Consider the following 115,343-nt stretch of genomic DNA (forward strand, 5'->3'; position numbering starts at 1 on the left):
AAAGCAGCGTACGAGAACAAAGTGGGCGAGAAACTTGGGTTACAAAAGCTGCTTAAACCGGTTAAAAATATTCGTCAATTAAAAAAAACAGATATGAAGTTAAATGGGGAAATGCCTAAAATTGAAGTTGATCCCCAAACGTACGAAGTAAAAGTAGATGGACAAATGATTACATGTGAAGCAGCAGAAGTTGTGCCTATGGCGCAGCGATACTTTTTATTTTGAGGTGAAAAAAATGGTAATCGAAAAAATTATCGGAAATATAGCAACATTAGAAAAACGGGCTCCGCATATAGAAAAGGTATATATCGAAAGTGACCGCTTAGTAAAACGCGTTCAGCGCGTTGTAACAGATCACGGTAAGGAACTAGGAATTCGCCTGAAAGAAAATCGCGAGCTCACTGATGGCGACGTGCTGTTTATGGATGAAAGCAATATGATTGTTGTTCAGGTGGTAGCAGACGATATTTTAACCATTCAGCCGATTGATATTCAGCAAATGGGAGAAATTGCTCATCAGCTTGGCAACCGACATTTGCCAGCACAGTTTGAAGGTGGAGACATGCTCGTACAGTACGATTATTTAGTCGAAGAATTGCTTCAGCAACTCGATATTCCCTATAAGCGCGAAAAAAGAAAAGTAAAACAAGCTTTTAAGCATATCGGACATAGTCATGACTAATTCATTGCTTTCGCTGATTCAGCTATGTGATTCAAATTTCCCATCGGGTGCATTTTCGCATTCGTTTGGTTTTGAAACGTATATTCAGCGAAATCAAATTTACAACACAGAGACCTTTCAAGAAGCGCTTCGTACATACCTTGATGTTCAGCTGACGTATACGGACGGCTTAGCATGCAGGCTGGCTTATGAGTATGCTGCTCATGACCAGTTTAACGAAATTATGAGAATTGATCATGAACTATACGCTCTTGCTTTGTCAAAAGAAACAAGAGAAGGGACAAGACGGGTGGGCCAGCGCATGTTAAAGCTTTGCTTAGAGTTATTTCAAGGCTCTTATTTAGAAAAATATATGAGTGAAGTAAAAGCAAAGAAGGCGTACGGACATCCTGCTGTTGTATTTGCATTAGCCAGCCTGCAGTTAAACATTACGAAAGAAGAAGCAATTTTAAGTCACTTATACGCTAGCATCTCTTCTTTAATTCAGAATGCAGTCCGCGGCATACCAATCGGCCAAACGGATGGGCAAAAAACGCTCGTTCTTTTTCAGCCGCTGCTGCAGCACGCGCTTCAGCATATTTTGCAAGCAGATCAAGAGGAATTTGGTGCCGTGACACCGGGGTTAGAAATTGCTCAAATGCAGCATGAACAATTGCATGTCCGATTGTTCATGTCATAAAAAAGGGGGGAAGGCCTTCTAACGATGAAGGCGTAAAAAATGAATGCAATTAAAATTGGAATTGGTGGACCTGTTGGTGCAGGGAAAACAATGTTAGTAGAACGATTAACGCGTGCACTAGAAGGACAGCTCAGTATGGCAGTCGTTACAAACGATATTTATACAAAAGAAGATGCACAGTTTCTAGTAAAAAACAGTATTTTACCGGAAAATCGTATCGTAGGAGTAGAAACAGGAGGATGTCCTCATACGGCTATTCGAGAAGATGCGTCTATGAACTTTGCTGCGATCGATGAGTTAGTGGAACGTCACCCCGATGTTGAACTTATTTTTGTAGAAAGCGGAGGAGATAATTTAGCCGCAACGTTTAGCCCAGAGCTCGTTGATTTTTCGATTTATATCATTGACGTAGCACAAGGGGAAAAAATCCCGCGTAAAGGCGGTCAAGGAATGATTAAATCTGATTTATTCATTATCAACAAAACAGATTTAGCCCCGTATGTAGGAGCCAGTTTAGAAGTAATGAAAAAAGATACAATTCAAGCGAGAGGGCACAAGCCTTTTGTTTTCACCAATTTAAAAGAAGATAAAGGGCTCGACCAAGTGATAGAATGGATTAAAAAAGAGGCCTTTTTAATCGGCCTTGAATCATGAGCTACACGGGTTATTTAGAGCTTCGAGCAGAAAGAAACAGTAAGCGAACCGTTATTAAAGATACGTACCATTACGGTGCTTTCAAAGTTGCCAGACCTATTTACATGACTCCTGAATCACCTTTTGTTTATATGCTTCACGTAGGCGGAGGATACGTGAGCGGAGACAAATATAAAACGATGATAACGGTAGAGAAAAATGCTCAGCTGACGGCTACTACTCAATCTGCGACAAAGGTGTACAAAACACCGAACGAAGCTGTTTTACAAGAAACTTATATAACCCTTGAAGAACAATCCATCATGGAATATATACCAGACCCGCTTATTTTGTATGAAAATGCTGCATTTGTCCAAGAAATAACGGTTCATATAGCAGAAAACGCTGCTTTATTTATGTGCGACAGCATCACCCCGGGGTGGTCGCCGGATGGGCAGCTGTTTCAATATACCTCTATGCGTTCCAAGCTTAAACTGTATGTAAACAAGCAGCTGAAGGTATACGATCACTTATACTTGAATCCAGAAAACCATTTGCGCGGCATGATGAAAATGGAAGGGTATACTCATTTTGGATCGATTATCATTGTTCATCCAAACGCCGACGACGCATTTATAGCGAAAGTACATCAGCTGTGCGAAGAGGCAGTCTGTAAAGCAGGAGCTTCCGCACTTCCGATTTCCGGATGTGCTATTCGAATACTAGCTGCTAGTACACAAAAAGTTGAAGAGATAATCGCCAAAGTATACGGGTTGTTCCGGCAGGAGTTATTAAAAGCTGAAGTATCACTTTTGCGTAAGTATTAAAGTGCCTGTACAAAAGTATAGTAGTTGAAGAAAAATCCGAACGAGCTGGACTCTTGATAGAGAATCAAATTCGTTCGGATTTTTTTATTAGTAGGGTGAACGTAGGTTTCCTGTATGTAGTTCCTTCTAGCCGTTGATTAGAGGACAAAGCGGCGTTTTGCACAGAAATCAACAGCTGTGGAACAAGCAGTCCAGATCATTTATCCTACTTATTCGTCTTTAGATTGAATTGTTTTCATTATGTTTCATTCTCTGTTAAAACCACAGACTAAATAATCCGTCGCTTACACCTAAATTATACATATAATAAAGGCCAAATATAATGCTGACAGCGCCTGTTACCTGCATTAAGCAGCGATTTAACGTCACTTGCTTTTTAGTTGTAACGAATGGAATCCCAATAACCGTTGTAAATAACAGCATGCCAAGACAAGTGCCGATTCCAAAAATGATAATATATAGAGCACCTTGCCATACGTGAGTAACGGTGCTCATCGTTACTACAACCATCGCTGCGCTTCCGGCCAGTCCATGAACAAAGCCAATGCCTAATGACTTTAAGTAAGACGTTTTTTCGTGATGCGTATGCACTTGTTTTTTGTAAGACAGAAACGATGTAAAACCGAGGTAAACGAGCATAATGCCCACTAAAAATTCAAGCGACATGCTCATGCGTTCAGAAATACTGCTTTTTAACACTATTAAAATCATGCCAAAAATAAACAGCGTAAGCGTATGACCAATCCCCCAGTATACTCCTGCAAGCGAAGAGCGCCACAGCTTTTTACTTTTTGAAGCAATGGTTGATACAGCGATAATATGATCTGGTTCTAGAGCATGCTTGATTCCTAAAAAAACCCTAGTATTAAAATTGAAAAAAAACTTGTTTCCATGTCAGCTTTCTCATCCTTTCGTACGTATAAAACTAGTATATCGCACGCTTTTGTTTTAATAAACAGAAAATTCTAAACAAAGATATCTGATCGAATAGCTAAACCATTTATCAATTTACAATAAGTTACAAATATTAAAGGAGATGTAGTATAAAAATTTTACATTTACAAAAACTATAAGTAAATTATTGTGAGGTTGATAACTATGGACAAAATTTCTACTGATATCATGCTGTGGAGTTCTTTTATACGTCAAAATGTTAGGATAGAACGTGACTAGACTAGAAGCTCTTTTATGGAGCATTGCGTTGCCGGGCTTTGGACAATTACTAAACAAAAAACATATAAAAGGAATTTTGTTTATTGTACTTGAATTTCTCATTAATATGGGCGCAAATTTTAATGAAGGCATTCGCTTAAGCTTTTTAGGGGAAACAAGACAATCCCTAGAGGTAATGAACATGCAGTGGTTAATGTTTTATCCATGTTTATATTTTTTTGCAATTTGGGATGCTGTTAAAGAAGCAGAAAATGGCGCATCGAGATTTACATTTATTCCTTTTGTCTCCTGTGCTTATTTTGTTACAGTAGGCATTATGTATTCCTCAGTGACAACCATCAACGGTGTTTTTATAGGCCCAATTTGGCTCCCTATGCTGTCTGTTGTACCGGGACTGGTTATTGGACTCATTGCCAAAAAGCTATTAGAAGTGTATATACATAAGAAAAAATAAACGTCATTTCAATCTATTCATCCGTAGATTTTAATGGACGTTTATTTTATTTTTGTTTATAAATAAGTAATAAAGTCTCTTATTTAGGGAACGTACTAACAGTGGCTATTTTTACATAATCTTAAGAGAGTACGTTTTACTCGTAGAAAAGAGCACATTGAAAATGGAGAGAATGTGTACAAGCTTATATAATAGCAACTTAATAAAAAGAAGTTGGAGAGAAGGTGAATCGATGATTACAAATGGTATTTATCGTTTTTTTCTTGTTTGGTACGTATGCGGAGTCGTTTTGCTTTCCTTTGATTTGCTGCCTTCATGGTTAGAATGGGCAAATGCTGTTTTTTTACACTTGAGCAGTCTTCTTGCTCTTATTTATCTAGCTAAGGCCTATGGAGTAAGGCGGGCACTGGTCGTTGCGGTATTTGTGACAGGCGCATCTATTTATGTCGAAAGTCTAGGTGTTAAATATGGATTTTTATTTGGATCCTACGATTATGAAAAAGATTTTGGCGCCAAAATCTTGGGCGTTCCTCTGACCATTGGATCGGCTTGGTTTATGGTCGTAATCACAAGCAGAATATTAGCTCTCGGAATTATGAAGCGTATGGAGCTGCCGTTTATTGTCCATGGAATTGCCTATGCGGTCATTAGTTCGCTATTTGCTGTTATTATGGATTTGGCTATTGATCCCGTTGCCTATGTTGTTAAGCAATATTGGGTGTGGGAAGGGGACAGCTTTTATTATAATATTCCTTTATCCAATTTCTCCGGCTGGTTTTTACTGTCTTTCTTCATTCAGCTGGTCGTATATTTCTTTTTAGCTAAGGTTCCTAAAGAAGAAGAGCAGGTATGGGAAAGAAGAATGGTGTTTTTGTATAGTGCAGTCGTCATGATGTTTGTAATTATAGCGTTAGTAAATGGCCTGTGGCTTGTGGTATGTCTGACGATGCTTCCTTTTCTTATTCTTTATATTGTGTATAAAAAGGAGACTCGCTTATGATTTATCCGAAGAAAAACTCAATATTTGAGCGCTTTTTTCAACTGTTTGTCACATATCAGCTCAAAAAACAGTTTTATCGTATTCATTTACATATAGAAGAGCTCCCAAAAGATAAAAAAATGTTATTAATTGCTAATCATTCCAGCTGGTGGGACGGTTTAGTGACATTTTATTTAAATAACGCGGTATTAAAAACAGATCTATACGCTATGATGTCTGAACAAGGAATGAAGGATTTTTCTTTTTTTCAACGAATCGGGGCTTTTTCAGTAAATGCAGCGTCTCCGAAGCATATAGTGGAATCGTTAAGGTTTGCCAGCAAGCTGTTAGAAGAGAAAAAAACAGTGCTTATTTTTCCTCAAGGTAAAGAAGAGCATCTTGAGAAAAGGCCGTTAGCTTTTTCTGAAGGGCCTGCTTTTCTTCTAAAAAAGCAACCCGACGTTGAAGTTATTCCCATTACATATTATTATACGTTTTGCCATGATCAGCGACCGGAGCTTTTTATCTGGGTAGGGCAAGCTGTTTTTTACGACTCAGCCAATGTAAGAGAAGATATAACCAAAACGCTAGCCGGTACAGTCACTGCTCAGCTCGACCATCAAAAACAAAAAATCATTCAAAAAAACGACGAGGAATTTACGACTTTATTAAAAGGCCGAAAGACGCTTAGCGAGTGGTTAACGTGGTGGAAAGCGAAGGTGAAAGAATGATTTACTATATGCTTTTATTTATTTTTATGCTGCTTCTAACCATTGTAAATATTCAAGCAATGCCTAAATTAAAAAGATACGAGCCGGATTCTAAAACCCCTCAGCCTCTCATTTCTATTTTGATTCCAATGCGAAACGAAGAACGAAATGTAAAGCGAATCATTTCTTCTATTAAAGGATTAACGTATAGCAATCTAGAATGTGTCATACTAGACGATCAGTCCACAGATGAAACACGAACAGAGCTGTTGAAAGAAATTCACGGCGATCCGAGGTTTACCATCATAGAAGGAAAAGCGCTGAGAGAGGGTTGGGTCGGAAAAGTTCATGCCTGTCACCAGCTGTCGCAAGCTGCAAATGGAGACTATTTATTATTTGTAGATGCCGATGTACAGCTCAAAGAACGCACGCTAGAACATACTTTAGCCACAGCACAAGCGACAAAAGCCGCTCTTTTAACAGGTTTCCCACGTTTTCCCGTAAAAACGTGGTTAGAAGCATTGGTTGTTCCTCTGCAGCATGTTGTTGTTTTTAGTTATTTACCGGTTGTCGTAGCGAACCGTAACAAGATGAGCAAAGCTTCAGCAGCTCACGGTGCTTTTATGTTTATAAAAAAAGAAGCTTATGAGATCGCAGGAGGACATGAAGCTGTTAAATCTTCACTAGTAGAAGATGTGCATCTAGCCCAGCTTTTTAAGCAAAAGAAACAGCGCGTTATTTTGGCCAATATTACGTCTCACGTTAGCTGTTATATGTATGAAACAACTGAAGAAGTATGGAATGGGTTTGCTAAAAATATCTTTGTGGGTCTAGGCCGATCCGCTAAAGCAGTTTGGGTACTGAGCGTTTTTTTTACCTGTTACTATGTGCTGCCGCTTCCTTTTTTTATAGCCGGAATATTCACAGGCAACATGCTTTGGATTCTTCCTTTTTGCATTATGCTTTTTCAGCGGTTTTTAATTGACCGGTCAGCTCAGCAAAAAGGGCTTTTGTTTCTTACTATGCCGGCGTCGGCAATTGTGCTGATGCTGCTGATGAACCATTCTATGAAGCGTGAACGAAAAAAGCAGGGATATGAATGGAAAGGAAGGCATTATCAATGAAAAAAGTACTAATTGTCGGGGCAGGATTAGGCGGATTAGCTGCAGGAGTTCTTCTTCAAACAAAAGGGTTCGATGTCACAATCGTGGAAAAAAACGAGCACGTAGGCGGAAAAATGATGCCTGTGCAGCTAGGAGAATATTCTTTTGATTTCGGGCCTAATACCATTACAATGCCAGAAGTTTTTCAGTGGTTATTTGAGCAAGCGGGCGAACGTGCAGAAGACTATATGCCTCTTGTCAAACTAACGCATCATACAAATAATTTTTTTACCGATGGCTCACAATTTTCCATGTCTATCGATGAACGAAAAATGATTCAGCAGCTTGAACGTCTCGATCCCTTTGCTGCGGAGCAATACCCGGCCTATTTAAAAGAAGTAAAAAGAATATACGACATTGCAAAAAGTCAATTTTTCTACCGGACATTTTCATCGTGGAAAGATTATACAAACCCTTCTCTATTAAAAGCATTGCTGCAAGTAAGGCCGTTTGAAACAGTAGATACGTTTCATCAGCGTTTTTTTCGAAACGAAAACATTCGAAATGCATTTAATCGATATGCAACCTATATCGGATCTTCACCTTATACATCGCCCGCTACGTTTTCACTGATTGGACACTTAGAAATGAATGATGGGGTGTACTATGTAAAAGGAGGAAATACTAGAATTGCAAAAGGGCTGGGGCATGTGTTCCAAAAAGCCGGAGGAAAGCTGTATACAAACTGCAGCGTTACTGAAATAGTAGTAAAAAATAAGCGAGCTGTCGGAGTGGAAGTAAATGGAGAAGAAAAGATAGACGCGGATATCGTTATTGTAAACGGGGACTTGCTAAAAGCCTATCCGGCACTCGTAAAAGAGCAGGATAGACCTCATTTTAAAAACAAAAAAGCAGCTGAATTTGAGCCTTCCATATCAGCCTATGTAATTATGGCAGCAGTTAAGAAGCGCTTTTCTCAGCTGATTCATCATCAAGTGTACTTTTCTCAGAATTACAAGCAGGAATTCTATGAGCTATTTCAGCAAAAAACGCTTCCAACTGACCCTACAATTTACGTTTGTAATTCTTCATATACCGATAACAAGGTAGCTCCGGGTGACAATTTATTTATTTTAGTAAATGCCCCTGCTGTAAAAGAAGAGAATCAAGAAGAAATGAAAGCTTACAGAGAAGTTGTCTATCGCAAGCTTTCTCAGTTTGGTTTAGATATTGAGCCCTCGCTTGTACATGAACGAATTGTTACTCCATATCAAATTGAACAAACGTTTGGGGCATTTAAAGGCGCTTTGTATGGAGTAAGTTCAAACCGGAAAATGGATAGTTTTCTTCGCCCAAGCAACGTCTCAAAAGATGTTAAAAACTTATATTTTGTAGGAGGAACGACTCATCCAGGCGGAGGGTCTCCTATGGTCACAATTAGCGGCATCAATGTAGCTACGCTTATTTCCTCTTCCTAATTGATAAATCAGGATTGTCAAAAAGTTTAGTTTTTTGGTACTATAAGAAAGGACAGAGGCTGTTAACCACCTGTTCTTGCGGATGGAAAAACATGTTACATAACGAAGTTGAAAAGGTGATTACATAACTATATGATTGTATTTACGTGTCTTATTATTATCATAAGCATTATTCGTCCGTACTTGGAGAGCGTGACTGTTAAGCGAATTGCTTCAGAAGGCAAAAAAATTCGCTACTACAAAGAACAGTTCTTTTTTTATGTGCTAATTTTACTATTTTATATTGCGGTGATGGTATACCATGCGGTTCCAGTTTCTATGTTAGGGTTGCAGGGAGTATATCTAGATACGATTCACCGGACGGCTCCGTATCCAGCGTGGATTGAATATTTGCTGCTTTTAATCTTTGCAGGCTTTATTATTCTTTCCATTATGCTTCAATGGATGAAAGATCATGGAGAAACGGTTTTTGTGGAACAGGAGATGCCCACGTCAATTGAGGCAACCGTTCCTAAAACAGAAAGAGAGCAAAAGTGGTGGCTTGCATACAGCGGTATTTCCAGCTTCGTAGAAAGCACCGTCTATTTTCCTAGCTTTTATTTATATAGTCACTATGTATTAGCCATTCAAAATACATGGGTGTTGGCTATTTTAATTGGTATTGGTTATTTCCTATCACAGCTAGCTTTTCAGCGTGACCGTTTGAGTGTCCAGACGCTGTTAGTTGGTATCGGGCTAGGCGCTTTATTTATCATGACAAAGTCAGTTGTAATCATGGTCTTGTACTATGGTTTTAGTTTCTTAATCTATGATATTTATCAACAAGATCGCAATTTAGTAAAAAGCACAGAGGATCATTAAGAAACAACACGGCATAACGCTGTGTTGTTTCTTTTTTTTATAATTTATAAAAAAACCTTGAAAAGCGCTTTCAATAGTTTTATAATTTAGATAAATCGATTTACTAAACCGGTTTAGTAAGTGGTTAGCTAGTATAATAAGAAAGGTAGGTCGATTTATGAATCATATCATTATTCCTTTAAATGCATTTGAAACGACAAGCTCTCAGCACACCATGATTGGGAGAATATATGAACAGCAAGTACATGGAGTGGAAATTCGAAGAGAGTTAATGAAAAAAGTAGATCAAGAGATTGAGCTTATTGCCGAAGAATTAAAAAGATATCCGCTTTTTACAGTATATTCGGCTCCAATCGAACTGTGGAAAGAAAAGGGAGAGTTAAACAAACAAGAATTAAAATCTATTCTTGAAGAAGCCGTATCACTTGGCGCTCAGTGGGTAAAAGTTTCTCTTGGTTTTTATCAGCCACAATCACCTATAGGAGAATTGCAGGAGCTATTGCAGGCATTTCCAGCTTTACATCTATTTGTGGAAAACGATCAAACTAGTTATGGAGGCAACATAGCATCTCTGCACGCATTTTTTGATAACGCTTACGAAATTCCTGTTTCCATGACGTTTGATATTGGTAACTGGCTTTATGTACAGGAACGACCTGAGGAAGCAATCAAAAAGCTAAGGTCATTTGTAGGCTATATTCATATTAAACACGTAATAAAAAATAGCGGAAAGCTAGTAACAACCTCTATATCAAACGGTTCAAATGAAATGTGGAAAGATATTTTGAAAGGGTTTTCTCATTCGATTTTTAAAGCTTTAGAGTTTCCAATCGATGAACCGGAACAAATCCCCCGCTTCATTTCATTGGTGCAAGCAGCAGAACAGGAGGAAGTGCAATGAATTCATTAGACGTTATTACCTTCGGAGAAGCAATGGCGATGTTCATGGCAGAACAACCAGGACCGCTGTATGAGATTAAGCATTATACAAAAGAGCTAGCCGGAGCAGAAACAAATGTAGCAATTGGTCTCGCTCGTCTCGGTCTGCGCGCAGGGTGGGTGAGCAAAGTCGGCAACGATCCTTTCGGTACGTTTATTATGAAACGGCTACAAGAGGAGTCGGTCAACACCGATTGTGTACTAGTAGATAGCGAATATTCAACAGGCTTTCAAATTAAATCAAAAGTGGAAGTGGGAGATCCGGAAGTTTGTTACTTCCGAAAAAATTCAGCAGCCAGTCACTTGCACCCAAGCGATTTTAATCGAAACTATTTTTTATCGGCAAAACATATGCATATGACAGGAATACCGCTTGCTGTGTCAGCAAGCATGCGTGAATTTTCTCTACACGCGCTTACCTCGATGAAAGCAGCTGGCAGAACGGTTTCCTTTGACCCGAACCTGCGACCGACTCTTTGGACATCGAAGGAAGAAATGATTTTTACAATCAACGAAGCTGCTAAACAAGCAAACTACGTTCTGCCAGGCATTGAAGAAGGGAAAATTTTAACCGGATACAAAAATCCAGAAGATATCGCTTCTTACTATTTAGATGCAGGCGTAGAGCTTGTCGTTATTAAACTAGGTGAACAAGGAGCCTTCTTTAAGACAGCAAGAGAGCAAGGAATGGTTGAAGGAATAAAAGTGAATCAAATAGTGGATACAGTCGGTGCAGGAGACGGCTTTGCAGTAGGGCTGTTAAGCGGACTTCTTCAAAATGATTCTCTTACTCAATCTGTCATGAGAGCAAATGCTATTGGATCATTAGCTGTACAAAGCCCTGGAGATAATGACGGATATCCAACTGAACAGCAGTTGCAAAAATATATGGAATCCCAAAAACAAGGAGTGAAGTGATAATGAAACAGCAGCTAGCAAAAAAAAGATGGCTTCGGTTAATTCCTATCGTATTTATTACGTATAGCCTTGCATATTTAGACCGTGCAAACTATGGGTTTGGAGCAGCGGCAGGGCTGGCAGAAGATCTTCATATTACGCCAGGTATTTCGTCTTTATTAGGATCGCTCTTTTTCTTAGGTTATTTCTTTTTCCAAATTCCAGGCGCTCACTATGCTGAAAATAAAAGTGCCAAAAAGCTGATTTTTTGGTCTCTGATTTTATGGGGAGCACTCGCTACAGCTACGGGTATGGTAAGCCACGTCGGGTTTTTGTTTGTTATTCGATTTGCTTTAGGGGTAGTTGAAAGTGCCGTTATGCCTGCTATGCTAGTGTTTTTAAGCCACTGGTTTACAAAAGCAGAACGTTCTAGAGCCAACACGTTTTTAATTTTAGGAAACCCGGCAACCGTTCTTTGGATGTCGATTGTTTCTGGATATTTGCTAGAATCGTTTGGCTGGAGATGGATGTTTATTTTAGAAGGTTTTCCAGCTGTTATTTGGGCGTTTTTATGGTGGAAACTGGTAAACGACGAACCAAAAGACGCAGGCTGGCTGTCGAAAAAAGAAAAAGCAGATTTACACGATGCGCTGCAAAAAGAACAAGAAGGAATCAAACCTGTTAAAGGCTATAAAGAAGCTTTCAAAAATCGCACCGTTATTTTATTGAGCATTCAATATGCTTTATGGAGTATTGGCGTCTACGGATTTGTTATGTGGCTGCCGTCTATTATTAAAGCAGCGCCTAACATGAGTATAGTAAAGACCGGCTGGTTAGCATCCGTTCCTTACGTATTAGCAGTCGTACTAATGTTAACGGTTTCATATTTATCAGATAAGTTTTTAAAACGAAGCGTGTTTGTATGGCCGTTCTTATTAGTAGGAGCGCTTGCTTTTTACGGATCTTATTTAGTTGGCACAAGCAACTTCTGGCTTTCTTTTACCTTACTTGTTATCGCCGGGGGAACGATGTATGCTCCGTACGGACCGTTCTTTGCGATTATTCCTGAAATTTTACCGCGTAATGTTGCTGGAGGAGCGATGGCTTTAATCAATAGCATGGGCGCACTTGGTTCATTTGCCGGTTCTTATATTGTAGGATTTTTAAATGGATCAACAGGAGGATTTGGCGCTTCATATATCTTTATGGCTGGATCATTATTCCTTGCGGCAGTTTTAACCATTGTCGCAACGAAAAAGCCAAGAGAAGTTCAAAGTGTAAAGCCAGTTGAAACAACGGCTTAATGTAACGATAGAAAAGGAGAATTAAGATGCATATTGAGAAAATTACAAGTAGCGGTATTGTAGCGGTCATTCGAGGAGCAAGCGCTGAGCGAATTATTCCGCTTGCCTACGCGTTAAAAGAAGGCGGAGTAACAAACCTAGAAATCACAATGGAAAACCCTGCTGCTGTAGAGGTTATTAAAGAATTGAAAAATGAATTTGCCGACTCGATGTTTATTGGAGCAGGAACTGTTCTAGACGAAGAAACAGCGCGAATTGCCATTATGGCAGGAGCATCATTTATTTTTTCTCCTACGGTGAACGAGCGAACAATTAAAACGGCTAAAAGATACGGAGTCATTAGCGTTCCGGGTGCTTTTACACCTACTGAAATACTAACAGCGTATGAATGCGGCGCGGATATAATTAAAGTCTTCCCGGCAAGCGTGGTAGGTCCCGCTTATTTTAAAAATATAGCAGGACCGCTTCCTCACATTCCATTAATGCCAACGGGCGGCGTTACGGCTGAAAATGCGGGCGCTTATATTAAAGCTGGAGCAGCTGCTATTGGGGCAGGAAGCACATTAGTGGATGGAAAGCAGCTTCCAACTCCTGAATACTTACTTCAAGTAACAAGGGAAGCGAAACGTTTTACTCATGAAATTCAAGAAGCTAGGCTTGCGTACGCTTAATAAATAAAGCCTTCTGCTATCAAGAAGGCTTTTCCTTTTTCGTTTTTTTCGTTTACACTAGGAGTAGCATAATTTTAGGGATTGAATGAAAAGGACGGATTATGATGCAAAAAGTTACTATGCTTGATGTCGCAAAAGCAGCAAATGTCTCCAAAAGCACCGTATCACAATACATTAACAAGCGGTATGAATATATGGGCGAAGAAACACGAAAGAAAATTAAAGAAGCGATTGATACACTGGGCTATCAGCCCAACTATCTAGCACGGAGCTTAAAACAAAAGCGAACGTCGATGATCGGGATTATTGTCGCAAATATTATGCACAGATTTTCTACTGAAGTCATTCGTGCCATTGAAGACTATTGCCATTCGCAAGATATACATGCCATCATTTGCAACGCAGATGATGACCCTGATAAAGAAAAGAAATATATTAATATGTTAAAAGCAAAGCAAGTAGATGGCCTTATTTTATTTCCAACGGGTGCCAATACTTCTCTTTATGAGCAGATGATCAAAGAAGAATATCCGGTTGTTATTATGGATCGTAAAATTCATGATGTAAAAGGAAAAATTCCATCCGTAGTGGCGAACAACCAAGAAGCCACAAAACAGGCTATTTTGCATCTGCTCGAGCTTGGACACAAGCATATAGCGATTATTACAGAACCATTAACTATTACACCCCGGATTGAACGTGTAGAAGGGTACAAAGAAGCGTTAACATCAGCCAATATGCCTGTAAATGAATTCATGATTATTAACTGCAAAAAAGCGGACATGCAAAAAGCGCTGGAGAAGCTATTTGCAGCCGATAATCCGCCGACAGCGCTGCTGGCTGGAAACGATTTAGTGTTCATTGAAGTGCAGAAATTTATTAAACAACACGGATTTAATATCCCAAATGATTTATCTTTAATTGTTTATGATAATATTCCTTACGCAGATGTAGCAACGCCTGCCGTTACCACGATTTCGCAGCCTGCTTTTGACATGGGAACAAAAGCAGCAGATTTACTTATTAAACAAATTTTGAAAGAAAAGATAGCTTATGAAGAGTACCAGTATGAGTGTGAATTAATTATTCGAGAAACAACTTTGTCGCATTAAGCTAGAAAGAGCGCCTATGGCGCGCTCTTTTTAGCTCATCAAAATATTAGTTTTTTTTGCGCTGTTACTAAACCGGTTTAGTAGAAAGTGAGGAGAAGAAATATGAAGATACAATTAGCATTAGATCGCGTCACAATTGAAGAAGCTATTATACTTGCCAAGCTGACAGAACCCTATGTTGATTGGATTGAAGTAGGTACATCTCTTATAAAAGAGTATGGAATTGAAAGCATTTATAAAATCAAACAGGCATTTCCGCACAAGATGATTGTAGCAGATATCAAAACGATTGATAACGCAGAGTATGAGTTTACCATGTGCTATCAAGCAGGAGCAGATATAGCAACAGTAATGGGCGTATCACCTTTACCCACGATAGAGACGTGTGCAAATGTAAGCGAAAAATGGAATAAAAAAATGATGATTGATTTATTAAACACGTCAAGCAGCTCGCAAAAGCAAGTAAGTATTTATAGAAACGCTATTTTCTGCCATCATATCAGCAAAGATGAGCAAGAAAAAGAAGGAAAATCGCTGAGTCAAATAAATTTGCGGCAGTATTTTCATTCAGATGCGCAAATAGCAGTAGCAGGAGGAATTAATCCAGCCTCAGCAGCGTCATTACTTCAAATGAAGGCGGACGTTGCGATTATTGGATCAGCGATTACAAAAAGTGCAGATGTGGCAAAGGCATCTGCTGAATTTCAAGACTTATTTATGAGCAGGGGGAACGTATAATGACAAAAACACAAACGATTTTACATGAAATTACGACCGTAATGAATCACATAAAAGAGCCGCAAATAGAAGAAGTAGCGTTTTCACTTTACCAAGCGAAACGAATTTTTGTTATAGGCGAAGGTCGCTCTGGGTTAATGGGCAAATCATTTGCGATGAGACTGATGCATTTAGGTGCGACAGTATACGTTGTAGGAGAGACCATTACTCCTTCGATTGCAGCGGGTGACGTATTGGTGGCTGTATCTGGTTCAGGAAAAACACAGCAAGTGGTGAGCGTAGCTAAAAAAGCCAAAGAAGTAGGATGTTCAGTTATCGGCATTTCAGCTAGTACAGAATCACCATTAACTGCTCATACTGATGAGCTGCTGCACATTCCCGCTGCAACCAAATACCGAAGCGAAAATGAAGCAGCTTCTATTCAGCCGCTTGGTTCATTGTTTGATCAATGTGCTCACGTTGTGTTTGATACAATTTGCTTGGAATACGGGAATTTGAATCACACGGATCATGAACAGGCGTTTAAGCAGCACAGCAATTTAGAGTAAGTTAAGTGGAAAGAGGCTAGAACAAAAGTAGGTTATTTAAAAGAAAATCCGAACGATGAATCGAGATTCTTGATAAAGAATCACATTCGTTCGGATTTTTTCATTGGTATTGGTGAGCGTAGGTTTCATGTGTGTAGTTGCTTCTAGCTGTTGATTGAATCGATGTAGTTATGTCCCACTCTCTTTTGATACAGGTAAGTCTAAGTCTGAACGTTGACTTCACTTCAAAGTAAATAACAGCATTTTTATGCTGAAATTGCTATAATATACAAGCCGGTACATATACTAAGGCGACTGAAAATAAAGGAGTTTTGATTAATGACAAAAATAAAATTAATTTCACATAACGATTTAGACGGGGTAAGTCCAGCACTATTAGGGCGGTTAGCGTTTGGCGACGACAACTTTGATTACAGCACGGTAAGCATTGGCCGCATCAATGACACAGTGACGCATTTTATTGAAGAAGAAAACGATGGAGACACAGCTTTATACATAACAGATATTAGCGTAAATGAGGAAGTAGCGGAAAAATTAAATGAACTGGTAAAAAAAGGCCAGCAAATCACTCTTATTGACCATCATATCTCTGCTCTTCCACTAGCTGAGAAATACGATTGGGTTCATGTTATTGCAGAAGACGAAAACGGTAAAAAGACGGCAGCTACATCTCTTTTCTACGACTACTTAGTGCGCAACAATATGCTCCAAAAAACGGCGTTGCTTGATGAGTACGTAGAACTTGTGCGCTTATTTGATACGTGGGACTGGTTCCATGAAAATAACTTGAAAGCAAAGCGCCTTAATCACCTATATTATCTAATCCCGCATGAAGAATTTAAAGAAACCATTCTAGAAACGCTTCGTGAATCGTACCATACTGAAAATCAAGAATTTACGTTTACGGACAAACACGAAATTTTACTAGAAGCAGAAGAAAAAAAGATTGAAAAATACATTTATGATAAACAAAAACAAATCATAAAAGAAAGGGTTGAAATTGATAACACAGCGTACAACGCAGGGATTGTATTCGCAGATACATATCAGTCTGAGCTAGGAAATGCACTGTGTCTAGAAAACGAAGATATCCACTTTTCCGTTATGGTGGACATGGGACGCCAAAAGCTTGGGTTCCGTGCAGTAAAAGACGAAATCAACTTAGCAGAAATTGTTGGGCACCTTGGAGGAGGAGGTCACCCAAAAGCTTCTGGATGCAAGTTAACGGCTGAAACGTTTGCTCTTTTCGTCACGGATCACTTGTTTAAAGACGAAGAAAAAAGTGAATAAAGCGTATAAGGAGGAGATGATATGTCGTTTAAAGATTTAGTTGTTGTTGTTACCGGAGCTGCGAATGGAATAGGAAAAGATGTATCCCGCGCATACGCGAAACAAGGAGCAAAAGTGGTATTGGCAGATGTGGACGAAATCGAAGGCGAGCGTCATGCAGAGGCTCTTCAAAGACAAGGCGGAGAAGCCATTTTTGTAAAAACAGACGTCCGAAAAGAAAGCGACATTTTACATCTCGTTGAAAAAACGGTCAGTACGTACGGAACGATACATATTTTAATTAATAATGCAGGCGTTTCCCGCTGGAAATCACCGTATGATCTAACCATTGATGAATGGGATGACATTATCAATACGAACCTGCGCAGCGTGTTTCTATGTTCTCGCGAAGCAGCTAAGGTGATGAGAAAAAACGAAAGCGGAGGCTCCATTGTAAACTTAGCTTCTACGAGAGCTACAATGTCTGAACCTCACACCGAAGCCTATGCGGCTACAAAAGGCGGCATCGTTGCTTTAACTCATGCACTTGCCATTTCGCTTGGTGATGACAACATCACAGTAAATGCTATTTCTCCAGGATGGATTGAGACATCTGACTACGATGGCCTTCGTGAAATCGATCATACGCAGCATCCTTCTAATCGAGTTGGAACGCCGGCGGATATCTCAAGAGCGTGTATGTACTTAACAAACGCTGAAAATGATTTTGTGACAGGAGCTAACCTCGTAGTAGACGGGGGAATGACGCGAAAGATGATTTATGAACATTAAGTATCTATAAAAAAGGCTGAGATAAAAATATTTTAGACGAAGTGAAAAAATGAACCCTTGATCAAAATTTTTGATTAGCGGTTCGTTTTTTTATTACAGTGAACGTAGGTTTCACCTGTTTCGTTCCTTCTAGCAGTTGATTGAAGGGCACGACGAAGACTCCTGCGGAAAAAGCGGAACAGATGAGACCCCGCAGGAACGCAAGTGACGAGGAGGCTCAGCGGCCGCCCGCGGAAAGCGAAGTCGTGCACGGAAATCAACTGCGGTATCAAAAGCGGTTCAGCTCATATATCCCATTTGTTCATTTTAGATTAGATTCATTTCGTTATGTCTCAACCTCTTTTGATGATCAACAAAAAAATAATAATTTTCTGTTGACAGATAATAATAATCATTGTAAAGTAAGTTACATAAAGTAATTAAATTTCAATTAATATTTTTTTAGTTTAATATCTCGAATTAGAGATATAAGAATTCATTATATCTTGTTTATCTCCTTTTATCAGAGGGAAGGGTATAAACATGCAATTTAAGCTTAAAAAAACAAAAAATTAGGAGTGTGGAAAATGGGTTTTTTAGATAAATTATTTGATAAATCAAGTGATCAACAACAGGTTGGAAAAGATTTTTATGAAGCAATTAAAAACCGACGTTCTATTTATGCAATCGATAAAAATGTAAAAGTATCAGAAGAAAAGATTGAAGAAGTTATTAACTTTGCGGTGAAACATACCCCTTCATCATTTAATTCTCAAAGCGCACGCGTAGTTGTTTTGTTTGGCGAACAGCATGATAAAGTATGGGATATTACGAGAGAAACGCTTCGTAAAATTGTCCCAGCTGAAAATTTTGCAGATACGGATCAAAAAATGAACTTATTCGGAAGCGGCTATGGAACAGTTCTTTTCTTTGAAGATCAAGAAGTAATTGAAGGGTTGCAAAAGCAGTTCGCATCTTACAGCGAAAATTTCCCCGTTTGGTCTAACCAATCATCAGGTATGCTGCAGCATGTGATTTGGACAGCGCTTGAGCTCGAAGGCTTAGGAGCAACATTACAGCATTACAATCCATTGATTGATGATGAAGTAAAAGCAGCTTGGCATATTCCAAGCTCATGGAAATTAATTGCCCAAATGCCATTTGGTAATCCCGTGGCACCTGCGGGTGAAAAAGAATTTCAACCGCTAAGTGAACGTGTAAAAGTATTTAAATAACAAAAAAAAGAGGCTCGTACAAAAGTATTTTAGCTGAAGAAAAATCCGAACGGTGAATCGTTCGGATTTTTTTATTGGTGTGGTGAACGTAGGTTTTCCATATGTAGGTGCTTCTAGCGGTTGATTTTGTTATGTCTCAGCCCCTTTTTCGCGGAAAATAGTTTGAATATTCTTTTATGTTTAACCTAAGAAAAATGCGGTTAAATAAGGGGAGTAGTCCTCAAATCTTCTGTGGAATTTATGCGTTATACATAAACAATTCAATGATGTTTTGCAAAAAAATAAAGTTTTTAACTTGGTTTTTCAAAGAATATTTGTTAACATATCCACTTGTGAGGTCTTAGTAAGAGGAGGATGATGTAAAGAATCCCATATCGGACGCAAGGGCGTAGATGTGTGGAGTGGAAATTTTAAAGGAGGATATTATGTCTGATCAAGGAAATCAAGGAAAGTTTAAAAAATCAATATCGTTACTTGACCTAACGTTAATCGGGATGGGGGCTATTTTTGGTTCCGCCTGGTTATTTGCGGTTAGTAACGTAGCGTCAAAGGCTGGTCCAGCCGGAAGTTTTTCGTGGCTGATTGGCGGAGTCATTATTTTACTTATCGGTTTAGTGTATGCTGAACTTGGAGCGGCGCTGCCGCGTACCGGTGGAATTATCCGTTATCCGGTTTACTCACACGGTCATTTAGTGGGTTACTTAATTTCATTCATTACCATTATTGCTTACACTAGTTTGATTGCCATCGAGGTAACGGCTGTACGTCAGTATGTTGCTTTTTGGCTTCCTGGTCTAACTAAACATGGTTCTGAATCGCCTACTACAGTCGGCTGGTTATTTCAGTTCGCGTTATTAACGCTATTTTTTATCATTAACTACGTAAGTGTAAAAGCATTTGCTAAGTCAAATGTCATTATATCTGTGTTCAAATATGCGGTTCCTCTTACAATTATCGTCGTGTTAGCTTATCACTTTAAATCAGCTAATTTTACAACTGGCGATTTTACTCCGTTTGGTTTTAATGGTATTCAAGCAGCCATTTCAACAGGTGGCGTTATGTTTGCTTACCTAGGACTTCACCCTATTGTTTCTGTAGCCAGTGAAGTTAAAAACCCGCAGCGTAATATTCCAATCGCGCTCATTATCTGTATTGTACTTTCAGCGATTATTTACACAGCACTGCAAGTATTGTTCATTGGTAACATCCCGGCTGATATGCTATCAGGAGGGTGGGGAACAATTCAAGAGCAATTCTCTTTACCATTTAAGGATATTGCACTTATTTTAGGCCTTGGCTGGTTAGTAACGCTTGTTATTTTTGATGCTATTTTATCACCAGGCGGTAACGGGAACATCTTCATGAATACAACTTCTCGTTTAGTTTATGCTTGGTCTCGTAACGGAACACTATTTAAACGTTTCTCAAAAGTAGATAAGAAAACAGGAATTCCACGTGCGTCACTATGGCTATCATTTGGAATGTCCGTATTCTGGACACTGCCATTTCCTTCTTGGGAAGCGCTAGTAAACGTATGTTCAGTGGCACTTATTCTGTCTTATGCAATTGCACCAGTTTCAGCTGCAGCATTCAGAGTAAATGCAAAAGATCTTAAGAAGCCTTTTAAATTAAAAGGTATGAGCATTATTGCTCCTGTTTCATTTATCTTCTGTTCATACATCGTATATTGGTCAGGATGGACGACCATTTCTTGGCTTTTAGGATCACAGCTTCTAATGGTTGTTATCTACGTAGCATTTAAGAAATACGTACCAACTGACGTTGTAAAATTTGCACAGCAGCTTAAATCTGCTTGGTGGCTAGTTGCTTATTATATTATTATGCTTGTTATCTCTTACCTAGGTTCATTTGGTGGAGGACAAGGTGTGCTAAGCAACCCGCTTGACTTAATTTTAATTGCTCTTGTTTCACTCGGTATTTTCTACTGGGCGAAATACACAGGTTTACCAAAAGCAGTTATCGATACAGATGATTAATAAAAAAACACGGCATGAATTCATGCCGTGTTTTTCGTTTGTATAGGGGGTGTACTCTATTTACTTATCAAACAGCCACGTTTTTAATATAGCAGCATACTCACGAAAGTAGGCTTGAAGTTTAATTGAATTTGGTGTCTTTGCACCTAAAGGATAAACGTCAAAACCTTGACGTTTAGCAATAATAGAGGCGCGAAATAAATGAAAATCACTGCTAACAAGGACGACTTTTTTGTGTTGAATATCAACTTTCTTTTTAGTAAAAGTGAAATTCTCAAAAGTAGAAGTTGACTGATCCTCTTTTATAATACGATTCTTTTTAATTCCTTCTTTTCGTAGAAAACGATAGGCTGCTTCTGCTTCAGAAATTTCTTCATCGGATCCTTTTCCACCCGTTACGATAACTTTTGTTTGTTTATGAGTCTTTAAATAAGATAAAGCCGTTTTTGCTCGTTCTTTTAAACTAGGAGACATTTGATCTCCGTCTACTTTCGAACCTAAAATGAGCACATAATCTGCTTTTTGCGGAACAGGCTGATGAGCGGTTTGATACATACAAAAAGACATGATTACAGCATAAAGAACAAGCAAACTAATAAAGATATAAATGATTTTTTTCTTCAACTACGAGCACCTTCCTAGCTATTTCATAAGATGTTTGGAAAATAATTGTTATTATAGCATACGAGATCCAAATAAGTATAAACACAGTGATATATAATAATAGAAGAAAATCGTTATTGTGAATGGTTATAAAATTCGTTACAATAAAGAATAAATGATTTTAAAAGTGCCTCTAAGGAGGATAATAGGGAAATCGGTGTAAATCCGGTGCAGCCCCCGCTACTGTAAATGTGGATGAACCTGCAAAGACCCACTAGTCAAACTAGGAAGGATGCAGAAGTAAAATGAAGCATAAGCCAGGAGACCTGCTTTTAAAAACCCCTTATTTTTCGGTGGGAGAAATAAGTCAAGACAATGTGTTAATGAGCGCATGACCAAACCTTGACTTTTACAGTTAAGGTTTTTTTATGTGATAGGGAGTGGAAAAAGTGAAAAAAGGAAAACCTCTTATGATTCAAGGAACGCACTCAGACGCTGGAAAAAGTATGATTGCTACAGCGTTTTGCCGTATTTTTAAAGAAGACGGCTATCAAACTGCACCGTTTAAATCGCAAAATATGGCGCTTAATTCATACATTACAATGGATGGAAAAGAAATTGGCAGAGCGCAAGGAATTCAAGCAGAGGCGGCCGGAGTAGAAGCAACAACCAATATGAACCCTATTTTAATTAAACCAACTCGTGATCATGAATCTCAAATTGTCGTTCATGGAAAGCCGCTTCGTAATATGTTTGCTTTTCAGTATCGGCAAGAATTTTTTAATGAAGGTTTGAACGTGATCACGGAAGCTTATAAAGAGCTTGCCAATCATTATGATCGAATTGTGATTGAAGGCGCTGGAAGTCCTGCTGAAGTGAATTTGAACGATCGGGAACTGGTAAATATGCGCGTAGCAAAGATAGCCCAAGCCCCTGTTGTGTTAGTAGGAGACATTGATAAAGGAGGGGTCTTTGCGAGTCTAGTGGGTACTCTTCAATTGCTTCCAGATGAACATAAGCCTAGAGTGATTGGGGTGTTAATCAATAAATTCCGAGGAGACTTAGAGCTTTTAAAACCGGGGTTGAAGTGGTTTGAAGAATACACGGGAGTTCCGGTACTAGGAGTGATTCCTTATATGCACGACGTGGAAATTGACGCTGAAGATTCGCTATCACTCAGAAATTACTCAACGCTTGTGAACCCGTTAAAAGAAATCGATATTGCGGTTATCTCGTATCCTCGCATCTCAAATTTTACAGACATCGATCCTTTAAGCTTAGAAGAAGACTGTCACGTGAGGCTTGTAACCAAGCCGTCACAATTAGGTACGCCTGATTTAATTGTTTTACCAGGAAGCAAAAATACGATTGAAGATGCGCAGTTTTTACAAGAAAGCGGCCTGGCTCTAGCCATTAATCAAGTCTTGAATACAACGAACGTTCACGTCATTGGCATCTGCGGAGGATATCAAATGCTAGGGGAGACAATTACAGACCCTGATGCAGTAGAATCTCGGATTGAATCCATTAAAGGGCTGGGCTTGCTTCCAGTGGAAACCGTTATGACAACCAGCAAAAAAACAGAAAGAGTTTCTGGATATGTTCAGCTAGAAAGTGAAAGAGTTTCGATTGAAGGCTATGAAATTCATATGGGAAAGACGGTTTCTAAGAGCACCACGGAAGCTTTTGCAGTGGTAGAGCATGAAAAAGAAGGAACGGTTAAAGACAACGTTATTGGCACGTATGTTCATGATGTGTTTCATAACGATGCTTTGCGCAGAGCTTTACTTAATCAAATTCGTAAACATAAAAAATTGTCGCCTATTACGGATACATTCAACAGCCGCCTGCAAAAAGAGGAGTCTTTTTCAAAAGCAGCAGCATATGTGAGAGAAGCTGTAGATATGGAAAAGCTGTATCATTTAATAGACAGCTATAAAAGTCCTGAGCAAGCACAAAAAGTATAGCTTGTAGAGGCTTTCGCTTGTTTTTTTACCGAGAACTTTAGTACGCTATTCTACGTTGCCTAGTTCAACAGTCTAGCACTCGTAACAAATAAAAGATGATTGTTTCCAATACTATGTAGGGTGGAAACATGGTTTATGCACAGGAAAATGAATGGTTAATGTAATGTAAAAAAACATCACGCCTCGTTTCCTAGAGGAGCTGAAAGTATTGATTTTTAAACGTATTTTTTTAAACAAAGCATCTATTTTATACATAGTCAGTTTATTTATTGTATGTACTTCGGTGATTATGGGCGTATTTATTGGTACAGTTTCGTTAACCGTAGGAGATACAATCAAAATTATTATTGGCCACCTTACCGGACTATCCTTATATCACGGTCCGGAAAACATGGATTTAATCATTTGGCAAATTCGTTTTCCAAGAGTACTGGTGGCATTTTTAGTAGGAGCTTCGCTTTCAATAGCTGGGGCTGCCTTTCAAGGGCTATTAAGAAACTCTCTTGCCGATCCTTACACGATCGGAGTTTCCTCAGGTGCAACCCTTGGCTCTGTCATGGCAATTTATTTTCATTGGAGTATTTTTGGTTTGTCTATCTTCACGCTGCCTGTAGTTGGCATCGTATCTGGTTTTATTACTCTTCTTTTAGTTTTTGGTATTACGAAACTCGCAAGCGGCAATTTGGCCAATGAAACCATCATCTTAGCGGGGATTATTTTATCATCCTTTATGAGCGCGCTCATTTCATTAGTTGTAGCTCTTTCTCCTGAAGAAGATGTAAGGCAGGTTTTATATTGGCTAATGGGAAGTGTATCAATGAGAGGATGGTCTCATATTCAAATTTTAGGCCCGTTCTTTTTAGTCGGTACGATTATGCTGCTGTTACATGTCAAAGAGCTGAACGGCTTAGCCTTTGGCGATCAATCCGCTCAGTTTATGGGAATAGACGTAAAGAAGAAAAAAAGAATGGTTTTAATAGGTGCATCCGTATTAACAGGGGCTGCGGTATCAGTATCTGGGGCAATTGGATTTGTTGGCTTAGTTATTCCACACGTAGTACGTCTCGTAGCAGGAGCTAATCATAAGCATGTACTGCCGCTTTCTATTTTAATCGGAGGAAGTTATTTGGTTTTAGCCGATTTATTGGCACGAACGATATTAGAACCTCGCGAACTGCCGATTGGAGTCGTAACCGCCTTAATTGGTTCGCCGATTTTTACCCTGCTCCTTGTAAAAGAACGTATGCGGAAAAGAGGAATATCATGATTGAACTATATAATGTGACGGGAGGATACGATAAACAGCAGCCGACCGTTCGCGACATCACGTTCACCGTAGACAAAGGTTCTTTTGTCGCTTTACTAGGACCAAATGGAAGCGGGAAAACAACGCTTATTCGCTTAATTATGAATGTATTAACCATTCAATTAGGAGAAGTGAAGGTAGAAGGAAAGTCAGTGAAGGCTTATTCACCAAAACAACTGGCGCAAAAAGTTGCAGTCATGACGCAAGAAAATCAAATTGGGCTAGAATTTACGGTTCAAGAAATTGTTTCACTTGGACGTTACCCTTATCAGGCAAAAGGATTGTTTAGCACTGTATCAGCACAGGATGAAGAAGTGGTGGAAAGCGTGATGAAATTAACAAATGTTTGGCACTATAGAAATCATACTTTTCAATCACTAAGCGGTGGAGAAAAACAGCGGGTTTTACTGGCTAAAGCACTAGCGCAAGAACCTGACTACTTACTTCTTGATGAACCAACTAATCACTTAGATGTAAAACATACAATGGAACTGCTTCAGCTGTTAAAAACGTTACAGCAGGAAATGAGCTTAACGGTCCTGGCCATTTTGCATGATCTCAACATCGCCTCGCTGTTTGCAGATAATGCCGTGTTACTGAAAGATGGAAGAGTAGAAGAAACGGGGATGGATGCCATTTTTCAGGATGCAGCTACGTTAAAAAGAGTATATGGCGTTGATTTGCATGTATTTCACCATCCCGCTGTGAACAAGCGACAAATTGCTTTTGTGCCGCCGTATCAATATCCAGAGACGGACTTCCATGAGTTGTATCAGTTACAAAAGGAACCGGGCAACCTATGTTTATCCTTTGTTCGTCCTTTGAGAACTCTTTCACTGGGTTCAAATGAAACAGGCCTACACTGGTGTCAAGAAATTGTTCAACAGCAAAGCAGTGCTAACGCGGCGTGGAAATCTGCGTCTTTATCCAGTCATGAAGTTCGCTTAAAAGACGATAAAGGTTACTCGTGGCTGGCTGTGCTGACACATGGACAAAAAGAAAATGAAGTAAATATTGTTCTATTAACAAATGCGCCGCTTTCGGACGCGAACTTACTTCATGCTGCGATGAAGGTAATTGAATACCGGGCTTTCTTAGGAAAAACAGGACGTATTGCTGTAGCATCATCTCATCATAAAGAAGAAAATCAAGAAGAAGTTTCAGAGTTCTTAATGGAACGCCTACAGAAAGAATTACAACTATTTATGGAAACAAAAATGACCGACAATTGCTTTAAATAAGCAGTAGCGGTCATTTTTTATTCTTCGGAGTGATCATCAGACTTTTCTGTTTCACCTCCTGAACTCATCGTTGTCTCAGTTGTATGTTCATCAATCTTTTTTTCTTTCAGCTTAACAGAAAACAAGTCTTTGACTTCTTCATCTACTTGATCAGAGTCAGCGCTGTAAGTGGTGCCGATGTTTAAGTGGCCGGTCAGATCTTTAATGCCTAGCTGGCCGAAATTATTACTAAGATCAATTTTGTCTAACAGTACTTTTTCGACCATGATTTTTTCAACAACAATGGACTGCTTTGGCTGAGTTACTCCATCAATCTTTTTGTCAAGAGTTTTCACCATCTCATATAAGGCTGTATTGGACGATTCTTCCTTTAACGCAGAGAGCTGATTTTGAATAGCTTCGAAATTAGGAGCTGACTGCATAGCCGAGAGCAAATGAGCTGTTTGCTCGTGCAGTTGAGACAGTGATTGAATAAGGTGAGCTGATTCATGTAATTGCTGATGAAGCTCTTCTATTTTAGGGATGGCGTCGGTTAAACGCGTCACTTGATCAATAATTCCCTGCAGGTTCAGCGCTGAATCTGACGAAAGAGCAGGTTTTGTGACTTCAGCTTCAGCAGAGGTCTTAGGCTCCGTTTGGCTAGGCAACTTCTTTGGCTGCTGAGAAGGGTTCTTTGGATTAGACTGTTTTTTAGTTTTCATCTTTTTGGGTAATTCTTTCCGCTTTTGATTAGAACTTTGGTCTATGGGACTTACTTTTTTTTTGGTTGGAAGGGAAGACGGATTTATTTTGCGGACTGTTTCAATTTTAGGCGATTGTTTAAACCACTTAGAAAACATGAAATTCCCTGCCTTTCATGCTACATATAGTTCTGCACAATGAATTACAAATCAAATTTCACATGCAAAAGACCATCTTTAAATGATGCGTGACACGGCGCTTCCTCAACAGCAGGTGGAAGGATAATTGATCGTTGAAACGTTCCTTCACGTCTTTCTTTGTGAAGAACATTTGCATCCTTCATCGTTAAAAGAGATGAACCGGATATGTGTAAAGTATTTTCGTGCATGGTCAATTCGACATCTGTTCGTTTAGCACCGGGTATTTCAATCACAACTAACAGTTGATTTGCCCATTCGTATACATCAATTAAAGGATAATCTCGATACTCATTTACAATTTGAGGAGAGGCATCTGCTTCCGTATCATTCTTTTCTTCAGGATCATCATCAAAAATCTTTTCCCAAAATTTTGTATGGTTTTCTTCTTGTAACGTTTCTGCCCACTTTTTAAACTTTCCATGATTCATATTTGTCACCTTCTTAAAAAAAATAAAACAAGGCCTTTTACCGCTTTCTATTTTATATGTATGCATGAGAACAGAAAAAAACGTCCACTTTAATCTAAATCGTGGACGTCTATTTGAGACATAGGAATATTAACATGCTTAGGCATCCGGATTTCCAACACCCCGGAACGATATACGGCGCGTGTACCTTTTTTGCGAACCGAACAAGGAAGCTGAATTTCTTCTTTGAAGGATTCTTCCCCATCTATTCCTTCAATCGTGCACACGTATGGAGTATGATAGACTTTAATGCTTGATACAATATCGCGGTTAGGGATTTTCAACTGAACAATACATTCGTCTAATGTATTGATGACGTTTGAATCAAATCTTCTTAGCTGTTGTCCATGACCTTCATTTCCCACATCCTGCTGTTCTTTCATCATGTCTTGGGCTTGCTTAAAGAATTCATTTCCTTGCATAAAATCCGGAAAAGAATGGGACATCGTAGAAGAAATCATTTGCTGAATATATTTATTCATGTCTTTAGATGCCATTCCTTTTGGAATATTTTCCATCATTCCTTTAAAAGGAGACTTTCCAAATGGAAACATATTTACACACCTCCTTGTAATGTGACAAGTAAAATGACAAAATTGTTAAAGCTAAATTTGATTTCCAATTGGAGCTGAAGGGTTTGCAATTTGATCTTGATCACTTACATCAGGATCTAACACGCCCGTATTCATTTGAGAGCAAGTAGGAGAGAAGTTACCTAAAGAAAAATTTGCGCCGTTAAACTTTGAGTTCGCCGTGTGACTGTTTTGAATGGTGGAACCAAAATCAATATTTGCGTTTTGCGTGACACCATTCGTTACGATATTAAAAACGTTAATTTGAAGAGGCATAAAGAGACTCCTTACTGTTTTTATTCATTCCGCTCTAACTATCGCTTTAAGAGAGAATGTATTCACCGTTCGTCGTCATGCTGTTGACAAGCATTGCCCTATATCACTGCTGATAACCATTGACATGATCAACGTTCGCAATATCTGTTTGGTCATTTGTATCAGGATCGATATAAATGTTTCGCATTTTCGAGGAAGCAGGTGAGACATCGCCATAAGAAGAGTTCGTACCAGTGGATTTCGAATGAGCCGTGTGACTGTTATGGAGTGCTTCGCCAATGTTGACAGAACCGTTGCTTGAGATACTGTTGATCTTTAAATTATAAATATTAATAACACTTGGCATACGCTCTCACCCTTTTCTATGGTTGATTAATGTATCCTATGATGATAAGTGCCTAAACGTTCACAATTCCTCATAACTAAAATCGCCTTTTCCGATTGAAGGAAAAAGCGATTGAGAGAGGATTACTTAATGATATGATGGGCTTATGAAATAGGTGCAATACGACAATTCTTTTTTTCTAAAATGTAAGAGATGCTTTGTTGGACAGTGGAAAACGTCCGCCAATTAAACTGAGAGTCTACAAGCGACAGAGCCATTTTTGAAGACAGACCAACAATAAGGCAAGTGGTACCAATCAACCGCAAGGCATCATGAAGAGTATTAATATAATAACCGTGTTCTTCATCTAACGAATGAAGGGAAGACAAATCAATAAGCAAATAGCGCGCCTGTTCTTTTACAACTGCCTCTAACACCGTTTCAGTCAGCTTCTTTCCACGTTCTATATTCATCTTACCGGTAATCGGCACAGCTAAAACCTCGTCCCATATCTTTAATAAAGGGGTAGATAAGTCCTCAATTAACCGTTCTTTTTCAAGCTCTGCTTCTGCTTGATCAGTAAAGTCTAATAACATAAGCAAGTAGCCATAACGCTCACCGTCTTTTGTATCAATGGGGTGAATCACGGCTTCCGCTACGTATTGAGTTCCAATCGTTATACGCGTTCGGTAAGTGGTATGAAGAGAGGTGAGTAATTTTTTTGCTTCTTCAGAATTGGAATGAAAGAAATCCATATGCTTTCCAATTAACTCCTCAACATGATATAAATGATAGATTGGGAGTACTGCTTGGAGTGTTTCAATTGCTCTTGCATTCATCCACTGCACACGATGGTCTTTATCCGCAATGATCATGGTTTCTTGAATATTTTCTAAAATCAAATGTCCATTAAGCTTTTGTGGAAGTCGTCCAATTCCATTCATTGTCCATCTCTCCTTATGCGTGTATTAAGTTTATGTACATCTATTTTATATTTTACAGTGAAAAGAATGAAAAGGGCTATAAGAAATTTATTAACGTTTACAGAAATCATGGTAAGTTAAAAACGTAGGAGTAAGCACTTGCTTCAATCAAAAAACTCCCCTGTGTAAAAGGGGAGTTCACTTTATTCATATGATTTGATAAAATCAACGTTATATTTTTCAACGCTTGATAAGTAGGAATCTCTAAATGATGAATCAGGCGTATACCACGACTTTCCATAAAAATAGGCTTGAAGATCTTTCGATTTAAATACATACCCATGCCGCGCATAGATTTCATTCCGAGCTAGCCTTAGTTTACTCGAGCTCAAGCTGCTAATATCACCATAACTTAATTTGTAAGAAGCCGAATCAGGAAGAATAAAAGAACTTGAAGTAGCATAAGAGCGCGGACCAGGCACGATCACTTCCCGTTCTTTTATGACGGTTTTTTCTTTTTCAGCAGGCGGCGTTTGTATATTCAACGTAATGCTTTCTTCACTTTGAATAGTGTAGGGACTGCTTTTGAACGTGGTGCCGTCTTTTTGCACTTCTGCATGAACAGTGACGCTTCCATCCGTAGCAACAGGACCAATTTGTGATGAGCTATTCACCTGCAGTCCCGTACTTTTTCCGTTTACAAATAAAATAGCGTCACCTCTATTCGATGAGATTGTAACGTAAGCCCCTTTAAATACAAGAGATATATTTTCTTCTTTTTGCCGATGAAAATTTATAGTAGTTTGATCTGTAAGTTTTCCATAAGAGCTTTCATAAAAAGCTGTAAGTGAATAATTTCCAATCATAAAAGGACCTATTTTTTGCGTTTGATTTTTAGATATCGATTGTTTTGTGTCGTTAACTGTAATCGTTGCATCTTCTGGCGTGGTGAGGGAGATATAATAAGGTGAAGGCATGACCACATACTGTTTTTTGAAGAATAATGAATGTTTCTGTTCTTTTATTATAAAATAGATACTCGTTTTATTTTTTAAGTCATTTTCAACGTCTCGTAAAATAGAACCATCGGAAGTTGCATCCAACAGTGCTTGAATAGATGTGTCACTGATAACTATATTAGACTGTGAAGAGTCTAATAACTCTCTTAACACAGCTGTATCTTTCGATTCTAATGCCTCAACAAAGCGGTCAGCCGTTTTTTCTTCTGAGCTAGCGAACAGGTTATACCATACAAAAGTTAAAATGAGTATAAGCGCAATAACCCCGCCAATATACCAGCCCTTTTTATGATTAGCTGCTGCTGGCGACACCGTGAAAGAAAAGCCGCAGTTATTGCAAAATGATTGGTCTTTGCTTGCACTGGCCCCGCATTTTGGACATTGATTCATTCACACCATCCCTTTCTTTTTATTCCATTAAATGTATGGAACGTATAGTAAAACAGACCGTTAAATTGGAAAAATAATAAATAGAACGAGAAAGACAAACACACCAAACATGCACAGTAAGAGTGAGATGTGCTATGATAAAAACTATATATTAATCCGATAGGGACACTCTGTCATATAAAAAGGAGATGAAGTAAATGAGTGTTTCATTTGTAAATAAACACCAAAAGGATACGTATGAAAAACTGCTGCCTCTAGTCGAAAAATTTAAGAAACGAGCTTTTAAAATAGATGAAGAAGGTACGTTTCCATTTGAAAATATTCAAGAGTTACAAGAAGCCGGCTATACACGTCTTTCTTTAGAAAGCAAATATGGTGGAGATGAATTACGCCTTTATGATTTTTTATTATTTCAAGAATTAATTGCTCAAGGAGACGCTTCTACGGCTCTTAGTATTGGGTGGCATATGGGAATTACAATGGATTTACGTGAAAAACAGCCTTGGAATCAGCAAATGCTTGATTTTATTTTTAAAGAAATAGAAAAAGGTGCACTTATTAACACTGCTGCTACTGAACCGAAGACAGGAAGTCCTACTCGAGGAGGAAAACCTGAAACGACAGCCGTAAAAACAAAAAAAGGCTGGCAAATTAATGGTCGAAAAACATTTACTACAATGTCTCCAGTCTTAAATTACTTTTTGGTAAAAGCCAGCATCGAAGGAGAAGAAGAAATCGGCTTATTTTTAATTCCTCGTGAAACAAGCGGACTTTCAATAGAAGAAACATGGGATATGATTGCAATGCGCGGGACAGGGAGTCACGACCTTGTGCTAGAAAATGTCGATATTGAACACGATTTTCTTGTTGAACGCCTAGGTGGCTTTAAAAAGAATGAGCCAAGCGGCTGGCTGCTTCATATACCAGCTTGCTACATGGGTACAGCCATCGCAGCAAGAGATTATGCTGTTGCATTTGCTAAAGAATATTCTCCTAATAGTATTGAAGGAACGATTAGCGAGTTGCCAAATGTGCAGCGTTTAGCCGGAGAGATGGAACTTGAACTCATGCAGGCGCGTCACTTTATGTACAGCGTGGCAAGCAAATGGGATGAGACCAACGACCGAGCAGCATTAGCGGGAGAGCTAGCAGCTGTCAAACACGTGGTGACTAATAGTGCTTGTACTGTCGTTGACAAAGCAATGCGCATAGTCGGGGCACGAAGCTTACAGCGCAGAAATCCCCTACAGAGGTATTATAGAGATGTGCGTGCCGGCCTTCATAACCCTCCAATGGATGATATGACGATTATTAACTTAGCGAAGCAGGCCTTTACTAGATAAAAGCGCTTCATACGTCTTAATAACATGTTAAATGATGAAAAACTGCTGATTATAGGCTATTCTATAATCAGCAGTTTTTTCGTTGCAAGAGGAGGAATTGAAGATGAAGTCTGTAAGAGAAATTCAGCTGACACCCTATAATATCGCGTGGGAAAAGGAATTTACAAAAGAAGCTTCCACCTTAACAACTATAATGCCAGCTCAAGTTTTAAAGATTCATCATATCGGAAGCACTGCTGTTCCCGGTTTAAGTGCAAAACCGATTATTGATTTACTTATTGAAGTGAAAGATATAAAAAAAGTAGATACATATAATCAGAAGATGGAACAGCTTGGTTACGAAGCGAAAGGTGAAAACGGCATAAAAGGAAGACGATACTTCCAAAAAGGCGGAAATGAAAGAACGCATCATGTTCATATGTATGAAAAAGGCCACCCAGAAATTAATCGGCATATATGGTTTCGAGATTATCTGCGTACTCACCCTGATGCAGCAAAAGAATACGAAACGTTGAAAATAGAACTAGCGCATCGCTATCGCTTTGAACCAGAAAAATATGTGGAAAATAAAACGAATTTTATTCATAAAATAGATGGGCTAGCTTTAAAATGAAAAAAGGGAAACAGCAATAAGAATAGGAAAGATGATCTTAGATAAAAAGGAGGAACGAGCTTGACTCCAGTTCTAAATCGACAGACAAATACAGGAAAAAAGAAAAAAACAATATGGATCAGCCTGATATCCTTTGCTATTCTTTGTTTGGTACTTTGTACGGCAATTTCTCTTTATGTAGGCATAAGCCTGACAAAATTAGATAAAAATCCTGCTGTGAAAAATCCTGGTGATTACGGCATGCACTATAGCAATCAAGTGTTTTTAAGCAAAGACGGAATAACCCATTTAAAAGGATGGATGATTGAACCAAAAGAACAGCCAAAAGCGACCATTATTATGTCACATGGATACGGAAATAACCGTGAAGCACAAGGAGCTGGCTTTCTGCCGCTGAGTAAAGAATTTGTAAAAGCGGGATATCGAGTAGTCATGTTTGACTTTAGAGATTCAGGAGACTCAGAAGGAAATCAAACGACGATTGGTGTAAAAGAACAGCTAGATTTATTAGGCGTTATTCAGAAAATGAAAGAAACAACAAAAGAGCCAATTGTGCTCTACGGCATTTCAATGGGAGCAGCCACTTCTTTATTAGCGGCTTCTCAAGATAAAGACGTAAAAGCAGTGGTAGCTGATAGTCCTTTTAGTGATTTAACCTCTTATTTAAAAGAAAATCTATCTGTATGGTCTCATTTACCAAACTTTCCGTTTACACCGCTAACCATTGCTATTCTTCCTGTTATTGCAGATGCAAATCCTGCTGAAGCTAGTCCTATTAAAGCAGTCGAGCATATTTACCCTCGACCCATTTTATTTATACACAGCACAGGAGATACAAAAATTCCTTACACTGAAAGCGAAAAAATGGCTAAAACACACCCGGATGCTTTTCACTTCTGGAAAACTAAGAAAGCAGAACACGTTCAAAATTATCACGTATACAAAAAAGAATATGTAAAGCGCGTATTATCTTTTATTGAGCAATCGCTGTAAAAAAAAGAGGCTGGGACAAAAATAGTTTAGACGAAATGTAAAACGAACCATTGATCAAAACTTTTGATTAGTGGTTCGTTTTTTTGTTAGGACAAACGTAGATTTCATGTGTGTAAATCTTTCTAGCAGTTGATTAGAGGGCAAGACGAAGACTCCTGCGGGAAAAGCGGAACAGGTGAGACCCCGCAGAAAGCGAAGCCTTGCACGGAAATCAACTGCGGTGTCTCAAGCAGTTCAGCTCATATATCCCATTTGTTCATCTTTAGATGGGATTCATTTCGTTATGTCTCAACCTCTTTTAGCCGTTGATTTTACCTTGTTCTATAAGCTCAGCATATAAATTGCGAAGAATGTAGGTTTTATAACTTTCTAGCTTTCTTCCATCAATTTTAGAGATATTGACCGCTTTTAACTGCTGAATAAACCAGCCCTTTGAATAGATATGAGCCACTGTTAATCACTCCTTCAAAAAGATCCACTCTAAATAATTAACTATATTCATAAAAGGAACTAAAAAGAAGTGAACGAAGCAAATGAATTGACGTTCATTTTTTACAGCGTTATACTGCTCTACAGCTACTTATAAAGGAGGAAATGAACAATGAGTGAACAATATATAAACGTAAACGGCGTTAATTTGCACTACATAAGCAAGGGACAAGGAGAGCTTATGCTATTTCTTCATGGGTTTCCTGACTTTTCGCATATTTGGCGACACCAGATAGATGAATTTTCTAATGATTTTCACACAGTTGCTTTGGATTTAAGAGGATATAACTTATCTGAAAAGCCAAGCGGACTAGAATCATACGAGATTGATGTATTAGTAGAAGATATTCGCCAAGGGATTGAAAGCCTAGGATATAGCTCCTGCACGCTAGTTGTACACGACTGGGGAGCGGGAATCGGATGGACATTCGCTTATCGCTATCCTGAATATGTACAAAAATTAATTGCTTTTAACGGTCCGCACCCTTATACCTTTATGCGTGAGCTTCGAACAAATAAAAATCAGCAAAAAGCAAGTGAGTATATGAAATGGTTTCAAAAACAAGAAGCACAGGACTATATGGAACGAGACAACTTCTCAGGTTTGCGTAAGCTTGTGATCGACCCAGGTGTAAAAAAAGGATACCTAACAGCTAATGATGTTCAAGCATACATGAACTCTTGGGAAAATGGCTCTGTGCTGTCAATGCTAAGTTATTACCGCAATTTAAATATTTTCACGAAAGAAGACCTTCAAAGAAAATCTTTGTTTCCGTTAGAAGAAGAAGTGTTAAACATCCCAGTACAAATTATTTGGGGAAATCAAGATCCTACTTTTATGCCTGAAAACTTAGATGGTATTGAAGAATATGTGCCAAACATATCTGTTCACCGATTAGCTGAAGCATCTCATGCCCCTCAGCATGAAAAGCCTCAAGAAGTAAACGACGTGATGTGGAATTTTTTAAATAAGTAAAAAGAAAAAGAAAGGTTTCCTCTAGAAACCTTTCTTTTTCTTTTGAATTTAAAATAATTTTGTAAAAAGTGATCCAATAGAATAAGGTGATCGTTAGGTAAGTAGAAAAGGAAGTACTTCTTGAAAAAAGGCGGTTAAAAACTTTTTTAAAAAGTGATCTAGCTGAACAAAACGTTCGTTAGATAAGTAGAAAGGGAAGGAATTCTTCACGAAAATGACATTAAAAAATTTTTCAAAAAGAGTGATCCAACGTCACTCAGCAATCGTTTAGTAGATAGAAAGAGAATACTTCCTAAAAAGGATCATTAAATGTGAGGGAACATGAAGGTTTAATGTATATAATATTCAAAATGTTCAATCTATTTGGTGATTTAAGATGTAGTAAGAATGAAAAAAGTGGCGTACATCAACTAAAAATGAGGAGAGTGGAAAATGATGAAATTAAGTAAAAAATTATTAATCCCTGTACTAGGAGCTTCACTATTGATGCCGACTATTGCAAATGCAGAGGAAGCGAAACCAACGGCAGTAACAAAAGCTTCAGATCTACGAGCGAACTTAGACTACTTATTATCTGAACACTTTACGCTTGCAGTTGCCGCTATGACAACAGCCTATGACGGTTCTAAAGATGCTGACGCTGCGTTTAAAGCATTGGACCAAAATGCCGTTGACATGGAGCCTGCTATTGCGTCTGTCTATGGTGATAAAGGAGCAGCTGAATTTGAACGAATTTTCAGAGAACATAATAATTATACAGATGATTTTGTAAAAGCAACAAAAGAAAATGACAAAGAAGCTATGGCTGAAGTAGATAAAGAAGTAAATCAATTCGTGAATGAATTTGCTAAGTTTCTAAGCACTGCTACAGAAGGCAAACTACCTGAAGATGTAGCAAAAGAAGCGCTTCGCGTACATGAAGACCAAGTAAAAGAAACATTTGAAGATTATGTAGCAGGTGACTATGAAGCGGCCGCTAAAACATACCGTGAAGGATATCAGCAAATGTTTGCCATTAGTAAAGCGTTATCAAATGCAATCGTAACGCAAATGCCCGATAAATTCGACAATACCAAAGTAGATACACCAGCAGCAGATTTACGTTCTTCATTAAACAGCTTAGCAGCAGAACATTTTGCTTTAGCAACAATGGGAATGGAAAAAGGGTTTAACGGTTCAAAAGATTACGACTATGTTAGCTGGTTAGAAAATGCTAACACAGCAGATTTTAAAGCTGCAATAGGTTCAGTATATGGCGATGAAGGAGCTGCACAATTCGAAAAAATTTGGCAAGGAGATCACATCAATGCCCAAGCTGAATTAGTAAGTGCACAAGTAAAAGGTGATGAAGCAGGAGAAAAAGCTGCAAAAGACAAGCTCCATAAATTCGCGCAAGAATTTGGTACATTCTTAGGAACAGCAACAGATGGAAACCTTCCAACTGCAGACGCACAGGCAGCTATAAAAGCACATGAAGATACGGTTATTAAAACATTTGAGCAATATGCATCCGGTGACTACGCTGGAAGTTATGATACGTACCGTGAAGGGTATAAATTAATGTTTGGTGTCGGCCAAGCTTTAGGTGAAGCGATTGTAAAACAAAACCCCGATAAGTTTGCTGAAACAGCTATGCCAACAGATATGCCGAAAACAGGTATGGGCGGGGCATCTGAATCAACGATGAACCCACTAACAGTGATCTATATTGCACTAGGTTCGTTAGCTGTATTAACAGCTGGAGTTATTTTACGCAAGAAACCAGTAAGCAAATAATATTTTTTCTCCTTTTCCTTATGAATTACAAGTCAAGAGTCCTAAAAAAAGAAGAGAGGTTGTTCTCTCTTCTTTTTTATAAACAGCTGTGAAATGAGGTGACGATGTGAAAAAAGCGATTTTTCTCGCCTACTGTATATTAAGTTTAGTCCTGCTTGTTAGCGGCGGACTATATTTTAAAGAACAAATGGTAGAAGCAAAAGAAATGAAGCAACAGGATGCAGCTAAGCAAAAAGAAAAAGAAGCACAATCAAAGGATCTAAAAAGCCGCGTAACGCTTGAAGAAGAATTTGCTGTATTAAAAAAGCATAAAACAGAAGCCAAACAGTTGAATAAAGAATTCAAAGGAATCATTCCTGCAAAAGTTTCTATTCCAGCTATTCATGTAGAGACTTCAATTGAACAAGTAGGGTTATTAGACAGCGGTGAAATGGCAGCGCCATCTACAGAAAATGGAGTTGCCTGGTTTGAACCAGGAGCTAAGCCTGGCGTAAAAGGAAATGCTGTATTAGCAGGACACGTAGACAGTAAAACCGGTCCTGCCGTCTTTTACAATCTAAAAAATTTAAAAACAGACGATGAAATTACCGTAAGAGATGCACAGGGGACCACGCTTACTTTTGTTGTTAAACGTACAAAAAGCTATCCGCGAGATAAAGCACCTTTAAACGAAATTTTTGGGTACAGCAACAAACGTAATTTAAATCTAATTACGTGTACAGGCACGTTTGACCGTGCAGAAGGAACCCATCAAGAGAGGTTAGTTGTCTATACAGAACTAAAAGCTGACCAAGCAAAAGAATTGGAACGTGAAGCAACTGCACCAAAACCTCCTACCCATGTAAAGATGAGCGGTAATTTGCTTACGTGGTACGCGGTACGAGAAGGCAATATTATCGGTTACCGAATTTATAAAAAGAACCCAGGCGGAACATTTGCCCATATTGGCAGCGTTTCGGAATTTGAGCGAAAAAGCTTTGCCGACTCCGACGCATCTCAGTCTCGTTATTATGTAACAGCTGTTAATGAGTCGGGAAAAGAGTCTGCTCCATCTAGTATAGCAAAATAACAAAAAGCTCTCTTTAAACGGAGAGCTTTTTGTTATTTTTTGATTGTCGATTAAAAAGATATCTTCTGGCTTTCTATTTATCTAAATGCTATTAGTTTTAATAGATAAATAAAAATTCCTTAAAAATAATACTTGAATAATATAAATATTCAGATTATTATGTACTAATAGTCTTTTTGGAAATTAAAAGAAAAAAAACCAAAAAGAAGCTAAAAGAAAAAGGAGAGAAAGCATGACACAACCTAATTTGCAAACAGAGCAAAAATCACATCCAACAACCTTTCTAGATAAACTATTAGGAAGAGTAGAAGCATTCGGAAACAAACTACCTGATCCCTTTATTTTGTTTGTATGCTTAGCGTTTATTATCGTAGTAGCATCCGTTGCTATTAATAGTATGGGAGTAACGGTGGTCCATCCCGGTACTAATAAGACTCTTCCAATTAAAAGTTTGTTGTCGCATGAAGGCATTCAGTATATCTTAACATCGATGCTGACCAATTTCACTGAATTTAAGCCCCTAGGACTTGTACTTGCTATGATGCTTGGAGTCGGACTTGCAGAAAAAGTAGGTCTACTTGAAGTAGCCATAAAGAAAACGATTTTAAACGCTCCAAAAGCTCTTATTACATACGCCATCATTTTTACAGGAATTATGGCCAACTTAGCGGCAGATGCTGCTTTTGTCATCGTGCCTCCGCTTGCCGCAATGATATTTTATACAGTAGGAAGGCACCCGCTTGCTGGATTAGCAGCAGGATTTGCTGGGGTGGGATCAGGCTTTACAGCGAATCTTATTATATCTGGAACCGATGGATTGTTATCAGGCATTTCTACTGAAGCTGCTAAAACAATTGACCCAAGCGCTGCTGTCAGTCCTGCAGCGAACTGGTACTTCATGGCGGCTTCTGTATTTGTTTTGACCATTATAGGAGCGATCGTCACCGAAAAGATTGTAGAACCTAGGCTGGGCAATTATAAAGGAAAAAAACGCAATGATTTTGGTGAAATTAGTGAGGCGGAAGCAAAAGGGTTAAAAAACAGTATCGTTGCTACATGTATTTATGTCGCTGTACTAGCTGTTTTCTTATTTTGGCCCAACTCTCCTCTACGAAATGAAGACGGTGGAATTGTTCCATCTCCTTTTTTAGATGGTATCATTCCGATCACGCTGCTGTTTTTTGTGGTAGTTGGCTCTGTTTACGGAATAACAGTAGGGAAAATCAAAAGCTCTAGAGATGTACCTGCTTATATGACTGAGTCGATGAAAGATATGGCTAGCTATATTGTCCTTATTTTTGCAGCTGCTCAATTTATCGCTTACTTTAATTGGACTAATATTGGAACGTGGATTGCAGTAGAAGGAGCGGATGCATTAAAAGCACTAAATCTAACTGGACTTCCAGTTGTGGTTGGTTTTGTATTTTTAACTGTTGTTCTAAGCCTTCTTATTTTCAGCGGCTCTGCTCAATGGGCACTAGAAGCACCTATTTTTATTCCATTGTTCATGCTGTTAGGGTACAACCCTGGATTTATTCAAGCAGCTTACCGAATAGCAGATTCGTCTACCAATGTAATCACTCCTTTAAATCCATACATGATTGTCATTTTAGCCTTTATGAAAGAATACGAGCCAAAAGCAGGGCTTGGAACCATCATTTCACTTATGCTTCCTTATACTTTAGCCTTCCTAGGAATTTGGATTATAATGTTGATTGTTTTTGCTGTATTCGGTATTCCTCTAGGACCAGGTGTATATATGTATTTGTAAAGAAAAATCCTCTTCTACTCCAAGAAGAGGATTTTTTATGTTAGAAATTCTAACACTTATAAATGATATTTTAGCTTATGTGTACATAGGAGAATAAATAACAAAAAGAAAAGAGGATAAAAACAAAAATTTTCTGAATAAATTTGCAAAAAGTAGTTGCTAAATACATATAAATCAAATATGATAGTAAACATAACAAAAGATGTTATATAATCTAACATTAAATTTAGGGGTTATTTATTCGTACTTAAGGGGGAAATCATCATGCAAATGGGCGATTCAGTATTTATGTTTTTTTCAGCATTATTGGTTTGGATTATGACACCAGCTATTTCATTGTTTTACGGAGGCATGGTTCGAAGTAAAAACATGTTAAGTACCGCGATGTATAGCGTAGGTTCCTTAGCTGTTATATCCGTTCTTTGGATAATAGCAGGCTATTCGTTAGCATTTTCGACCGGTGGCAATGCTTTTATTGGAAACTTGGACTGGGTGGGATTAAAAGGAGTTGGGTTCACTCCAAACGGGGACTACAGCGCAACGATCCCGCATAACATGTTTATGATGTTTCAGCTGACATTTGCTGTGTTAACAGTAGCTATTATCTCTGGTGCTTTTGCAGAGCGCATGAAGTTTTCAGCATTTATCTTATTTGCTATCCTATGGTCATTATTTGTATATGCACCCGTTGCACACTGGGTTTGGGGAGTTGGCGGATGGCTTCGTGAACTAGGAGCTATTGACTTTGCTGGCGGAAACGTCGTTCACATTTCATCAGGTGTAGCAGGATTAATTCTAGCTCTTGTTGTTGGAAAACGAAAAAATGCCGATGCTGCAGCACCTCACAATTTACCGCTAACTCTTTTAGGAGGAATGCTAATTTGGTTCGGGTGGTTTGGATTTAACGTTGGAAGTTCCTTAACTATTAACAGCGTTGCAATGACGGCTTTCATTAACACGAATACAGCGGCAGCAACAGGAATTATCGGCTGGCTTGTAGTAGAGTGGATTATTAATAAAAAGCCTACGCTGCTTGGAGCCGTTTCGGGAGCGATTGCTGGACTTGTAGCTATTACACCAGCTTGTGGATTCGTTACACCGTTTGCTTCTATTGTAATTGGTTTTATCGGCGGAGCAGTTTGTTTCTGGGGTATCTTCTCACTTAAAAAGAAAATCGGTTACGACGATGCGTTAGATGCATTTGGTCTCCACGGTATTGGGGGAACATGGGGAGGTATTGCAACAGGTTTATTTGCCACAACTTCTGTAAATGACGCCGGTGCGAATGGTTTATTCTACGGAGATCCAAGTCTACTATGGAAACAGCTGGTGGCTATCGTAGCAACGTATCTATTTGTGGGCATCGCTACCTTCATTATTGTTAAAGTGGTTGGATTAATCGTATCTCTGCGTGCGACACAAGAAGAAGAAACGCTTGGGCTTGATATTACGCTGCATGGCGAAAGAGCGTATCACGAATCGAATATGTAAAAGGGGTGGGCACAGTGAGTGATGTTTTAACAAAAATTGAAATTATTACACGCCCTTCAAAGTTTGAAGAGCTTAAGCAAGAACTAGCGAAAATTGGCGTCAGCGGTATTACGGTTACGGATGCATTAGGATGCGGATTGCAAAAAGGTATTACGGAACTTTACAGAGGCGTCAAAAAACAAGATAATATGCATGCCCGAATTAAAGTAGAAATTGTTGTATGCGAAGTTCCCGTATCCGACGTTGTTGATAAAGCAAGAAAAGTACTAAATACAGGCCAGCCTGGGGATGGGAAAATATTTATCTATGAATTAAAAAATGCGATTAAGATCCGAACAGGGGAAGAGGGATCACAGGCATTACGAAACAATAGTTAAACTCGGGGAGAAGCGAAAAACAAAGGGTCATAAAAAGGTGCATAATATGCACCTTTTTTAGGTTGAATAGTTACAAAGCATGTTTCCTTATGGTGACATGCTTTTTGGTTATATATACAGCCAAAGAGTATATTGTAGAAAATAACTATATTTTTATTTTTTCAGCTTCTCTTTGTATATGAGATTGAATCTATTATGAAAAATTGTGAGAAAAAAGGTGTACATAAACAGTAAGCTTTTTCATCGTTTCCAGAAATAACATTTTTCACAAAGATATTCGAGATTATTATGGAATTAAATAAAAGAAGCTTATTTAGCTTAAAAAAACAAACCGCATTGCGTTTTAACGCTGCGGTTTATTTTTGTTCACAACGGATGATTTGGATAAAGCAGGTAAGCATTGCTATTATCTGGTTTAGTTTCTTAATTAAGTAGGGAACGTTTAAAATAAGATTATTGAATAAGTGAGTAATTAGATAACCTCCTAGATGAAAGGGATGCTTCAATTTAAAGCTTTTTCATAAAAAACAAAAAAAGTTGAAACTTTTTTCATCAAAAAACGTTTATAAAGTAATAGAAAAAAATGGGTACGGTTATTTACACTCAAAAAGGAAGTGAGAGCGTGGCGACGCTGAAAACTAATTATTTGACTGACTTATGCTTAATCTATAGAGAAAGTCAATTTTATGTAATGCAAATACCTAGTTTCTACAAAAAAATGGCTAGCAAATACTTTCAGTTTCAGCCCCAAGAAAAAATAATTGCGTATTTACACAGCTCTTTTATAGCAGGCCTAGATAAAAGGGGAATTTGCTTTACAAATAAGGGGATTTACTGGAAAAGCAGAGGGATGAAAAAAGGACAAATGTTATGGGAAGAGTTTGCTAACATTCAATCCATTACCATTCGAAAAGAAGAAATGATCTGTTTTAATGACGTGGAGAAATTTCAAGTCAATCAAAACGATTACTCAGCTAGAAAGCTAGTATCTCTATTAAAAAAAATCAAGAAATTTATTCGCATTCATTCTCATGAATATATGTGTCAAGACTATATATATCCGTGTGTATCCTCAAAAGAATTAACTTCTATTTGTTCATCTTTTCAAATTCATCAAACACCTGACCCAAAAGATGTGTTGTCGGTAGAAGGACAACTATGTGAAGAAGTTGAAAAAGAGATGCGAAACAGGCTCTATTTACCTGCAAAAGAAAAAATTGTAGCTCATTTAAATACATATCCTCTTCAAAAAACCGAAGGGATTACCGTTTGTTCTAAAGGAATTTATTTCTCAAAATCTTTTAAAACAGTTTACTATCCTTGGCACTTATTTCGCCACGTGAGTATTTCGGTGGAAACTGAGGAATTAAAAATTGCTAAAAAACATTCGTTATCTCTCAACTCAGCTGCCGTATCAAGCGGGGAAGTAATGCTGTTTCTCAAACAAATTAAACAGCATGTGCAGGCGTTGCATGAAAAAGAAGTCGATATTAAACAAGATAATAAGTTTGCATGGAAAATGTTAATTTAAAAAACAGGTTACGCATAATCTGTTTTTTGTTTTATAGTTCTTTAGAATCATTTATTTGGAATATTGAAAGACATCATACAAGTAAACAAGACTAGAATATTGGAAGTTAAGAAATTTTTTCCATGACTATAAGGTTAATTTTACCAAAATATCTTTTCTGTTTGGATAATTATGCTAAAATAGAGCTCGAGTTTATTTTAAGGAGCTGACAACAAGATGGAACGTAATTATTCAATTGATTTTATTAAGTTTTTTGCTACAGTGTTTGTGGTTTGTATTCATGTTAATCCATCACATGACGATTTCTTTTTAGGGAACCAGGAAAATGTGCTAGATGTCATTGTTGACACATTTGCACGATTCGCGGTTCCTTTTTTCTTTATTGTATCAGGGTATTTGTTTATGAATAAAATTCAAAAACATCCAAAGCCTTCTGCATACTTAAAAAAATACACGTGGAATATTTCAAAGCTTTATGCATGTTGGTTCCTCTTTTATTTATTGTTTGGTGTAGTTCTGCGCTTATTTCAGAACCACGGAACGTTAGCAGAGCGCAAAGATGCAGTAGCTGATTATTTAACATCATCCATCACATTCAAAGATATCTTTTATTATGGAAGTGACACAAGTGGATTTCAGCTTTGGTACTTGATTGCATTAATTTGGGCTGTTGTCATCGTTTTCTTATTTCAACGATGGAAAAAGATCGGCTTATTAATGCTTATCAGCACCGTGTTATATGTAACTGGGTTATTTGGACAGTCTTATTCTTTATTTTTCCCACTTTCTTTTCAAACGAGAGATGCCTTGTTCTTTGGTTTATTCTATACAGTATTAGGAGCTATGTTTGCCCTTTATGGTAAGCAAATTCTGTCAGTATTAAACGCAAGGCCAATGATTTATTTAGCCAGCTTTTTTGTGTTTTCAGCGTTAGAGATCGTCGAGCGCTACTGGTTGGTCAATATCCAGCACAGCAAGCCCGGAGACTATTTTATTTCTACGATCTTTTTATCAGCATCATTGTTTTTATTCGTATTAAGCAGTCCAAGTCTTGGCAAAAACTCGTTTTTCTCAAAGGTTGGGAAAAATTCAGTTGGCATTTATGTAGTGCATATATGTATATTAAATGAGACCTATCGATTGCTTCGTTCCATAGATTCTTCTTTCTTTACAAATAGTATCGTCGCATATGTACTTATCGTCCCAGCAGTTTTTTGGTGCTCGTACTATTTATATAGAGGAATTCAATGGACGAAGGGAAAATTACATGCAAAGCCGCACAAACATTCGTTTACAAAGCTACAGCATAAATAAGAAAAGCACCGGAGCAAGGGACTGACCCCAAAGCTTCCGGTGTTTTTTTGATAAAAAATGAGTCATTTAAAACCTAATTGGCTTGAGCTTCGTCTAATGTATTGAAAAAGAGCTGGCTAACTCGCCAGCTCTTTTATGATGCAATAGCATACAAAAGCTGCTTTTGCATTTTAGGAGATAAAGGAATATTTTGATACAATTCGTAAATATGATGTTCGTTCCGGTGATAACAAATCCAATCCTTGTATGTTCCTTTTAAGAAGATGCGAAAAAACACGATTCGCTTATTCGTGCCGCCTGTTTTTAATTCAATTTTCAAATCATCTGTTTCTAATGTATACTGTACTGTAGAAGAGGAGAGAGCAAGTTTAGTTGTTTTTTTACTTGTTTTAATGAATTCGGCAAGTTCAATGATCTTCATTTTTTTACCTCACTCTATTGTAAATTAGGGGTATCTTATACGTATGATGTGTACAAAGAAAATAGAATCGTTTTTTTATAGTTTAGAAGAATGATCTTCCGCCCCTTCGTTAAGGGATTTGCATAAAAGGTTGACGTTTTCTTTGAATACAAATAAAATGCATATTAAGAAGTATTTCCCTCATTGTAACTACAGAAAAAGAAGAATTAAGGGGGCTCAATATGTTGACTGACTTAGTCGTAAGTCAAAAAGTAGTCAAGGTAAATGAATTCACTGTTGTAGGAGTGCCTATTCGAACAGATGAACCTGTGGAAGAAACGGGCACAGGTCTTATTCCTGAGCACTGGCAGACTTTTTATAAACAACAGTTAGCTAATAAAATCGCCAATAAAGTAAATGGTAATACATTTGCTCTTTATACAGAATTTGAATATAATCAAAAAATGGATTTTACATTTGCTCTCGGCTACGAAGTTTTACCCGGCGGCGAACTGAAAGAGGATATGAGAGAGTTCATCATCCCAGAAGGTGAATACATGGTGTTTACAACAGCTGTTGGGCCAGCTAGACAGGTAGTCGTAGAGGCTTGGGCTTATATTCGCGAGTGGGCTAAAAAAAATCATCGTGCCTATAAAATAGATTTTGAATTATATGATGAACGCTGTATTGATCCTGAGTACAGTCAAGTTGATATTTATGTTTCGATTTAATAGCTAGTTTTGCTAAGTAGTTAAGATGCAGATAAGCGTTTTTTTGCTGCGTTCTTACTTTTGACGATAGGAATACAAAAGGGGTTTAGCGAGAGTGATCAGCAACGATTTATTACAAGCTTTAAAAGACGGATATAAACAGAGAATTAAATGGGTACTTATAAGTCAAATGGCACTGTTCATCACCGTAGCAGTCATACTTGTATCAAATTTTGTCACTAAATTTTCGTTTAACCAATTGAGCTTTATTTTTGTTTTGGTTAGTATAAGTTCGCTGTTATCAGGGATAGAGCACGCATTGTTAAAACGTGAGAAGTGGCAGTGGATTTTTGATTTTATTTTAGCTGCTTTTTTTATTGGTTTATCTATCTTTTTACACCGTTAAAGCGCCTGGTTCAGCGCTTTTTTATTTTGAGCACCTCAGCACACAATTTTAAGACCTTTCTAGTATAAACAAAACAAAAATAGGTATTTATGACGAAAACAGTCAGAAAATTTAGTAAAAAAGTCTTGTATCTTGTCTTTATTTCGATTATGATAGGTTTACACCCTTCGTATTCACTTCTTTTGATGTCAGTACCTCTATTTTTACACTACAGAAAAGAGGTGAAGCCATTTCTTCAGTTTTCCTGCTAGCCTGCATACTAACCCTTTTAGCTATTTTATTTAGTAGCAACTACCCTCAAAATTAAAGGAGAGATCCGCGCTTATGTCAAAAGCTCCTGTAAAAAACGATATTGAACTTCAACTATCTGAAACGCACTTTTTTCAACTGCTGGATTTAATTTATTTAGGTAACTGGATGGTCACAGCATGTTCTGGAGTGGAAGATGAGCATGCACAAGAATACACGAATGTAGAAAAACAACTGTTTTCACACGCAGAGCCGTTTGTGGAAAAGGGACCTTTTCAAACGCTAAACAGTGAGGTTATGTTCACAGAAGAACATGAAGATTCTCTTCAGGATATTATTGGAGAATACGATAACGAAGTATTTTGGGAAGCGCTAGCCTATCGTATGGCTAAACGAGATGTGATAGAGCAAATAGGCCCCATTAAAGAAATAAAAAATGAAGTTTTTATGCAAATTTTCCATCGAGAAATGGATTATATACGAGAGTTTGAGAAAAATGGAATTAAACGAATAACCATACCGCCTTTGCAGTAAAGGAGACAAATCGGCTTTCAAACTTGAAGGCCGATTTGCTGTTAAACTGAAGCTTTCCTGTTCCGTCTGAGTGGTGGGAAGGATCGGTACGTAAAGCTTCGCCATAACCATTCACACGGACCGTAGTAGAAATAATAAAGCCACCACTTATTGAAAAAAAGCTGGAGTGTATAGATGACGAGACATATAATCGTACTTTCCGTTAAGGTAAGACTTCCGTATAAACCAAATACTCGAACGATACACAGGCAAATTAAAGTTTGGCTAAGGTAAGTTGTTAATGCCATTGTTCCACTATACTTAAAAAGACCCAGCATTGAAGCGTAAGGAGAAAATTGCAGGAATAACAGTAAGGTGGTAAGATAAAAAAAACATAGAAAAATGCCGCTTAAGCTTGTAAAAAGGTGAATGGCCGCCTGCTGGTAGAGTTCGTATCTTAAAATCTCTATTTTTAGCATGGCCAGAATAATAGTTAAAGTGAAACCTGCTGCGCCTGTTATTAACTGAATTTTCTTAAAAAAAGAACGGTTTTGTTCGATATTATGTACTAATCCTTTTTTAGCAGTATATAAGCCAAATAACAACATAGAAAATACGGGAAAGATAGAAAACGGTAGATTTAATAGCATAGGCACCACTTCAACATTCAAACGATAAAACAGCCAAGATAAATAGTCTGCTTGCCTGTAGGTGGATAAATATTGGGTTAAGACATGTTCATGTAAAGCTTTATACTCCCACTGTGCCTCCTGCAAGGCGTGTGCTGGAATAAAAAACTGCATACAAGCCAAAAGATAAAAAAAGCATAGCAAGCCTATTGCCCACAGCAAAATCGTCTTAGCTTTTCGATTGTAAAAAAAGAATAATAAAAAACCGCCAATAGCATACACATGCAAAATGTCTCCATACCAGAAAAAGACAAGATGAAAAAAACCGATTAATAGCAAAGCAGCCATTCTTCTTGACCATAAAGCAGCGGCAAAGTACTGCTTTTCTTCAGCTCTATGCAAAAAAATGCCGCATCCAAGTCCAAACAAAAAAGAAAAAATGGTAAAAAACTTCCCTTGGACAAACAGCTGCAAGAATAAATCAATATAAGCATCTATTCCTTCATACTTATAAGAAACATTGTACAGCTGAAAAATAAATATCGGAGAAGTAAAAGCCGGTATATTCACTAAAAAAATGCCCAGCAAAGCAATGCCCCGAATAATATCAAGAACAACAAGACGTTCGTTAAGGGGAAGTGGAGAAGGATTCATCGCTGTCGCTCCTTTTAGTTAGATATGTACATCTTAACACGGCAGTGGCGAAAAAATAGGTGGGAGTACAAAAAAATAAGCGGAAAGATTCATAGCTTTATGGATGAAAAAGTTGGATAATAATGGTATGGTCACCCATATCAAATATGAAAGGTGGAGAAAAAGATGAAAACAGCACTTGTGTTAGGTGGAACTCGTTTTTTCGGAAAAAATTTAGTTCAGACATTGCTTTCTAAAGGAGTACAGGTTACGTTAGCAACGCGAGGTAAAACACCGGATGATTTCGGCAATCGAGTTGAGCGAATTTTTCTTGATCGTGTAGAAAAAGATTCTGTAATCGAAACAACAAGAGGAAGAAAATGGGATGTTATCTTCGATCAAATATGCTATTCTTCACACGGCGCAGCTGTTGCTGTTGAAGCTTTTCGTCATAGTACGAGTCACTATGTACTTACCTCGACTCTTTCAGTATACGGTTCTTTAGAAAAAACGTGTTATGAAGAAGATTTTGATCCATACAAGTATCCTATTTCATATACACGCCGTGAAAATATTTCCTATCAAGAAGGAAAACGCCAAGCCGAGGCCGTATTCTTTCAAAAAGCACCGTTTTCGGTAACAGCTGTCCGTTTTCCAATTGTTATGGGAAAAGATGATTATACGGACCGCTTGCGTTTTCACATAGAAAAAATTATGCATGGAGAAGAAATTGGTGTACCGGCTATTGAAGCAGAAATGAACTTCATTTCACAGGAAGAAGCAGGTGAATTTTTAGTTTGGTGTGCAGAACAGAAGCTAAAAGGGCCGATTAACGCTTGTTCAAATGGTACCATTTCACTCAAAAATTTATTTTCATATATTGAACAAGCAGCGGATAAAACAGCAAGAACAACCTCTCGTTTAACGGATGAAAATAGTTCTCCGTACGGAGTAGATCATTCTTGGACGATGAGCAATGAAAAAGCTAGCTTTTGGGGATATTCATTTACGAACCTGCAGGACTGGCTGCCTTCATTAATCAAAACTGTTGTTGAAAGTGAAAAGAAAGTACCTTTAAGTTAGAGAACAACAAAGACTGCACGTTTAGCAGTCTTTTTGCTGTTACAAGCAGAACATTTTTATTTTATGGGCAAAAAAGGTACGCTAAGTATACATCATTATATAGAAGAAAGAAGGATACACTATGGCAAAACATCACTTTCATTTGCAAGCAAATTGGCCAGGAGGCCGAAATGAAGTGGGAACAATTGAAGCAGGGCAATTAAAAACAAACATTTCTATTCCACCAGAAATGGACGGGCCAGGAGCCGGGACAAATCCAGATGAAATGCTGCTAGGAGCAGCAGCCACCTGCTACATTATCACGCTTGCAGCGATGCTAGAAAGAAGTGGAATCCATCAGGAGGCTTTAACAATGGAATCGAAAGCTATCGTGGACGTAACGAATGGTGTGTTTACGTACGAAAAAATCATTCATAAACCTCACGTGATCGTCACACCTGAATTTGCGGCCCAAGAAGAGAAAATCAATCGACTTATAAAAAAAGCAGAAACGTCCTGTATGATTTCAAGAGCCATTCAAGGAAATGTAGAGATCGAATTAGAACCTCAGCTCACAGTAAAAGCGTAATGGATCCATTACGCTTTTGTTATGTTTATTTCTAAAAAATAGCACATTTAAGATTGTAAAATACTCAAATTTGAATATAATAATTTAAGTAGCTATCATTTCTGTTCATCAAAAAGATGACGCGAAAGGAGGAACTGAAATGGTTTCATCAGAAAAACATATTCGTTTTATCGTAGCAGGATTGCTGCTCGGTATTTTTATGTCAGCCATGGATAATACCATCGTAGCGACGGCTATGGGGAAAATCATTTCTGATCTAGGCGGATTAGATAAGTTTGTTTGGGTTACGTCCGCTTATATGGTTGCCGTGATGGCAGGTATGCCGATATTTGGTAAACTATCTGATATGTACGGCCGTAAACGGTTTTTTATTTTTGGATTGACGGTATTTTTACTTGGATCTGCATTGTGTGGTCTAGCACAAAGCATCGTGCAGCTAAGTATTTACCGGGCGATTCAAGGAATTGGAGGAGGAGCGCTTCTTCCGATTGCTTTTACTATTGTATTTGATATTTTCCCTCCCGAAAAGCGCGGGAAAATGACGGGATTATTAGGTGCCGTTTTTGGCTCAGCAAGCGTATTTGGTCCACTTCTCGGTGCTTACATTACGGAATACATCAGCTGGCACTGGGTGTTTTATGTGAACGTCCCAATCGGACTTTTATCGTTATTTTTTATTGTGCGCTTTTATAAAGAGTCAACAAGTCATAAAAAGCAAAAAATTGACTGGACTGGTGCAGCCACTCTTGTCATTTCAGTAGTCAGTTTAATGTTTGCTCTTGAACTTGGAGGAAAAGAGTACGAATGGTCTTCTCCGCAAATTTTATCTCTTTTTGTTATCTTTGCAGTGGCACTGTCATTTTTCTTTTTTGTAGAAAAACGCGCGCAAGAGCCGATTATTTCGTTTTGGATGTTCAAACGCCGGTTATTTGCAACATCTCAAATTCTCGCTTTCTTATACGGAGCAACGTTTATTATTTTAACAGTATTTATTCCTATTTTCGTTCAAGCTGTCTACGGAGGTTCTGCTGCAAATGCGGGTTTAATTTTAACTCCGATGATGTTAGGCTCGGTAGCAGGAAGTGCTATCGGCGGGATTTTCCTTACAAAAACGAGCTTCCGAAACCTAATGATTATGTCCGTTTTTTCATTTGCAGTAGGAATGTTCTTGTTAGGAACAATGGAACCTGATACACCTCGTTGGATGCTCACGGTATTTATGATTTTGACTGGATTTGGCGTAGGATTTAGCTTTTCTCTTTTACCAACTTCGTCAACGCATAAGCTGGATCCACAGTTTAGAGGTTCTGCCAACTCAACGAACTCATTTGCGCGTTCTTTAGGAATGACGCTGGGAGTTACGATTTTTGGAACGATTCAAAGCAATACATTTACAAATGAGATGCAGCGCAATTTTCAAGGTATGGGAAATGGATCACAAGGAGCATTTTCTCAAATAGGAGATCCGAGTGCAGTTTTTCAATCAAGTGCCCGAAACAGCATTCCGCCTCAAATATTGGATAAGATTGTTGATGCTATGTCTACATCGATCACGTATGCATTTATGCTTGCTCTTATTCCAATTGCAGTAGCTATCATTACTGTCTTTTTAATGGGAAATGAACGAGTGGAAGTTCCCCCTAAAAAGCGGGTAGAAGCTAAGGAACCTGCAGCTCAAAAATAGAAAAAGCACGAAGATGTTCGTGCTTTTTTCACTAAATAAGATGCATGTCAAGAGGTGAAAGGTGTTATGAGTGTTAAATTAGTCATATTGGGTTTATTAATGGAAGGAAATAAGCACCCTTATGAAATTCAGCAAACCATTAATGAAAGACAAATGAAGCACTATATTAAACTTGCAAGCGGCTCTTTATATTATGCCTTTGATACGCTTGAAAAAGATCAGTTGGTGAAAGTAGTCGATGTGATTCGAGAGACGAACAGACCTGAAAAGACCGTTTATTCTATTACGGATGCAGGAAAAGAAGAATTCGAGCGTCTTTATTTTGAACAGCTATTAAAAAAAGAGCATATGCATAGACCTGTTTATGCTGCTCTTTCATTTACTTCTTACGTCGATCAAGAAAAAGTGGCTTCTGCTTTAGAAAAAAAGATTGAGGAAACGGCAGCTTATTTAGAAAAAATGCAAAATTTGTACCAAGTTAAAAAGGTGGATCATTCCATTGCAAATCTGTCGATCATTATGCGCACGATTATGCATTTGAAAGTAGAACTAACTTGGTTCACTCATTTACTCGAAGCGGCGAAAAGCAACAAGCTTACAGAAGTAGATGATGGTTATTTTGAAGACGTTGAAAAAATCGTAGATGAGTTTTAAAAAAGAAGCAAAACGCTGCTTCTTTTTTTTAATAGTCACAAAATATATTTCAAGCAATTTAATTTTGCCAAAAGCTAGGTCAATAACAATTAATTAACACCTGATTCGACCTTTAATCAGCTTTGCTTATAAAACGCTTTCAAAAAGTAGTAAGACTATTAAAAAAGTAAAAAAAATTAAAGAAATATAGCGATTTCATTTTGATTGACGAGTAAAAGAGTGGTAAAATATAAGCAGATATCAGATACACACGCAGTGAGATTTATCACTCGTTGTAAAGATGTCAGACGATAAGGTAATCGACATTCAAAATGGAAAGATTGTTGAGTACGACAATTATTATAACTCGTTGGGGGTTTTATCATGGGTAACGAAACGTCGAATAGAGGGGAGCCTTGGCAAGGATTTTTGGGTCCGAACTATGGCTATGTATTAGAACAGTATGAGTTATATGAAGAGCAGTCAGATCTAGTAGATCCAGAGTTAAAAGAATTATTTGATTATTGGGGTGCTCCTCCATTAAACGAAAGTGAGCAGGTTCAGCAAGCTGAATACGCACAGGCTGCACCTTCAGCTAACACATCTAAAATTGCATCGGCTATTAAGCTAGCGGAAAATATCCGTGCTTATGGTCATCTATACGCGTCAATTAAGCCTCTTGAAAGCGAGAAGAAAGATCCTGTCTTGCTTCACTTGGAAGATTACAATTTAACGCAAGAAGATTTGAAATCAATTCCGGTTGATATTTTATGTACGAACGCGCCATCACACGTCAAAAATGGTTTAGACGCAATTAACTATTTAACAGATGTCTACACAAAAACCATTGCGTTTGAATTCCATCACGTACATAACATGGAAGAGAATAAGTGGCTGACTGATATGGTCGAGTCAGGTGCTATTTTCCAACCTCTTTCAAATGAGAAAAGAACTTCTGTATTAAAGCGTTTAACAGAAGTAGAAGGCTTTGAACAATTTTTACACCGTACATTTGTCGGACAAAAACGCTTTTCTATTGAAGGCGTAGATATGTTAATTCCACTCGTAGATGAACTGATTGCCCGCTCAGTGGAAACAAGCCCAAAAACGGTTAATATCGGTATGGCTCACCGTGGACGCTTAAATGTATTGGCACACGTATTAGGGAAGCCGTATGAAATGATTTTTGCAGAATTCCAGCATGCACCTAACAAAGAATTAGTTCCTTCAGAAGGTTCAATCGGTATCAACTACGGTTGGACGGGAGACGTAAAATATCACCTGGGTGCCGACAAACAAATTAAAGCAGAGAACACAGTTCGAGCTCGTTTGACATTAGCTAGTAACCCTAGTCACTTGGAGTTTGTTAATCCGGTTGTGGAAGGGTTTACAAGAGCGGCTCAAGATGAGCGTGATGTGAATGGATACCCAAAACAAGATGTAAAAAAATCGTTCGCGATTTTAATTCACGGAGATGCTGCGTTCCCTGGTGAAGGTATTGTCCAAGAAACGCTGAACTTAAATCAATTGACTGGTTATCAAACAGGTGGAACAATCCACATCATTGCTAACAACATGATTGGATTTACAACAGAAAGCGTCGATTCTCGTTCAACGAAATATGCAAGTGACTTAGCAAAAGGGTTTGAAATTCCAATTGTTCACGTAAACGCGGATGATCCGGAAGCTTGTTTAGCTGCTGCTTATTTTGCTTATGAGTATCGCAGACGTTTTAACAAAGATTTCTTGATTGATTTAATTGGATACCGTCGATTTGGCCACAATGAAATGGATGAACCGTCTGTAACACAGCCGAAGATGTATGAAATTGTGACAAAACGTCCAACCGTTCGTGCTATGTATGCAAAGCAGCTCGAAGAACAAAACGTGATTCAAAGCGGTCAAGCAGATCAAATTAATGAAGAGTTACAAGCGAAGTTAAAAGCAGCTTATGAGAAAGTACCGCCAAAAGCTGAAAAGCAACATAGAATTATGGAAATGCCACAAGCAGTCTTCAAAGGAATTTCAGATATTGATACATCTGTTACAAAAGAAGAGCTGTTTGAAGTGAATCAAGAGCTAGTAAAATACCCTGAAGGATTTAACGTATTCCCAAAACTTGATCGCATCTTATCTAAACGTGCCAAAGCGTTTGAAGAGAATGAAAGTGTAGATTGGTCATTGGGTGAGGCATTTGCATTTGCTACGATTTTAAGAGACGGCACGCCAATTCGTATTACAGGCCAAGATTCTGAACGTGGTACGTTTGCACATAGACATCTTGTTCTTCATGATCATAAGACAGGGGATGTTTACTCACCACTACACGCAATGAAGAACGTAAGCGCTTCCTTTGATATTCGTAACAGTCCATTATCTGAAGGTTCAGTGCTTGGATTTGAATACGGCTATAATGTATTTGCTCCTGAAACGCTTGTTCTTTGGGAAGCACAGTTTGGTGATTTTGCCAATGCAGGTCAAGTTATTATTGACCAGTTTATTGCAGCAGGCCGTGCTAAGTGGGGACAAAAATCTGGAATGGTCTTATTGCTTCCACACGGCCATGAAGGTCAAGGACCAGAACACTCAAGCGCTCGTCTAGAACGTTATTTACAGCTAGCTGGAGAAAACAACTGGACAATCGCAAACGTAACAAGCGCTGCACAATATTTCCACTTACTTCGACGACAAGCTGCCATTTTACAGCGTGAAGAAGTAAGACCGCTAGTAGTTATGACGCCAAAAAGTTTGCTTCGTAATGCTTTTAGTGTGTCAAACCTTGAAGAGTTTACAAAAGGCTCTTTCCGCTTAGTAGTGGAACAGCCTGGATTAGGCAAAAAAGAAGATGCAGTTGAACGAATCGTTCTGTGCAGCGGAAAAATCAGCAGTGAATTAACGGAACGCTTAAACAAAGCTGAAGATGATAAAGATTGGCTACACGTCCTTCGTCTAGAACAAATTTATCCGTTCCCAAGACGCGTAATTGCTGAAATCTTTGCTCGCTATAAAAATTTAAAAGAGATTGTCTGGTTACAAGAAGAGCCGGAAAACATGGGCGCATGGAACTATGTAGAAGATCGACTGCGTGAAGTAGCACCAGAAGGAGCTACTGTTGACTACATCGGCCGTACAAGACGCTCAAGTCCAGCTGAGGGAGATCCAACAGTTCACAGACAAGAACAAGAACGTATTTTACAAGATGCATTAACTAAAAATGAAATTGCTAACGACGTTGTTACAAGATAAGGAAGGGGAATGAACCATGGGAGAGATTAAAGTACCGGAATTAGCAGAATCAATTTCTGAAGGAACAGTTGCACAGTGGCTAAAACAAGTAGGAGATTTCGTTGAAAAAGGCGATTATATCGTTGAACTTGAAACAGATAAAGTTAACGTTGAAATTACAGCTGAAGACTCTGGTGTGCTAACGGAACTTCTTGCTGGCGAAGGCGACACAGTGCAAGTTGGTGAAACAATTGCACGTCTTGAAGCGAAAGAAGGAGCTTCAGCACCAGCAGCACCAAAAGCTGAAGAAAAACCAGCAGAGGAAGCACCAAAACAAGAAGCTGCTCCAGCTCAGCAAAAAACAGTTGAAGAAGTAGCGCCAGCAGCTGAAGCGCCTCAACAAGGAAATCAAAAACAATGGCTGATTGCTTCTCCTGCAGCTCGCAAAGCAGCAAGAGAACGCGGAATCAAGCTAGATCAAGTACCAACTACTGATCCTCTTGGCCGTGTACGTAAACATGATATTGATTCGTATGCAGATCAAAAATCAAATGAGCAAAAACAGCAGGCACAAGCAAGTAAGCCAGCTAACCCGGTATCTCCGTCTCCAGCGGCAAGTGAAAATAGCGACAAACCTGTTGAACGCGAACGTATGTCACGTCGACGTCAAACAATTGCCAAACGTCTTGTTGAAGTTCAGCAAACAGCGGCTATGTTGACAACGTTTAACGAAGTAGACATGACGGCTGTTATGGCTCTTCGCAAAAGACGCAAAGACAAATTCTTTGAACAGCACGACGTAAGACTTGGCTTTATGTCATTCTTCACAAAAGCAGTAGTAGCAGCACTTAAAAAATACCCGTTATTAAATGCTGAAATTCAAGGCAACGAGTTATTAATTAAAAAATTCTACGATATTGGTATTGCTGTGTCAGCTCCAGACGGTCTTGTTGTTCCAGTTGTACGTGATGCTGACCGTAAAACATTCGCTGGTATCGAAGGATCTATCGTTGATTTAGCGAAAAAAGCGCGCGACAACAAATTAGCATTAAAAGATTTACAAGGTGGAACGTTCACAATTACAAACGGCGGCGTATTCGGTTCATTAATGTCTACACCAATTTTAAACGGGCCTCAAGTTGGTATTTTGGGAATGCACAAAGTTCAGCTTCGTCCGGTAGCAATTGATGAAGAGCGTATCGAAAATCGTCCGATGATGTACATTGCACTTTCTTACGATCACCGTATCGTTGATGGCAAAGAAGCTGTAAGCTTCCTCGCTACTGTTAAAGAACTATTAGAAGATCCAGAATCTTTATTACTAGAAGGTTAATAAAAAGAACCTGCTATTCTCTCGGAGAATAGCAGGTTCTTTTATGTTCGCTTAATGCCTGCGACATAAGCAGGACCCAAAAAAGTCATGCTAGCGAGTGTCAGAGCCATTTCTCGCGGTGACTGCTTCATATCTTGTTCTAGCCAGTGCTGAATGACTCCAAGATGCGCTGACGTTATATAAGACATTAAATGTTCAAGTGGAACAAGCGGAGGCATTTTATTATCAATGAGCTTTAATTTTTCCAGCATATTGGTTTTCATGACCTCTTTAATTTTAAGATGAAATCCAGGATTTCCTTTTGGACCAAGCATAACCTGCATAAAACGCGCATTCTCTTGGATATATTCAAAAAGTGCAATAATAAACGGTAAAGGCTGTTCTTTCAAATTAGCAGATACAATCTCATTTGGATTTGCTTTTTTGATAAATTCTTTTATCTCTTGAATGACTTCATTTTCGCTTTTTTCAAGCAAATCGTATTTGTCTTGGTAGTGTAAATAAAAGGTTCCACGATTAATATCCGCTTTTTTTGTTAGATCTCTGACTGTTACGCCTTCAAACCCTTTCTCTTCCATCAATTCTGTCAAAGCATCTCGGATAAATTTCTTCGTTCGAATAATTCTACGATCTGTTTTTGAATTCCCCACAGTTTTTAAACACCTACTTTTTTCTTTAATAATGAACAGTTATGTGTTTTGTGTTAAGTAAGCGACATTCCCACGATTATTGCATATTGAGAATGCAGGTAAATTTATTATAATTTACATAGTGATCACTAATCAACAGCATGTACATTATCTTTTCGTTAACGTGTATATCCTTAAAACAAAAAGGAGAGATCTATATGAAATTAGGGAATCAAAAGCTTATATATTTTTCACCAATTATAGTAGTAGCTGTTATTTTTATCTTTATTCTAACCTTAATTCCTTCGGCAAGCTCAGCACCTAAGAATTTGCCAATCGCATTCGTAAACGCCGACGAAGGAATGACAGTTCCAGCAAAGGGTAATGTAAATATAGGGAATCAAATAAAACAAAATATGAAGGATTCAAGCACTGAACAGTCTTCGGTTAAATGGATTTTTGTATCAACTACTAAAGAAGTTGAAAAAGGGTTAAATAATCAACAATACTACGGTGCGCTTATCATTCCAAAAGATTTCACCAAAAAGCAGGCGACTCTTCAGACGGCTCAGCCTGATGCACCTGCTATTAAATTGTTAGTGAATCAAGGAAAGAATACAGCCGCTTCAACAATCGCCAGTCAGGTGTTAAACGGAGCCGTTGATAAGATGAATGAAAATATGCGCTTGCAGCTAGTGAAAAGGTTTGAACAAAACGGAACGAAACTAAGTGCAAACCAAGCATTAGCACTCGCTGCACCGATTCAAAAGACAGTGATAAATGTAAATGAAACAGGACCTCATAGTGTTAACGGAAACGCCCCAGTGTCATTATTTCAGCCGTTGTGGATGGCAAGCATAGCAGGGGCAGCAGTTGTATTTCTCGCTATTCAAAAAATCACGTTTTCTTCTCGTAAAGAGAAACTCGGTAACCAAGCAGCATTAGTATTCATTGGAGCTGTACTTGCTTTAGCGGCAGGTTTTGGGCTAGCGTGGCTGGCTGAGATGGTTGGAATTGCTGTTCCTTCATTTTTAGATACCGCATTATTTTTAACTATTGCTTACTTCAGTTTTTTCACTTTGATATCAGCCGTACTTTCATGGCTAGGACTAAAGGGACTTCCGATTTTCGTTATTATTCTATTTTTTGGCGCACCTTTGCTTTCAATGGCTCCAGAAATTATGCCTGATTTTTATCGAGAGTGGATTTATCCATGGCTGCCAATGAGATTTATGGTAGATGGCGTAAGAGAACTATTTTTCTTTGGAGAACATCTGACATGGAATCCTTCTGTATCTGCTCTAGCTCTTATCTCTTTAACAAGTTTGTGTGCTCTGTTTGCTTCTGCTTTACCCGCATCTTCTGTGAAAAAAGAGAAGTCTCGCTCTATATAAAAGATACTGTAACTGAATGAAAAGGAGAGATAATGATGAATCCACAAATTCTAATCGTTGGTGCCGGCCCTACTGGCCTCGTTATGGCCTACAATTTAGCCAGACATAACATTCCTTTTCGAATTATTGATAAAAGCGACGGACCGGGGCAAGCCTCCCGGGCAATGGCTATTTTACCGCGAACACTTGAATTTTATCAGCAGTTCGGTTTTGCAGATGAAGTCATAGACAGCGGGATTAAGATGGAAGATGTATACGTCCGAGTGAAGAATAAAATAAAAGCAAAAGTTCATCTAGGATCTTTAGGAGAAGGATTAAGTCCTTTTCCTTTTGTTCTTACATTTCCACAGGACGACCACGAGCGGTTTCTGCTTGAAAAATTAAAAAATTTTGGGATCGAAGTAGAATGGAAGACGGAGTTACTATCTCTAGCTGAACACGGAGAAGGGGTAAAAACTTTATTAAAAGCCCAGCAAGAGGAAACCGCTTATTTTAAGTATATTTGTGGATGTGACGGAGCACACAGTACCGTTCGCAAGCAAATGAAGATAGAGTTTAAAGGAGAAAAATATAAACAGCATTTTTATGTGATGGATGTTCACGGCTCTGGTGAAGTGATGAAGGATCAAAAAATCAGTATTTCCTTTAGCAATGAAGAATTTTTGATTTGTATGCCTGTTAGAAGTAAAGGAACGTATCGAATGATCGGCATTATTCCTTCAGCTTTTAGAGATCAAAACGATGTAAAAGCTGAAAACATTCAGGCTTTTATTCAACGAATATTTGGTGTTCAGATTGAGGGTATAAATTGGTTCTCGACATATCATATCCATCATAGAGTAGCAAGTCGTTTCCGACAGGGACGCATTTTTCTAAGTGGAGATGCAGCCCATATTCATAGTCCTGCAGGCGGACAAGGAATGAACACAGGAATTGGAGATGCAATCAACCTTTCATGGAAATTAGCAGCTGTCCTTCAACACAAAGCGGCACTTTCCATATTAGATACATACGAAGAAGAAAGGCTGCCTTTTGCAGAGCTGCTTGTAAATACAACTGATCGCGCTTTTAAGCGAATGGTGGCACGAGATAAAACGAGTCAATTTTTTAGGAAGCATATCTTTCCGCCTGTACTATCCTTTTTATTTCGTTTCCCTTACCCCCGTCACAAAGCATTTACGATTTTATCTCAAATCCGCATTAAGTATCGAAATAGTGACCTAAGCAGCGGGCAAGGGACAAATGTGCAAAGTGGTGATCGATTACCCTATGTAGAAGGGAATTTTGAATCTTTACAGTCTTTAAACTGGCAAATACATGTCTATGGAACAGCAGCAGAGAAGTTAAAAAAAAGCATGCAAGAAAAAGACTTCTCCTTGCACGAGTTTTCTTGGAACCCTTACTTGAAGAAAGCAGGACTTCAAAAAGATGCTCTGTACGTTATTAGACCTGACGGATACATTGGTTTTATTAGCAGCGAGTAGCGTATAGATCTGCTTCATCAATATTTGCATACGCATAAAATCCTTCCTTTTACAAATGAATATTAAATCTAAAAAAAACGCCATCTTATGTGGTGTTTTTATTTTTGTTTACAATTTCGAAACAACTTGGAGATGTTTTTGGGAAAGCTGTTTGATAAGATAGACGAATAGAAATATCAAATGAAAGTACGTGATACATTGAATAAAAGGATTTTAGTAGTTGATGATGAAAAAAGTATTGCTACAGCGGTATCTTATGCTTTCAAGCGCGAAGGATACAGTGTAGACACCGCGTCCGACGGTGAAGAAGCGCTTGAAAAAGTAAAAAGCTTTCGACCTGACGTAATGATATTAGATGTGATGATGCCGAAATTAACCGGATATGAAGTATGCCGAAAACTCGAGAATCGAAGAGGAATGGGAATTATTTTGTTAACGGTTAAAAATGATATCGTCGATAAAGTTCTAGGCTTAGAGTTAGGCGCAGACGATTACATGACCAAGCCGTTTGATGTAAGAGAGCTTGTAGCTAGAGCTAAAGCACTTGTTCGGCGAATGGAAAAGAATGAAGCGCCTGAGGCTGCTGGAGAAATCACGGTAGGAAAAGTGAAGGTAAACTTAATTCAGCGCACGTTACACGTTGCCGATGATTTAGTCAAGCTTACACCAAAGGAATTTGATCTTATTGCTTTATTACTTGCCAACTTAGAAAGAGTGTACACGAGAGAAGATTTATTAGATCTTGTCTGGGGAATGGATTATGCAGGCGGTACACGTACGGTAGACATTCACATGCAGCGCCTTCGAAAAAAAGTAGGAGATGCAGAACCTTATTTGCTACAAACGGTATATGGCGTTGGATATAAAGCGACTGCAGGGATCAATGAATGAAAATTAGCCTGAAAGCTAAGATGGGATTTGTTCTTGCTTTTTTAATTATTTTAACAGTAACGGTCCTGAGCGTACTTGTGTTAAAAGGAATTGAAACAAATCAGCGCGATCAGCTAGAAAGTGAACTTATTCAAAAAAGCAAAGCAGCCGAACAAACAATTCGTCAAAGTTATTTAACGGGTGACCCCTCTTTGAACATAAATTCTTTTCTTCAGCAAAAAGGACAGCGCCTTGCATCTTCTATTGCATCACAAAGCGGAATGCAAACAGTTCTATATAATCAAAAAGGACAGGAAGCCGGAAGTTCTATTCCCATCGGCCAAAAATCTGTAGATGTCTCCGATACGCTTAGCTATGCGTTGGAAGGAAAAATAGCCTATCAAAACTCAGGTTCTTCTCTTATTTACTTTGCACCTGTATCAATCGACCATCAATTGATTGGAGCCGTTCGTTTTGACCATTCATTAAAAAATAATCAGCAGTTTATAGCTGACATTAGACACCTATTTCGTGCTTGGGGAACGATTGCAGCAGCATCAGCCTTTTTGATTGGCTATGCTTATTTTTACCGTATTGCTTCGCTTATTGCTAGCCTTCAAAAAACTTCACAGCAGATTCGAAAAGGCCGTTATTTAACCGATCTGCCGTTCACACGAGGCGATGAACTCGGGGAGCTCAGTCAAGGCTTGTTTTTTATGAGTACGTCGATTGAAAAAAATATCGATCAAATGAAGGAAGAAAAAAGAAAGCTTGAACTCGCTATTTCAAAGCTGCAGTCTCTTGAACAGCAGCAAAAGCAGTTTATCGGAAACATCAGCCACGAATTTAAAACGCCTTTAACATCAATCAAAGCCTATGTTGACTTACTTGATATGTATCGAGATGATCCTCAGCTTATGGAAGACGGCGTGCAAAATATTCGTAAAGAAACGGATCGTCTTCATGAAATGGTAGATAAAATCTTAAAACTCTCAGCACTTGAGAAATATGATTTTGAGCAGCGACCGGAGTCAGTTAAATTGAAGGGACTTCTCGAAGACATATGCGACCGCATGAAAGGGAAAGCGGCTAAATTTGATTTAATCCTTCATACAAATATAAACGAATCGGTTGTTTGGGCGGATCGCGAAAGCTTAATACACATTTTTATCAATTTAATCGATAATGCTATTAAATATAATGAACCAGGCGGAAAAGTGGAAGTAACGTCTTACACTTTAGAGAATTCTATCATTGTGGATGTAGCTAACACTGGAATAGGAATTCCACCTGAAGCGGAAGAGAAATTATTTCAACCATTTTTCACCGTAAATAAAGATCGGTCGCGTTTATCCGGAGGTACAGGCCTTGGCTTAGCATTAGCCAAAGATTTAACTGAAAAACAAAAAGGCGTTATCAAGCTGCATCATTCTGACCCTACATGGACGATTTTCAAAGTGTCGTTTCCTTTGAAAACAGAGAAATGAGTTAGCTAAAAGGAGTGAACCGTTATTGAAACGGTATAGATTAATGATATGTATAGCAAGCACTTTTCTTATTTTAACATCATGCGGACAAAAAGAAAGCCATAGAGAAACCGTTGAAAAACCCGACAAGAAAATTACTGTATTGGACCAAGTAGATAAAGATAGAAAAATAGAAGTGAAAGATGTTCAGGATATTAACGGAGTAAGGGCGTTTCAATTTTTAAATGAAAACACAATGATTGTTAGTAAAGAAAATAAACAATTTCGTTCACACGATTTCGGTCCCAAAGAGGTATATGCACAGAATCTAGCTACTTATAATCTAAAAAACAAGTCTACTTTTCTGTTGCATCCAAGCAATGAAATCCAACATGCGGCGAAGCTTTCTCCGAATGGTGATTATCTTTTTTATAAAGTAGCAAAAGGCGAAGATACATTTGGTTATATAATGAACCTTCAAACAAAAAAAACGGTTAAAATAAAGAATGTTCTTCTCTATCCATCAAGCGGAGAGTGGCTTAATAATTCAGAAGTAATGTTTATTACAATGGAAGGAAAGCTTTCTAAAGCAAATGTAAAAGGAGAAGCAGAACCTCTGTTGCACAGAGACGATCGAATCTTAGATGCGGTTAAAGGAATAGGTGGCATTTATTATATTGGCGTAAACAACCAGCTTTTTTTTCTTCATAACGAACAGACGGCCCTTGAAAAAATCCGAGATAATGTGATTTCTATTATCCCGTCTCCAAATGGAAAACAATTAGCGCTCGTTCAGCAAAAAGATGCCCAAACGAGAACGCTGTCTATCACAGATTTAAAAGGATCAGAAGCCTTTCAGCTTGCTCTGTCCACTCAAATTTTTGGCGTAAGCTGGTCTCCCGACGGTTCGAAATTAGCCTATAACTTTATTTCTGAAAAAGAGGGAGATAAAGGGATATTCATAGCAGATGGATTAACAGGAGATGTTACACACTTAAACGTAAATTTAGACTATGCCGCTGATCAGCTTGCCTGGAGTCAATCAGGAAATAAACTAGTTGCATCCAGCTTTACGCAAAATCAAGTTCATACATATATTATCTTTTTGAAATAGACTGCTTAGGCAGTCTTTTTTTACGTATACTAAACTTCTTTAAGAGTGTTTACAAGTTTGAAACAACTGAATAAAAGACAGAAACATTTATATTTTATCCTTTCTTTATAGGCTTTCGTAGCCCATCAAAAGCCGTTTGAAAGGAGTAAGACATCATGAAATACTTTTTATTTATTTGTTCTTTAGCTTTTACGCTGATGATAGCAGGGTGCGGAACAAGCAATTCTTCATCAAAGCCTGCCAGAGAATTCACAAAAAATGGACAGGCTCAAAAACTAGAAAGCTCATCAGCTTCTCCATCTTTAACGAAACCTAATGTAGACGAAACAGTGGTAATAGCCAATCCAGAATCGGTTACGGCTTTAGTTAATAAAAAGCATCAGCTTCCTGAATCTTATCAGCCTTCCGATTTAGTCTATGCCGACGTTCCGTTTATCTTCAACGAAAAAATAGAAAAACGAATGCTTAGAAAGCCTGCGGCACAAGCGCTTGAAGAACTTTTCCGAGATGCTGAAAAAGAGGGAATCAGCTTACTTGGTGTATCCGGTTATCGATCTCACGAGCGTCAAAAAGAGCTTTTTGCATTTTACGCAAAGCGAGACGGAGAAGAACAAGCACGCACCTATAGCGCCTATCCTGGAACAAGTGAACACGAAACGGGACTAGCAATCGATGTCACGGGAGGAAGTGGAATGTGTGCTGCCGCAGACTGCTTCGCTAATACATCAGAGGCTCATTGGCTTTCAAAAAATGCCTATCAATACGGATTCATTATTCGATACCCTGAAGGTGAAGAGCAGGTTACCGGCTATAAATACGAACCATGGCACCTTAGATATGTAGGGAAAAAAGCAGCCGCATCCATTTTTAATCAATATGCAACGTTAGAAACCTATGCAAATAAGAAAAAAGCTTAATCAAAAGTTCTATAACTGGAGAACGAAGGAAAGAAAAATGAAAAGTTAGGTTTATCACTCTCATATATGATACAAACTGATACTATAACATGCTTGCTATAGAGGAAGGGTATCGATGTATAAAGATATTGCGATTGAACTGATATGTGGATTTTTAGCGCTATTTATTATGCTGAAGCTTTTAGGTAAGACGCAGTTTGCTCAAATCACTCCGTTTGACTTTATTACAACGCTTGTCCTGGGAAATATTGTGGGGGATGCAGCTCTTGAAAAAGGAGTAGAATTAACTGAAATTCTTTATAGCGTTTTGATTTGGGGGCTTCTGATTTACGCAGTGACAAAGCTATCTCAAACCTTTACAGGATTTAGGGGAGTTCTTGAAGGCAAGCCTTCAATGATTATTTATAAAGGGAAAATCCTTTATAAAGAGCTTAAGAAAAACAACTTGGATTTGAATCAGCTTCAGCATCTAATGAGACAGCAAGGGTATTTTTCACTGTATGAAGCAGAATACGTCATTTTAGAAACGAATGGAGAGGTGAGCGTCGCTCCTAAACATGAATTCGGTCCTCCGACGAAAAATGATTTAAACATCCCGTATTCTCAAACTAATTTACCTATTGCTTTAATCATGGATGGAAAAGTAGTGTCTGGTAATTTGAAAGAAGCAAACGTAGATGAAAAGTGGTTAAAAAAACAGCTGGCAATCAAGAAAATAAAGGAATACAGCGAAGTTTTTTATGCTGAATGGCAGCAAGAGCGAGGACTAGAAATAACAAAATTCTAAAAACCCTTTCCTTTTAAGGAAAGGGTTTTTAGCTTTCTTTTAATAGCTTAGCAAAATCTTCAATCGTTGTAGAATACGTGACGTACAGACGGGGAATAAGATAGTTTTCATTTTTTTGTCCACTTTCAGTAAAAAATTTTGGAATCGTTGAAAGACCAAACGTATAATTCTTTTTTGTTTCTTCTACTACGCGGCTATTGACCTTTCCATAAGGGTAAGCAAGAGCAATAACGGGCTGGCTCGTAATGGCTTCAATTTTTCGTTTTGAATCAGCTAGCTCATAGGATAAATTTTTTGTCTTAGTTAAATCCGGATGAGTAGCGGTATGAGACTGAATAGAAAAAAATCCTGAATCAACAAGTTTTTTTAAATCCGCTGGCGACAAGCGGTTGGGGCGGCCAATAAAATCTGAAATCACAAAAAGTGTAGCCGCTGGATGAAACTGAGGGCTGGCTGCTCTTTGAAAAATAGGCAAGATAGTAAGATTATTTTTGTATCCATCGTCAAATGTAATAAATATAGGCTTTTTTACACGCTTCAGCTCCTGCCAATTTTCAAATGTGAGCGGCGTATATCCTTGCTTTTTAAGATAAAGAAGCTGTTTCTCAAAATTTTCAGGCGTCACATACAGTTCTTTTTCCCCGTGGCCTGTGTAGGAATCAATAGAGTGGTAAATCAGTATAGGTACTTTCACTTGGCTAAAAACGGGGGAAGGGAAAATAACAGTTAGCAATAAGATAACAAAAACCGAAATTTTTCTCATAACAATCCTTTCTAACGCGCAATGATGACGAGACTATCTTAGTATGTCAAAAGAAAAGGAATGTATAAGCCAAGCTTTCTTTTTTACAAGTATAAGCCTTCTTTTTTAAATATTTTATGCAGAACCAAGTGCTCAGCAGAGTTCACAACCGCAAACTGTTTTTTAGAAAGAGAATGAGTAGAAAAATGCATTAACTTAGTAAAGTCTGATGGCAGCGTAGGAGATAAAACATCAGTAGAGAGTATAGGTGCAGACAAAGGTTTTTTCGAGCCGATGTGAAAACCCCAATCTCCAAAAGAAGGAATAATAGTGTGGTAACTCAACGTATAAAGCTGCGAGGCTTTCATCGTCTCATTGATGCTCCAGAAAACGATAGGTGTGTCTCTAGGAGAATTTGACTGACATACGACCAAGCCTCTGCGCGATAGTGAACGTTGGAGAAGTGTATAAAATTCTTTTGTATAAAGTGCACTTATTTTTTTGTTAGTAGGATCAGGAAAGTCAATAATGATGATATCATAACACGCTGAATTCAAAGAGAGGTAGTCAACAGCATCTTGAATATGAACGGTAACACGAGAATCTTCAAATGAGCGTTGATTTAATTTCTTTAATTCTTCAACATTCATCGCAGCATTTACCACGTCAGCATCTATTTCCACAAGGTCTATTTCTTTCACTTCCTTATATTTAAGGACTTCTCGTAAAGCTAAACCATCTCCACCGCCTAGAATAAGAATGCGGCGAGGACTTAAGGAAGCGGCAAAGATAGGGTGTACAAGAGCTTCATGATACGCATGTTCATCTAATGAACTAAATTGCAGCTGTTCATCCAAATACATTCGAATATCAGATGCTTTAATCAGCTGAATATCTTGAATACTGTTTTTCTGATGAAACAAAATGTCATGCTGACCTGATAAGATCTGCTGTAGACTAACGTGATCTGAGTCATCTCCCCGATTGAAAAGACGAGTGCTTTCAGCATGCTGACGATTTTTTTGTGGAGTTTCGGCGTGTTGAATTCCGCGAGAAATCGAATACACAACAGCTTTTTTTGAAGCTAATTGTTTAAGCAGCGCATAACCAATTTCAATTATTTCTTTGTCTCCGCACGTATAAAAGTCTAATGAAGCGTAGTTTTCCTCCGGCCAAGTATGAATAGACAAGTGAGAGGTAGCTAATACGAGAATGCCTGTAATGCCTTGAGGCGTAAACTGGTGAAAATAACAGTGCAAAACTTCCATTTCTGCATCTAGTGCAGCTTCAATAAGAATTTGACTTAAAAGTGAGGGGTCATTTAATATCACTTCATCGCATTCGAACGCATCCATTAGCAAGTGTTCTCCTTTAATATCCACTACTTCAGCCTCCTTTCTGAGCATTATTTTCACTATCTTATGAAATTTTTTAGAAAAAGGAAACGCAAGTACGTTAGTTTATAAATATTTTCGGGAAATAACTAGGTATCTTCCTATAGAAAAGAAACTGGGAAAAACATATTTTCGTTGAAAGGAGATCCGAACAATCAATCGAGATTCTTAATGGGGGATTCAACTCGTTCGGATTTTTTCATTGTGATGGTGAACGTAGATTTACCGTATGTAATAGCTGTTAATTGGAGAGCAGGGCGAAGACTCCTGCGGGAAAAGCGGAACAGGTGAGACCCCTCAGGAGCGTAAGCAACGAGGATGCTCACCGGCCGCCCGCGGAAAGCGAATTCTTGCACGCAAATCAACAGCGGTATCTCAAGCGATTCATGCTATCTCATTTATCTTTAAGTGGGATTGATTTCGTTACTCAATCTTTCTACTCTTTATCAGCATTAAACCAGCCTTTTCGCTTGAACCATAAAATTAAACCAAGCGTTATCAGCCCCATGAAGCCAAGCACAAAGAAATAGCCATAGTGCCACTTTAGCTCAGGCATGTTTTCAAAATTCATTCCGTATACGCCAACGATAAAGGTAAGGGGAATAAAGATAGATGAAATAACGGTCAGCGTCATCATAATTGAATTCATCCGGTTTGAATTAAGAGAAAGATAATTATCGCGCATATCAGACGTCATTTCCCGATTTGATTCAATCATATCGGCTAATTTTAATAAGTGGTCATAGACATCTTTAAAATACCTTTTTTGTTCTGGATGAACATCTAGGCGTTCAGAATTTATAACGCGGTACAATAAATCGCGCATAGGCAAAATGGTTCTTCTGATTTTCAGTAAATCACTTCGAAGTTTGAATACATCTTCCATTAAAACAGAGATGGATTTTTTTGCATCTATGTTTTCTATATCATTCAGCTCATCTTCAATTTGATATACAGTGGGAAAATATTCATCTACCACTTTATCCATCACAGAATACGCAAGATAGCTTATCCCTTTTTCATGAATCGAAGGTGTATGAAGCAGCTTCTCCCATACTTTATCAATTGCAGCTGACGGGTGAAAATGAAAAGTAACTATATAATTATCGCCGATAAAAAGGTCAACTTCTTCAGCTTCTAACGTTTGACGATTTAATGAATGCAGGACAAAAAAACTGTATCCTTCATAATAATCGAGTTTTGGACGCTGCAGAAAATGAAAGCAATCTTCAATCGCTAACGGATGAAAGTGAAAGGAAGATTGAAGCAGCAGCGCTTCTTCTTCAGAAGGGCAGTTAAAGTCAATCCAATAGTACTGAATAGAGGGATCGTGAATCTGATCTAATTGTATATGTTTCACAAGTTTATCATCGTTCATAAGAGCTAACGTTCGTATCATTTGAAAACTCCTTTATGTTTTTATAGCTATTTTCAATGTAGCATAAAATCATAAACTACACCGTATTTTAAAAAAGAATTTTCTTTCTTGTCTTTTTATAAAACTAGTAAGGGTGAAAAAGTTGAATTATAATGATAGTAATAGCTCGTATGGAAAGGGGAATCGTTTTGAATAAAAATGAAGCACTTCGAACGTTTTTTTTAAAACATGCAGATCAACTGACGGAAGAATGGTATGAAAGCATTGAAGACAATGACCCAGAATCGGTTTATGCATCTACTCATCCGGAAGTCATTTCAGTATTAAAAGATCAAAATAATGAATTTCATTTATACATAGCCGATGTATTTATAAAAAGTGAAAAAGAATTTTTTGATTCATTTGAAACGTGGATTTTAAAGATTGCCGAAGACGGAGAGCATGTAAGAACACCTATACATTATATTATTCGCGAATTTTTCCGAGTTAGAAAACAGTATTTAACGTATTTAAATCAATTTGTAGAAGATTGCGAGCAAGATATTACGCAAGGCGAACTAGACGAATGGAACGAATTGATTGTACGCGTGTTTGATATCACCGTTTATAAATTTGTAGAAGAGCACCATCAGCATTCAAAGCGGTTGCTTGAGGCGCACAAAGAGCTGATTAATGAGCTGAGCTCGCCAGTTATTCCATTGAGCGATCATATTGCGATCCTTCCGCTTGTTGGGGATATCGACACAGCAAGAGCGCGCCGAATTTTAGAAAATACGTTAACTCGCTGCGCTGAACAGCAAGTGAATCACCTTTATATTGATATTTCAGGAGTAGTTATTGTTGATACGATGGTTGCTCATCAGATTTTCCAGCTGATTGATGCATTAAAATTAATAGGCGTAGAATCAACTATCTCTGGAGTACGCCCTGAAATCGCCATTACCGCTTCTCATTTAGGTTTATCGTTTGAAAATATATCAACAAAATCAACCCTTGCTAATGCGATGGCTTCACGTATGAGGAAATAAAGCAAACAAGAATTACTTTTAATTCTTGTTTTTTTTATCTAAATTCATACTTGACATATAGGTTAAAGAGGTATTATGATTTTACTAATTTAATAAATAAAAAGAGTAGTATTACATACGCTAATATAAAAATGCAACTCTGTAATTAGCGAACAAGAATTGAACAAATAATATGAGAACGCTTTATATAGAATACGAGAATATTTAGGAGGAAATAGAAATGAACATCTTATGGTTTTTCCCTACAGCAGGCGACGGACATTATCTAGGCACAACCGAGGGAAGCAGAACAAGCGATATTCACTACTTAAAGCAAATCGCACATGGACTGGATTATCTAGGATATGACGGCGCTTTGCTTCCTACTGGTTCAAATTGTGAAGATTCATGGGTGATTGCATCGGCACTTGCTTCCGTTACGAATCGACTGAAGTTTTTAATTGCACTTCGCCCGGGTGTAATGTCTCCCACACTTTCAGCACGGATGGCTTCGACATTCGATCAGATGTCAAACGGCCGACTCATGTTAAATATTGTGACGGGAGGAGATCCGGTTGAGCAAGCGGCGTACGGTAACTATTTAACCCACGATAAACGCTACGAGTTAACAGATGAATTTTTAACGATTTGGCGAGATGTAATGGAAGGAAAAAAAGTGGACTATAAAGGAGAGCATCTTGATGTAACAGGCGCGTACATTCCATCGCCTACGGTCCAAAAACCATATCCTCCGCTGTACTTTGGCGGGTCTTCGCCAGCAGGAAAAGAAGTAGGCGCAAAGCATGCAGATGTATATTTGTTATGGGGAGAGCCTCCTGCAGTGATCAAGACGAAAATTGATGAGATGAAAGAAAAAGCTGCAAACGAAGGTCGGGACATTCGCTTTGGTATTCGCCTGCACGTTATTGTAAGAGAATCAGAAGACGAGGCGTGGGAATCTGCAGATAAATTAATTAAACATGTTAATGATGATACGATCAAAGCGTTTCAAGATAAGTTTGCGTCATTTGACTCCACTGCCCAAAAAACACAGTCAAGTTTGCACAGCGGTACAAAAGATCGAGGCGCACTAGAGATTGCTCCGAATCTATGGGCTGGAATTGGTTTAGCACGAGAAGGAGCTGGAACCGCTCTTGTTGGAAGTCCTGAAATTGTAGCGGATCGGTTAAAAGAGTACAAAGAGCTAGGAATTGATACGTTTATTTTATCAGGCTATCCGCATCTAGAAGAAGCATATACGTTTGCTGAGCTAGTATTTCCACATATTCAAAAAGAACGAAGCAAGAGATAATTCTTGCTTCGTTCTTTTTGAGTCGTAAAAAAATAAATAACCCAGTTGACTTATAGGAATTATAGGTGTATTATAAAGATAGTTCATTTAGTCAGAAAATTTTTGATAAAGGGTGAAGAAAATGGAACGTTATGACGTAATTCAAGGCGCAGAATCTTTTTATTATAAAGGCAACGACATTGGTATACTTGTTTCTCATGGATTTATGGGGACTCCTCAAAGTATGGAATATATCGGAAAAGAATTAGCTGAAAAAGGTTTTACTGTGTACGGTTTGCGACTAACGGGACATGGTACTCACTACTATGATATTGAACAAACAACGTATCAGGAATGGAAGCAAGACTTTTTAAATGGGTATCAGCGTTTGAAGCAAGAATGCCGTCATGTATTTATCTTAGGTCAGTCCATGGGAGGCACTCTTACCTTTCATACAGCGAGTCAAGGATTAGATCTTGACGGAGTTATTGCAATCAATCCGGCTATGACGTCCATTCCTTCAATGGAGCCTTATCGCTCTCGTCATACGCCTCGTTATTTAAAAGAAGATCATCCCGATATTAAAGATCCAAACGTACATGAAATTACGTACGACAAAGTACCAGTGCGCTCTATGCGTGAGCTGCTTTCTTTAATGGATGAAACAAAAGAACGCTTATCTTATGTAACGTGCCCGGCTTTAGTACTAACATCAACCGTGGATAACGTAGTACCGCCTGAGAATTCAGCTTATATCTTAAACCATATTCAATCAGCAGAAAAAAGACAGCACATGCTTCGAAACTCTTACCATGTTGCGTCGATGGATTTTGATAAAGATATGATTGTTGCACAAACGGCACAGTTTGTACAAGCAACAGTTGCCAAAAAAAAAGTGCATGAGCGAATTTTTTAATTTTTAAATTCGCTCCGTTTCTTTTTTACTTCAAGTAAGATAAAATGAATCTTGAATGAAAACAAAGGAGTGTACATACATGATTCATTTAGAATGGAACGATCGTCCAACGATTAAACAAGTAAAATGCATACATACAGATGCAAAAAAATTCGTGGTTGAAAATGTTTTAACAGCAGGAAAAACATATGATGTAAAAAACGAAACAGAAGAATTTTATTTTGTTGTTGATAACACTGGCCAAGTCGGCGGCTTTTATAAAGAATACTTTGAAGGCTAAACAAAAAATCATCGTCTCGGCGATGATTTTTTTATTGTAGTAATTAACTGAAGCTTTTCTTCATGAAAACGAATGAACATACTTTTAAAGAGAAATTCCATATATCCAATCATTTCGAAAAAAAGCTTTATGACAAAAATAGGATGTAAGACCTAAATTCTCCCGTTTCTTGTTCTGTTTAAAAGGGTAACTGACTATAAATACCCATGACAACAATTATTTTACAATGTAAAATGAAAGCGACGCTTAACAGAAAAAGGAAAAGGGGAGGTCATACGATGAAAAAGCGTAATACAGCAGCTTTTACATTTTTAGCATGGACAGCTTTTATTACAGCACTATTAGCTATGTTTATAGGAATTTATACCTTAGATGCATCACTACCGGTAAAAGGTTATTATGCTGTTGGAACATTATACTTAACGATGTCCGCTTTTGTGCTTCAAAAAACCATTCGTGATAACGAAGAAGATACGGCGCACGAACGCAAATACGACAAAGCAGAAGAAGAATTGTAGAGCTAAAAAAAGCATTTTTCTAGCTCTTTGAAAAACATCCCCATTTTTGGGAGATGTTTTTTTATATAAAAAAACAGGGAACTTGTCACTCCGTGTCGTATTAATAAAGAAGGAGGCGATTGAATTGACACAACTAATGATTAATAACGTAAATTTTCACGTTGATATGTTTGAAGAAAAAATGATTACTGATGCGAATACAGGTGAAGAGTTGAAAAGGCTAAACTTTTCTTTTTCGGTTGTAGGCAAAGCAGCTTATGATAAATATGATGCATTTTTTGAGGATCCGTATTTTGAAGTAACAAATATGGAGACAAAAGAAACGCTAACACTAAAAAACATTTCGCATAGCACATTTTATCAGTCACCTGAAATTACTGATCATACAAATATTGTTTTCAGGGTGAAGTTGCAGCAAGAACCTGTTAAAACAAAAGAACAAGCGAAAAATGAACAGCCAACAGAGAGCACGGTAAACGAAATGCTTTTATCTAGAATAAAATTTAAGGCTCTTGTCGAATTACTTGAAGAAAAAGGACTCCTCATGGAGAATGAATTGTATACAAAAATTGAAGAAGTAGCAGAACGAGATTTTGATATTCTGCGAGATGAATTAAGTCATTCTAAAAAAGAGGTAAAAGCGTAAAAATACCCCATTCTGCAGGGGGATTTTTTATTTATATCCATTAATTTATAACCCTTTTGATAAATCATTCATATATTACATCACGATGAAAATAAAAAGGGTGAGGATAATGCCGATTGTTATTAATCATGTAGTGATTCCAAACGTTACAGGAGGAGTCGTTACGTTTGGCGATACGTACTATGTTTCTCCGAAAAGTAACAGTAAAACTGCACAAGGTTCAGGGTCTTCAAATACAGGAATTTGTGTAAATACAAATTCGGGACTTTCTAATACAAATACGCTCGATCCGGATGGTTCTGATCAAAACGGCTTCGGAAACGGATAAGGAGAGAGACGTTTTACTCTTCTTTCTACACGCCTTTTCAGTATTCGTTTTATCCGTATTTTATGCCTTCGTTTGCACGTCCAATTGGATTTGTCGTTTCACCTGATGGAGCGATAGACAACTGGTGGGGCAAAAAACCATCTTGGTGGGGGAAAATCACGCCTTCAGCCGGCGTTTTCCCTCCCATTACCCAGTATTATACGGGCAGTTTAGTTCCTTATAGCTTAAGGAGCTATTATTAATATAAAAAAGAAGTTCAGATTAAGCTACCTTGTTGGCGTCTATTTCCTGAAAATAGGCGTTTTTTTCCGTTTTACTTGATTCAAAGTTATTTTTGCTGAATAATAAGGAAAAGAGAAATTTTAGAAGTAAGCTGTAAGTAAGGAGATGTTCTATCATGACAGATAAATGGAGAGTTCATAAAATAAAAAGTGATTGTGAACCTTGGCTGTTTTTAGAAGGCTGGGAAAAAGATATTATTGAAACCATTGAATTTGAAAAAAAAGAAGAAGCGCTTCGCTACTACGCGATGATGATTTATGAATTTCATCAAAAATACGCAAGCGTGCGAAGTGATGAACTAGCGCTCTTTAGCTTTTGGAACGAAGGCGAAAAGGAATTTTGCGAGGCCTGTGATGATGATCTTCAAATCTTCCACGGTGTTTTATTTGCTAAAAACGATGAAGTCTATTCATTAGAAGAAGATGAAGAAGGATTAAAAATGCTTCGTACTAAATAAAAACGTCCTGCGGGGCGTTTTTTTATGTATAAAAAGACTTCTTCGTTGAAGTCTTTTCTAAGGGATTAATTTGCAAATCCACGCAATATAAAGAGCAGCAGGTACTAAAAGAATCTGGGCACATACTGTCCCACACAAACGAGAGATGACTAGTGTGCCCACCATTTTGTTCATAGATTGCTTAGTAGATTCACCTTTCATTACCTTTTCAGTTAAAATGGCTACTTGCGGATCTACAAACACAGCAAGGGTAATCATGGCTAGTCCGTTAATAAGACCAGAAGACATCAGAATTGATTTAGAAAGAGTAGGCTCAAGCGTAGAAGCATAAAGTGTGGAAAGAACACCTACTGTATAAATGGTCGTAGCTATTAAATTCAAAAGAAGCAACCGCTTGGGCACTCCACCTATTCGCAGCTGAGACAGCATGATCCACCTCGGGCGCTTCACGTGTTTTTTTGCTTTCTCCAGCGTATGTATGGAAGTAATATTTTTCATCATTTGAGGTACAGACCCCGCTACTTCTAAGTGTGAAATCATTCGGGAGAAAATCGATACAAAGCTAGGAAGTAAAAGAGCACCTACAATTGTCCCAATGGAAGCTGCGAGCAAGATGGTTTGAAGCTGATGAAGTAGAACGGGCAAATCTTCTTTAGACTTGACCGCATCTCCTAATTTCCCGGTCAGCGGAGCTTGCACCATATTAGCTGTTCTTGACAAAATGACAATAATATTAAAAAGAGATAAAGCCACGACTAGTTTTCCAGTTTTCAAGCCCGCAAGTCTCACAGAGTAGGCTAGTGTTTCAATCATATGAATAATTCCTACAAACACACAAATAATAAGTAATTTTTCCATCATAATAAGCAAGTTCCTTTCTTTGATACACACGATTCCTTATTATGTATAAATTTGATTCATTTGTAAATAAAAAGCCGCTTGCTACCAAAAATAGCAAGCGGCTTTTTATTATCGATGCTGGTTAATATCACGCAGTATATCTTTGCTAGCCTGATAATCTTTTTCTCGTTCTTTTTCCACCTGTAGACGTTTGTCTAGTTTACGGCTATATTCAGCATACCCCACGCCGTGAGAAAGCTGCATGGCCTTTTCCATTTCTGACGTGTACGTTAGGTGAAGTGCGATAATGAATCAATCCTTTCAGCATTTTTCACTTGTGGCACATGTATTGCTGCTCAAGTGTTTGGATGTTTATGATTCTTGAAGTCTTTCTAGAAATCGTTTTCCCTGTAGCTCTGGATCTAAACATCAAATGATTAAAATTTCATAACATTCCAGTTAAAAGCCTTTTTTTCTTGCGTAGTATCCCATATAATAGCAGGAACAACGTTTTTAAAGGAGTTATATATGAACAATACAAAACGAGTATGGTTTGATTTACTTTTTTATATCGCTATTCCTTACCTAATATGGAACCAAGGAAAAGACATTATTGGTGATTACTATGCCATTTTGCTTTCAACAGCACCAGCGTTTGTGTATACCATTTATACATTTATTAAAGATCGCCAGTTTAACGTAACAGGATTGTTTATTGTCATTACACTGCTGGCACGTACAATTATTGATTTAATCTCAGGGAACGCAGCAACGATGTTAAACAATCAAGTATACTTTATGATTGGACTGGCTGTAGTTGTCCTTTTTACCATTGTGGTAAAAAAGCCAATTGGTTTGTACTTTTTTGTAGATACGGCTTACTTAATGGGCTATAAGCGGGAAGATTCTTTAAAGCTCTTCCACCAGCCTGGTCTATTCAAAATGATGAACTGGCTTACGGTACTGTTCGCAGGTCGCTATGTATTTTTAGCGATTGTAAAATACGTATTGATTCAAAAGTACGGAGTAGAAGGGTATGGAAACATGATTGTATTCCGTCAGGCTGTTACGTGGGCATTCTCCATTTTAATTGCTGTCTACACGTATTTTATTTATAAAAAAATTCAAGATAAAACAGGGATTGATAATCCAATGAATCCAAATGTAAATGAATAGAAAAAGAAGCGTGCGTTTAGCTAACGTACGCTTTTCTGTTACAAAACAGTGAAAAGTGCTCAAAATACTAACATCTTATTTGAATTTAATAGTAAAATAACTCTATTAAGAAAAGGATGAAAGTAGGCCAAGAAATGAAACTATTATTAACATGTCAAAAGCAACCTTACCGAATTTTAGAAATGATTATGGTATTTTTCACCTTAATTTTTGTCTTACTGTCGTTTTCCGATTACCGTCAGCTTTTTTTTCTTGTGTTTACACTTGGAATTGTATTTGCTATTCGAGCGTTTGAAATGCAAGAAGGAGAGAAAAAGACTCAAGGTAACATCTGGCTGCTTATTGGTGTCATGATGATTTTGCTAGATATTGTTTTATTTGTTGTTTACGCGATTAACCGGCCTTAAACAAATTAAAAAATGTATAATATAAGAAATATCACCAAAAAGCTTTTTAAACTAAATACTGAATTACGATAGGAATGAGATCTAGTGAATGAATCTTTCAAAGCTTTAGCAGATCCAACACGAAGGAAAATTCTAGAACTTCTAAAGGAAAGTAATTTAACAGCCGGTGAAGTTTCCGATCATTTCAATATGACTAAACCTAGTATATCTAATCATTTGAAAATACTTAAGCAGGGTGAGTTGATTCAAGGCAAAAAACAGGGACAATTTATTATATATTCTTTAAATAATAATACATTTCAAAACTTAATTTCTTGGTTTACTACCTTCGAAAGGGGAGAAAAATAAATAACATCTTTATGTGCTAAGTTCAATTGTTTTCTTTAGAATTAGTATAAAAATTTTTGTTTTCTTAGTTTAGTATAAGATGCGTCGATAACACCTGTGCTAAATTAAAAGAAAAGTAGCTACAATTACTCTTGTACAGATGGATTTAAAAGAACACTCCATTAACCTCTACTATATTTCAACGAATCCAACCAAAAATACAAAGTCAGCCAGATATATTATTTAAAGTCTTAATACTTCAGATTCTACACCGTTTTATACCCTATGCCATCGTTTAGAGAATTGACAATAGAAATATTGTTGATAAGAAACACTGGCTTGTTGTAATGAGAATTTAATTGTGTATTGACTAACAGGGTAAAATAGCGCAAAAAAAGAAAAGACAAACTCCACCTATTGGTGAAGCTTGTCAAAAGTATAGTTCAGTTCAGTTTTCATTATAATTAGTGATTAAGTAGGATGCGTAAGCTTTGTACTATTCAGGCCAGACTAGAATCAAAGAATGATCTTAAAAGAGGCAGGATTTCTGATATCTTATTTTTAGGATGAAATATTATTTTATTTATGTTTCCGGAATAATGGTAACTCCAATTGTTCTTATTGGAGCACCTTTTTGAGTATTCTGGTTCGTTGTTTTATAATACTTTAGCATAAGATCATTTAATTCTTTTTGAAAACTACTGAAGCTTTCATCATCAAGTTTTAATTCTAACAGTGAAAAAGTTGAACCATCTTCTGAGCAACCTCGTTCTGCCAACTTATTAAGATAGTTTTGGTATTGAGTCACCAGGGATAATTGATAATAAGAATAATAGTTTAACTTCTCCTCATTAGAGGTTTTTTTCCATTCATCACCATTAAGTCTTGCCTCCTCTTCATTTAGGACGTAGTATTTTTCGGATACTGACCTTACTTTTTTTTCTTTTACAATGCGAATAACTCCTGCATCTAATAAAACTTGTATATGTCTATATAATGTTGCTTGAGGTACATCTTTAATAATTTTCAACATTTCAAGTGGTGTTAATCCATTTTCTCTATTTCTCATTAAGGCTTGGGAAATCTTGATTCTTACAGGGTGCATTAAAATTTCAGCTTTATTAATCATCAGCTTCTCCTTGCTATATAAATTTTTGTTAGATATTCAAATTTTATTAAAAGGGATGTTATCTATATCCTTTTATCAAATAGATTATGAATAATACTGCGATTTTGTCATACAGTCTATTGTTAGAAACATGTTTATAGAAAAAAAGAATACATTTAGTGAACAAATATATCCTTATTTAAAGTATTTAATTCACGTTTTCAAAATTTTATATTCCTATAATTAATTGTTGGAAGGCGAAAAGACAGTTCAGATTCTAAGCTTATATAAACATGCCCGAACTCACTATTATTTATAATGATAATATTATTATAAATAATAACAATAACTAAAACAATATTTTAAATAATAAAAAGAAAAAGGTGCAATATTCCATTTTACATGTTATCATTATCAATAATGATAATATTTATATTAAATTGATTAAAACTAAAGGAGTGAACTACATGAATTTGCATTATGGATTGGATGATTTAAAGGAAATTGATATCATGTCTTTTTTACCAATTATTTTACCCGTAGTAGTTATTGGAATAGTTTTAATTCTAATTGCGCTAATAGATTTGTACAGAAACAGAAAAACCCGAAAAAACGTTTTAATGTGGACCCTTATCATTATTTTTGTAAATACTCTTGGTCCAATATTGTACTTTGTTATAGGCAGAAAGGACAGTGAAACAATATGAAGTTAGAAATTAAAAACGTTACCAAAAAATTTAAAAATAAAATAGCGGTTAATAACTTTTCAATGGAAGTTGAGTCCGGTGAATGTGTCGGATTAATAGGACCTAATGGAGCGGGTAAGTCTACGCTTATAAAAATGATTTCTGATATTATCGATCCAAGTACAGGAGAAGTGTTACTTGATGGCAAGAAGATTTCAAAACTCAAAAAAGAAATTGGTTACTTACCACAATATCCTAATTTTTTTCACTGGATGACTGCTAAAGAAACTTTAACTTTCATGGGGCAGTTGTCAGGAATAAAAAAAGAGGAGCTGACAAGAGCTATTCCCGAAATCATGTCGAAAGTAGGGCTGAAAGGAGAGGAAAACTCCAAGGTTAGAACCTTTTCGGGAGGGATGAAGCAGAGACTGGGCATTGCACAGGCATTGTTACATAAACCATCGTTAATTGTAATGGATGAACCCGTTTCAGCGTTAGATCCAATTGGTCGCAGAGAAGTGTTAAATATCATAAAAGAAATAAAGAAAGAGGCTACCATCTTGTTATCAACTCACATATTGGGAGACGCAGAAGAAATATGTGAAAGATTTGTCGTTATAAAGAATGGAGAGAAAATTGAAGATACGACTATGAGCGAATTACTAAATAAGAATAGTAAAAATAAAATCAATGTAGATATCACAGCCCAAAGCCATGATTGGATTGAAGTTATTAAAGGTTTGAACTATGTAAAAAATGTAGACGTAGTCGGTAATACAGTAAAGATAGAAGTAGACAATATTAAATCTAACAAGAATATGTTGCTGACCAATGCTTTAGAACATAATGTAGACCTTAATAGGTTTGAAATAGCTAACGATACGTTAGAAGAAATATTCTTAAAGTTGGTGGTGGAAAAATGAATCATTTTAATGTACTAGTAAAAAAAGAATTTGTTCAATCAGTACGCGAATTTAAGATTATTTGGCTACCTCTTGTATTTATATTTTTAGGCATCACCCAGCCAGTGGTAAGTTACTATTTACCTTCAATCTTAAAAGCGCTTGGCGGAGGGCAAGGTATTACTATTGATCCCAACATGGCGGCGCAAAAAGGAGGAGAAGTTCTTGCTAGCACCTTGGGTTCACAATTTGATCAACTTGGAGTTATGATTATCATTGTTTCGATGATGGGAATTATACAATCCGACAAAGCCAATGGCATGTTAGCCTTCATTCTTACTAGACCTGTAACCGTAATATCCTATATTAGTGGAAAAATCATTTCTAACTACTTATTTATTGCTTGCAGTGTCGCATTAGGATACTTAGTTTCATATGCATATACTAGTTTATTATTCACAGCTGTTAATTTTATAGATTTACTAGTAGCTTTGTTATTTTATCTAGTATGGATTTTATTTATTGTTTCATTCACTACAATGATCAGTACTATTTTTAATAGCCAAGGAATAATTGCATTAATTTCAATTGTATTTCTATTAGCATGTAGAATTATGGTCGGTTTAAGTCCTGTGATAGATAACATCAACCCAGCAAGTATGAGCAAACATGCTATGGAACTATTAATTGTAGGAAAAACTAGTATGGACGTAATATGGAGTTTATTAGCAGCTCTTATATTCACAGCGCTGACAATTTTGATTACAAATGCCTGGATTTCCAAAAAGAAATTTCATTCTGAATAAATAAAGAAGAAAATAATATTAACTATAGAGGGATGGGAGGGTAATACTATTGTTAAGCATTACAAACCTAGAGAAAAGTTACTCAGATAAGAAGATTTTAAACGGGGTAAATTTAAAAGTAGAAAAAGGAGAAATTTTAGGCTTTGTTGGAGCAAATGGGGCAGGTAAAACAACTACTTTAAATATTATTACTGGTATTTTGGATTGTAATAATGGAAAGATTGAAATTAATGGGTTACCTAAAGAAAGCGGAATAGAATACAAAAGGCAATTCTTTTTTATTCCGGACACTATTAATATATATAAGAACATTTCAGGGATGGATTGGATTCTTTTCTTGATGAATTTATATAATAATAAAAATCATGAAAAGTTGAATGAGTACGTAAATTTGTTTGGTATGCAAGAATCTATTAAAAAACCCACAGGAACCTATTCATACGGTATGTTGCATAAGCTCCTCTTAATTGCAGCTTTTACAATAAATCCACCCATTATTATAATGGATGAACCATTAAATGGCTTAGATCCAAATGCTGTTTTAGTTTTCAAAAGATTAATTAAACAATACGTGGAAAAGGGAGGAACAGTATTTTTTTCTACACATTTACTAGATGTAGCAGAAAAGATTTGCAATACAGTAGCTATCTTAAAAGAAGGAAAAATCATTTTACACGGTCAAATAAAAAATATAATAGGTGAAAAATCATTAGAATCTATTTTTATGGAGGCGCAAATATATGAAGGAAAAACTTCAATTAACTAAATTTTTCATTTATTCCTTCTATAAAAAGCCAAAGCAAACAATGTTAAAAGTTGTTTTATTGATAGCCATTTTTTATATGGTTTGTCAACTAACTATTATAAACGCTTTTGTTTTTTTTCTTGGAGATACTTCCATTTTTATAGTTTATAATTTGATGCTTTCATGCCTTCTTGTATATGTATTTACTGGCTATTTATCAACTTCGCAGGCTTTTGCTTATAATGAATTCAAATTATTAACACCTTTACCACTTTCAAGTAAGAATATTTCAATGGCAAAGGTAACTAGCAGCATATGGATACCTATTTTTCTCTCAATAATAATCCAAATACCAACCCTAGGGTTTTTAATAGTGGATTTCAAATTTGTAGAAGCAATTAAACTGTGTTTATTCATTCCAGTTGTTAATGGGCTAATTGCACTTTTTTTGATGTTTGTTCTGTCTTTTATAAACAGGTATTATTATAAATTTAAAAGTAAATTAGTTTATTTATTAATAAATATTTTTATTATGTTGTTAATTCCGTTCCTTTTATTTATGTATTTTATTAGAAAATCAAGCTTAGAACTATCAAAATTAGTATCCCAAATAGATATTAATTCCATTAAAGGGATTAAAAAATCGCTAGAATTTATCCTTGCATACATTTATGACATAACAACTACTGTGTCAGTAATGAAATCATTAGTCAAAATTTTAGTATCGGGTGAAATTAATATTTATTTTATATTGAGTTGTATTTCTATATTGGTAATTAGTTTTCTCTTTTATTATTTTATTATAGAAAATATTTCGGTGAATTATTTTAAGAATGGCGTATCAGAAAATAGTAAAATAAGCTTAAAAAGCTCAAAAGTCCGAATAACTAAAAATCAATGGAGCAACTACCTACAAAGAGAAATATGGATTATTAAGTCTGAGGCTTATTTTAAAATGCAAGTTGTACTGGGCTTTCTATTACCCATAATTTTCACTACTATATTATTGATTTTAATACAAAATGAAGTATTACCAGATAATTTAAATATAACAAAAGATGGATTTCTTAATAAATATTTTTCATATTCTGTTCTATTCTTTTGTTGCATAAATAATATCAGTGGAACACCTTATTCAAGAGAAGGGACATACTACAACTTATTAAAGATAAACCCTTTTGATAGTAAGTATGTATATTTTTCTAAAGTAATATTTGCGTCTACCGTGAGTGTGGGAGCTGTATTATTAAGTTTCTTACTTTTCGCCCTTTTTGGCCATTCGAAGCTAGAGGATTTTGTTATGATGCTAATCATTTCCTGTTTGGTAGTTTGTTACAACCTGTTAACTCCACTATTCGATATGAAAAATCCAAGTACCGAATGGGATAATCCTTCTGAAGCCATAAAATCAAATCCAAATGTATTGATCAGTCTTTTATATGGAATGCCCATGTTGATAGTCATCGCTGCTCTTCATTTCTGTTTGATATGGATTGGTATTCAACCTTTCTTAGTAGATTTCATAATATTGGCCATTGCAACAACCACAATTTTCATTTTGGTAAATAAATTAAAAACAACTCTATAAGACTCTTTACCTCGAAAAATATGATTCTTTGCTAAAAAAAGAGAATTGACACTAAATAAATTCAAAAAGGAGTGTCTGTATATTTATGGGGAAGCACCATGATAAAGATTTTAAAATGCACGCCGCTAGATTAGTAATAGAAAAGGGAAGAAAGCCAAGAGAATTAGCAGAAGAGCTTAATATTTCCGTACCAACATTACGCAATTGGATAAATATCTATAAAGAAAAAAGAGAAAGTGAACTGAAGTTTATAGAAAAATCCACTTCATATCCTATCAGATCAGAAGAAAAAGATAAAATAATTAAAGATTTGAAGGAAGAAAACGAGATCTTAAGAAAAGCTATGTATGTTCTTACAAAAAAGCCATAAAATAAAGATTGACCATATTTAACTTGTTTTTATTAACGTAAAACAAATTAAATATGGTTTTTTTATTTTAGTTTAATATCTGTTTAAATATAAAATTCAATCGAATTTCACAAGGAAATTTTGCTTTTGATAGATGCTAAATTTATATGAATATTAATTCCTATCATCTTAATTTTTTAATTAAAAGAGCATTATTATTATGACTTTAAGAATATATAAAGTTTAAAAAAACGGAAAATATGACATTTAATTCATAAATTTTACAAATTACAGATAGACTCGACAAAATTACTGTGTTAAAATGTTATCGATAATGATAATGAGTAATATTTTAACTAATAAAAAGTAATTTTTTACATTTTTATGATATTTTTTTATTAATTTTAAGAATAAAATAGCTTATTAGTTTGTTATATTCACTTGAAAGGAGGGGAATAAATGTTTGAATATTATAAATATGGCGAAAACACTTATAAAACTTTTACTGAATTTCACCGACTAGATTCCATTGACATGAAGGATGCTAATGAAATTTTTAATGAAAGAGAGTATGAATATTTGGAGATGTATAGGGCTAGTAAGAGAATAGTAGAGGTAAAAAAAAGTTTGTACTGTGGAAAATCTGCTATTAGAGCATTCTTAGGACTAGATTTAAGTCAAATAAAAAATATTTCTCTGTTAAAAGGAGTTTTTGGCCAACCTGTTATTGTTAATAACATTGGTCTACCTATAAGCTTAGGGATCTCTATCACTCATACACATAAAACTTTAGGGATATTAATTTTTGATCAATTACACCCCATGGGAATTGATATTGAAACTAAAACGAAAAATGATTCAGAATTTCTTGGTACATATTTAACAAAATGCGAAAGAAAAATGATTGAAGAAAGTAAAGGGATATTAAGTAAAGAAACTCTTTTCAGTGCAAAAGAAAGTTTATCAAAAGTACTAAAGACGGGATTGACTTCTCCACTTTCAATTTATGAGATATCAGAATGGGCTGTTGACAATAATATTATCTCATTTTTTTATAAAAATTTTGTACAATACAAGTCTACCGTAATGATTATGGAAGATGAGATAAGAAGTATTACACTTCCAATTAAGTCAGAAAAAATAATAAATTAGGAGAATGTAAATGGAAATAAATTCGGAATTGAAAAACACTAATAAATTTGCACAGTTTTTTTTTAAAACCCCAAAAAAGTATGGTGAATCACTACTTTATTTGCTATCACTGAGTTTAATTGCGGGTGCTGAAACAACTCTCTTACTGTATTCTACAACCCAAAAAGGTATGAATGTTTTAAATGGGAGTTCTATTTCGGAAATGGGACCTATGAATTTTATCATAAGTACAATTGCAATGGGTTCTTTAGGCTTACTATTCACATTTATTGTTCAAATCTTAATTGTGTACTTATTATATTTAGTGTTAAAAGAGAAGCCAGTAAATATAAAAGGAATTTTCCAGGCAGTAGTCAATGCAGGGATGTTGATTGTTCTAGGGTCTGGCGTTAATGCATTAGTTGCCCTCTCTGTTAATGCAAAAGAAACAACATTCACTAGTTTAGCTCTATTGGTGAAAGAAAAAAATTCTTTGCTTCATACATTTGTGGCTGAATTTGAACTATTTTATATTGCTAGTTTAATTCTTTTTAGTTTTAGCCTAGAAAAATTAACATTTATTAAAAGGAAAAATGCAGTAATAATTACGATTACCGTCGCCCTCATTTCTTTTGTTTTTCATATAATGACAGTAGCTTCCGGTACATATTTAAAATGATTGGAGGAATAGTACAAACATGAATTCTTTAGTATATCTATTTGAAGAAACCGTAAGAAGTTATAGCGATAATATTGCTATAAAAAATAAAAATAAAGACTACTCATATAAAGAAACAAATAGTATAGCAAATAAAATAGCAAGATACTTACAGTATAGTGGCATAAGAAAGGGAGATAATGTAGGAATTTATATTGAAAAATCTGAATACGTTCTATTTTTAATTTTGGCATTACTTAAATTAGGTGCAAGCTATGTACCTATCGACCCTAAGAGTCCACCTCAAAGAGTAAAACATATCATAAAGAATTCTGAATTGAAATTATTAATAAGCGACGTAGATAGAGTAGATAATCAAATATGCAAACATTTAAGTATAGATAATCTTTTAGTAGAATATATGGATTTTTCTTCTGAAAACCTCCATGTAATAATTGCTCCTGAGGATCCAGCATACATAATTTTCACATCAGGTTCTACTGGCATTCCAAAGGGTGTATGTGTATCTCATGAAAATGTAGTAAATTTATTTTCAGCATCCAAGGAGTTATTTAACTTTAACGATAAGGATAAGTGGACATTTTTTCATTCATATGCCTTTGATTTTTCAGTTTGGGAAATGTGGGGAGCTTGGGCTTATGGAGGAACAGTTACAGTAATTTCGTTTGCAGAAAGTCGAAACCCGGTCGCCTTTGTTAACTTAATGGTAGATACACAAACAAGTATTTTTAATTGTACTCCAAGTGCTTTCTTTGAAATGAGTGAAGAGATTATAAAGCGTCAGCATGAATTAAATTTAAAGTATATTATTTTTGGAGGAGAAGCATTAAATTTTAAAAAGTTAACCTCTTGGTTTTTATCTTCCAATACTAATTTACCAAAGTTAATAAACATGTACGGAATAACTGAAACAACTGTTCATGTAACATACAAAGAAGTTACTAAAGATGATGTAAAAAAGGGAATTACAAATATAGGTAAAGTCTTACCTCATTTAGGTTTTAAAGTAATGAATCAAACCGGGCAAGAAGTAAAGATAAATGAAGAAGGAGAGTTGTATGTTTCAGGTAAAGGGGTCTCATTAGGTTATTACAAAAATTCTGAAATGAATGAAAAAAAATTTATAAGTATTGATAACGTCCGATACTACAAATCTGGAGATATAGTAAAGGTTTTGAATAACGACGAACTACAGTATATTTCAAGAAACGACGACCAAGTACAACTGAGAGGTTTTAGAATTGAGCTAGGTGAGATTGAAAGCACTTATAATAATGTAAAACAAATTAGAAATGCTGTTGTTAAAGCAGATACAGTGTTTAACGACGATATACATTTAATCTTATACTATGTTTCTGATGAAGAACTAACTGATGACTATTTAAAGGAAAGCGTACGCAGCTCACTCCCGACATATATGATTCCTAGCTTCTTTATTAAAATAGATAAAATCCCACTAACAATAAATGGAAAAATAAACAAGTTATTATTACCTAAAGTAGCTACAAATAAGGATTATGAACCAGAATTATTTAGCAACGACACATTAATTGGTAAAAACGCAGAAAAAATAGTAAAACAAATAGTAGTAAAAGTGACAGGGGATAAGCTGATAGGTATTGATCAATCACTATTGAAGAGCGGAATGAATTCATTATTGATAATGAGATTGATTATGCAAATAAAAAACTTATTTAATATTGACCTTATTCCTTCAGAAATAATGGAGAATGACACTATTTCAAAATTGGCACAGTTTATATCGACTCGTAAAAGCCAAGGTGCATCCCAGGGTTCTACGCCTATAAAAATAAACCACAAAAAAATATATCCTTTAACATATGAACAAGAAAATTTATGGTTTATTTATCAAACAAATAAAGATAAAGCTTTATATAATACAGTATTTTCTTATGACATTTCAGGTGCAATTAATAAAGAAAAATTACAACTAGCTTTAAATAAGATGAGTGTACAACATCAAATTTTAAAGAGTGTAATAAAAGAGGATTCAGGAAAAGGTTCCTTGTTTTTTGATGATTCAATTTATCATTATATTGAATTTATAGACCTTTCTGATGTGTTCATAGATCAAGAAAAACAAATAGATGATTTAGTAGAAAAAGAAGTAACACGACAATTTGATTTAGAAAGTGGTCCGCTCCTATCAATTACATTAGTCAAGAAAAACAAAGGGAATTACCAATTAATCTGTAATATTCATCATATTATTTTTGATGGCTGGTCAATTCCTTTACTAGTTGAAGGCTGGTTTAATATCTACGAGAGCTTAGAAATTGAAGAATCAAGTCAAGGAAGACAGCATAACCCTTTACAATATGGAGATTACGCTCTATGGCAAAAGAATTCTTTAACTTATATCCAAGAAAAAGATGAGGATTTCTGGAGAAATGAACTAGCTACTATTAGTCAAAAATCTTTATTACAATATGATTATCCCAAAACCATAGATAGTAACAGTGACTCTAATATTGTCAGATTTTCAGTGCCCAAAGAGGTCCAAAACAATCTGAACAACCTGAATAAGAAAACAAGATCAACCTTATTTATGAGCTTGCTTACAGCATATCAAACTTTTTTGTCTGCATATTTAGACGAAAAGGAAGTTATCGTAGGAAGTCCCTTAGCAAAGAGAAACCACGTGGACTCTGAAAATATAATAGGATATTTCGTAAACACTTTGCCTTTTAAACTCAATATTTCAAAAGAGGATTCATTTGAAGAAACATTAATTAAAAATATTAAAAATATAACAAACGTCTTTGATCATCAGGACTTGCCAACGGAAAAGATATTGAAGCATTTACCTTTTGATCGAAACATAGATTCATCCCTTTTATTTGATACTGTCTTTGTCTTGCAAAATAACCAGAAAGCAAAGTTAACATATCAAGCTCTAAAATTAAAGCCTAAAAAAATTAATACATTTAAAGCAAAGTTTGATTTGGTAGTAGAAGTAGAAGAGCTAAATAATGAGTTATCCATTTCTTTTGAATATAAAAAAGCCTTATTTAATAAAAACACAATTGAAAGAATGGCAAGTAATTTTAAACATTGGCTGCAGGAAATAACTATGAAGACAGATGAACGTTTAATAGATTTATCCTATATTGAACCAGAGCAGTTGCAAACCATTATTAAAATGAGTACGAACAAAGTTGAGTGTGAAACAAAAAACAACCTCTCATTCAAAGACGTTATTACTAGATTTGAAAAAACAGTAAGTATGAACCCTAAAGATATTGCAATTGTTCATGGCACCAGCCATATAAATTATGAAGAATTAAATTCTAGAGCAAATCAAATTGCCCATTGGTTATTTCAAAACAAAGTTACAGTTGAAGATAAAATAGGCGTATTTATGGATAGGTCCATTGACATGATTACAGCTGTTTTAGCTATTATGAAAGTGGGAGCAGGATATGTCCCTCTGGATCCTTCACAACCAGAATCTAGACTTAAATATATGATTGAAGACTCTGAAATCATTTATTGTTTAACTAATGATGAGAATAAACTTAAATATCCAGGTGAAAGAACTAAATTACTATTAGTGGAGGAAAAAATAAATGAACTCCAAGGTGAATTGGTATGCTTTTCTTCAGTTAAATTGTCCAAAGGTAATCTAGCTTACATCATTTATACCTCAGGTACAACAGGAAAACCTAAAGGGGTCATGATTGAACATGGAGGATTAGCAAATCTTTGTGATTGGCACACTAATTATTATTCTCTAACTCAAAAAGATGCAGCATCACTTGCTTCTAACACTTCTTTTGATGCATCAATATGGGAAATTTTCCCTTATTTAACAAATGGAAATAAACTGACGATACTAGACTACTATGATTTACTGGACGTAGAGGTCCTCTCAGAAAAGTTGGAACAAGAACATATTTCCCTTGCATTCTTTTCTACAGGACTACTCGAGCAACTTTTTATTAACAAAATGAAGTTTCCAAAATCAATAAGAGCTCTTTTAACCGGGGGGGATCGTCTAAAAACAATTCCTAATCATCTAGAATTTGACTTGTATAATAACTATGGACCAACCGAGGGTACAGTTGTTTCTACATCTTGTAAAATTACTCCAAATAATGATGCGGTTATTCCTATTGGAAAGCCAATCCTTAATGTAGAGGCATATGTTTTTAATTCAAACATGAAACTCACCCCTATAGGACAAACTGGTGAACTATATATTGGAGGTAAAGGCGTTGCAAGGGGATATATAAATAACGAGGAAAAAACCCGTGAAAATTTCATTAGAAGTCCGTTCGCACCTTCAGAAAGATTGTACAAAACGGGAGATTTAGTACGTTACACAGAAGAAGGAAACTTACTGTTTGTAGGCAGGGTAGATGATCAAGTGAAAATTAGGGGGTTTCGAATAGAGTTAGGTGAAATCAATGCTGTTCTAAAAAATTGTCAAGGAATAAAAGATTGTGTAGTGACTATAAGAGATGAATTGAATTCAAAGAAAGCAATTCTAGCATATTATATTTCAGACATGGAAATAGATGATGCACATATTCGTAAATATATGAAAACTTACCTTCCTGATTATATGATTCCATCTTTTTTCATGAAAATGGACTCTTTTCCTTTAACCGCTAATGGAAAGGTAGATATAAGAAGCCTACCAGCCCTAAAGGTTAGTAATAAAAAAACGCCTACAAAAAAATATATTAGCAATACGGAAGAAAAATTATTAAAAATTTGGAAGAAAGTATTAAAAAATCAAAAAATAACCACATCCGATAATTTTTTCGAATGTGGAGGGGACTCTATCTTAAGTATTCAAATTTGCTCACTGGCAAAAAAAGAAAATCTGTTTATTACAACAAAAGATATTTTTGAAAAACAAACTATCGAAGAGCTTACTCAAATTGTGGAATTAAAATCTAATCTAAGAATAAGTCAGTCTGAGGTTTACGGAAAAGTATCATTAACTCCAATTCAGAGTTGGTTTTTTAATCAACATTTTGAGAATATAAACCATTGGAATCAATCTGTTACTCTAATTGGATACCCTTTATTAACTTTAGAAAAACTAAAAAAAATCATTTGTTATATCGTTGGACATCATGATGGATTAAGATCTGAGTTTTATAACAAAGAGCTATTTTCAACTGTTGAAAAAAATATAAAAAATAAAAAATTCTGGAATATAACATTTGTCGATCTCTCCAGTGTAGATAATAAAGTCAAAGAACAAGAAATAATTAAGCTAGAGAACGCTGCACAAAAAGCTATAAATATCGCAAAAGGGCCTATGATGCAGGTTGTGTGTATAAAAACAGAAGAAAATAATCATAGAATTATTTGGATTATTCATCATTTAATCGTAGATGGGGTTTCTTGGAGAATCTTGATTGAAGATTTTAATCAGTTATATCTTCAAGATCTAAATAATCAGGAACTGAAACTAAGTAATAAAACAACATCATTTAAAGAGTGGGCGAACAAACTAAATAGTTATAAAAACGAGATTCCTAAGGAAATCAAAGAGTATTGGCTTCAAGAATGTACTAAATTAAGTGATGACATATTAATTAAAGGAGACGATATCTATGACGGAAAATCTTTTAAAATAGAGCTCGATGCGGAAACAACTGAAAAGATTTATAACGTAATAACCAAACTTTGTCAAGCATCTCCAGATGAAATATATTTATCTCTTTTCAGCAGAATAATCGGAAAATATTTCAATAAAAAAGAAATTCCTATCACACTAGAAGGACATGGACGTGAAGAGGTCATTGAAAATATTGATTTGTCTAGAACTATAGGATGGTTTACCACTATGTATCCGATTTATTTAAAATGTAAAGAATCGTTATCAAAAACGATTAAAGAAACAAAGAGAAAACTAAGGGGTATTCCAAATAAAGGAATAGAGTATGGGATACTAGCGCAATTTTGTGGAGAAAAATATCTTCCCAAAAATAAGCCGGCTATTAGTTTTAACAATTTAGGGAAGTTTTCTCAAAGTGATGAAATATGTGCAAAAGAAGTTATCTTTTTAAGTGAAAATGACATTCAACAAAACTCCTATACTACACATGATATAGACCTTGAACTTCTTTTAGTGGAAGATAAGCAAATAATAAAAATTAACTACAATAAAAATTTTGTAGGTGCTAATTTCGAAAATTATATTTACACGGAATTACTAGAGTTACTAGAAAGCTTTGGAGAAGAGACAGAAAAAACAAGTAAATCACTAAATATCTTGGAACAATTCCCTATATTTCAAGGTACCGAAGGGCATAAATCATTACTCTGTAATGATTTGAGGATCATTGATATTTATGATTTAACCCATTTACAAAAAGGAATGCTGTATCACAGCTTATTCAATAGAGAAAGCCAAGAATACAAGGTGCAACTTATTTTTGAGATTAAAGGAAGTCTCAATATTTTAGAAATGAAAGACGCAATCAATGCTACGATTAAAAAACATGATATTTTAAAAACTAAATTTTACTCTGATAAAAAAGGAATATTTCATCAAGTGGTAATGGATGAATTAGAGGTAGAAGTTCAGTATAGAGAACTTCCATATACCCATATGGCTCTTGAAAATTTATTAACAACTCAGTACAGAAACATAGATATTGAGAACAATAAATTAAACAACTTTTTAATTATTAAGCAAGCTAATAATGACTATCTCTTAATATGGACCTTCCATCATATCCTTATGGATGGATGGAGTTATTCAATGGTGATAAAAGATGTTTTTAATTATTACCATTCAAAAAGGTTTTCTTCTGACAGAAATGCTTCATTTAAAAGCTATATTGAATATATGAAAGACTATACACAGCAAGCAAAACTTAAAAAATACTGGTCAGAAAAGTTGCAGAATTATTCCATATTGCAACCAAATTTAATACATTCATTCCAGAGTGAGGAACATATAGAAGGTTGCTATTCAAAACAGATAGATGAGGAATTAAGTACCTCTATTCAAAAGTTTTGTCAGAAATATAGGATTACGATTAATACCTTCTTTCTAACTATTTGGCTTTCTACATTAAAAGAAATAAAAGGAACAGAGAGTGTATGTTGTGGCGTAGTGACCTCAGGCAGGAATGTTTCGGTAAAACATATTGATGAGATAGTAGGACCAATTATCAACACTGTACCCTTTATAAAAAAGATGACGTCTACTAGTTCCTATGAGGAACTGCTAAAGGAGGTTCAAACAGAATTCTTAGAACTACGTGACTATGAGAATACGCCATTATCAAAAATTTATGAATGGACAAATATAAAAAGCCCATTGTTTGATTCATTATATGCTTTTGAGAATTACCCAATTGATTTACCAAGTACCGAAGAAATGGACGTGAAATTAAAAGAAGGAAGAGAAAAAACACATTATCCAATTGTCATCATTATCAATCCAGGCTCTAATGTTCAAATTAAATTTAATGAGTCAGTTATCGACGAAAAATTAAGAAACTCTTTTATTAAGGTATTTAATCAAATTTTAGACAAAATGTTGCAAAAAATAAAAGTTAAGTGAGGGAAAAAGACATGGAAATCATTACAATACCTGAAAAAACTTTAATTAAGGAAGAGCTTATTAGTTATTGGAAAGAAATTTTGGAGTATGAGGATTTTAGTGAGGACTCCAACTTCTTTGACCTAGGAGGGAACTCCCTTTTAGCCATGCAATTTATTCAAATGGTTAAAAATAACATGGGTGTTAAATTACCAATTAAGGTAATATTTGAACAATCAACCATTAAAGAACTTACAACACTGATTAAACATATAAAGGATATTAATAAATTGAATTAACTAGGAAAGAAAGGAGAGAATCTTGTGTGAATAAAATCGTTACCGGTACCGAAAAGAAGCTATTAAATATATTATCAATTAATCAAAAACAACTTTCTTTGCTTGAAAATATAAATATAATTTTAGAAACTGTTGAAAAGCAGAATACATTTTTGAATCTTGTAAGACAAGAATTTAATATTCTTTTGACTTCTGACATTATTCAAGTTCATTCCACTGTGGAAAAATTGGCTGCTTTTATAGATATGCTTCTCGATATGAGAGAAGATGAAGAAGATAAACCAATGAAGCTTGGACAAAATAAAGGCATACTTTCTCACAATCAAGATCGAATGTATCTGTTCGATAGATTTGAAAATCAGAGAATGCTCTATAACATGCCATTTAAATTTATTTTGAATGGCATGGTAGATGTTAAAACTCTACAACTTGCACTTAATAACATAATAGAACGTCATAAAATTTTGAGGACTAATTTCAAAAGAAAAGATCATGAAATTTTTCAAGTGGTAAATAAAGCTGATATTAATTTAATAGTATATGAAGATTGTCGCAATCTAAATTTAGATGAAGCTAAATTAAGGGTTAATTCTTACCTCAATAAAGAAATAAAAAAGTGTTTTGACTTAGAAAACGATTTACTTTTCAATATGAAATTATTTCAGTTTGAGGAAGATAAATATTATTTAGCATGTAATTTCCATCACATCATTTTTGATGGAGTATCATTTGAGATATTTTTCAAAGAACTAATGAGAGTTTATGAATTGCTCCAATTAGGAAAAAGTGACAAGATACCTCCAATAGAAATGCAATATTTAGATTATGCTAGTTGGCAAAAGCGATGGATTAAAAAACACGTTTCTGAATGTGGTGAATTTTGGAAAAAATATTTACGGCATGAGGAAGAACCTTTGGCGCTTCCTTATGATTTTCAACGTCCCAAAACAACTTCGTATTTGGGAGATAGATTGGAATTAGTAATTCCCAATGAACTGCGTTTATTAATAGAAAAAGTAACAAGAAGTAGCAATACAACTTTGTTTACTTTTATGGTAACTGCTTACCAGACATTTTTAAGTCAATATACAGGAAAGGATCAAATTACTGTTGGCAGCACAGTGGCAAACCGTGGACAAGAAGATTTTGCTCACACAATTGGCTGCTTTGTAAATACGCTTCCTTTTAAAATAACAGTAGAAAATGAGGCGTCATTTCGTAAAATCTTACAGAAGAATAAAAAAATAATATTAAATTTATTGGAACAACAACATTTCCCATTTGAAAAAATTGTTGAAGCTGTAAATCCAAAGCGAGATTTAAGCTATTCTCCTCTCTTCCAAACGGCATTAGCAATGGAAGATAAATTTGAGGAAAGTTTCAGCAATTCATTCTTCTGTATCAAGAAAGAAGAATTTAATGTTCCTTTTTCAAATTATGATCTTATTCTTAAAGTAAAGAATTCTCATCAACTAGTATTGGAGTTTGAATATTCTACTGAACTGTTTCAACATAATACAATTAACAGGCTTATGAAAAGTTTTAAGAAATGGTTATTTCAAATTTGTGAAAATATAGAAGCTCCACTTTGTCAATTAGAGTATTTAGATAATGATCAATTAAATCTACTATTATCTAAATGGCAAGGGGAAGCCGCGGAAATAAATCCGAAAGATACCATTGTTTCTATTTTTAAAAAAGTTGTTAAAAATTCCCCGTATAAAATAGCTGTTGTAGATGATAAAAAAACTATCACTTACTTAGATTTAGATAAAAAGTCAGATGTAATTGCAAACTTAATTAAAAAACGTGTAAAAGGTGAGGTCAATAAGGTTGGACTACATGTAAATAGATCCATTGATATGATAATTGGTATGTTAGGAATCATTAAGGCAGGATGTGCCTACGTACCTTTGGATCCTAAGTTACCTAGTGAAAGACTAAAGTATATTATTAAAAACTCCAAACTAGATATATGTATTACGAATCAAGATTCGAACGCGTCTAGTATAGAAAAAGTTAAAAATAGAATATGTCTTAAGAAGATAAGTTACGAAGTTACAAAATCTCATTTAAAAAAACTATGCCCTTCAGACCCGGCTTATATTGTTTACACTTCTGGAACTACCGGAAAACCAAAAGGAGTGATGATAACTAATAGAGGTGTAGTAAATTTAATTAGGAGTCAAAGAAAATATTTACAGCTTAATGAGGCTTCACGGGTATTACAATTTGCTACTTTTAATTTCGACGCTTCAATTTACGAAATATTCGGAAGTTTATTAAATGGAGCAGAATTGCATATTGGAAATAACCAAGAAGAAATGTTTGATTTATATGCACTTGAAAAGCAAATTATAAATGACAAATTAACTCATCTTGTATTACCACCTGCAGTATTAAAAGAATTAAATATAAATAATTCTAGTGTTGAATATATTGGCTCCGCAGGATCGGAATGTCCAACAGATTTGCCTAGCAAATATAAAAATGTAAATTTTTATAATGCATATGGTCCAACAGAATATTCTGTATGGAGTACATTTAAATTATTTAAAGCAAACGACAGCACACAAACAAAAAATAAGAAGGTTTCTATTGGGAAACCAATATTGAATACAAATATTTATGTATTGAACCCCTATCAAAAGCTTGTTCCTATAGGTGCAATAGGTGAAATATATATTGGGGGTAAAGGATTAGCTACCGAATATATAAATAATCGAGAATTAACATTAGATAAATTCATTGAAAATCCGTTTAAAGTAGGAGAGCGTTTATATCGAAGCGGTGACCTTGGAAGGTTTACAGAGAATGGTGAATTAAATTTTTTAGGACGCATAGATAATCAAATAAAAATAAGAGGGTTTCGAGTCGAGCTTGATGAGATCCTGATTACCCTTAAGCAATTTCCAACAATAAACGACGCATTTATCAAGATTAAAGATCATCCAGAAGTTAATAAACAAATTATTGCTTACTTTAAATCAAATCAACAAACAGATTTGGATCAATTAAAAAACTTTTTAAAAGAGAGATTACCAGCTTACATGATTCCCACGTTTATTATACAAGTGGATAAATTCCCTTTAAATACCAATGGGAAGATTGATTCGTCTAAATTTCCAGAACCTGAAATTAGAATTAGCACAGAATTAAAAGAACCTAAGACAGGTAATGAGAAAATTCTTCTTGAAATTTTTAAGCAGGTATTAGGAATAAAAAGGTTAAGTATTCATGATAATTTTTTTGAACTTGGAGGAGATTCAATACAAAGTATTCAAATATGTTCCTTAGCTCGACAAAAAGGTATTACTATTAATCCTAAGTCTATTTTTGAAAACCAAACAGTATCTGAATTAGCTTCTGTTGCAACATACGAAAATAAATTAGTAATTAAGCCCGTAGAGACAGAGGGATATGTAAAATTGACCCCAATTCAAGAATGGTTTTTCGCAGAACATCAGAAGGCTATTAACCATTGGAACCAATCAGTAGTCTTTAAAAAAGAAGTGTGTGGAAAAGAAGAGGATATTGAAAACATTCTATCTCAAATAGTAAAGCATCATCATGGGTTATCAACCTTATTTGAAGAGCATGATAATAAATATGTAGGGTTTTTAAACAAAAAGAAAAAAACCTGGGAATTAATTTATAAAGATATTCATCATTTAGACGAAGAAAAGCAACTAAAAAAGAGGAATGAATGGGAAAAAAAGATACAAAGTTCATTGAACATAAAAAATGGACCTATTATGAAAATGCTTGTTTTAAAAGAACAAACGAACAGATACCGCTTTTTTTGGGTAATTCATCATTTATTAGTAGATGCTGTCTCTTGGAAAATCTTACTTGAAGACTTTAATTATCTTCATAACCAATTATTAAATGACAAAGTTGGAAAGTTACCAACTCAAACATCCTCATTTAAAGATTGGTCCAACTTTTTAAGAAAATACGATAAATTCCATTTAAACCCTAAAACAATTCACTATTGGAAAGAGAAAACAAATAGTGAAATCTCAGAATTTAAGCTGACGGAAAGCTTTGTATCAAAAGATGAAATAACAGTAGAAAAATCATTTGATAAGAATGAAACAGATTTATTAGTTTTGAAATTAACTGGTCAATCCAAAGCCACTATTGAGGAAGTTTTATTATCATTCATTGTAAGTGGATTGAACCGTTCTTTTGAAATAAATGATTTCTGGATTGAAATAGAAGGACACGGTCGAGAGATGTTAGATGAGAATGTAGATGTCACCAGAACGGTAGGATGGTTTACTGTAATATATCCTATTCTTCTATGTTCAGATACGACATTTTCTGGTACTTTAAAACACACTAAAAATGCAATTAGAGAAATCCCAAATAAAGGATTTGATTATAGTGTAATTAAGTATTTACGTCCGGGAATTATTAGTGACCCGGATGCTCATGTTACCTTCAACTACTTAGGCAAACTTGATTCTCAATTTGAATCGTCTAATAGTAAGGATTTTGGAGAGTTTGAAAACAAACCGAGGCTTCACTTCTTAGCTTTCATTCAGGAGGGAAAATTAACTATAAAAATCATTTCAAAATTAGATCAGAAACGAATAGGTCAATTAATAAAAAGTATAGATGAAATTGTAAAAGAAGTAATCCAATCTCAAGATGATCAAAGCGCCTTAATGGAAAGTGATTTTCCAGATGCTGTGGTTACCGAAGATGATTTGTTGCACATATTAAACTCTATTAATTAAAAATAATTGGATAATTGATAGTAGAGGTTGATTCAATTATCCAATTAACAATATCGGGAGGGATAAAATTGGAGAAATTAATACAAAACATCTATTCATTAACTCCGCTTCAAGAGGGAATTCTTTATGAGCTTAAGATGGAGAATTCAAAAAAGAACTTATACATATCCCAGATGCAAATTAAAGTAACAGGTGAGCTTGAGGCAAATACGTTACTTAGGGCCTGGAATGAAGTTGTAAATCGTCATGAAGCATTAAGAATGAAAGTTATATCTGAAAATGTTGAAAACAGCGTACAAGTTGTTTTCAATACAATCGACTATCAACCCGCAATCATCGATATAACGAACTTCAATGAAAAAGATCAGCTCAAAGAAATACAAAGAATATCTTTTGAATCTAGGCAAATGGAAGTTAACAACTCTAAGTTAATGAAATTTCAGATAGTAAAACTTAAAGAGAGTGAATTTATTATAATTTGGACCCACCATCATATTATTTTAGATGGATGGAGTACAAGCATTGTTATCAAGGAGTTTTTCGACATTTATAACAAAATGATAAGTAAGAATTCAAAAGGGACTATTTCAAGATCTAAACAGTACGGCGATTTTATTCGATTTATAAATAAAATGAAGAAAGAAGATTTAAACGATTTTTGGGAAAATAAAGTTAAACATATAGACCAACCAACCATTACTTTCCCTGTTAATACACAAATAGAGGAAAAGCAGAGAGAGAATAATATCTTTTGGGAAATAGATAAAAAGCAAAGTAAGATTTTAAGAGATTTTGCAGCCGAAAACCATGTAACAGTTAATGTTTTATTACAACTAATATGGTCGATAGTCTTAAAAAAAATTTCGCATCAGGATCAAATAATATTTGGGATTGTGAGTTCTGGTAGATCGAGCGATTTACCAAAAGTAGAGGAAATCGTAGGTTTATTAATTAACACTCTTCCAATGATAATAGAGGTTAAAAATACAGACTCTATCGTTAAAGTGTTAAAACAATCACAAAAAACATTAAACGACATTCTCTATTTTTCACAAGTGTCCTTGGCAGACATCAAAAGATATACTAAGTTAAAAAAAGAAAATCCGTTATTTGAATCTTTATTTGTTTATGAAAATTACCCAGAAGCTAAAAGTGAAAATTCCGCTATTCAGTGGGAAATAAAAGATGGAACAGAATTACACAGCTTTCCTTTATCATTACAAGCTCAAGATAATAAAGAAACGATTAAATGTAAATTATTTTTCAATCCAAGCTGCTTGGAGAATACATTTTCAGAAAAAATAAAGGAAGCATTTATGCAGATTACTAAACAAATCACAAAAGCTCAGCATATCAATGAAATTTCTATTAAAGTTGACTTCCCAATGGTAAAAAACATCATTAACACTAAAGATGAAGAGTCCTTTGATGCTTCCAAGTCTAAAGTAAATATTGATGAAAACCTTAGAAGATTATGGGAAGAATTCTTTAAAGGGAGCGAGATTCATCAGGATTCTGACTTCTTCCAATTAGGTGGCCATTCAATAATGGCTATGAAGTTTATATCTAAAATAAATAAGTCGCTCAATACCAATTTGAAATTAAAAGATTTATTTGAAAATCCAACGCTACATTTGTTGAATTTGAAAGTATATCCAGAAAAAGTCCATGAGTACGAACTAGGGCAGAATGTTATATCAACTGTTGAATATGCCTTTAAGGAAATATTATCCATAAGTTCCGTTAATAAAAATGCTGATTTTTTTGAGTTGGGTGGCCATTCTCTTCTAGCTATGAAATTATTGACAAAACTTAATAAACAGCTTAATCATAGCCTAACTCTCAAAGATATTTTTCAACATTCAACAGTTCTTTCCCTGTCTAAATATATCATTGATCAGATCCCGCATACTAGTGAGAGTGATATTGAGGAAATTAAATCAGAAAGCTATACTCTGTCTAGTAACCAAGAGGCTTTGTGGTTTGACCAAAAACTAAACGGTAATACAACTAATTATAATATTCCTCAAAAATATATTCTTACTGGAAAGGTGGATATTAGCCTTCTAGAAAAAGCGTTGAATCAAGTAATTAACAGACATGAAATTTTAAGAACCGTAGTTTATGAAAAAGATGGGAAAGGCTATCAAGAAATACAAGAAAATTTACACTGCAAAATAAAAGAAATTGATCTATCCAAAGTGAATACAGAAGATCAAATCAATCAAATTTCCCAAATAGAAGAAGAAGTAAAATTAAAGATCTTTGAGATTGAAAAAGGCCCTCTCCTATCAATTACACTAGTTAAATTAAAGGAAGAAAATTTTATTCTATTTGTTAACCATCACCATTTCGTATTTGATGGATGGTCAGTAGGTATCTTTTTCGATGAATGGTTATCGTTTTATGATAAAGTAATGAATCAAGAAGAAATTTCTGCAAATAAAAATTTTTTGCAATATAAAGACTTTTCTTTAAAACAGAAAGAATGGTTAAAACGTAATTTTGAACAAGAAATGCTTTTTTGGAAAAGACATTTAAGAGGAAACCTACCAAAATTAGAACTTCCCTTAGATGCTGTTCGAAAAAAGAAAAGTCAAAATAAAGGGAATAGTTTCATCGTAGAATTAGATAAAAAAGAACTTCAAGCTTTAAAATTGTTATCACTGGAAAAAAATTCAACTTTGTTTATGACTTTGCTAACAATGTATCAATCTTTTTTAGGGAGATATACAGGTCAAAACGATGTAATTGTTGGAAGTTCTTTAGCAAATAGAATACTTCAAGATACAGAGCGATCGATTGGTTATTTTGTTAATACGCTACCTTTCAGACTAGAAGTGGAACCTAAGGAGACTTTTGGGGACATTTTGAGAAGAAATACTAAACATATTATTGATGTATATGATCATCAGCAAATGCCTTTAGAAAAAATTGTAGAGGGTATTAATCCTGATAGGACTTTGGCGAACAGCTCTTTATTCCAAACTGTTTTCATCTTACAAAACAATGCCAAAGCTAAATTTCAAAGTGAATATGTGAAGTTACAACCTGAAGTTATAACTTCTAATGGAGCAAAATTTGATTTAAGTTTGGCTGCAGAAGAATATGAAGATAAGCTTTTGTGTGCTTTTGAATATAATTCAGAAATTTTCAATGAAAATACTATTCGATTGTTAAGTGAAAACTTTTTATCATGGGTTAAATCTATTATTATCCAACCTGACCTTTCATTAAATCAGATTTCCGTTATAAGTAAGAGCCAAGAGAACGTTTTAATGGATTACGGGCAAGGTGAAACTATTTCATTTGAGGGAATTGACGCTTCTATCCCAGAAGAATTTTACAAAATTGTGAAAAAATCCTCTGCTAAAATCGCTATTGTTGATGGTATAAAACGTATTACATACCAAGAATTGAATGAAATGAGCAATCAAATCGCATGGTATTTACTGAAAAAAGGAGTATCCAAAGAAGAGAAAATCGGGATATATGCAAATAGGTCTATTGATATGGTTGCAGGGATGTTAGGAATCATCAAAGCAGGAGCGGCTTATGTTCCTTTAGATCCACATTATCCAGAGGAAAGGTTAAACTATATTATTCAAGATGCGTCTATTTCATATTGCTTAACCCACGAAAATTTAAAAGAAAAAGGATTAATTAATTCTTCTAAAGCTATCTGTTTTGAGGATATTGAGAGAGAAGCCCCTATGTTAAGGAGCGAAAACCTATATATTGCAAGTCGTAAAAATCTAGCATATGTAATCTACACTTCTGGAACAACAGGACGACCAAAAGGGGTCATGATAGAGCATCGTGGAGTTATTAACTTAGTATTTAATCAAAATGAAATGATGTGCTTAAATTCGTCAGCTAAAGTTCTGCAATTTGCTACTTTTAATTTTGATTCTTCTGTGATTGAAATTTTTAGTTCCCTATTATTTGGTGCTGAACTTCATATAAGTATAGATAAAAAAAACCAATTTGATATAAATAAACTAGTGGAACAAATAAAAAAAGAAAAGATTTCTCATATTATTTTACCGCCCGCTATTTTGAAAGAAATTCCAATCATGGAACTTCCAAGTATTAAAGTGTTAGGATCTGCAGGTTCAGAATGCCCAGTAGACTTAGTTTCAAAATTCAAGCATATATCTTTTTTTAACGGCTATGGTCCAACTGAATATTCGGTATGTACAAGTTATAAGATATTTCCGCCAAATGAAGATAAAACGAGCGAGTTTGTTGTTCCTATTGGAAAGCCTTTGTCTAATACTACTGTATTTATACTAGATAAAAATAGAAAGTTAGTGCCACTAGGCTCAGTCGGAGAACTTTACATTGGAGGAATTGGGTTAGCAAGAGGTTATTTAAATAATGAGAAGTTAACAAATAAACGATTTATATGTAATCCCTTTAATCCTTCTGAGAGATTATACCGAACTGGCGATTTAGTTAAATTTAATAGGGACGGAGAATTAATTTATATTGGCAGGACGGATGATCAAGTAAAACTACGAGGATACCGTGTAGAGTTATCTGAAGTTAACATTTCTTTACAGCAGATAGAAGGAATTAAAGATAGTTTCACAACAGTAGTACAAGACAAGTTTGGGAATAAAAGGCTTATGGCTTACTATATGGTAGATAATAATATTTCAGAAAAGGTCATTAGAAAACAATTAAGAGAGACACTTCCTAATTTTATGATTCCTTCTTATTTTATGAAACTGGACATCTTTCCTCTTACTCCGAATGGAAAGATTGATAAAAAGGCGCTCCCTAAATGGGATGAAAAAGTTAAAATTCAAAGTCATTCACTGGATGCAGAAAAATTATCTGAGATAGAAATGAAAATTTTGAACATTTGGAGAGATGTTTTAAATAATCCATTAATAGGTTCAAAGGATAATTTCTTTGATTGTGGTGGAGACTCAATTATTAGTATTCAAATTTGTTCTGCTGCAAAAGAAAAGCAATTATTCTTTACCCCAAAAGACATATTTGAATATCAAACAGTGCATGAATTAGCAAACATTGTTCAAGAACAAGCACAAAATACGGTTGTACAAGAAAAAATAGTAGGTTGTGTTCCGTTAACACCTATTCAATCTTGGTTTTTTAATGAAGAGCATAAAAATATTCACCATTGGAATCAATCTATTGTATTAATGAAGAAAAATGAAATGTCAACCGAAAAATATAAAAAAGTCGTTGAGAAGTTAGTAGATCATCATGATGTTCTACGAACGTATTTTGAAAAACAAGATGGGTTATATATTGGTAATATTAGAGATTATAATAACACTTTTGATTGTATCGAATATCACATGTCTGATCTTAAAGAAGGAAACAATTTAAAAAGAATAAAAGAATTAGAAGATGTAGCTCAACAGAGTTTGAATATACACAATGGTCCCATGATGAAGGTACTTCTTTTCAGAGACAAAAAAGAAGTAAGAGTTTTTTGGGTAATTCATCACCTTCTAGTTGATGGAGTTTCATGGAGAATCCTTCTCGAAGACTTTGAAAGATGCTATCAACAGATGAAGAACAACGAGGAACTTTTCCTCCCTCTCAAAACAACTTCTTACAAAAAGTGGTCTGAGGAGCTTAATCGATACGGGAACATGAAACCATCAGAAACAGTTGTTCAATATTGGGAGAAAGAAATTAATAAGCCTGTTTCACCTACTGCAATAAACTTAGGAGAAAACTGCGACTTCGAAGATATATTTAAAATAGAAGTTGATGTACCTCAAACACAAAATCTAATTAAAAATACACTAAGGAAATATAAGACAACAATTGACGAATTATTATTATCTGTCATTGCACGTGTATTTGCCAGTAAACTAAATATCAATGATTTTTGGATTGATCTGGAAGGTCATGGTAGAGAAAACATTACAGATCACATCGATCTCACAAGAACGGTAGGTTGGTTCACCTCTATGTATCCTATAAGAATTGAAGGAAAAGCATCTCTGGGATCGACCTTGAAAAGCACAAAACATATATTAAGGAATGTACCAAATAAAGGGTTTGACTTTGGGGTTCTTAAGTATATTTCTAATCAAAACTATAGCTACCCTACAAGTATTATCAGTTACAACTATCTAGGCCAATTTAATAATCTAGAAGATGTAGTGCATACTGAGAGTAGTAATATTGATTTAAGTTATAAGTTTTCATCTAAAATAAATTTTGTTGTAAGTATCGTAAACAATAAACTTATTGTAAATATCATTGGGGATACAAACAATACAAACTTCCAGTTATTTTGCAAGGAATTTAAGTCAAAGCTAAATCTTATCTTAAACGGACAGCTAAATTTAAACGATGCTGTTGTCGCAGCAGATTTTGATTCGGAAAAAGTAGTTGATGAAAGTACTATTAATTATTTTATTAACAGATTTAAAAATATTGAAGACATTTATCCCGTGACTTCACTTCAAGAGGGTATGTTATTCCATAGTGAAATAGCTCAAAGTTCGGAGTACATTTCACAACTCTCTTTTGATCTAAAAGGTGACCTCAACCTTGATAAATTAGAAAGAGCCTGGAATGACACTTGTAGAAAATACGAAATACTAAGGTCTGTCTTTAGGAGAAATCATATAGGCGACCGTTATCAACTCATTCTTAATGATATCTATTACGTGTTTAATCATATGGATCTACAGAATATTAAAGGTAAGGAGTTAAAAGAAAGGGTAGATAACTTATTATTACAAAGCAGAGAAAGGCAAATAGATTTAGAAAATGGACCACTTATGACTGTAACATTAGTTAAACTATCGGATTCCCACTACAAATTCGTTTGGACACATCATCACGCTCTGATAGATGGTTGGAGTTTACAGATCGTTATTGGCCATTTTATAGATAGTTATCACAATTCCTCTCTTACTTTATTAGATACTGGAGAACATCATCGACGTGCGTACAAACAATTTATAAAGAATGTACAAAATATTAATAAAAATGAGGAAGCAGCTTTCTGGAAATCAGAGCTAAAGAGTATAAATGAAGTTAACGCAATTGCAAACAAGGTCACAGTTGACAAAGCTACTGCCTTAAATCAGGTTATTGAATATAGCTTATCAGAAACTTTGACAGAAAAGTTAATAACAGTAGCCCAAAACAATAGGGTGACCATCAATACAATAGTTCAAGGTGTTTGGGGAATTGTTCTCTCCTATATTAATAATAGCAATGCTATATGTTATGGTATTACAAGCTCTGGAAGAAACTCTAGTATTTCTCATATCGAATCAGCTGTGGGATTGTTAATTAATACACTTCCATTCTCTATGAAAGTTGATTTTGAATACAACTTATCTTCATACTTTGCGGACATTCAAAATAAGCAACTAAAAATGAGAGATTATGAATCTAGCTCATTAACAGATATTAAGCAATATGCTCAGATTCCATGGGATAAGGAATTATTTCAACAAATTTTTGTTTTTGAAAATTATCCTAGCACAGAATTCAAAAGGAATTCAGACATAACAATTGAAAATTCTGCTGGAGATGAGTCAACAAATTTTAACCTTACCTTCTCTGCAGCAATAGTGAATTCTAAATTGCGGTATAAAACTATCTATAAAGATAATATCTTTGATGAAGATAATGTCTTACGTGTAATGAATTCAATGGAAACTTTATTTTTCAAGCTTACTAAAGATGGAAATGTAACTATTAATGACTTACTAAATGACTTGAAAGTTGAGGCGCTATAATGAATAAATTTACGACAATGGATAAATTAATGTCAATAACTGAAGCTTTTAATAAAATAATAGATGGCAAGCAAAATAAAGTTGCTTTATGTACAAATGTACATAAAGTGACTTATGAAGAATTAGATACTCTCTCTGACAAACTTGCTCAAAAAATTATTAGCTTAGGAATTCAAAAAGAAACAATGATAGGAATTCCCGCTCAAAGATCCATTGAACTTGTTATAGGAATGCTTGCAATTATAAAATCTGGCTGTTGTTATGTTCCAATAGATGGAAAGTATCCATTAAAAAGATTAGAATATATAACTTCAGATACATGTATGGACTTTTTCTTATCCTTTGGTAACTATGAAGAGGACTTTAGCAATCTAGGCCTTAAGCCAATACATTTTGATTTAAGTGAATTAGACGGAATGCCACATATTCCTGTCAATCTTTCGTCACCTAATAGTTTGGCATATGTCATTTACACTTCTGGAACGACAGGAAATCCAAAAGGTGTAATGATAGAACAAAGTAGCGTAGTTAATTTGGTACTAAACTCAAAAATTCTTGAAATAAATGAAAATAATAATGTAGCCCAATTTTCTAATCCTTGTTTTGATGCAGCTACTTTTGAAATATGGGGAGCGCTATTAAATGGTGCTACTTTATTCTTAATGCCGAACGAATATACTTCTTTTGAGGATTGGAAAGAAGCAATATCTTTTGGAAAAGTAGATATCGCTTTTTTTACAACTGGACTGTTCAATGCAATGATAGATGAAGATCCATTCATATTTAAAGGTTTAAGTAAAATTGTAGTAGGTGGAGATAAAATATCTATTTCTCATGTAAATAAATTAAAAACAGCACTTAGTAATGTTTCTGTAATTAATGGTTACGGGCCTACAGAATGCACAACATTCTCTATTTGCCACGAAGTTGACGATATAGATATAGACGTCATTCCAATTGGAAAGCCATTAAAAAACGTTAATATAAAAATTTTATCAGAAGATAAAATTGAAGTAAATGAGGGAGAATTAGGTGAGCTTTATATTAGTGGTCAAGGGGTAATGAGAGGTTATTTAAATCAACCAAAGTTAACAGAAAAAGCTTTAATTGTAGATGAATTACATCAGATGAAGTGGTATAAAACGGGGGATTACGGCATTAAGTTAAGTAGTGGAAACATCCTCTACAAAGGAAGAAAAGATAGCCAAGTGAAAATTCGGGGTTTTAGAATTGAACTAAACGAAATTCAAGAGAAACTTGATAAATATTCTCTCATTGAAAACTCGGTGGTTATTGTTAAAAATATTAATAATGAGAAATATATTGTGGTTTATTATAAATACCTAGGAGTAGATGAGAAAAGGATCGAGAAAGATATAAAAGAGTATTTAAATACCGAATTACCCAATTACATGATTCCTCATTTCTTTGTTAAAGTCAATGATTTTCCTCTTAATCATAACGGTAAAGTAGACAAAGAGAAATTATTAGAAATCAATATAAAGCAAATTAATACCTCTGAAGTTAATGAAGTGGAGGGACGGAAAAAAGAAGTATTAGAAATATGGAGAAATGTATTAGGAAACAAAAATTTAGGATTAAACGATAACTTCTTTGAAAATGGCGGTCACTCTATTTTAGCTACTAAACTAGTCTATGTAATGAAAGAAACTTTATTACCAGAAGCGACTTTACAAATGGTATTAGAAAATAATACAGTTAATAAATTCGTAGGCGCCCTCGAAGCTAAATTATCAGGCAGCATGCAAGAAGTTCTAGAAAAAGACTCTAAGCTAAGTGAGTCTATAGGAGAGAAAATAAGAACAATAAGCAAGCAATCAATTATGTTTAAAAAAAACATCTTGCTTACTGGTGGGACAGGGTTTTTAGGTGCACATTTATTACACAAATTGTTGTTAGAGATTGAAGATATCAAAATTTATTGTTTAGTTCGATTCCCTTCAAAAAACAGACTAAAAGATGCATTAATAAATTACAGTCTTTGGAAGGATGAATTTGAAAGCAGAATAGTAGTAATTGAGGGAGACTTTAGTAAAACCCAATTTGGTTTAGATAATATGACATATGAAAAATTAAGTAATGACGTCTCTCATGTTTACCATATAGGAGCCGAAACTAATTTTTTTGAACCGTATAATAAATCGAAAATAGCAAACGTAGATGGTGTAAATGAAATTATTAAATTTGCGTGCTCTAACACTCGAAAAAATATTTATTATGCCTCAACACTTTCTGTATTAACTGGAGAAAGAAAGTGGGATGAGGAAGATAAATTAGTTTATTCATCAGATTTAATGATTGGATATAGTCAATCTAAATGGGTTGCTGAAAAATTACTGCTTCAAGCAAAAGATGCTGGATTAGAAATTGATATCTTCCGCTTGGGAAGAATTTCATCTAACTCTGTAAATGGGGTTTGGAACGAAAAAGATATGTTATATAAAGTTTTTCAATCTTTTGTAGACGAAAGAATATTACCTTTTGAAAGCGAAATTTATTTTGAATTAATGCCTGTTGATTTTGTAAGTGAATTTATTTATAAAGTTTCCAGAACAACTCGAAATGATAAACTAGGAATCTATCACTTATATAACAATCAAAAGATTTCAAGCCGACTAATAACTGCTTTCTTTGAAAAATATAAGATTTCTTACAATAATATGAATTTGGAAGAATGGTTACAAGTACTTAAAGAAAAAACTAAATCTGATCAAATTCATTCTCTGAGTGCCTTGTCACAATTAATTGATGAATCTACTAAATTAAAAGAATCAGAGATTCATCAATTTAAAACCCAAGAGGAATTAGACAAGCTATTTATACAAATGCCGATAATCGACTTAAAGTACATTGAAAATTTTATGAGATATATATTGAAATAATTGTTTTCCTAGTAAAGGAGAAAAAAAGATGAGTAGACTAAAGCTTTTTTGTTTTCCGTATGCTGGAGGGAGTTCCTCTTTTTACAGGGAATGGAAATTTAATAGTCAGGATATTGAAGTTATACCAATGGAGTATCCAGGCCATGGCCGGAAATATGGTGAGTTATTGTGTAATAATATCTCCCAATTAACAGATCTCTTATTGGAAGAAATGAACGAAAAATATCATATAGATTCGCTAGAAAATATTTCCTTTTTCGGACATAGTATGGGGGCAATAGTAGCGTATGAAATTGCGATGAAGTTAGAAGAAAGATTTGATAACAGCGTAGAGTACTTATTTTTATCTAGTAAATCATCTCCAAATCATAAACTGGAGCACATTGATTTTTCTAACATACACAAGTTAAAACAATCGTTGAGAAAAATGGGAGGGACAAATGAAGAACTTATGGAAACAGATGATTTCATGAATTTATTTCTTCCAATTATCCAATCAGATTTGAATATGTTGTTAAATTATGAAGAAACTAAGCGACCTAAGAAGTTAAATAGTAAAGCAATTCTATTATTGGGCTCAGAAGATTCTGTTTCAAAAGAAAGTGTGGAAAGTTGGAACCAATACATTACACATATTAAGGAACTGTATATTTTAAAAGGTGATCATTTTTACTTGAATCACAATCAAGATACTGTATTAAAAATTGTTAGAAATTATTTGGTTAATCATGAAGCTGGACTTGTTATTTAAATAGCCCTGTGCGGTATAAAATAGTAAAACCATTATAAATGGTTACTTGAAATTAAATTTAAACTTCACAGTAAATAAAAGATATAGAGATTTTAACAAAAAATTCTTTAATCGATGAATTGCCCTTAAAGTGTTAATCAGTACTTAACACTTTAAGGGCAATTTTATCATTATTAGATTTAAGATATAAAAAGTCAGCAACACATTGTATAGAGAATAGAAATATATAAATTTGTAGTGAAATTAAACAATACAATCGAGCTGTATTTCCAAATTATCCAATAAAATTACCTGTATATCTTTTAGAAAATCTAAAAATTAAAAATATTTCTTATACATCTTATTAAGGAATCATCCACGACAATACATTAGATTGTAAAAATGTTAATACGCAGACAATCAGCAGTAAAAATAAGCTGTGCTTCACCGTAAAACGAAGCAAATCGGACTCTTTTCCGGCCAACCCAACTGCAGCACAGGCAACGGCGATGGACTGCGGTGAAATCATTTTACCGGTTACTCCCCCAGAAGAGTTTGCTGCAAGCGCAAGAAGCGGGTCCATTCCAATAGACGTAGCCGTGATTTTTTGCAAGTTGCCGAACAATAAGTTGGCTGATGTATCTGATCCAGTAATAAAAACACCAAGCCAGCCGAGTACAGGAGAGAAAAAGGGAAATAACGCGCCTGTTTTAGCTAACAGCAGTCCTAAGGTTGTACTCATTCCAGAAGCATTTGTCACGTAAGCAAATGCAACAACGGACATAATTGTAAGCAGCGGCAGCGCTAATTCTTTGCACGTCTCCTTAAATGTAATAAACCAGTCTTTCCAAGAGATGTTGACAATAAATTTTGTGACAACAGCAGACAACAGGATAGCTGTTCCGGCAGCGCCTAGTAATTCTAACTTATACACTGCCGCAATCGGTTCTCCATTTCCATTTAAAATTAAATTATTTAACCAAGGTACTTCTGGCATAAACGTTAAATAATGTCCGATGGAATTAATAGCGCCCAAAAAAGCGTTAGCTCCTTCATAATGTCCTGTCAAAGCGGTTTTAATTTGAGGAATTCCCCATACAGAAATAAAGATCGTTAAAATTAAAAAAGGTGACCACGCCTTTGCAATTTGAGCTCCCGTGAATGCGGGTTGATCTGGAGTTTCTTTTGGCTCAGCTGAAGCGGAAGCTACTTCATGTGCTGCTTTTTCAGATTGAAAACGGAACGTTGTTTTTGGTTTCCAGAATTTTAAGAAAATAGCGAGCGCAAAAAGTGAAACGAGTGCCGATAAAATATCAGGAAGTTCAGGTCCTAAAAAGTTAGAGCTGACAAACTGTGTAAGAGCAAAAGAGACGCCGGATACTAGAATAGCAGGGAGTACTTCTAATGTTTTCTTAAATCCAGCCATTACAAAAACCAAATATAGCGGAATAAATACAGAAATAAAAGGAAGCTGGCGGCCTACCATTTTAGAGATTTCCATTGCCGCTACTCCAGTAGGACCTTCCATAGCAGTGATAGGAATACCGATTGCACCAAAAGCAACGGGTGCTGTGTTTGCTAATAAACATAAGCCAGCGGCATACAGCGGATTAAAACCTAGCCCTACAAGCAAAGCTGCTGAAATCGCAACAGGTGCACCAAAACCAGCGGCACCTTCAAGAAAAGCCCCAAACGAAAAAGCAACTAACAAAGCTTGAAGTCTGCGATCTTCTGTAATAGATACGACAGAGGTACGAATAATATCAAACTGACCGGTTTTTACGGTTAGTTTGTAAAGAAAAACAGACGTAATGATAATCCATCCAATCGGCAGTATACCGTATACGGCTCCTTGACTAGCTGACATAAAAGCCATGCTAGCCGGCATTTTATAAGCAAGTATTGCAACGGCAAGTGCGACCAGTAAAGTTGTAACTCCAGCCATATAACCTTTCATTCGTTTAATAGCCAGAGCCCAAAAGAAGTAAAGAATAGGAATCAAAGCGATTAATGAAGACCAAATGACGCTGTTTCCTACAGGAGTGAACTGCTGTGTCCATGTCATAACTAACACCTCATTTTCAAATTAGTGAACTACGAAACAATCAAAACTACGATGATAAGGTCATCTGATGACTTATGTAAAAATGAATTCGCTTACATTATATTCTAATCCTTTTGTGATAGGCAAGTACTAAAAGGAACTTTTTTTCAAAAAAACGGACATTTTTTTGTAGATAAGAAGAAAATATTGGTTGAAAATCCCAAGAATAGGTGATTTAATGATTGTAAGCGTTTTAAATATATCTTTCCATCTATTCTACTAATTATTCTTCTTATTAATCTACTACTTTTAGTCGTATTATATATGGCACTTCTTTATGTTATTAGTGAAACGGTGTTTGCTATTACAAAACGAGAGGAGTCAATTTATTGAGTACGTTGAAGCTTCCAGGTCATTTAAAATCCATTTTATCTCATCCTTCCACACTTGAAGAACAGCATATGAATCACTTCCTTGGAAATAACGGATCCCTTCATGTTAAGCCAACTTCAGAACAAGAAATAGCAGCCGTTTTAAAGTATGCGGCGGAACACGGAAAAAAAGTCGTCATTGAAGGGAACGGTACAAAAAAAGGGTTTGGCGGACTTATAGATACAGTAGACCTTTTGCTTTCGCTGACTGAATACAGCGGAATTGTTGAACATACAGTAGGTGATATGACAGTTACTGTAAAAGCTGGTACGCCGTTTGAAGAGCTGCAAACGTATTTAAAAACGTACAACCAGCAAATTTCACTTGATCCAGCTCTAAGAGACTACGCTACAATCGGCGGAGTTATTGCAGCGAATGAAAGTGGTCCAAAGCGCTTGTGTTATGGATCAGCGCGAGATGCAGTAATCGGTATGAGAGTCGTATATTCAGATGGAACCATTGTTCGTTCAGGCGGAAAAGTCGTCAAGAACGTGGCTGGCTATGATATGAATAAGCTGTTTATTGGTTCAATGGGAACGCTCGGCGTTATTTCAGAAGTAACGTTAAAGCTGCGTCCGCTGCCTAAGTATCAAAGCGTTCTTTTTCTTTCGTTTTCAAGGGGCAATATCGAAGAAATCCATGCTTTTGTTAGCAAAGTCTTAGATTCCATGATAGAGCCCGTTGCTTTGGAATTATTAAATCCTTCTCTAGCTGAAGATGTAATAGGGCAGCATCTGTTTACGCTTGTAATCAGCTTTGAAGACGTGGAAAGTTCCGTTCATTATCAAGAGAATTACATCAAAAGTATTCAGCCTGCTGATACGATTTTAAAAGTACTGCAGGAAAAAGAAGCCGAGGTGTTCTGGGGATTTTTTAGTAACATTAGTCCAAATGGTGCACTTTGTTCTTCCGAAGAAGAAACGGAAGCCACTTTAAAAGTTGGCGTACCAAATATAAATGTACTTGACGTGATAAACAAAAGTACTGCTTTAAAAACGTCCCTTCCAATGCTGATAAAAGCACATGGAGGAGTTGGACACGGTCTTTGCTCAGTCTACATAAAGGGCTCAGAAGAAGCCATTCTTTCCGTTATCACTTCATTTACTGAAACGGCTAAAACGTACGGAGGATATGTGGTGGTTAAACATTTGCCTTTTATACTGCGCCAAAAAGTAAATGTGTGGGGGGAAAAACCTTCTCATTTTCCGTTACTAGCAGGAATTAAAGCAAAGATGGACGCTAAAAATGTGCTTAACTATAAACGATTTATAGGAGGAATCTAAGTGAATTCAGCGAAAGCGGATATCAAAGATGCTCCATGTCAAAGCGTTAGCAACTATTTGTGGAAAGACGCGCCAGACGAAAAAAAATGGGCGGATTGTGTACACTGCGGAATGTGCTTAGAGTCTTGTCCTACTTATGAAATAACGGGACAAGAGCAGCATTCACCAAGAGGACGCGTTCATCTTATCAAATCGGTAGCAGAAGGAAAAATAAACGTAAATGCACAGTTTACAGACCCTGTTTTTGCCTGTTTGGACTGCCGTGCCTGTACAACTGCCTGCCCTGCAAATGTAGACGTTGGCGGACTCATTGAAGAAGCTCGCGGCCAAATTCGTCAAGCAATGCCTTTGACCGGCTGGAAAGGGATGATCAGCAAATTTTTTCTTAAGGAACTTTTTCCTCATTCCCATCGCTTGGAAGCTGCAGGAAGTTTATTAAAGTTGTACCAAAAAAGCGGGATGCAAAAAATGATGCGCACAACAGGCATGTTAAATATGATGCCAACACATCTAGCAGAAATGGAACATGTAATGCCTAAAATTACCCGTTCTGTTCGAAAAAAATATAAAAAAGAACGCGTTCTAAAAGCAAATGCAGAAAGAAAAGCCGAAGTTGCTTTTTTAACCGGCTGCATTATGGACGTCATGTTCAGCGATATTAACGAAGCGACTCTTAATGTATTAAGAAGAAACGGAAACGACGTTGTTATTCCTCATTCTCAGACGTGCTGTGGTGCTTTGCACGTTCATGCAGGAGACCGAGACATGGGAAGACAGCTTGCAAAAAAAAATATAGAGGCGTTTCAGCATGCCGATACCATTATTGTAAACGCTGCGGGATGCGGCTGCATGTTAAAAGAGTATCCTGAACTATTTAGAGAAGAAGAGCAAGAGTGGCTTGAAAAAGCCGAAGCCTTTGCTGAAAAAGTCCAGGATATTTCAAAATATCTTTACGATACGGGATATCGCCCTCCGCAGGCGAAGCTGCATACGCGCATTACGTACCACGATGCTTGCCATTTAGCTCATGGTCAAGGAGTTAGAGAAGAACCAAGAGATATTTTGCTTTCTATTCCGGGAGTTGAAATGGTTCATATGGCTAACGCGGACCGATGCTGTGGAAGCGCAGGAATTTATAATTTAACAAACCCTGACATGGCGGGAGCCGTGCTTCAAAGTAAAATGGAAAATGTGCCCCATGACGTAGAAATGATTTCAATGGGAAACCCAGGATGTATGCTGCAGATGGCAGTAGGAGTGAAAAAATATGGACGAAGTCAGCAAATTGTTCACACGGTACAGCTTTTAGAGTGGGCCTATCAAAAAGAAGAGGAGGAAGCGCATCGTGTTGAAGAAAAATAGAATAAAAGATCTTCATGTAAAAAATCTTTCTCAACTAGTAGATGCTCATTCTATTTTGTATCACAAAGAAGATTTGCTTGCGTACGACTGCGATGGGTTTACCATTCACAGACACTTGCCTAAAGCGGTGGTATTTCCTCGAAACACAAAAGAAGTTTCTAACATTGTTAAATACTGCAATGAACACGATTTGCCTTTTCTTGCAAGAGGAGCAGGCACAGGACTAAGCGGCGGAGCGATTCCTCTTAATAACGAAGTGGTTATTAGTTTAGTGAAAATGAAGCGCCTGCTTAGCGTGGACTATGAAAACAGACGTGCCGTGGTAGAGCCGGGATTTATTAATCTTAAATTAACCAATTCGATCTCTGAAAAAGGATATTATTATGCCCCGGATCCTTCGAGTCAGTATTGCTGCACCATTGGTGGAAATGTAGCGGAAAATGCGGGAGGGGCACACTGTCTTAAATATGGAGTAACTACCAACCATATTTTAGGGCTAGAGGTGGTGCTTCCAAATGGAGATGTGATTGAGCTTGGCAAGCAAGGTATTCCAGATGAACCAGGATATGATTTATTAGGACTTTTAACAGGATCAGAAGGGACGTTAGGAATCGTTACAAAAATTACGGTACGCATTTTGAAAAACCCGGAAGCCAAACAAACGGTTCTTGCCTATTTCGACCGGGTAGAAGACGGCAGCCAAGCGGTATCAGACATTATATCAGCCGGCATTGTGCCCGCTGCGCTTGAAATGATGGATAAAACCGCCATTGA

At 35.9% G+C, this 115,343-nt stretch carries 101 protein-coding genes, 1 pseudogene and 1 riboswitch (2 of these 103 running past the window's edge); of the genes and pseudogenes, 81 read left to right on the plus strand and 21 right to left on the minus strand.

The window, feature by feature from the left end; translation table 11 throughout:
- The 5 genes in view from ureC to ACOZIR_RS09575 are tightly spaced (at most 39 nt apart) and all read left to right on the plus strand, a layout consistent with a single transcriptional unit that may run on beyond the window.
- Window positions 1-225: the 3' end of an urease subunit alpha gene (gene ureC / locus ACOZIR_RS09555; protein ID WP_045292674.1), read on the plus strand. It extends 1,485 nt beyond the left edge of the window; the window shows 225 of its 1,710 coding nt (coding positions 1,486-1,710); the start codon falls outside the window, past its left edge; the stop codon is at window positions 223-225.
- Window positions 226-235: 10 nt separating this feature from the next.
- Complete coding sequence (gene ureE / locus ACOZIR_RS09560; RefSeq protein ID WP_045292672.1) at window positions 236-682, plus strand: urease accessory protein UreE; 447 nt, start codon at window positions 236-238, stop codon at window positions 680-682.
- Entirely contained in the window at window positions 675-1,361 is a 687-nt protein-coding gene (locus ACOZIR_RS09565) for an urease accessory protein UreF (RefSeq protein WP_045292671.1), read from the plus strand. Before ureE ends, ACOZIR_RS09565 begins: the two co-directional genes overlap by 8 nt.
- A gap of 39 nt (window positions 1,362-1,400) precedes the next feature.
- A complete protein-coding gene (gene ureG / locus ACOZIR_RS09570; RefSeq protein ID WP_045292669.1) occupies window positions 1,401-2,015 on the plus strand; it encodes an urease accessory protein UreG in 615 nt (204 codons plus the stop codon).
- On the plus strand, window positions 2,012-2,821 hold the full coding sequence (locus ACOZIR_RS09575; protein ID WP_415382465.1) for an urease accessory protein UreD: 810 nt from the start codon (window positions 2,012-2,014) through the stop codon (window positions 2,819-2,821). The genes ureG and ACOZIR_RS09575 overlap by 4 nt, the downstream gene beginning before the upstream one ends.
- 255 nt (window positions 2,822-3,076) lie before the next feature.
- Here ACOZIR_RS09575 and ACOZIR_RS09580 read toward each other — a convergent pair.
- Window positions 3,077-3,714: pseudogene (locus ACOZIR_RS09580) on the minus strand (urease accessory protein UreH).
- A 272-nt stretch (window positions 3,715-3,986) separates the two neighbouring features.
- On the opposite strand from ACOZIR_RS09580, the gene ACOZIR_RS09585 reads away from it, so the two are divergent.
- From ACOZIR_RS09585 to ACOZIR_RS09665, 17 genes are all read left to right on the plus strand, one after another.
- Window positions 3,987-4,448, plus strand: coding sequence for a hypothetical protein (locus tag ACOZIR_RS09585; protein ID WP_045292665.1), 462 nt, complete (start codon window positions 3,987-3,989; stop codon window positions 4,446-4,448).
- A 232-nt stretch (window positions 4,449-4,680) separates the two neighbouring features.
- Window positions 4,681-5,448: a carotenoid biosynthesis protein gene (locus ACOZIR_RS09590; RefSeq protein WP_421535557.1), complete on the plus strand. Its 768-nt coding sequence runs from the start codon at window positions 4,681-4,683 to the stop codon at window positions 5,446-5,448.
- Window positions 5,445-6,158, plus strand: a complete 714-nt coding sequence (locus ACOZIR_RS09595) for a lysophospholipid acyltransferase family protein (RefSeq protein WP_045292661.1) — start codon at window positions 5,445-5,447, stop codon at window positions 6,156-6,158. Before ACOZIR_RS09590 ends, ACOZIR_RS09595 begins: the two co-directional genes overlap by 4 nt.
- Window positions 6,155-7,261, plus strand: a complete 1,107-nt coding sequence (locus ACOZIR_RS09600; RefSeq protein ID WP_411304603.1) for a glycosyltransferase — start codon at window positions 6,155-6,157, stop codon at window positions 7,259-7,261. Before ACOZIR_RS09595 ends, ACOZIR_RS09600 begins: the two co-directional genes overlap by 4 nt.
- Window positions 7,258-8,718: a phytoene desaturase family protein gene (locus ACOZIR_RS09605; RefSeq protein WP_045292657.1), complete on the plus strand. Its 1,461-nt coding sequence runs from the start codon at window positions 7,258-7,260 to the stop codon at window positions 8,716-8,718. Before ACOZIR_RS09600 ends, ACOZIR_RS09605 begins: the two co-directional genes overlap by 4 nt.
- A gap of 132 nt (window positions 8,719-8,850) precedes the next feature.
- Complete coding sequence (locus ACOZIR_RS09610) at window positions 8,851-9,579, plus strand: hypothetical protein (protein WP_045292655.1); 729 nt, start codon at window positions 8,851-8,853, stop codon at window positions 9,577-9,579.
- Between the two features lie 157 nt (window positions 9,580-9,736).
- On the plus strand, window positions 9,737-10,480 hold the full coding sequence (locus ACOZIR_RS09615; protein ID WP_045292653.1) for a sugar phosphate isomerase/epimerase family protein: 744 nt from the start codon (window positions 9,737-9,739) through the stop codon (window positions 10,478-10,480).
- Window positions 10,477-11,436: a sugar kinase gene (locus tag ACOZIR_RS09620; protein WP_045292651.1), complete on the plus strand. Its 960-nt coding sequence runs from the start codon at window positions 10,477-10,479 to the stop codon at window positions 11,434-11,436. The genes ACOZIR_RS09615 and ACOZIR_RS09620 overlap by 4 nt, the downstream gene beginning before the upstream one ends.
- A 2-nt stretch (window positions 11,437-11,438) precedes the next feature.
- Entirely contained in the window at window positions 11,439-12,719 is a 1,281-nt protein-coding gene (locus ACOZIR_RS09625; RefSeq protein ID WP_045292650.1) for an MFS transporter, read from the plus strand.
- 26 nt (window positions 12,720-12,745) lie between these two features.
- Window positions 12,746-13,390, plus strand: coding sequence for a bifunctional 4-hydroxy-2-oxoglutarate aldolase/2-dehydro-3-deoxy-phosphogluconate aldolase (locus ACOZIR_RS09630; protein WP_045292648.1), 645 nt, complete (start codon window positions 12,746-12,748; stop codon window positions 13,388-13,390).
- Window positions 13,391-13,491: 101 nt separating this feature from the next.
- Window positions 13,492-14,502, plus strand: a complete 1,011-nt coding sequence (locus ACOZIR_RS09635; protein WP_034266759.1) for a LacI family DNA-binding transcriptional regulator — start codon at window positions 13,492-13,494, stop codon at window positions 14,500-14,502.
- A gap of 102 nt (window positions 14,503-14,604) precedes the next feature.
- Window positions 14,605-15,240, plus strand: coding sequence for a 3-hexulose-6-phosphate synthase (gene hxlA / locus ACOZIR_RS09640; protein ID WP_045292645.1), 636 nt, complete (start codon window positions 14,605-14,607; stop codon window positions 15,238-15,240).
- Window positions 15,240-15,788 (plus strand): 6-phospho-3-hexuloisomerase, encoded by a 549-nt coding sequence (hxlB, locus tag ACOZIR_RS09645; RefSeq protein ID WP_045292643.1) that lies wholly within the window; start codon window positions 15,240-15,242, stop codon window positions 15,786-15,788. Before hxlA ends, hxlB begins: the two co-directional genes overlap by 1 nt.
- Before the next feature lie 318 nt (window positions 15,789-16,106).
- Window positions 16,107-17,078: a DHH family phosphoesterase gene (locus ACOZIR_RS09650; protein ID WP_045292641.1), complete on the plus strand. Its 972-nt coding sequence runs from the start codon at window positions 16,107-16,109 to the stop codon at window positions 17,076-17,078.
- Window positions 17,079-17,099: 21 nt separating this feature from the next.
- Window positions 17,100-17,849: an SDR family oxidoreductase gene (locus tag ACOZIR_RS09655; RefSeq protein WP_045292639.1), complete on the plus strand. Its 750-nt coding sequence runs from the start codon at window positions 17,100-17,102 to the stop codon at window positions 17,847-17,849.
- A 566-nt stretch (window positions 17,850-18,415) separates the two neighbouring features.
- Window positions 18,416-19,063 carry a nitroreductase family protein gene (locus tag ACOZIR_RS09660; RefSeq protein WP_411304596.1) on the plus strand — a complete coding sequence of 216 codons (648 nt, stop codon included), beginning with the start codon at window positions 18,416-18,418 and terminating at the stop codon, window positions 19,061-19,063.
- Between the two features lie 425 nt (window positions 19,064-19,488).
- Entirely contained in the window at window positions 19,489-21,060 is a 1,572-nt protein-coding gene (locus ACOZIR_RS09665; RefSeq protein WP_421535558.1) for an APC family permease, read from the plus strand.
- 60 nt (window positions 21,061-21,120) lie between these two features.
- On the opposite strand, the gene ACOZIR_RS09670 is transcribed toward ACOZIR_RS09665, so the two are convergent.
- Window positions 21,121-21,684 carry a YdcF family protein gene (locus ACOZIR_RS09670; RefSeq protein WP_045292635.1) on the minus strand — a complete coding sequence of 188 codons (564 nt, stop codon included), beginning with the start codon at window positions 21,682-21,684 and terminating at the stop codon, window positions 21,121-21,123.
- Between the two features lie 147 nt (window positions 21,685-21,831).
- A riboswitch (cobalamin riboswitch) is annotated at window positions 21,832-22,011 on the plus strand.
- A gap of 92 nt (window positions 22,012-22,103) precedes the next feature.
- Here ACOZIR_RS09670 and ACOZIR_RS09675 point away from each other — a divergent pair.
- The 3 genes from ACOZIR_RS09675 to ACOZIR_RS09685 all read left to right on the plus strand — a co-directional run bounded on the left by ACOZIR_RS09675 (window position 22,104) and on the right by ACOZIR_RS09685 (window position 26,177).
- Window positions 22,104-23,630 carry a cobyric acid synthase gene (locus tag ACOZIR_RS09675; protein WP_045292633.1) on the plus strand — a complete coding sequence of 509 codons (1,527 nt, stop codon included), beginning with the start codon at window positions 22,104-22,106 and terminating at the stop codon, window positions 23,628-23,630.
- A 208-nt stretch (window positions 23,631-23,838) separates the two neighbouring features.
- Window positions 23,839-24,897 carry a FecCD family ABC transporter permease gene (locus ACOZIR_RS09680; RefSeq protein ID WP_114895821.1) on the plus strand — a complete coding sequence of 353 codons (1,059 nt, stop codon included), beginning with the start codon at window positions 23,839-23,841 and terminating at the stop codon, window positions 24,895-24,897.
- The gene (locus ACOZIR_RS09685) at window positions 24,894-26,177 is read left to right on the plus strand and encodes an ABC transporter ATP-binding protein (protein WP_421535559.1); all 1,284 of its coding nucleotides are present in this window, start codon (window positions 24,894-24,896) and stop codon (window positions 26,175-26,177) included. Before ACOZIR_RS09680 ends, ACOZIR_RS09685 begins: the two co-directional genes overlap by 4 nt.
- 17 nt (window positions 26,178-26,194) lie before the next feature.
- Here the strand turns inward: ACOZIR_RS09685 and ACOZIR_RS09690 are convergent, their stop codons facing one another.
- From ACOZIR_RS09690 to ACOZIR_RS09720, 7 genes are all read right to left on the minus strand, one after another.
- The gene (locus ACOZIR_RS09690) at window positions 26,195-27,016 is read right to left on the minus strand and encodes a hypothetical protein (protein WP_310878522.1); all 822 of its coding nucleotides are present in this window, start codon (window positions 27,014-27,016) and stop codon (window positions 26,195-26,197) included.
- A gap of 44 nt (window positions 27,017-27,060) precedes the next feature.
- Window positions 27,061-27,486: an Hsp20/alpha crystallin family protein gene (locus ACOZIR_RS09695; RefSeq protein ID WP_045292628.1), complete on the minus strand. Its 426-nt coding sequence runs from the start codon at window positions 27,484-27,486 to the stop codon at window positions 27,061-27,063.
- 89 nt (window positions 27,487-27,575) lie between these two features.
- Window positions 27,576-28,079: an Hsp20/alpha crystallin family protein gene (locus tag ACOZIR_RS09700; RefSeq protein ID WP_028412845.1), complete on the minus strand. Its 504-nt coding sequence runs from the start codon at window positions 28,077-28,079 to the stop codon at window positions 27,576-27,578.
- 51 nt (window positions 28,080-28,130) lie between these two features.
- On the minus strand, window positions 28,131-28,373 hold the full coding sequence (locus ACOZIR_RS09705; protein ID WP_013057626.1) for a spore germination protein: 243 nt from the start codon (window positions 28,371-28,373) through the stop codon (window positions 28,131-28,133).
- Between the two features lie 103 nt (window positions 28,374-28,476).
- The gene (locus tag ACOZIR_RS09710) at window positions 28,477-28,719 is read right to left on the minus strand and encodes a spore germination protein (RefSeq protein ID WP_013057625.1); all 243 of its coding nucleotides are present in this window, start codon (window positions 28,717-28,719) and stop codon (window positions 28,477-28,479) included.
- Window positions 28,720-28,862: 143 nt separating this feature from the next.
- Window positions 28,863-29,642, minus strand: coding sequence for an STAS domain-containing protein (locus ACOZIR_RS09715; RefSeq protein WP_045292626.1), 780 nt, complete (start codon window positions 29,640-29,642; stop codon window positions 28,863-28,865).
- Window positions 29,643-29,824: 182 nt separating this feature from the next.
- Window positions 29,825-31,030 carry a TcaA 3rd/4th domain-containing protein gene (locus ACOZIR_RS09720; RefSeq protein ID WP_415382483.1) on the minus strand — a complete coding sequence of 402 codons (1,206 nt, stop codon included), beginning with the start codon at window positions 31,028-31,030 and terminating at the stop codon, window positions 29,825-29,827.
- Window positions 31,031-31,227: 197 nt separating this feature from the next.
- Between ACOZIR_RS09720 and ACOZIR_RS09725 the strand changes: the two genes are divergently transcribed.
- From ACOZIR_RS09725 to ACOZIR_RS09735, 3 genes are all read left to right on the plus strand, one after another.
- Window positions 31,228-32,373 (plus strand): acyl-CoA dehydrogenase family protein, encoded by a 1,146-nt coding sequence (locus ACOZIR_RS09725; protein WP_328121022.1) that lies wholly within the window; start codon window positions 31,228-31,230, stop codon window positions 32,371-32,373.
- A gap of 103 nt (window positions 32,374-32,476) precedes the next feature.
- Window positions 32,477-32,986 carry a GrpB family protein gene (locus tag ACOZIR_RS09730; protein ID WP_045292620.1) on the plus strand — a complete coding sequence of 170 codons (510 nt, stop codon included), beginning with the start codon at window positions 32,477-32,479 and terminating at the stop codon, window positions 32,984-32,986.
- A gap of 60 nt (window positions 32,987-33,046) precedes the next feature.
- Complete coding sequence (locus ACOZIR_RS09735; protein WP_045292618.1) at window positions 33,047-33,979, plus strand: alpha/beta hydrolase; 933 nt, start codon at window positions 33,047-33,049, stop codon at window positions 33,977-33,979.
- 298 nt (window positions 33,980-34,277) lie between these two features.
- On the opposite strand, the gene ACOZIR_RS09740 is transcribed toward ACOZIR_RS09735, so the two are convergent.
- Window positions 34,278-34,430 (minus strand): YflJ family protein, encoded by a 153-nt coding sequence (locus tag ACOZIR_RS09740; RefSeq protein ID WP_080890183.1) that lies wholly within the window; start codon window positions 34,428-34,430, stop codon window positions 34,278-34,280.
- 150 nt (window positions 34,431-34,580) lie between these two features.
- Here ACOZIR_RS09740 and ACOZIR_RS09745 point away from each other — a divergent pair, with 150 nt between their 5' ends.
- From ACOZIR_RS09745 to ACOZIR_RS09780, 8 genes are all read left to right on the plus strand, one after another.
- Entirely contained in the window at window positions 34,581-35,444 is an 864-nt protein-coding gene (locus ACOZIR_RS09745) for an alpha/beta fold hydrolase (RefSeq protein ID WP_415382486.1), read from the plus strand.
- A gap of 432 nt (window positions 35,445-35,876) precedes the next feature.
- On the plus strand, window positions 35,877-37,220 hold the full coding sequence (locus ACOZIR_RS09750; RefSeq protein WP_415382488.1) for a copper amine oxidase: 1,344 nt from the start codon (window positions 35,877-35,879) through the stop codon (window positions 37,218-37,220).
- A gap of 106 nt (window positions 37,221-37,326) precedes the next feature.
- On the plus strand, window positions 37,327-38,289 hold the full coding sequence (locus ACOZIR_RS09755) for a class F sortase (protein WP_415382490.1): 963 nt from the start codon (window positions 37,327-37,329) through the stop codon (window positions 38,287-38,289).
- A 232-nt stretch (window positions 38,290-38,521) separates the two neighbouring features.
- A complete protein-coding gene (locus ACOZIR_RS09760) occupies window positions 38,522-40,060 on the plus strand; it encodes an AbgT family transporter (protein ID WP_193377157.1) in 1,539 nt (512 codons plus the stop codon).
- A 264-nt stretch (window positions 40,061-40,324) separates the two neighbouring features.
- A complete protein-coding gene (locus tag ACOZIR_RS09765) occupies window positions 40,325-41,551 on the plus strand; it encodes an ammonium transporter (RefSeq protein WP_045292609.1) in 1,227 nt (408 codons plus the stop codon).
- A 14-nt stretch (window positions 41,552-41,565) separates the two neighbouring features.
- The gene (locus ACOZIR_RS09770; RefSeq protein WP_013057611.1) at window positions 41,566-41,928 is read left to right on the plus strand and encodes a P-II family nitrogen regulator; all 363 of its coding nucleotides are present in this window, start codon (window positions 41,566-41,568) and stop codon (window positions 41,926-41,928) included.
- Window positions 41,929-42,778: 850 nt separating this feature from the next.
- Window positions 42,779-43,459, plus strand: a complete 681-nt coding sequence (locus tag ACOZIR_RS09775) for a hypothetical protein (RefSeq protein WP_237758465.1) — start codon at window positions 42,779-42,781, stop codon at window positions 43,457-43,459.
- Window positions 43,460-43,675: 216 nt separating this feature from the next.
- Window positions 43,676-44,773 (plus strand): acyltransferase, encoded by a 1,098-nt coding sequence (locus tag ACOZIR_RS09780; protein ID WP_045292605.1) that lies wholly within the window; start codon window positions 43,676-43,678, stop codon window positions 44,771-44,773.
- Window positions 44,774-44,906: 133 nt separating this feature from the next.
- On the opposite strand, the gene ACOZIR_RS09785 is transcribed toward ACOZIR_RS09780, so the two are convergent.
- Window positions 44,907-45,194 (minus strand): hypothetical protein, encoded by a 288-nt coding sequence (locus ACOZIR_RS09785; protein ID WP_028412858.1) that lies wholly within the window; start codon window positions 45,192-45,194, stop codon window positions 44,907-44,909.
- Window positions 45,195-45,415: 221 nt separating this feature from the next.
- Here ACOZIR_RS09785 and ACOZIR_RS09790 point away from each other — a divergent pair, with 221 nt between their 5' ends.
- The 3 genes from ACOZIR_RS09790 (at window position 45,416) to ACOZIR_RS09800 (ending at window position 47,072) form a co-directional block, all read left to right on the plus strand.
- Window positions 45,416-45,904 (plus strand): GyrI-like domain-containing protein, encoded by a 489-nt coding sequence (locus ACOZIR_RS09790; RefSeq protein WP_028412859.1) that lies wholly within the window; start codon window positions 45,416-45,418, stop codon window positions 45,902-45,904.
- Window positions 45,905-45,998: 94 nt separating this feature from the next.
- Window positions 45,999-46,289, plus strand: coding sequence for a hypothetical protein (locus ACOZIR_RS09795; protein WP_045292601.1), 291 nt, complete (start codon window positions 45,999-46,001; stop codon window positions 46,287-46,289).
- A 324-nt stretch (window positions 46,290-46,613) separates the two neighbouring features.
- Complete coding sequence (locus ACOZIR_RS09800; protein ID WP_045292600.1) at window positions 46,614-47,072, plus strand: hypothetical protein; 459 nt, start codon at window positions 46,614-46,616, stop codon at window positions 47,070-47,072.
- Window positions 47,073-47,113: 41 nt separating this feature from the next.
- Here the strand turns inward: ACOZIR_RS09800 and ACOZIR_RS09805 are convergent, their stop codons facing one another.
- Window positions 47,114-48,334 (minus strand): DUF418 domain-containing protein, encoded by a 1,221-nt coding sequence (locus ACOZIR_RS09805; RefSeq protein ID WP_045292598.1) that lies wholly within the window; start codon window positions 48,332-48,334, stop codon window positions 47,114-47,116.
- A 165-nt stretch (window positions 48,335-48,499) separates the two neighbouring features.
- Here ACOZIR_RS09805 and ACOZIR_RS09810 point away from each other — a divergent pair, with 165 nt between their 5' ends.
- The 6 genes from ACOZIR_RS09810 to odhB all read left to right on the plus strand — a co-directional run bounded on the left by ACOZIR_RS09810 (window position 48,500) and on the right by odhB (window position 56,839).
- Window positions 48,500-49,396 carry an NAD-dependent epimerase/dehydratase family protein gene (locus ACOZIR_RS09810; protein ID WP_045292596.1) on the plus strand — a complete coding sequence of 299 codons (897 nt, stop codon included), beginning with the start codon at window positions 48,500-48,502 and terminating at the stop codon, window positions 49,394-49,396.
- A 121-nt stretch (window positions 49,397-49,517) separates the two neighbouring features.
- Entirely contained in the window at window positions 49,518-49,964 is a 447-nt protein-coding gene (locus tag ACOZIR_RS09815; RefSeq protein WP_045292594.1) for an OsmC family protein, read from the plus strand.
- A 139-nt stretch (window positions 49,965-50,103) separates the two neighbouring features.
- Window positions 50,104-51,648 (plus strand): MDR family MFS transporter, encoded by a 1,545-nt coding sequence (locus ACOZIR_RS09820; RefSeq protein WP_045292592.1) that lies wholly within the window; start codon window positions 50,104-50,106, stop codon window positions 51,646-51,648.
- A 66-nt stretch (window positions 51,649-51,714) separates the two neighbouring features.
- Window positions 51,715-52,302, plus strand: a complete 588-nt coding sequence (locus ACOZIR_RS09825; protein ID WP_045292590.1) for a PadR family transcriptional regulator — start codon at window positions 51,715-51,717, stop codon at window positions 52,300-52,302.
- A 363-nt stretch (window positions 52,303-52,665) separates the two neighbouring features.
- Window positions 52,666-55,527 (plus strand): 2-oxoglutarate dehydrogenase E1 component, encoded by a 2,862-nt coding sequence (sucA, locus tag ACOZIR_RS09830; RefSeq protein WP_025751267.1) that lies wholly within the window; start codon window positions 52,666-52,668, stop codon window positions 55,525-55,527.
- A 16-nt stretch (window positions 55,528-55,543) separates the two neighbouring features.
- Window positions 55,544-56,839 carry a 2-oxoglutarate dehydrogenase complex dihydrolipoyllysine-residue succinyltransferase gene (gene odhB / locus ACOZIR_RS09835; RefSeq protein ID WP_014459542.1) on the plus strand — a complete coding sequence of 432 codons (1,296 nt, stop codon included), beginning with the start codon at window positions 55,544-55,546 and terminating at the stop codon, window positions 56,837-56,839.
- 41 nt (window positions 56,840-56,880) lie between these two features.
- On the opposite strand, the gene ACOZIR_RS09840 is transcribed toward odhB, so the two are convergent.
- Window positions 56,881-57,489: a TetR/AcrR family transcriptional regulator gene (locus tag ACOZIR_RS09840; protein WP_045292587.1), complete on the minus strand. Its 609-nt coding sequence runs from the start codon at window positions 57,487-57,489 to the stop codon at window positions 56,881-56,883.
- 197 nt (window positions 57,490-57,686) lie between these two features.
- On the opposite strand from ACOZIR_RS09840, the gene ACOZIR_RS09845 reads away from it, so the two are divergent.
- The 7 genes from ACOZIR_RS09845 (at window position 57,687) to ACOZIR_RS09875 (ending at window position 65,500) form a co-directional block, all read left to right on the plus strand.
- Window positions 57,687-58,862, plus strand: coding sequence for an ABC transporter permease (locus ACOZIR_RS09845; protein ID WP_045292586.1), 1,176 nt, complete (start codon window positions 57,687-57,689; stop codon window positions 58,860-58,862).
- A gap of 32 nt (window positions 58,863-58,894) precedes the next feature.
- On the plus strand, window positions 58,895-60,346 hold the full coding sequence (locus tag ACOZIR_RS09850; RefSeq protein ID WP_421535560.1) for an FAD-dependent monooxygenase: 1,452 nt from the start codon (window positions 58,895-58,897) through the stop codon (window positions 60,344-60,346).
- A gap of 198 nt (window positions 60,347-60,544) precedes the next feature.
- Window positions 60,545-61,237, plus strand: coding sequence for a response regulator transcription factor (locus ACOZIR_RS09855; RefSeq protein ID WP_045292703.1), 693 nt, complete (start codon window positions 60,545-60,547; stop codon window positions 61,235-61,237).
- Window positions 61,234-62,703 (plus strand): sensor histidine kinase, encoded by a 1,470-nt coding sequence (locus ACOZIR_RS09860; RefSeq protein WP_045292582.1) that lies wholly within the window; start codon window positions 61,234-61,236, stop codon window positions 62,701-62,703. Before ACOZIR_RS09855 ends, ACOZIR_RS09860 begins: the two co-directional genes overlap by 4 nt.
- A gap of 25 nt (window positions 62,704-62,728) precedes the next feature.
- Window positions 62,729-63,796: a TolB family protein gene (locus ACOZIR_RS09865; RefSeq protein ID WP_045292581.1), complete on the plus strand. Its 1,068-nt coding sequence runs from the start codon at window positions 62,729-62,731 to the stop codon at window positions 63,794-63,796.
- Window positions 63,797-63,951: 155 nt separating this feature from the next.
- Window positions 63,952-64,713 carry a M15 family metallopeptidase gene (locus ACOZIR_RS09870; RefSeq protein WP_045292579.1) on the plus strand — a complete coding sequence of 254 codons (762 nt, stop codon included), beginning with the start codon at window positions 63,952-63,954 and terminating at the stop codon, window positions 64,711-64,713.
- A 115-nt stretch (window positions 64,714-64,828) separates the two neighbouring features.
- A complete protein-coding gene (locus tag ACOZIR_RS09875) occupies window positions 64,829-65,500 on the plus strand; it encodes a DUF421 domain-containing protein (protein ID WP_045292577.1) in 672 nt (223 codons plus the stop codon).
- Between the two features lie 28 nt (window positions 65,501-65,528).
- On the opposite strand, the gene ACOZIR_RS09880 is transcribed toward ACOZIR_RS09875, so the two are convergent.
- Complete coding sequence (locus ACOZIR_RS09880) at window positions 65,529-66,263, minus strand: polysaccharide deacetylase family protein (RefSeq protein ID WP_052942398.1); 735 nt, start codon at window positions 66,261-66,263, stop codon at window positions 65,529-65,531.
- A gap of 83 nt (window positions 66,264-66,346) precedes the next feature.
- Window positions 66,347-67,624 (minus strand): polyamine aminopropyltransferase, encoded by a 1,278-nt coding sequence (locus ACOZIR_RS09885; protein ID WP_045292575.1) that lies wholly within the window; start codon window positions 67,622-67,624, stop codon window positions 66,347-66,349.
- Between the two features lie 250 nt (window positions 67,625-67,874).
- Here ACOZIR_RS09885 and ACOZIR_RS09890 point away from each other — a divergent pair, with 250 nt between their 5' ends.
- Window positions 67,875-68,054 carry a hypothetical protein gene (locus ACOZIR_RS09890; protein WP_080890185.1) on the plus strand — a complete coding sequence of 60 codons (180 nt, stop codon included), beginning with the start codon at window positions 67,875-67,877 and terminating at the stop codon, window positions 68,052-68,054.
- 18 nt (window positions 68,055-68,072) lie between these two features.
- Here the strand turns inward: ACOZIR_RS09890 and corA are convergent, their stop codons facing one another.
- The gene (gene corA / locus ACOZIR_RS09895) at window positions 68,073-69,035 is read right to left on the minus strand and encodes a magnesium/cobalt transporter CorA (RefSeq protein WP_045292573.1); all 963 of its coding nucleotides are present in this window, start codon (window positions 69,033-69,035) and stop codon (window positions 68,073-68,075) included.
- Window positions 69,036-69,166: 131 nt separating this feature from the next.
- Here corA and ACOZIR_RS09900 point away from each other — a divergent pair, with 131 nt between their 5' ends.
- From ACOZIR_RS09900 to ACOZIR_RS09930, 7 genes are all read left to right on the plus strand, one after another.
- Window positions 69,167-70,042, plus strand: a complete 876-nt coding sequence (locus tag ACOZIR_RS09900) for an STAS domain-containing protein (protein ID WP_080890182.1) — start codon at window positions 69,167-69,169, stop codon at window positions 70,040-70,042.
- A gap of 220 nt (window positions 70,043-70,262) precedes the next feature.
- Window positions 70,263-71,333 (plus strand): FMNH2-dependent alkanesulfonate monooxygenase, encoded by a 1,071-nt coding sequence (gene ssuD / locus ACOZIR_RS09905; protein WP_045292568.1) that lies wholly within the window; start codon window positions 70,263-70,265, stop codon window positions 71,331-71,333.
- Window positions 71,334-71,454: 121 nt separating this feature from the next.
- Entirely contained in the window at window positions 71,455-72,228 is a 774-nt protein-coding gene (locus ACOZIR_RS09910) for an alpha/beta hydrolase (RefSeq protein ID WP_045292566.1), read from the plus strand.
- Window positions 72,229-72,307: 79 nt separating this feature from the next.
- Window positions 72,308-72,508: a DUF6501 family protein gene (locus ACOZIR_RS09915; RefSeq protein WP_013057578.1), complete on the plus strand. Its 201-nt coding sequence runs from the start codon at window positions 72,308-72,310 to the stop codon at window positions 72,506-72,508.
- A gap of 278 nt (window positions 72,509-72,786) precedes the next feature.
- On the plus strand, window positions 72,787-73,026 hold the full coding sequence (locus ACOZIR_RS09920) for a YiaA/YiaB family inner membrane protein (RefSeq protein ID WP_013057577.1): 240 nt from the start codon (window positions 72,787-72,789) through the stop codon (window positions 73,024-73,026).
- Window positions 73,027-73,150: 124 nt separating this feature from the next.
- Entirely contained in the window at window positions 73,151-73,672 is a 522-nt protein-coding gene (locus ACOZIR_RS09925) for a hypothetical protein (RefSeq protein ID WP_045292518.1), read from the plus strand.
- A gap of 109 nt (window positions 73,673-73,781) precedes the next feature.
- Complete coding sequence (locus ACOZIR_RS09930) at window positions 73,782-74,000, plus strand: spore germination protein (protein WP_013083687.1); 219 nt, start codon at window positions 73,782-73,784, stop codon at window positions 73,998-74,000.
- 49 nt (window positions 74,001-74,049) lie between these two features.
- Here ACOZIR_RS09930 and ACOZIR_RS09935 read toward each other — a convergent pair whose 3' ends face one another.
- On the minus strand, window positions 74,050-74,187 hold the full coding sequence (locus ACOZIR_RS09935) for a hypothetical protein (RefSeq protein ID WP_157862162.1): 138 nt from the start codon (window positions 74,185-74,187) through the stop codon (window positions 74,050-74,052).
- A 210-nt stretch (window positions 74,188-74,397) separates the two neighbouring features.
- Here ACOZIR_RS09935 and ACOZIR_RS09940 point away from each other — a divergent pair, with 210 nt between their 5' ends.
- Window positions 74,398-74,739: a DUF1033 family protein gene (locus ACOZIR_RS09940; protein WP_013057574.1), complete on the plus strand. Its 342-nt coding sequence runs from the start codon at window positions 74,398-74,400 to the stop codon at window positions 74,737-74,739.
- 57 nt (window positions 74,740-74,796) lie between these two features.
- Here ACOZIR_RS09940 and ACOZIR_RS09945 read toward each other — a convergent pair whose 3' ends face one another.
- Complete coding sequence (locus ACOZIR_RS09945; protein ID WP_052942390.1) at window positions 74,797-75,600, minus strand: lipid II flippase Amj family protein; 804 nt, start codon at window positions 75,598-75,600, stop codon at window positions 74,797-74,799.
- A 108-nt stretch (window positions 75,601-75,708) separates the two neighbouring features.
- Window positions 75,709-75,855, minus strand: coding sequence for a hypothetical protein (locus ACOZIR_RS09950; protein WP_014459567.1), 147 nt, complete (start codon window positions 75,853-75,855; stop codon window positions 75,709-75,711).
- A gap of 252 nt (window positions 75,856-76,107) precedes the next feature.
- On the opposite strand from ACOZIR_RS09950, the gene ACOZIR_RS09955 reads away from it, so the two are divergent.
- The 3 genes from ACOZIR_RS09955 to ACOZIR_RS09965 all read left to right on the plus strand — a co-directional run bounded on the left by ACOZIR_RS09955 (window position 76,108) and on the right by ACOZIR_RS09965 (window position 77,510).
- Window positions 76,108-76,755 (plus strand): VC0807 family protein, encoded by a 648-nt coding sequence (locus ACOZIR_RS09955; protein ID WP_045292516.1) that lies wholly within the window; start codon window positions 76,108-76,110, stop codon window positions 76,753-76,755.
- 134 nt (window positions 76,756-76,889) lie between these two features.
- Window positions 76,890-77,162, plus strand: a complete 273-nt coding sequence (locus ACOZIR_RS09960; RefSeq protein WP_237758463.1) for a hypothetical protein — start codon at window positions 76,890-76,892, stop codon at window positions 77,160-77,162.
- Between the two features lie 84 nt (window positions 77,163-77,246).
- A complete protein-coding gene (locus ACOZIR_RS09965) occupies window positions 77,247-77,510 on the plus strand; it encodes an autorepressor SdpR family transcription factor (protein ID WP_045292514.1) in 264 nt (87 codons plus the stop codon).
- Between the two features lie 562 nt (window positions 77,511-78,072).
- Here ACOZIR_RS09965 and ACOZIR_RS09970 read toward each other — a convergent pair.
- Window positions 78,073-78,618: a helix-turn-helix domain-containing protein gene (locus ACOZIR_RS09970; RefSeq protein WP_074894787.1), complete on the minus strand. Its 546-nt coding sequence runs from the start codon at window positions 78,616-78,618 to the stop codon at window positions 78,073-78,075.
- Window positions 78,619-79,064: 446 nt separating this feature from the next.
- Between ACOZIR_RS09970 and ACOZIR_RS09975 the strand changes: the two genes are divergently transcribed.
- The 14 genes from ACOZIR_RS09975 to ACOZIR_RS10040 all read left to right on the plus strand — a co-directional run bounded on the left by ACOZIR_RS09975 (window position 79,065) and on the right by ACOZIR_RS10040 (window position 109,469).
- A complete protein-coding gene (locus tag ACOZIR_RS09975) occupies window positions 79,065-79,304 on the plus strand; it encodes a PLD nuclease N-terminal domain-containing protein (protein WP_045295588.1) in 240 nt (79 codons plus the stop codon).
- Window positions 79,301-80,206 (plus strand): ABC transporter ATP-binding protein, encoded by a 906-nt coding sequence (locus tag ACOZIR_RS09980; protein WP_045295589.1) that lies wholly within the window; start codon window positions 79,301-79,303, stop codon window positions 80,204-80,206. Before ACOZIR_RS09975 ends, ACOZIR_RS09980 begins: the two co-directional genes overlap by 4 nt.
- Entirely contained in the window at window positions 80,203-80,991 is a 789-nt protein-coding gene (locus ACOZIR_RS09985) for an ABC transporter permease (RefSeq protein ID WP_045295593.1), read from the plus strand. Before ACOZIR_RS09980 ends, ACOZIR_RS09985 begins: the two co-directional genes overlap by 4 nt.
- A 49-nt stretch (window positions 80,992-81,040) precedes the next feature.
- Window positions 81,041-81,757, plus strand: a complete 717-nt coding sequence (locus ACOZIR_RS09990; protein ID WP_045295594.1) for an ABC transporter ATP-binding protein — start codon at window positions 81,041-81,043, stop codon at window positions 81,755-81,757.
- Window positions 81,732-83,324 carry a hypothetical protein gene (locus tag ACOZIR_RS09995; RefSeq protein WP_328120995.1) on the plus strand — a complete coding sequence of 531 codons (1,593 nt, stop codon included), beginning with the start codon at window positions 81,732-81,734 and terminating at the stop codon, window positions 83,322-83,324. The genes ACOZIR_RS09990 and ACOZIR_RS09995 overlap by 26 nt, the downstream gene beginning before the upstream one ends.
- A gap of 85 nt (window positions 83,325-83,409) precedes the next feature.
- Window positions 83,410-83,694 (plus strand): transposase, encoded by a 285-nt coding sequence (locus ACOZIR_RS10000; RefSeq protein WP_045295597.1) that lies wholly within the window; start codon window positions 83,410-83,412, stop codon window positions 83,692-83,694.
- A gap of 438 nt (window positions 83,695-84,132) precedes the next feature.
- Window positions 84,133-84,825, plus strand: coding sequence for a 4'-phosphopantetheinyl transferase family protein (locus ACOZIR_RS10005; RefSeq protein WP_045295600.1), 693 nt, complete (start codon window positions 84,133-84,135; stop codon window positions 84,823-84,825).
- A gap of 10 nt (window positions 84,826-84,835) precedes the next feature.
- Complete coding sequence (locus tag ACOZIR_RS10010) at window positions 84,836-85,483, plus strand: hypothetical protein (RefSeq protein ID WP_045295601.1); 648 nt, start codon at window positions 84,836-84,838, stop codon at window positions 85,481-85,483.
- 19 nt (window positions 85,484-85,502) lie between these two features.
- Window positions 85,503-93,041, plus strand: a complete 7,539-nt coding sequence (locus ACOZIR_RS10015) for an amino acid adenylation domain-containing protein (RefSeq protein ID WP_415382512.1) — start codon at window positions 85,503-85,505, stop codon at window positions 93,039-93,041.
- 11 nt (window positions 93,042-93,052) lie between these two features.
- Window positions 93,053-93,319, plus strand: a complete 267-nt coding sequence (locus ACOZIR_RS10020; RefSeq protein ID WP_045295055.1) for an acyl carrier protein — start codon at window positions 93,053-93,055, stop codon at window positions 93,317-93,319.
- 26 nt (window positions 93,320-93,345) lie between these two features.
- Window positions 93,346-98,064 carry an amino acid adenylation domain-containing protein gene (locus ACOZIR_RS10025; protein WP_415382514.1) on the plus strand — a complete coding sequence of 1,573 codons (4,719 nt, stop codon included), beginning with the start codon at window positions 93,346-93,348 and terminating at the stop codon, window positions 98,062-98,064.
- A 68-nt stretch (window positions 98,065-98,132) separates the two neighbouring features.
- Window positions 98,133-105,815: an amino acid adenylation domain-containing protein gene (locus ACOZIR_RS10030; protein ID WP_415382516.1), complete on the plus strand. Its 7,683-nt coding sequence runs from the start codon at window positions 98,133-98,135 to the stop codon at window positions 105,813-105,815.
- Window positions 105,815-108,718 carry a non-ribosomal peptide synthetase gene (locus ACOZIR_RS10035; RefSeq protein WP_045295048.1) on the plus strand — a complete coding sequence of 968 codons (2,904 nt, stop codon included), beginning with the start codon at window positions 105,815-105,817 and terminating at the stop codon, window positions 108,716-108,718. The genes ACOZIR_RS10030 and ACOZIR_RS10035 overlap by 1 nt, the downstream gene beginning before the upstream one ends.
- A 28-nt stretch (window positions 108,719-108,746) precedes the next feature.
- The gene (locus ACOZIR_RS10040; RefSeq protein ID WP_045295046.1) at window positions 108,747-109,469 is read left to right on the plus strand and encodes a thioesterase II family protein; all 723 of its coding nucleotides are present in this window, start codon (window positions 108,747-108,749) and stop codon (window positions 109,467-109,469) included.
- 343 nt (window positions 109,470-109,812) lie between these two features.
- Here the strand turns inward: ACOZIR_RS10040 and ACOZIR_RS10045 are convergent, their stop codons facing one another.
- Window positions 109,813-111,513, minus strand: coding sequence for an L-lactate permease (locus ACOZIR_RS10045; protein ID WP_045295045.1), 1,701 nt, complete (start codon window positions 111,511-111,513; stop codon window positions 109,813-109,815).
- A 368-nt stretch (window positions 111,514-111,881) separates the two neighbouring features.
- On the opposite strand from ACOZIR_RS10045, the gene ACOZIR_RS10050 reads away from it, so the two are divergent.
- The 3 genes in view from ACOZIR_RS10050 to ACOZIR_RS10060 are tightly spaced (each overlapping or abutting the next) and all read left to right on the plus strand, a layout consistent with a single transcriptional unit that may run on beyond the window.
- Window positions 111,882-113,207 (plus strand): FAD-binding oxidoreductase, encoded by a 1,326-nt coding sequence (locus tag ACOZIR_RS10050; RefSeq protein WP_052942423.1) that lies wholly within the window; start codon window positions 111,882-111,884, stop codon window positions 113,205-113,207.
- Entirely contained in the window at window positions 113,208-114,569 is a 1,362-nt protein-coding gene (locus ACOZIR_RS10055; protein ID WP_045295044.1) for a (Fe-S)-binding protein, read from the plus strand. It abuts the gene before it with no gap.
- A protein-coding gene (locus tag ACOZIR_RS10060; RefSeq protein ID WP_045295042.1) for an FAD-linked oxidase C-terminal domain-containing protein crosses the window boundary here: on the plus strand, window positions 114,553-115,343 show its 5' portion. Its footprint extends 661 nt past the window's final position; the window shows 791 of its 1,452 coding nt (coding positions 1-791); it begins with the start codon at window positions 114,553-114,555; the stop codon falls past the right edge of the window. Before ACOZIR_RS10055 ends, ACOZIR_RS10060 begins: the two co-directional genes overlap by 17 nt.

The organism is Priestia sp. D3YE.R1 (assembly GCF_049199565.1).
Classification (GTDB): Bacteria; Bacillota; Bacilli; order Bacillales; family Bacillaceae_H; genus Priestia; species Priestia aryabhattai.

Excerpts from the sequence above, each read along its gene's own strand:
- ureE (WP_045292672.1), top strand. The coding sequence starts at position 236 with ATGGTAATCGAAAAAATTATCGGAAATATAGCAACATTAGAAAAACGG.
- ACOZIR_RS09565 (WP_045292671.1), top strand. The coding sequence starts at position 675 with ATGACTAATTCATTGCTTTCGCTGATTCAGCTATGTGATTCAAATTTC.
- ureG (WP_045292669.1), top strand. The coding sequence starts at position 1,401 with ATGAATGCAATTAAAATTGGAATTGGTGGACCTGTTGGTGCAGGGAAA.
- ACOZIR_RS09575 (WP_415382465.1), top strand. The coding sequence starts at position 2,012 with ATGAGCTACACGGGTTATTTAGAGCTTCGAGCAGAAAGAAACAGTAAG.
- ACOZIR_RS09590 (WP_421535557.1), top strand. The coding sequence starts at position 4,681 with ATGATTACAAATGGTATTTATCGTTTTTTTCTTGTTTGGTACGTATGC.
- ACOZIR_RS09595 (WP_045292661.1), top strand. The coding sequence starts at position 5,445 with ATGATTTATCCGAAGAAAAACTCAATATTTGAGCGCTTTTTTCAACTG.
- ACOZIR_RS09600 (WP_411304603.1), top strand. The coding sequence starts at position 6,155 with ATGATTTACTATATGCTTTTATTTATTTTTATGCTGCTTCTAACCATT.
- ACOZIR_RS09605 (WP_045292657.1), top strand. The coding sequence starts at position 7,258 with ATGAAAAAAGTACTAATTGTCGGGGCAGGATTAGGCGGATTAGCTGCA.
- ACOZIR_RS09610 (WP_045292655.1), top strand. The coding sequence starts at position 8,851 with ATGATTGTATTTACGTGTCTTATTATTATCATAAGCATTATTCGTCCG.
- ACOZIR_RS09615 (WP_045292653.1), top strand. The coding sequence starts at position 9,737 with ATGAATCATATCATTATTCCTTTAAATGCATTTGAAACGACAAGCTCT.
- ACOZIR_RS09620 (WP_045292651.1), top strand. The coding sequence starts at position 10,477 with ATGAATTCATTAGACGTTATTACCTTCGGAGAAGCAATGGCGATGTTC.
- ACOZIR_RS09625 (WP_045292650.1), top strand. The coding sequence starts at position 11,439 with ATGAAACAGCAGCTAGCAAAAAAAAGATGGCTTCGGTTAATTCCTATC.
- ACOZIR_RS09630 (WP_045292648.1), top strand. The coding sequence starts at position 12,746 with ATGCATATTGAGAAAATTACAAGTAGCGGTATTGTAGCGGTCATTCGA.
- ACOZIR_RS09635 (WP_034266759.1), top strand. The coding sequence starts at position 13,492 with ATGATGCAAAAAGTTACTATGCTTGATGTCGCAAAAGCAGCAAATGTC.
- hxlA (WP_045292645.1), top strand. The coding sequence starts at position 14,605 with ATGAAGATACAATTAGCATTAGATCGCGTCACAATTGAAGAAGCTATT.
- hxlB (WP_045292643.1), top strand. The coding sequence starts at position 15,240 with ATGACAAAAACACAAACGATTTTACATGAAATTACGACCGTAATGAAT.
- ACOZIR_RS09650 (WP_045292641.1), top strand. The coding sequence starts at position 16,107 with ATGACAAAAATAAAATTAATTTCACATAACGATTTAGACGGGGTAAGT.
- ACOZIR_RS09655 (WP_045292639.1), top strand. The coding sequence starts at position 17,100 with ATGTCGTTTAAAGATTTAGTTGTTGTTGTTACCGGAGCTGCGAATGGA.
- ACOZIR_RS09660 (WP_411304596.1), top strand. The coding sequence starts at position 18,416 with ATGGGTTTTTTAGATAAATTATTTGATAAATCAAGTGATCAACAACAG.
- ACOZIR_RS09665 (WP_421535558.1), top strand. The coding sequence starts at position 19,489 with ATGTCTGATCAAGGAAATCAAGGAAAGTTTAAAAAATCAATATCGTTA.
- ACOZIR_RS09685 (WP_421535559.1), top strand. The coding sequence starts at position 24,894 with ATGATTGAACTATATAATGTGACGGGAGGATACGATAAACAGCAGCCG.
- ACOZIR_RS09690 (WP_310878522.1), bottom strand. The coding sequence starts at position 27,016 with ATGTTTTCTAAGTGGTTTAAACAATCGCCTAAAATTGAAACAGTCCGC.
- ACOZIR_RS09695 (WP_045292628.1), bottom strand. The coding sequence starts at position 27,486 with ATGAATCATGGAAAGTTTAAAAAGTGGGCAGAAACGTTACAAGAAGAA.
- ACOZIR_RS09700 (WP_028412845.1), bottom strand. The coding sequence starts at position 28,079 with ATGTTTCCATTTGGAAAGTCTCCTTTTAAAGGAATGATGGAAAATATT.
- ACOZIR_RS09705 (WP_013057626.1), bottom strand. The coding sequence starts at position 28,373 with ATGCCTCTTCAAATTAACGTTTTTAATATCGTAACGAATGGTGTCACG.
- ACOZIR_RS09710 (WP_013057625.1), bottom strand. The coding sequence starts at position 28,719 with ATGCCAAGTGTTATTAATATTTATAATTTAAAGATCAACAGTATCTCA.
- ACOZIR_RS09715 (WP_045292626.1), bottom strand. The coding sequence starts at position 29,642 with ATGAATGGAATTGGACGACTTCCACAAAAGCTTAATGGACATTTGATT.
- ACOZIR_RS09720 (WP_415382483.1), bottom strand. The coding sequence starts at position 31,030 with ATGAATCAATGTCCAAAATGCGGGGCCAGTGCAAGCAAAGACCAATCA.
- ACOZIR_RS09725 (WP_328121022.1), top strand. The coding sequence starts at position 31,228 with ATGAGTGTTTCATTTGTAAATAAACACCAAAAGGATACGTATGAAAAA.
- ACOZIR_RS09730 (WP_045292620.1), top strand. The coding sequence starts at position 32,477 with ATGAAGTCTGTAAGAGAAATTCAGCTGACACCCTATAATATCGCGTGG.
- ACOZIR_RS09745 (WP_415382486.1), top strand. The coding sequence starts at position 34,581 with ATGAGTGAACAATATATAAACGTAAACGGCGTTAATTTGCACTACATA.
- ACOZIR_RS09750 (WP_415382488.1), top strand. The coding sequence starts at position 35,877 with ATGATGAAATTAAGTAAAAAATTATTAATCCCTGTACTAGGAGCTTCA.
- ACOZIR_RS09760 (WP_193377157.1), top strand. The coding sequence starts at position 38,522 with ATGACACAACCTAATTTGCAAACAGAGCAAAAATCACATCCAACAACC.
- ACOZIR_RS09765 (WP_045292609.1), top strand. The coding sequence starts at position 40,325 with ATGCAAATGGGCGATTCAGTATTTATGTTTTTTTCAGCATTATTGGTT.
- ACOZIR_RS09775 (WP_237758465.1), top strand. The coding sequence starts at position 42,779 with ATGAAAAAAGGACAAATGTTATGGGAAGAGTTTGCTAACATTCAATCC.
- ACOZIR_RS09780 (WP_045292605.1), top strand. The coding sequence starts at position 43,676 with ATGGAACGTAATTATTCAATTGATTTTATTAAGTTTTTTGCTACAGTG.
- ACOZIR_RS09785 (WP_028412858.1), bottom strand. The coding sequence starts at position 45,194 with ATGAAGATCATTGAACTTGCCGAATTCATTAAAACAAGTAAAAAAACA.
- ACOZIR_RS09790 (WP_028412859.1), top strand. The coding sequence starts at position 45,416 with ATGTTGACTGACTTAGTCGTAAGTCAAAAAGTAGTCAAGGTAAATGAA.
- ACOZIR_RS09800 (WP_045292600.1), top strand. The coding sequence starts at position 46,614 with ATGTCAAAAGCTCCTGTAAAAAACGATATTGAACTTCAACTATCTGAA.
- ACOZIR_RS09805 (WP_045292598.1), bottom strand. The coding sequence starts at position 48,334 with ATGAATCCTTCTCCACTTCCCCTTAACGAACGTCTTGTTGTTCTTGAT.
- ACOZIR_RS09810 (WP_045292596.1), top strand. The coding sequence starts at position 48,500 with ATGAAAACAGCACTTGTGTTAGGTGGAACTCGTTTTTTCGGAAAAAAT.
- ACOZIR_RS09815 (WP_045292594.1), top strand. The coding sequence starts at position 49,518 with ATGGCAAAACATCACTTTCATTTGCAAGCAAATTGGCCAGGAGGCCGA.
- ACOZIR_RS09820 (WP_045292592.1), top strand. The coding sequence starts at position 50,104 with ATGGTTTCATCAGAAAAACATATTCGTTTTATCGTAGCAGGATTGCTG.
- ACOZIR_RS09825 (WP_045292590.1), top strand. The coding sequence starts at position 51,715 with ATGAGTGTTAAATTAGTCATATTGGGTTTATTAATGGAAGGAAATAAG.
- sucA (WP_025751267.1), top strand. The coding sequence starts at position 52,666 with ATGGGTAACGAAACGTCGAATAGAGGGGAGCCTTGGCAAGGATTTTTG.
- odhB (WP_014459542.1), top strand. The coding sequence starts at position 55,544 with ATGGGAGAGATTAAAGTACCGGAATTAGCAGAATCAATTTCTGAAGGA.
- ACOZIR_RS09845 (WP_045292586.1), top strand. The coding sequence starts at position 57,687 with ATGAAATTAGGGAATCAAAAGCTTATATATTTTTCACCAATTATAGTA.
- ACOZIR_RS09850 (WP_421535560.1), top strand. The coding sequence starts at position 58,895 with ATGATGAATCCACAAATTCTAATCGTTGGTGCCGGCCCTACTGGCCTC.
- ACOZIR_RS09860 (WP_045292582.1), top strand. The coding sequence starts at position 61,234 with ATGAAAATTAGCCTGAAAGCTAAGATGGGATTTGTTCTTGCTTTTTTA.
- ACOZIR_RS09870 (WP_045292579.1), top strand. The coding sequence starts at position 63,952 with ATGAAATACTTTTTATTTATTTGTTCTTTAGCTTTTACGCTGATGATA.
- ACOZIR_RS09875 (WP_045292577.1), top strand. The coding sequence starts at position 64,829 with ATGTATAAAGATATTGCGATTGAACTGATATGTGGATTTTTAGCGCTA.
- ACOZIR_RS09880 (WP_052942398.1), bottom strand. The coding sequence starts at position 66,263 with ATGAGAAAAATTTCGGTTTTTGTTATCTTATTGCTAACTGTTATTTTC.
- corA (WP_045292573.1), bottom strand. The coding sequence starts at position 69,035 with ATGATACGAACGTTAGCTCTTATGAACGATGATAAACTTGTGAAACAT.
- ACOZIR_RS09900 (WP_080890182.1), top strand. The coding sequence starts at position 69,167 with ATGATAGTAATAGCTCGTATGGAAAGGGGAATCGTTTTGAATAAAAAT.
- ssuD (WP_045292568.1), top strand. The coding sequence starts at position 70,263 with ATGAACATCTTATGGTTTTTCCCTACAGCAGGCGACGGACATTATCTA.
- ACOZIR_RS09910 (WP_045292566.1), top strand. The coding sequence starts at position 71,455 with ATGGAACGTTATGACGTAATTCAAGGCGCAGAATCTTTTTATTATAAA.
- ACOZIR_RS09915 (WP_013057578.1), top strand. The coding sequence starts at position 72,308 with ATGATTCATTTAGAATGGAACGATCGTCCAACGATTAAACAAGTAAAA.
- ACOZIR_RS09920 (WP_013057577.1), top strand. The coding sequence starts at position 72,787 with ATGAAAAAGCGTAATACAGCAGCTTTTACATTTTTAGCATGGACAGCT.
- ACOZIR_RS09930 (WP_013083687.1), top strand. The coding sequence starts at position 73,782 with ATGCCGATTGTTATTAATCATGTAGTGATTCCAAACGTTACAGGAGGA.
- ACOZIR_RS09935 (WP_157862162.1), bottom strand. The coding sequence starts at position 74,187 with ATGGGAGGGAAAACGCCGGCTGAAGGCGTGATTTTCCCCCACCAAGAT.
- ACOZIR_RS09940 (WP_013057574.1), top strand. The coding sequence starts at position 74,398 with ATGACAGATAAATGGAGAGTTCATAAAATAAAAAGTGATTGTGAACCT.
- ACOZIR_RS09945 (WP_052942390.1), bottom strand. The coding sequence starts at position 75,600 with ATGATGGAAAAATTACTTATTATTTGTGTGTTTGTAGGAATTATTCAT.
- ACOZIR_RS09950 (WP_014459567.1), bottom strand. The coding sequence starts at position 75,855 with ATGGAAAAGGCCATGCAGCTTTCTCACGGCGTGGGGTATGCTGAATAT.
- ACOZIR_RS09955 (WP_045292516.1), top strand. The coding sequence starts at position 76,108 with ATGAACAATACAAAACGAGTATGGTTTGATTTACTTTTTTATATCGCT.
- ACOZIR_RS09960 (WP_237758463.1), top strand. The coding sequence starts at position 76,890 with ATGAAACTATTATTAACATGTCAAAAGCAACCTTACCGAATTTTAGAA.
- ACOZIR_RS09970 (WP_074894787.1), bottom strand. The coding sequence starts at position 78,618 with ATGATTAATAAAGCTGAAATTTTAATGCACCCTGTAAGAATCAAGATT.
- ACOZIR_RS09975 (WP_045295588.1), top strand. The coding sequence starts at position 79,065 with ATGAATTTGCATTATGGATTGGATGATTTAAAGGAAATTGATATCATG.
- ACOZIR_RS09980 (WP_045295589.1), top strand. The coding sequence starts at position 79,301 with ATGAAGTTAGAAATTAAAAACGTTACCAAAAAATTTAAAAATAAAATA.
- ACOZIR_RS09985 (WP_045295593.1), top strand. The coding sequence starts at position 80,203 with ATGAATCATTTTAATGTACTAGTAAAAAAAGAATTTGTTCAATCAGTA.
- ACOZIR_RS09995 (WP_328120995.1), top strand. The coding sequence starts at position 81,732 with ATGAAGGAAAAACTTCAATTAACTAAATTTTTCATTTATTCCTTCTAT.
- ACOZIR_RS10000 (WP_045295597.1), top strand. The coding sequence starts at position 83,410 with ATGGGGAAGCACCATGATAAAGATTTTAAAATGCACGCCGCTAGATTA.
- ACOZIR_RS10005 (WP_045295600.1), top strand. The coding sequence starts at position 84,133 with ATGTTTGAATATTATAAATATGGCGAAAACACTTATAAAACTTTTACT.
- ACOZIR_RS10010 (WP_045295601.1), top strand. The coding sequence starts at position 84,836 with ATGGAAATAAATTCGGAATTGAAAAACACTAATAAATTTGCACAGTTT.
- ACOZIR_RS10015 (WP_415382512.1), top strand. The coding sequence starts at position 85,503 with ATGAATTCTTTAGTATATCTATTTGAAGAAACCGTAAGAAGTTATAGC.
- ACOZIR_RS10020 (WP_045295055.1), top strand. The coding sequence starts at position 93,053 with ATGGAAATCATTACAATACCTGAAAAAACTTTAATTAAGGAAGAGCTT.
- ACOZIR_RS10035 (WP_045295048.1), top strand. The coding sequence starts at position 105,815 with ATGAATAAATTTACGACAATGGATAAATTAATGTCAATAACTGAAGCT.
- ACOZIR_RS10040 (WP_045295046.1), top strand. The coding sequence starts at position 108,747 with ATGAGTAGACTAAAGCTTTTTTGTTTTCCGTATGCTGGAGGGAGTTCC.
- ACOZIR_RS10045 (WP_045295045.1), bottom strand. The coding sequence starts at position 111,513 with ATGACATGGACACAGCAGTTCACTCCTGTAGGAAACAGCGTCATTTGG.